The organism is Bradyrhizobium symbiodeficiens, from assembly GCF_002266465.3.
GTDB classification, from domain to species: domain Bacteria; phylum Pseudomonadota; class Alphaproteobacteria; order Rhizobiales; family Xanthobacteraceae; genus Bradyrhizobium; species Bradyrhizobium symbiodeficiens.
In genome coordinates this window covers 226,093-338,178 of record NZ_CP029427.2, presented here as the reverse complement: position 1 = coordinate 338,178, position 112,086 = coordinate 226,093, and the positions used below count along the sequence as shown (strand labels likewise).

General features: G+C 65.0%; 107 protein-coding genes, 3 tRNA genes, 3 pseudogenes and 1 riboswitch (2 of these 114 cut by a window edge). Of the genes and pseudogenes, 58 read left to right on the top strand and 55 right to left on the bottom strand.

The window, feature by feature from the left end; all coding sequences use genetic code 11:
• On the bottom strand, positions 1-463 hold the 5' portion of the coding sequence (locus tag CIT39_RS01625) for an HpcH/HpaI aldolase/citrate lyase family protein (RefSeq protein ID WP_094972704.1). It extends 419 nt beyond the left edge of the window; 463 of the gene's 882 nt are visible here — the first part of the coding sequence; its start codon is at positions 461-463; the stop codon falls past the left edge of the window.
• Positions 464-575: 112 nt separating this feature from the next.
• Between CIT39_RS01625 and CIT39_RS01620 the strand changes: the two genes are divergently transcribed.
• Entirely contained in the window at positions 576-1,220 is a 645-nt protein-coding gene (locus CIT39_RS01620; RefSeq protein ID WP_094972703.1) for a carbonic anhydrase, read from the top strand.
• 61 nt (positions 1,221-1,281) lie between these two features.
• On the opposite strand, the gene CIT39_RS01615 is transcribed toward CIT39_RS01620, so the two are convergent.
• A complete protein-coding gene (locus tag CIT39_RS01615) occupies positions 1,282-2,316 on the bottom strand; it encodes an aspartate-semialdehyde dehydrogenase (protein ID WP_094972702.1) in 1,035 nt (344 codons plus the stop codon).
• A gap of 116 nt (positions 2,317-2,432) precedes the next feature.
• On the opposite strand from CIT39_RS01615, the gene CIT39_RS01610 reads away from it, so the two are divergent.
• A complete protein-coding gene (locus CIT39_RS01610; RefSeq protein ID WP_094972701.1) occupies positions 2,433-3,227 on the top strand; it encodes a hypothetical protein in 795 nt (264 codons plus the stop codon).
• 112 nt (positions 3,228-3,339) lie between these two features.
• Entirely contained in the window at positions 3,340-3,762 is a 423-nt protein-coding gene (locus tag CIT39_RS01605) for a hypothetical protein (protein WP_094972700.1), read from the top strand.
• Positions 3,763-3,835: 73 nt separating this feature from the next.
• Here the strand turns inward: CIT39_RS01605 and CIT39_RS01600 are convergent, their stop codons facing one another.
• Positions 3,836-4,474: a DapH/DapD/GlmU-related protein gene (locus CIT39_RS01600; protein ID WP_094972699.1), complete on the bottom strand. Its 639-nt coding sequence runs from the start codon at positions 4,472-4,474 to the stop codon at positions 3,836-3,838.
• Positions 4,475-4,606: 132 nt separating this feature from the next.
• Complete coding sequence (gene leuB / locus CIT39_RS01595) at positions 4,607-5,719, bottom strand: 3-isopropylmalate dehydrogenase (protein WP_094972698.1); 1,113 nt, start codon at positions 5,717-5,719, stop codon at positions 4,607-4,609.
• A gap of 249 nt (positions 5,720-5,968) precedes the next feature.
• On the opposite strand from leuB, the gene CIT39_RS01590 reads away from it, so the two are divergent.
• The gene (locus CIT39_RS01590; protein WP_162308840.1) at positions 5,969-7,171 is read left to right on the top strand and encodes a YbfB/YjiJ family MFS transporter; all 1,203 of its coding nucleotides are present in this window, start codon (positions 5,969-5,971) and stop codon (positions 7,169-7,171) included.
• Positions 7,172-7,224: 53 nt separating this feature from the next.
• On the opposite strand, the gene CIT39_RS01585 is transcribed toward CIT39_RS01590, so the two are convergent.
• From CIT39_RS01585 to CIT39_RS01570, 4 genes are all read right to left on the bottom strand, one after another.
• Positions 7,225-8,007 carry a molybdopterin-binding protein gene (locus CIT39_RS01585; RefSeq protein ID WP_094972696.1) on the bottom strand — a complete coding sequence of 261 codons (783 nt, stop codon included), beginning with the start codon at positions 8,005-8,007 and terminating at the stop codon, positions 7,225-7,227.
• Between the two features lie 11 nt (positions 8,008-8,018).
• Positions 8,019-8,648: a cytochrome b/b6 domain-containing protein gene (locus tag CIT39_RS01580; RefSeq protein ID WP_094972695.1), complete on the bottom strand. Its 630-nt coding sequence runs from the start codon at positions 8,646-8,648 to the stop codon at positions 8,019-8,021.
• 181 nt (positions 8,649-8,829) lie between these two features.
• The gene (locus tag CIT39_RS01575) at positions 8,830-9,384 is read right to left on the bottom strand and encodes a fasciclin domain-containing protein (protein ID WP_094972694.1); all 555 of its coding nucleotides are present in this window, start codon (positions 9,382-9,384) and stop codon (positions 8,830-8,832) included.
• 274 nt (positions 9,385-9,658) lie between these two features.
• Positions 9,659-10,420 (bottom strand): SDR family oxidoreductase, encoded by a 762-nt coding sequence (locus CIT39_RS01570; RefSeq protein ID WP_094972693.1) that lies wholly within the window; start codon positions 10,418-10,420, stop codon positions 9,659-9,661.
• Positions 10,421-10,505: 85 nt separating this feature from the next.
• Here CIT39_RS01570 and CIT39_RS01565 point away from each other — a divergent pair, with 85 nt between their 5' ends.
• Positions 10,506-12,035, top strand: coding sequence for a malonate--CoA ligase (locus tag CIT39_RS01565; protein WP_094972692.1), 1,530 nt, complete (start codon positions 10,506-10,508; stop codon positions 12,033-12,035).
• 27 nt (positions 12,036-12,062) lie between these two features.
• Positions 12,063-12,572, top strand: coding sequence for a hypothetical protein (locus CIT39_RS01560; protein ID WP_094972691.1), 510 nt, complete (start codon positions 12,063-12,065; stop codon positions 12,570-12,572).
• Here CIT39_RS01560 and CIT39_RS01555 read toward each other — a convergent pair.
• The gene (locus CIT39_RS01555; RefSeq protein WP_094972690.1) at positions 12,569-13,429 is read right to left on the bottom strand and encodes a sulfite exporter TauE/SafE family protein; all 861 of its coding nucleotides are present in this window, start codon (positions 13,427-13,429) and stop codon (positions 12,569-12,571) included. The two genes, CIT39_RS01560 and CIT39_RS01555, sit on opposite strands and share 4 nt — an antisense overlap.
• A gap of 518 nt (positions 13,430-13,947) precedes the next feature.
• Here CIT39_RS01555 and sdhC point away from each other — a divergent pair.
• The 4 genes from sdhC to CIT39_RS01535 are packed head-to-tail and all read left to right on the top strand — an operon-like array spanning position 13,948 to position 17,411.
• Positions 13,948-14,346, top strand: a complete 399-nt coding sequence (gene sdhC / locus CIT39_RS01550) for a succinate dehydrogenase, cytochrome b556 subunit (protein ID WP_094972689.1) — start codon at positions 13,948-13,950, stop codon at positions 14,344-14,346.
• On the top strand, positions 14,343-14,747 hold the full coding sequence (sdhD, locus tag CIT39_RS01545; protein WP_094890230.1) for a succinate dehydrogenase, hydrophobic membrane anchor protein: 405 nt from the start codon (positions 14,343-14,345) through the stop codon (positions 14,745-14,747). Before sdhC ends, sdhD begins: the two co-directional genes overlap by 4 nt.
• 3 nt (positions 14,748-14,750) lie before the next feature.
• Positions 14,751-16,586, top strand: a complete 1,836-nt coding sequence (gene sdhA, locus CIT39_RS01540) for a succinate dehydrogenase flavoprotein subunit (protein ID WP_094972688.1) — start codon at positions 14,751-14,753, stop codon at positions 16,584-16,586.
• 42 nt (positions 16,587-16,628) lie between these two features.
• Positions 16,629-17,411, top strand: a complete 783-nt coding sequence (locus tag CIT39_RS01535) for a succinate dehydrogenase iron-sulfur subunit (RefSeq protein WP_018318931.1) — start codon at positions 16,629-16,631, stop codon at positions 17,409-17,411.
• A 27-nt stretch (positions 17,412-17,438) separates the two neighbouring features.
• On the opposite strand, the gene CIT39_RS01530 is transcribed toward CIT39_RS01535, so the two are convergent.
• The gene (locus tag CIT39_RS01530; RefSeq protein ID WP_181955131.1) at positions 17,439-18,587 is read right to left on the bottom strand and encodes a GAF domain-containing protein; all 1,149 of its coding nucleotides are present in this window, start codon (positions 18,585-18,587) and stop codon (positions 17,439-17,441) included.
• Positions 18,588-19,032: 445 nt separating this feature from the next.
• Between CIT39_RS01530 and CIT39_RS01525 the strand changes: the two genes are divergently transcribed.
• The 7 genes and pseudogenes from CIT39_RS01525 (at position 19,033) to CIT39_RS01495 (ending at position 25,629) form a co-directional block, all read left to right on the top strand.
• A complete protein-coding gene (locus tag CIT39_RS01525) occupies positions 19,033-20,646 on the top strand; it encodes a GMC family oxidoreductase (RefSeq protein ID WP_094972686.1) in 1,614 nt (537 codons plus the stop codon).
• Positions 20,647-20,839: 193 nt separating this feature from the next.
• Positions 20,840-21,229 (top strand): annotated as a pseudogene (locus tag CIT39_RS01520) (ATP-binding cassette domain-containing protein); the annotation flags it as partial.
• Positions 21,230-21,319: 90 nt separating this feature from the next.
• The gene (locus CIT39_RS01515; protein WP_162308839.1) at positions 21,320-22,144 is read left to right on the top strand and encodes an FkbM family methyltransferase; all 825 of its coding nucleotides are present in this window, start codon (positions 21,320-21,322) and stop codon (positions 22,142-22,144) included.
• A 20-nt stretch (positions 22,145-22,164) separates the two neighbouring features.
• Positions 22,165-22,551, top strand: coding sequence for a VOC family protein (locus CIT39_RS01510; protein WP_094972788.1), 387 nt, complete (start codon positions 22,165-22,167; stop codon positions 22,549-22,551).
• A 67-nt stretch (positions 22,552-22,618) separates the two neighbouring features.
• Positions 22,619-23,104: a pyridoxamine 5'-phosphate oxidase family protein gene (locus CIT39_RS01505; RefSeq protein ID WP_094972684.1), complete on the top strand. Its 486-nt coding sequence runs from the start codon at positions 22,619-22,621 to the stop codon at positions 23,102-23,104.
• Positions 23,104-23,346 carry a hypothetical protein gene (locus CIT39_RS01500; RefSeq protein WP_094972683.1) on the top strand — a complete coding sequence of 81 codons (243 nt, stop codon included), beginning with the start codon at positions 23,104-23,106 and terminating at the stop codon, positions 23,344-23,346. Before CIT39_RS01505 ends, CIT39_RS01500 begins: the two co-directional genes overlap by 1 nt.
• 186 nt (positions 23,347-23,532) lie before the next feature.
• Positions 23,533-25,629, top strand: a complete 2,097-nt coding sequence (locus tag CIT39_RS01495; protein WP_109853922.1) for an OmpA family protein — start codon at positions 23,533-23,535, stop codon at positions 25,627-25,629.
• A 64-nt stretch (positions 25,630-25,693) separates the two neighbouring features.
• Here the strand turns inward: CIT39_RS01495 and CIT39_RS01490 are convergent, their stop codons facing one another.
• The 7 genes from CIT39_RS01490 to CIT39_RS01460 form a co-directional block, all read right to left on the bottom strand.
• Positions 25,694-27,451 (bottom strand): alkaline phosphatase, encoded by a 1,758-nt coding sequence (locus CIT39_RS01490; protein WP_094975894.1) that lies wholly within the window; start codon positions 27,449-27,451, stop codon positions 25,694-25,696.
• 110 nt (positions 27,452-27,561) lie between these two features.
• Positions 27,562-28,899: an argininosuccinate synthase gene (gene argG / locus CIT39_RS01485; protein WP_094975895.1), complete on the bottom strand. Its 1,338-nt coding sequence runs from the start codon at positions 28,897-28,899 to the stop codon at positions 27,562-27,564.
• Between the two features lie 93 nt (positions 28,900-28,992).
• Positions 28,993-29,769, bottom strand: a complete 777-nt coding sequence (locus CIT39_RS01480) for a phosphatase PAP2 family protein (protein ID WP_094975896.1) — start codon at positions 29,767-29,769, stop codon at positions 28,993-28,995.
• Between the two features lie 54 nt (positions 29,770-29,823).
• Positions 29,824-30,318, bottom strand: coding sequence for a hypothetical protein (locus tag CIT39_RS01475; protein WP_094975897.1), 495 nt, complete (start codon positions 30,316-30,318; stop codon positions 29,824-29,826).
• Between the two features lie 97 nt (positions 30,319-30,415).
• The gene (gene rlmN, locus CIT39_RS01470; RefSeq protein WP_094975898.1) at positions 30,416-31,618 is read right to left on the bottom strand and encodes a dual-specificity RNA methyltransferase RlmN; all 1,203 of its coding nucleotides are present in this window, start codon (positions 31,616-31,618) and stop codon (positions 30,416-30,418) included.
• Positions 31,619-31,785: 167 nt separating this feature from the next.
• A complete protein-coding gene (locus tag CIT39_RS01465; RefSeq protein WP_094975899.1) occupies positions 31,786-32,433 on the bottom strand; it encodes an invasion associated locus B family protein in 648 nt (215 codons plus the stop codon).
• 106 nt (positions 32,434-32,539) lie between these two features.
• A complete protein-coding gene (locus tag CIT39_RS01460) occupies positions 32,540-33,379 on the bottom strand; it encodes an SDR family oxidoreductase (protein WP_094975900.1) in 840 nt (279 codons plus the stop codon).
• Positions 33,380-33,622: 243 nt separating this feature from the next.
• Here CIT39_RS01460 and CIT39_RS01455 point away from each other — a divergent pair, with 243 nt between their 5' ends.
• Entirely contained in the window at positions 33,623-34,597 is a 975-nt protein-coding gene (locus tag CIT39_RS01455) for an NADPH:quinone oxidoreductase family protein (protein ID WP_094975901.1), read from the top strand.
• Positions 34,598-34,763: 166 nt separating this feature from the next.
• On the opposite strand, the gene CIT39_RS01450 is transcribed toward CIT39_RS01455, so the two are convergent.
• Positions 34,764-35,153 carry a YkvA family protein gene (locus tag CIT39_RS01450; RefSeq protein WP_094975902.1) on the bottom strand — a complete coding sequence of 130 codons (390 nt, stop codon included), beginning with the start codon at positions 35,151-35,153 and terminating at the stop codon, positions 34,764-34,766.
• A 99-nt stretch (positions 35,154-35,252) separates the two neighbouring features.
• Positions 35,253-35,543, bottom strand: a complete 291-nt coding sequence (locus tag CIT39_RS01445; RefSeq protein ID WP_094976993.1) for a 4a-hydroxytetrahydrobiopterin dehydratase — start codon at positions 35,541-35,543, stop codon at positions 35,253-35,255.
• 151 nt (positions 35,544-35,694) lie between these two features.
• Between CIT39_RS01445 and CIT39_RS01440 the strand changes: the two genes are divergently transcribed.
• Positions 35,695-37,140, top strand: a complete 1,446-nt coding sequence (locus CIT39_RS01440; RefSeq protein WP_094975903.1) for a TAXI family TRAP transporter solute-binding subunit — start codon at positions 35,695-35,697, stop codon at positions 37,138-37,140.
• A 122-nt stretch (positions 37,141-37,262) separates the two neighbouring features.
• On the top strand, positions 37,263-38,804 hold the full coding sequence (locus CIT39_RS01435; RefSeq protein WP_094975904.1) for an alkaline phosphatase D family protein: 1,542 nt from the start codon (positions 37,263-37,265) through the stop codon (positions 38,802-38,804).
• A 3-nt stretch (positions 38,805-38,807) separates the two neighbouring features.
• On the opposite strand, the gene CIT39_RS01430 is transcribed toward CIT39_RS01435, so the two are convergent.
• On the bottom strand, positions 38,808-39,191 hold the full coding sequence (locus CIT39_RS01430) for a response regulator (protein WP_094975905.1): 384 nt from the start codon (positions 39,189-39,191) through the stop codon (positions 38,808-38,810).
• A 173-nt stretch (positions 39,192-39,364) separates the two neighbouring features.
• Here CIT39_RS01430 and CIT39_RS01425 point away from each other — a divergent pair, with 173 nt between their 5' ends.
• The 6 genes from CIT39_RS01425 to CIT39_RS01400 all read left to right on the top strand — a co-directional run bounded on the left by CIT39_RS01425 (position 39,365) and on the right by CIT39_RS01400 (position 46,166).
• The gene (locus tag CIT39_RS01425) at positions 39,365-40,129 is read left to right on the top strand and encodes a Crp/Fnr family transcriptional regulator (protein ID WP_162308838.1); all 765 of its coding nucleotides are present in this window, start codon (positions 39,365-39,367) and stop codon (positions 40,127-40,129) included.
• A gap of 80 nt (positions 40,130-40,209) precedes the next feature.
• Complete coding sequence (locus CIT39_RS01420; protein ID WP_094975907.1) at positions 40,210-40,926, top strand: prolipoprotein diacylglyceryl transferase family protein; 717 nt, start codon at positions 40,210-40,212, stop codon at positions 40,924-40,926.
• Positions 40,907-42,337 carry a radical SAM protein gene (locus CIT39_RS01415; protein ID WP_094975908.1) on the top strand — a complete coding sequence of 477 codons (1,431 nt, stop codon included), beginning with the start codon at positions 40,907-40,909 and terminating at the stop codon, positions 42,335-42,337. The genes CIT39_RS01420 and CIT39_RS01415 overlap by 20 nt, the downstream gene beginning before the upstream one ends.
• On the top strand, positions 42,334-42,603 hold the full coding sequence (locus CIT39_RS01410) for a hypothetical protein (RefSeq protein WP_162308837.1): 270 nt from the start codon (positions 42,334-42,336) through the stop codon (positions 42,601-42,603). The genes CIT39_RS01415 and CIT39_RS01410 overlap by 4 nt, the downstream gene beginning before the upstream one ends.
• Before the next feature lie 253 nt (positions 42,604-42,856).
• Complete coding sequence (gene typA / locus CIT39_RS01405; protein ID WP_094975909.1) at positions 42,857-44,683, top strand: translational GTPase TypA; 1,827 nt, start codon at positions 42,857-42,859, stop codon at positions 44,681-44,683.
• Between the two features lie 235 nt (positions 44,684-44,918).
• Complete coding sequence (locus CIT39_RS01400; RefSeq protein WP_094975910.1) at positions 44,919-46,166, top strand: flavin monoamine oxidase family protein; 1,248 nt, start codon at positions 44,919-44,921, stop codon at positions 46,164-46,166.
• 104 nt (positions 46,167-46,270) lie between these two features.
• Here the strand turns inward: CIT39_RS01400 and CIT39_RS01395 are convergent.
• Together CIT39_RS01395 and CIT39_RS01390 are read right to left on the bottom strand one after the other, a co-directional pair.
• A pseudogene (locus tag CIT39_RS01395) lies at positions 46,271-46,677 on the bottom strand (thiol-disulfide oxidoreductase DCC family protein).
• Complete coding sequence (locus tag CIT39_RS01390; protein WP_094975911.1) at positions 46,677-47,582, bottom strand: alpha/beta hydrolase family protein; 906 nt, start codon at positions 47,580-47,582, stop codon at positions 46,677-46,679. Before CIT39_RS01390 ends, CIT39_RS01395 begins: the two are co-directional and overlap by 1 nt.
• 262 nt (positions 47,583-47,844) lie before the next feature.
• Between CIT39_RS01390 and CIT39_RS01385 the strand changes: the two are divergent.
• Positions 47,845-48,353 (top strand): annotated as a pseudogene (locus CIT39_RS01385) (N-acetyltransferase family protein).
• Between the two features lie 177 nt (positions 48,354-48,530).
• The gene (ppa, locus tag CIT39_RS01380) at positions 48,531-49,067 is read left to right on the top strand and encodes an inorganic diphosphatase (RefSeq protein ID WP_018318963.1); all 537 of its coding nucleotides are present in this window, start codon (positions 48,531-48,533) and stop codon (positions 49,065-49,067) included.
• 71 nt (positions 49,068-49,138) lie between these two features.
• On the opposite strand, the gene folD is transcribed toward ppa, so the two are convergent.
• Genes folD through CIT39_RS01365 form a run of 3 tightly spaced genes read right to left on the bottom strand, consistent with a single transcriptional unit; the run spans position 49,139 to position 50,683 of the window.
• Positions 49,139-50,023: a bifunctional methylenetetrahydrofolate dehydrogenase/methenyltetrahydrofolate cyclohydrolase FolD gene (gene folD, locus CIT39_RS01375; RefSeq protein WP_094975912.1), complete on the bottom strand. Its 885-nt coding sequence runs from the start codon at positions 50,021-50,023 to the stop codon at positions 49,139-49,141.
• 10 nt (positions 50,024-50,033) lie between these two features.
• Positions 50,034-50,378 carry a DUF167 domain-containing protein gene (locus CIT39_RS01370; protein WP_094975913.1) on the bottom strand — a complete coding sequence of 115 codons (345 nt, stop codon included), beginning with the start codon at positions 50,376-50,378 and terminating at the stop codon, positions 50,034-50,036.
• A 14-nt stretch (positions 50,379-50,392) separates the two neighbouring features.
• Positions 50,393-50,683: a YggT family protein gene (locus CIT39_RS01365; protein ID WP_094975914.1), complete on the bottom strand. Its 291-nt coding sequence runs from the start codon at positions 50,681-50,683 to the stop codon at positions 50,393-50,395.
• A gap of 217 nt (positions 50,684-50,900) precedes the next feature.
• On the opposite strand from CIT39_RS01365, the gene CIT39_RS01360 reads away from it, so the two are divergent.
• Positions 50,901-50,976: transfer RNA gene (locus CIT39_RS01360), tRNA-Ala, on the top strand.
• Positions 50,977-51,070: 94 nt separating this feature from the next.
• On the opposite strand, the gene CIT39_RS01355 is transcribed toward CIT39_RS01360, so the two are convergent.
• The 7 genes from CIT39_RS01355 to CIT39_RS01325 form a co-directional block, all read right to left on the bottom strand.
• A complete protein-coding gene (locus tag CIT39_RS01355; RefSeq protein ID WP_094975915.1) occupies positions 51,071-51,883 on the bottom strand; it encodes an enoyl-CoA hydratase in 813 nt (270 codons plus the stop codon).
• Positions 51,884-51,995: 112 nt separating this feature from the next.
• Positions 51,996-52,790, bottom strand: a complete 795-nt coding sequence (locus CIT39_RS01350) for a glutamine amidotransferase (protein WP_094975916.1) — start codon at positions 52,788-52,790, stop codon at positions 51,996-51,998.
• Positions 52,791-52,911: 121 nt separating this feature from the next.
• Positions 52,912-53,691, bottom strand: coding sequence for an SDR family NAD(P)-dependent oxidoreductase (locus tag CIT39_RS01345; RefSeq protein WP_094975917.1), 780 nt, complete (start codon positions 53,689-53,691; stop codon positions 52,912-52,914).
• A gap of 240 nt (positions 53,692-53,931) precedes the next feature.
• The gene (locus CIT39_RS01340) at positions 53,932-54,420 is read right to left on the bottom strand and encodes a tellurite resistance TerB family protein (protein WP_094975918.1); all 489 of its coding nucleotides are present in this window, start codon (positions 54,418-54,420) and stop codon (positions 53,932-53,934) included.
• A 186-nt stretch (positions 54,421-54,606) separates the two neighbouring features.
• Positions 54,607-56,016, bottom strand: a complete 1,410-nt coding sequence (locus CIT39_RS01335; protein ID WP_094975919.1) for an adenylate/guanylate cyclase domain-containing protein — start codon at positions 56,014-56,016, stop codon at positions 54,607-54,609.
• 51 nt (positions 56,017-56,067) lie between these two features.
• Complete coding sequence (locus CIT39_RS01330) at positions 56,068-57,438, bottom strand: cytochrome P450 (RefSeq protein ID WP_094975920.1); 1,371 nt, start codon at positions 57,436-57,438, stop codon at positions 56,068-56,070.
• Between the two features lie 31 nt (positions 57,439-57,469).
• Entirely contained in the window at positions 57,470-58,843 is a 1,374-nt protein-coding gene (locus CIT39_RS01325; protein ID WP_094975921.1) for a hydrolase, read from the bottom strand.
• A 186-nt stretch (positions 58,844-59,029) separates the two neighbouring features.
• Here CIT39_RS01325 and CIT39_RS01320 point away from each other — a divergent pair, with 186 nt between their 5' ends.
• The gene (locus CIT39_RS01320) at positions 59,030-60,718 is read left to right on the top strand and encodes an MFS transporter (protein ID WP_094975922.1); all 1,689 of its coding nucleotides are present in this window, start codon (positions 59,030-59,032) and stop codon (positions 60,716-60,718) included.
• Between the two features lie 56 nt (positions 60,719-60,774).
• Here the strand turns inward: CIT39_RS01320 and CIT39_RS01315 are convergent, their stop codons facing one another.
• Together CIT39_RS01315 and CIT39_RS01310 are read right to left on the bottom strand one after the other, a co-directional pair.
• On the bottom strand, positions 60,775-60,987 hold the full coding sequence (locus CIT39_RS01315) for a cysteine rich repeat-containing protein (RefSeq protein WP_094975923.1): 213 nt from the start codon (positions 60,985-60,987) through the stop codon (positions 60,775-60,777).
• Positions 60,988-61,155: 168 nt separating this feature from the next.
• A complete protein-coding gene (locus CIT39_RS01310) occupies positions 61,156-61,461 on the bottom strand; it encodes a hypothetical protein (RefSeq protein WP_094975924.1) in 306 nt (101 codons plus the stop codon).
• Positions 61,462-61,714: 253 nt separating this feature from the next.
• On the opposite strand from CIT39_RS01310, the gene CIT39_RS01305 reads away from it, so the two are divergent.
• Positions 61,715-62,764, top strand: a complete 1,050-nt coding sequence (locus tag CIT39_RS01305; RefSeq protein WP_094975925.1) for a polysaccharide deacetylase family protein — start codon at positions 61,715-61,717, stop codon at positions 62,762-62,764.
• A 74-nt stretch (positions 62,765-62,838) separates the two neighbouring features.
• Here CIT39_RS01305 and CIT39_RS01300 read toward each other — a convergent pair whose 3' ends face one another.
• The 6 genes from CIT39_RS01300 to CIT39_RS01275 all read right to left on the bottom strand — a co-directional run bounded on the left by CIT39_RS01300 (position 62,839) and on the right by CIT39_RS01275 (position 67,745).
• Complete coding sequence (locus CIT39_RS01300; RefSeq protein ID WP_094975926.1) at positions 62,839-63,231, bottom strand: hypothetical protein; 393 nt, start codon at positions 63,229-63,231, stop codon at positions 62,839-62,841.
• Positions 63,232-63,340: 109 nt separating this feature from the next.
• On the bottom strand, positions 63,341-63,571 hold the full coding sequence (locus tag CIT39_RS01295) for a hypothetical protein (protein WP_244607495.1): 231 nt from the start codon (positions 63,569-63,571) through the stop codon (positions 63,341-63,343).
• A gap of 162 nt (positions 63,572-63,733) precedes the next feature.
• Positions 63,734-63,809, bottom strand: a tRNA-Thr gene (locus tag CIT39_RS01290).
• A gap of 100 nt (positions 63,810-63,909) precedes the next feature.
• Positions 63,910-65,646 (bottom strand): heme biosynthesis protein HemY, encoded by a 1,737-nt coding sequence (locus tag CIT39_RS01285; RefSeq protein WP_094975927.1) that lies wholly within the window; start codon positions 65,644-65,646, stop codon positions 63,910-63,912.
• A 36-nt stretch (positions 65,647-65,682) separates the two neighbouring features.
• On the bottom strand, positions 65,683-66,933 hold the full coding sequence (locus tag CIT39_RS01280; RefSeq protein ID WP_094975928.1) for a COG4223 family protein: 1,251 nt from the start codon (positions 66,931-66,933) through the stop codon (positions 65,683-65,685).
• A 65-nt stretch (positions 66,934-66,998) separates the two neighbouring features.
• Positions 66,999-67,745: a uroporphyrinogen-III synthase gene (locus CIT39_RS01275; protein ID WP_094975929.1), complete on the bottom strand. Its 747-nt coding sequence runs from the start codon at positions 67,743-67,745 to the stop codon at positions 66,999-67,001.
• Positions 67,746-67,907: 162 nt separating this feature from the next.
• Between CIT39_RS01275 and tsaD the strand changes: the two genes are divergently transcribed.
• From tsaD to CIT39_RS01260, 3 genes are all read left to right on the top strand, one after another.
• Positions 67,908-68,981 carry a tRNA (adenosine(37)-N6)-threonylcarbamoyltransferase complex transferase subunit TsaD gene (gene tsaD, locus CIT39_RS01270; RefSeq protein ID WP_094975930.1) on the top strand — a complete coding sequence of 358 codons (1,074 nt, stop codon included), beginning with the start codon at positions 67,908-67,910 and terminating at the stop codon, positions 68,979-68,981.
• Positions 68,982-68,983: 2 nt separating this feature from the next.
• Positions 68,984-69,964 carry an NAD(P)H-dependent glycerol-3-phosphate dehydrogenase gene (locus tag CIT39_RS01265; protein ID WP_094975931.1) on the top strand — a complete coding sequence of 327 codons (981 nt, stop codon included), beginning with the start codon at positions 68,984-68,986 and terminating at the stop codon, positions 69,962-69,964.
• 153 nt (positions 69,965-70,117) lie between these two features.
• Complete coding sequence (locus CIT39_RS01260) at positions 70,118-70,531, top strand: EVE domain-containing protein (protein WP_094975932.1); 414 nt, start codon at positions 70,118-70,120, stop codon at positions 70,529-70,531.
• A 120-nt stretch (positions 70,532-70,651) separates the two neighbouring features.
• Here the strand turns inward: CIT39_RS01260 and CIT39_RS01255 are convergent, their stop codons facing one another.
• On the bottom strand, positions 70,652-71,821 hold the full coding sequence (locus CIT39_RS01255; protein WP_094975933.1) for a DNA topoisomerase IB: 1,170 nt from the start codon (positions 71,819-71,821) through the stop codon (positions 70,652-70,654).
• Positions 71,822-72,223: 402 nt separating this feature from the next.
• Between CIT39_RS01255 and acs the strand changes: the two genes are divergently transcribed.
• Both acs and CIT39_RS01245 read left to right on the top strand, forming a co-directional pair.
• Positions 72,224-74,170 (top strand): acetate--CoA ligase, encoded by a 1,947-nt coding sequence (gene acs, locus CIT39_RS01250; protein ID WP_094975934.1) that lies wholly within the window; start codon positions 72,224-72,226, stop codon positions 74,168-74,170.
• Between the two features lie 436 nt (positions 74,171-74,606).
• Entirely contained in the window at positions 74,607-75,122 is a 516-nt protein-coding gene (locus CIT39_RS01245) for a L,D-transpeptidase (RefSeq protein WP_094975935.1), read from the top strand.
• A gap of 53 nt (positions 75,123-75,175) precedes the next feature.
• Here CIT39_RS01245 and CIT39_RS01240 read toward each other — a convergent pair whose 3' ends face one another.
• Positions 75,176-75,766 carry a thermonuclease family protein gene (locus CIT39_RS01240; RefSeq protein WP_094975936.1) on the bottom strand — a complete coding sequence of 197 codons (591 nt, stop codon included), beginning with the start codon at positions 75,764-75,766 and terminating at the stop codon, positions 75,176-75,178.
• 55 nt (positions 75,767-75,821) lie between these two features.
• Complete coding sequence (locus tag CIT39_RS01235) at positions 75,822-76,019, bottom strand: DUF1674 domain-containing protein (RefSeq protein WP_094893249.1); 198 nt, start codon at positions 76,017-76,019, stop codon at positions 75,822-75,824.
• Between the two features lie 184 nt (positions 76,020-76,203).
• Here CIT39_RS01235 and CIT39_RS01230 point away from each other — a divergent pair, with 184 nt between their 5' ends.
• The 3 genes from CIT39_RS01230 (at position 76,204) to purH (ending at position 81,181) form a co-directional block, all read left to right on the top strand.
• Entirely contained in the window at positions 76,204-77,550 is a 1,347-nt protein-coding gene (locus CIT39_RS01230; RefSeq protein WP_094975937.1) for an RsmB/NOP family class I SAM-dependent RNA methyltransferase, read from the top strand.
• 156 nt (positions 77,551-77,706) lie between these two features.
• The gene (locus CIT39_RS01225) at positions 77,707-79,425 is read left to right on the top strand and encodes a heparinase II/III family protein (RefSeq protein ID WP_162308836.1); all 1,719 of its coding nucleotides are present in this window, start codon (positions 77,707-77,709) and stop codon (positions 79,423-79,425) included.
• A gap of 56 nt (positions 79,426-79,481) precedes the next feature.
• A riboswitch (ZMP/ZTP riboswitch) is annotated at positions 79,482-79,563 on the top strand.
• Positions 79,564-79,588: 25 nt separating this feature from the next.
• A complete protein-coding gene (gene purH, locus CIT39_RS01220; protein ID WP_094975939.1) occupies positions 79,589-81,181 on the top strand; it encodes a bifunctional phosphoribosylaminoimidazolecarboxamide formyltransferase/IMP cyclohydrolase in 1,593 nt (530 codons plus the stop codon).
• Between the two features lie 116 nt (positions 81,182-81,297).
• Here the strand turns inward: purH and CIT39_RS01215 are convergent, their stop codons facing one another.
• Positions 81,298-82,686, bottom strand: a complete 1,389-nt coding sequence (locus CIT39_RS01215) for an MFS transporter (protein WP_094975940.1) — start codon at positions 82,684-82,686, stop codon at positions 81,298-81,300.
• 105 nt (positions 82,687-82,791) lie between these two features.
• Here CIT39_RS01215 and ggt point away from each other — a divergent pair, with 105 nt between their 5' ends.
• Positions 82,792-84,543, top strand: coding sequence for a gamma-glutamyltransferase (gene ggt / locus CIT39_RS01210; protein WP_094975941.1), 1,752 nt, complete (start codon positions 82,792-82,794; stop codon positions 84,541-84,543).
• A 98-nt stretch (positions 84,544-84,641) separates the two neighbouring features.
• Positions 84,642-85,937, top strand: a complete 1,296-nt coding sequence (locus CIT39_RS01205) for an MFS transporter (protein WP_094975942.1) — start codon at positions 84,642-84,644, stop codon at positions 85,935-85,937.
• Between the two features lie 42 nt (positions 85,938-85,979).
• Here CIT39_RS01205 and CIT39_RS01200 read toward each other — a convergent pair whose 3' ends face one another.
• Positions 85,980-86,645, bottom strand: coding sequence for a glutathione S-transferase family protein (locus CIT39_RS01200; RefSeq protein WP_094975943.1), 666 nt, complete (start codon positions 86,643-86,645; stop codon positions 85,980-85,982).
• A 177-nt stretch (positions 86,646-86,822) separates the two neighbouring features.
• On the opposite strand from CIT39_RS01200, the gene CIT39_RS01195 reads away from it, so the two are divergent.
• The 4 genes from CIT39_RS01195 to panE all read left to right on the top strand — a co-directional run bounded on the left by CIT39_RS01195 (position 86,823) and on the right by panE (position 90,573).
• On the top strand, positions 86,823-87,404 hold the full coding sequence (locus CIT39_RS01195; protein WP_162308835.1) for a DUF2239 family protein: 582 nt from the start codon (positions 86,823-86,825) through the stop codon (positions 87,402-87,404).
• An 85-nt stretch (positions 87,405-87,489) separates the two neighbouring features.
• On the top strand, positions 87,490-88,839 hold the full coding sequence (locus CIT39_RS01190) for an MATE family efflux transporter (RefSeq protein WP_094975945.1): 1,350 nt from the start codon (positions 87,490-87,492) through the stop codon (positions 88,837-88,839).
• A gap of 102 nt (positions 88,840-88,941) precedes the next feature.
• Positions 88,942-89,550, top strand: a complete 609-nt coding sequence (locus tag CIT39_RS01185) for a 2-hydroxychromene-2-carboxylate isomerase (protein ID WP_162848684.1) — start codon at positions 88,942-88,944, stop codon at positions 89,548-89,550.
• 99 nt (positions 89,551-89,649) lie between these two features.
• Complete coding sequence (gene panE / locus CIT39_RS01180) at positions 89,650-90,573, top strand: 2-dehydropantoate 2-reductase (RefSeq protein WP_094975947.1); 924 nt, start codon at positions 89,650-89,652, stop codon at positions 90,571-90,573.
• Between the two features lie 84 nt (positions 90,574-90,657).
• Here panE and CIT39_RS01175 read toward each other — a convergent pair whose 3' ends face one another.
• From CIT39_RS01175 to CIT39_RS01160, 4 genes are all read right to left on the bottom strand, one after another.
• The gene (locus CIT39_RS01175) at positions 90,658-91,251 is read right to left on the bottom strand and encodes a c-type cytochrome (protein ID WP_094975948.1); all 594 of its coding nucleotides are present in this window, start codon (positions 91,249-91,251) and stop codon (positions 90,658-90,660) included.
• Between the two features lie 210 nt (positions 91,252-91,461).
• Positions 91,462-92,736: a PQQ-dependent sugar dehydrogenase gene (locus CIT39_RS01170; protein WP_094975949.1), complete on the bottom strand. Its 1,275-nt coding sequence runs from the start codon at positions 92,734-92,736 to the stop codon at positions 91,462-91,464.
• A 372-nt stretch (positions 92,737-93,108) separates the two neighbouring features.
• Entirely contained in the window at positions 93,109-94,095 is a 987-nt protein-coding gene (locus CIT39_RS01165; protein ID WP_094975950.1) for an NAD-dependent epimerase/dehydratase family protein, read from the bottom strand.
• Between the two features lie 82 nt (positions 94,096-94,177).
• Positions 94,178-94,252: transfer RNA gene (locus CIT39_RS01160), tRNA-Gly, on the bottom strand.
• Positions 94,253-94,526: 274 nt separating this feature from the next.
• On the opposite strand from CIT39_RS01160, the gene trxA reads away from it, so the two are divergent.
• Both trxA and CIT39_RS01150 read left to right on the top strand, forming a co-directional pair.
• Positions 94,527-95,450 carry a thioredoxin gene (gene trxA / locus CIT39_RS01155; protein ID WP_094975951.1) on the top strand — a complete coding sequence of 308 codons (924 nt, stop codon included), beginning with the start codon at positions 94,527-94,529 and terminating at the stop codon, positions 95,448-95,450.
• 86 nt (positions 95,451-95,536) lie between these two features.
• Positions 95,537-96,214, top strand: coding sequence for an LON peptidase substrate-binding domain-containing protein (locus CIT39_RS01150; RefSeq protein ID WP_094975952.1), 678 nt, complete (start codon positions 95,537-95,539; stop codon positions 96,212-96,214).
• A gap of 72 nt (positions 96,215-96,286) precedes the next feature.
• On the opposite strand, the gene CIT39_RS01145 is transcribed toward CIT39_RS01150, so the two are convergent.
• The 3 genes from CIT39_RS01145 to CIT39_RS01135 all read right to left on the bottom strand — a co-directional run bounded on the left by CIT39_RS01145 (position 96,287) and on the right by CIT39_RS01135 (position 97,774).
• Positions 96,287-96,874 carry a cytochrome b/b6 domain-containing protein gene (locus CIT39_RS01145; protein WP_094975953.1) on the bottom strand — a complete coding sequence of 196 codons (588 nt, stop codon included), beginning with the start codon at positions 96,872-96,874 and terminating at the stop codon, positions 96,287-96,289.
• A gap of 88 nt (positions 96,875-96,962) precedes the next feature.
• Complete coding sequence (locus CIT39_RS01140; RefSeq protein ID WP_018323571.1) at positions 96,963-97,241, bottom strand: PepSY domain-containing protein; 279 nt, start codon at positions 97,239-97,241, stop codon at positions 96,963-96,965.
• Between the two features lie 182 nt (positions 97,242-97,423).
• Positions 97,424-97,774 (bottom strand): hypothetical protein, encoded by a 351-nt coding sequence (locus tag CIT39_RS01135; RefSeq protein ID WP_094975954.1) that lies wholly within the window; start codon positions 97,772-97,774, stop codon positions 97,424-97,426.
• A gap of 107 nt (positions 97,775-97,881) precedes the next feature.
• On the opposite strand from CIT39_RS01135, the gene CIT39_RS01130 reads away from it, so the two are divergent.
• Together CIT39_RS01130 and CIT39_RS01125 are read left to right on the top strand one after the other, a co-directional pair.
• Positions 97,882-98,412 carry a TetR/AcrR family transcriptional regulator gene (locus tag CIT39_RS01130; RefSeq protein ID WP_162308834.1) on the top strand — a complete coding sequence of 177 codons (531 nt, stop codon included), beginning with the start codon at positions 97,882-97,884 and terminating at the stop codon, positions 98,410-98,412.
• A 99-nt stretch (positions 98,413-98,511) separates the two neighbouring features.
• Entirely contained in the window at positions 98,512-98,709 is a 198-nt protein-coding gene (locus tag CIT39_RS01125) for a Trm112 family protein (protein WP_007598651.1), read from the top strand.
• 62 nt (positions 98,710-98,771) lie between these two features.
• Here the strand turns inward: CIT39_RS01125 and CIT39_RS01120 are convergent, their stop codons facing one another.
• Positions 98,772-99,992 carry a ubiquinone biosynthesis hydroxylase gene (locus tag CIT39_RS01120; protein WP_094975956.1) on the bottom strand — a complete coding sequence of 407 codons (1,221 nt, stop codon included), beginning with the start codon at positions 99,990-99,992 and terminating at the stop codon, positions 98,772-98,774.
• Between the two features lie 136 nt (positions 99,993-100,128).
• Between CIT39_RS01120 and tesB the strand changes: the two genes are divergently transcribed.
• Positions 100,129-100,992, top strand: coding sequence for an acyl-CoA thioesterase II (gene tesB, locus CIT39_RS01115; RefSeq protein WP_162308833.1), 864 nt, complete (start codon positions 100,129-100,131; stop codon positions 100,990-100,992).
• On the opposite strand, the gene CIT39_RS01110 is transcribed toward tesB, so the two are convergent.
• Together CIT39_RS01110 and CIT39_RS01105 are read right to left on the bottom strand one after the other, a co-directional pair.
• On the bottom strand, positions 100,989-101,837 hold the full coding sequence (locus CIT39_RS01110; protein ID WP_094975958.1) for a DUF4339 domain-containing protein: 849 nt from the start codon (positions 101,835-101,837) through the stop codon (positions 100,989-100,991). The genes tesB and CIT39_RS01110 overlap by 4 nt on opposite strands.
• Positions 101,838-101,869: 32 nt before the next feature.
• On the bottom strand, positions 101,870-102,769 hold the full coding sequence (locus tag CIT39_RS01105; protein ID WP_094975959.1) for a DUF4339 domain-containing protein: 900 nt from the start codon (positions 102,767-102,769) through the stop codon (positions 101,870-101,872).
• 234 nt (positions 102,770-103,003) lie between these two features.
• Between CIT39_RS01105 and CIT39_RS01100 the strand changes: the two genes are divergently transcribed.
• The 8 genes from CIT39_RS01100 to CIT39_RS01065 all read left to right on the top strand — a co-directional run.
• A complete protein-coding gene (locus CIT39_RS01100; protein ID WP_094894041.1) occupies positions 103,004-103,342 on the top strand; it encodes a P-II family nitrogen regulator in 339 nt (112 codons plus the stop codon).
• A gap of 130 nt (positions 103,343-103,472) precedes the next feature.
• Complete coding sequence (locus tag CIT39_RS01095) at positions 103,473-104,774, top strand: ammonium transporter (protein WP_094975960.1); 1,302 nt, start codon at positions 103,473-103,475, stop codon at positions 104,772-104,774.
• A 311-nt stretch (positions 104,775-105,085) separates the two neighbouring features.
• Positions 105,086-105,424: a P-II family nitrogen regulator gene (locus CIT39_RS01090; RefSeq protein ID WP_008142813.1), complete on the top strand. Its 339-nt coding sequence runs from the start codon at positions 105,086-105,088 to the stop codon at positions 105,422-105,424.
• A gap of 38 nt (positions 105,425-105,462) precedes the next feature.
• Positions 105,463-106,911, top strand: a complete 1,449-nt coding sequence (locus CIT39_RS01085) for an ammonium transporter (RefSeq protein WP_094975961.1) — start codon at positions 105,463-105,465, stop codon at positions 106,909-106,911.
• Positions 106,912-107,128: 217 nt separating this feature from the next.
• Positions 107,129-107,533, top strand: coding sequence for a GFA family protein (locus CIT39_RS01080; protein WP_094976996.1), 405 nt, complete (start codon positions 107,129-107,131; stop codon positions 107,531-107,533).
• A 229-nt stretch (positions 107,534-107,762) separates the two neighbouring features.
• Positions 107,763-108,977, top strand: a complete 1,215-nt coding sequence (locus CIT39_RS01075; RefSeq protein WP_094975962.1) for an aminotransferase class I/II-fold pyridoxal phosphate-dependent enzyme — start codon at positions 107,763-107,765, stop codon at positions 108,975-108,977.
• A 9-nt stretch (positions 108,978-108,986) separates the two neighbouring features.
• On the top strand, positions 108,987-111,467 hold the full coding sequence (locus CIT39_RS01070; RefSeq protein ID WP_094975963.1) for a DNA translocase FtsK: 2,481 nt from the start codon (positions 108,987-108,989) through the stop codon (positions 111,465-111,467).
• Positions 111,468-111,618: 151 nt separating this feature from the next.
• Positions 111,619-112,086, top strand: partial view of an outer membrane lipoprotein carrier protein LolA gene (locus tag CIT39_RS01065; RefSeq protein WP_094975964.1) — the 5' portion only. Its footprint extends 288 nt past the window's final position; 468 of the gene's 756 nt are visible here — the first part of the coding sequence; its start codon is at positions 111,619-111,621; the stop codon falls past the right edge of the window.

The window sequence follows — 112,086 nt, the reverse complement described above, 5'->3', positions numbered from 1 at the left end:
TCGGACCGAACACGAAACCGGCGAGGCGCCGCGATGGATCGCGCCCCGCCTCGGCCAGCTCTTCGGCGTGCAGCACGGCGCGCGCAGTCTCGATCATGGCCCAGACCTTCACGGTGGGCGCGGCGCCAAGCGCGGCGAGCTTCCCGCCGATCGCATCGAGATCCTCGACGCTTGAAACTTTTGGAACCAGGATGCCATCGGCCGAGGCCTTGGCGGCCATGGCGACGTCGTCGGCCCACCAAGGCGTGTCGAGACCGTTGGTCCGGATCAAAATCTCGCGCTTGCCAAAACCCTTGGCGGCGATTGCGGCGGCGATGCCGTCGCGCGCCGCCGCCTTGGCATCGGGGGCGACGGAGTCTTCCAGGTCCAGGATCAGGCCGTCGGCGGCAAGATTGCGCGCCTTTTCCAGCGCGCGGGGATTGGAGCCGGGCATGAACAAATGGCTGCGGCGCGGACGGGTCATGCAAGCGTTCCTTCCGGTTTCCTCAAACGGGCTCTCGACCGGAGCCGATAGCACCTGGCCTGCCTGTTCGAAAGGCTTGTTCGCCCCGGCGGTATATGATTAGGCATAGGCCATGATGACATTCCCGAAGCATTTGCTGGAAGGCTATCAGGCCTTCGCCACCCAGCGGCTGCCGACCGAGCAGAGCCGCTACCGCGAGCTCTCCGTGAAGGGGCAGTTTCCGGAAGTGATGGTGATCGGCTGCTGCGACAGCCGCGTCTCGCCCGAGGTGATCTTCGACGTCGGCCCCGGCGAGTTGTTCGTGGTCCGCAACATCGCCAACCTGGTTCCGGTGTATCAGCCCGACGGCAACGCGCACGGCGTCTCGGCCGCGCTGGAATACGCAGTGACGGTGCTGAAGGTGAAGCACATCGTGGTGCTCGGCCACGCGCAATGCGGCGGCATCCGCGCCTTCGTCGACAAGATCGAGCCGCTCACGCCCGGCGACTTCATCGGCAAATGGATGCAGATGTTCATCAAGCCGGGCGAAGTGGTCGAGCAGCGCGATCACGAGACCATGGCGCAATTCGTCGAGCGCATCGAGAAGGCCGCGGTGTTCCGCAGCCTGGAAAACCTGATGACGTTCCCGTTCGTGCGCAAGGCGGTCGACAGCGGCCAGATGCAGACCCACGGCGCCTATTTCGGCGTCGCGGAGGGATCGCTGTTCGTGCTCGACAAGGCGAGCAAGGAATTCAAGAACGCGCGCGAGGGCGAATAGCGAATGGCGAGTAGCGAATGGAAAGCCCCACTCGCCATTCGCTACTCCCCATTCGCCTATCTTACGCCGCCTTCTTCTTCGCGCTGATCAGCTTGCGGTTGATCAGGACTTCCGCGATCTGGATCGCGTTGAGGGCTGCGCCCTTGCGGAGGTTGTCGGACACGCACCACAGCACGAGGCCGTTCTCCACCGTGGCGTCCTCGCGGATGCGGCTGATGTAGGTCGCGTCCTCGCCGGCCGCTTCGTACGGCGTGGCGTAGCCGCCGGGCTCGTGCTTGTCGATGACGAGGCAGCCGGGCGCCTTGCGCAGGATGTCGCGCGCTTCATCCGGGGTGATCGGATTCTCGAACTCGATGTTGACGGCTTCGGAATGGCCGACGAAGACGGGCACGCGCACACAGGTCGCGGTGAGCTTGATTTTGGGATCAAGGATCTTCTTGGTCTCCATCATCATCTTCCACTCTTCCTTGGTGTAGCCGTCCTCCATGAAGACGTCGATCTGGGGGATGATGTTGAAGGCGATGCGCGCGGGAAACTTCTTATTGACGATCTCGCTGTTGGTGTAGACGGCCTTGGTCTGCGAGAACAGCTCGTCCATCGCGTCCTTGCCGGCGCCCGACACCGATTGATAGGTCGAGACCACGACACGCTTGATCGTCGCCTTGTCGTGCAGCGGCTTCAGTGCGACCACGAGCTGCGCGGTCGAGCAGTTCGGGTTGGCGATGATGTTCTTCTTCTTGAAGCCGGCCGTCGCATCCGCGTTCACTTCGGGAACGATCAGCGGCACGTCCGGGTCCATGCGCCAGGCCGAGGAATTGTCGATCACGACAGCGCCGGCGGCGCCGATCTTCGGCGACCATTCCTTCGACACCTCGCCGCCGGCCGACATCAGGCAGATGTCGACATCGGAGAAGTCGTAATGCTCGAGCGCCTTGCACTTCAGGGTCCGGTCGCCATAGGAGACCTCGACGCCGACGCTGCGGCGTGAGGCCAGGGCCACGACCTCGTCCGCGGGGAATTTGCGCTCGTCGAGAATGTTGAGCATTTCCCGTCCGACATTGCCGGTCGCGCCGACGACTGCGACTTTGTAACCCATCGTTCACTCTCCGATGAAATAGCCCGTTCCCGAAGCTGACGCTTAAACAGGAAGAGCAGCGCTTCTATGCGAGAACCAGCCGCAAGACAACGTTGGACCATGCCTGAGGGACGTGGATGCAGTCGCTCGAGGCCGGCACGGCCGCAATCCCCACCCGGACCAGTCTCTATCTGACGCTGGCAGCCTTCGCCGACGAGGTGATCGGTACGCTGGCGCGCCTGATTGCCTATGTGGGGACGCTCGCTTTGTTTGCCATCCTCGCCCTCGCTGCGCTCGGCCAGCTGCCCGAACTGCGCGACGGCGAGCCGGCGCTGAAGCCGGGCTGGAGCACGGCCGACCGATCGCACCCGGCCTTCGTTTTGAGCCGGATCAATTCATCAGAAAAAACAGCCTCTTACACCATCCTTCGGCATCCCGAAGGCGGCCGCAAGGACGTCATGCGCTGGACGAGTGCGGCGGACCAGCCGCTGGCCGAGCTCGAAATCTATCGGGAAGGGGGCGAATTCGACGTGGCCCGTCCTGTCGCGATGGACCTCGCCGTCCAGATGGGCCTCGGGGCGGGCACCCCGCTCGAGCAAGCCGGTCTGATCGAGACGAAATTCGGCCCCGTCGCCCTGTTCCGGCCGATCGGCACGGACAAGGGGACGCCGGCCTGCCTCGGCTACCTCAAGCGCAACGAGGAGCCGGGCTTGCAAATCTCCGGCTTCTCCTGCCAGGGCGATACAATGCCCGCCCGGCGTGCGGCGATCGCCTGCACGCTGAACCGGCTGACGCAGCTCGCCTCGGGCAACGAGCCGAAGCTGGCGGAATTGTTCGCCCGCGCCGAGCTGAAGCGCCGTGCTTGCGACCCCGCGGGCTCGCCGGACTGGCTGCTGGGCGCGGCGAATGCGCAGTTGCGCGGGGCGCTTTGACCCGTATCAAGCTCAAGTAGCTGGTATTGATGCAACTTTTGCCAGCGCGCACGATTATTCCAAGCTGGTGTGACCCAATAGACCTAGTTGCGCTCACCCCGGCCGGGCTAGTATGGGGATGAAATCGACTGGCGGCCTGCCGCCTGAAGGGGACGTGATGAGCTCGAAATTCTCTGCCAAATTGGCGACCATGCTTGCAGCGGGCGCCGTGATTGCAACGTCCCTCGTGACGCCCGCCTCGGCCGACAACAAGACCAGGCGCTATGACGAGCGCGGCCGGCACTATTACGGCCCGAGCGGCCCCAACGCCGTCTACCAGCAGGGCCGCACCCGCATCTATGTCAGCAAGCGCTCCTGGCTCGACGGCGGCACCGAGGTCAATCCGGGCGACCGCAAATTCTCCGACTACGCCTTCCCGCCGGCCGTGGGCTATCCGTCCTTCGCCCGCGAGAATCTCAATCGCCCGATCGACCGCCAGCCGCTCTCGCCGCCGCAGGACGTCGGCGGCTATCCGCAGAATTTCCCGCTGTACTGAGCGGAATTATCGACCGAATCAAAATGGCCGGGCTCGCGCCCGGCCATTTTTGTTTGTGCGAGATGCGTCCCTCTTACGCGTTGGCTGCGGGGTCGTAGCGCCTGCAAAAGTCCTCGATCGCCTCGGAGCGGAAATCGCCCAGGCGCTCGAAGATGAGTTCGTCCGGCCAATCCCACCAGGCAATGCGGCGCAGGCTTTCGGCAACGGTATCGTCAAAGCGCTTGCGGATGGGGCGCGCGGGAACGCCGCCGACGATCGTGTAGGGCTCGACATCGCGGCTGACGACCGCGCCCGCGGCAATCACCGCGCCGTCGCCGACGGTGACGCCCGGCAGCAAGATCGCGGCGTGCCCGATCCAGACATCATTGCCGACGATCACCCGGTCGCCGCGACGGTCCGCGAAGAAGTCGCGGTCGCGCGTCACGCCGGCCTCGTAATATTCCGGGCAATAGGTGAAGCGATGCTGCGACGGCCGTCCCATCGGATGATTGGGCGCACCGATCCGCACCGAATTGGCGATGGCCGTGAACTTTCCGATTTCCGCGTCGGCGACCTCGCAATTCTCGCCGAGATAGGAGTAGTCGCCGAGCGAGGCATATTCGATGCGGGTGTTTGCGAGAATTTCGCAGCGCCGCCCGATCTGCGCCTCGCGCTGGCGCACCGTGTCATGGATGATAGTTTCCGCGATCTTGGGGCGGGGCGAGGCATCCATGAGGTGGCTCCGAGAGCAGGTGCCGTAGGGTGGGCAAGGCGCGAAGCGCCGTGCCCACCATCTCGCGGCAATCGCGATAGAAGCGGTGGGCACGCTAGCGCTTTGCCCACCCTACGATAGCGGTGCGTCTGCCTACGCGTGCAGCTTCTGCAATTCCTTCAGGATCGCTTCGCCCATCTGCGTGGTCGAGGCGGCAATGGTGCCCTCCGACTTGATGTCGGCGGTGCGCAGGCCGCTGGCGAGCACCGCGGCGATCGCTGCATCGACCTTGTCGGCGAGCGCGCCCATGTCGAAGGAATAGCGCAGCGCCATGCCGAAGGACGAGATCATCGCGATCGGATTGGCGAGACCCTGGCCTGCGATATCAGGCGCCGAGCCGTGCACCGGCTCGTACAACGCCTTGCGCTTCTTGCTCTTGACGTCGACCTCGCCGAGCGAGGCCGACGGCAGCATGCCGAGCGAGCCGGTCAGCATCGCGGCGATGTCGGACAGCATGTCGCCGAACAGATTGTCGGTGACGATGACGTCGAACTGCTTCGGCGCCTTCACCAGCATCATGCCGCCGGAATCGGCGAGCTGGTGCTCGAGCGTGACGTCAGGGTATTCGCGCTTGTGGACCTGGGTCATGACCTCGTTCCAGAGCACGCCCGACTTCATGACGTTTCGCTTCTCCATCGACGTCACCTTGTTCTTGCGCTTCCGGGCAAGCTCGAAGGCGACGCGGCCGATGCGCTCGATCTCATAGGTGTCGTAGACCTGGGTATCGATGGCGCGCTTCTGGCCGTTGCCGAGATCGGTGATGGTCTTGGGCTCGCCGAAATAGACGCCGCCGGTGAGCTCGCGCACGATCATGATGTCGAGGCCTTCGACCGCCTCACGCTTCAGGCTGGAGGCATCGGCCAGCGCCGGATAGCACACCGCGGGACGCAGGTTGGCAAACAAAGCCAGATCCTTGCGCAGCCGCAGCAGGCCGGCTTCCGGGCGCACCTCGTAAGGCACCGCGTCCCACTTCGGACCGCCGACCGCGCCGAAGATGATGGCATCGGCGGCAAGCGCCTTGGCCATGTCGCCCTCGGAGATCGAGACCTTGTGCGCATCATAGGCGGAGCCGCCGACGAGGCCGGTGTCGGTCTCGAACTTGGCGATCCCGGCCGAATTGAGCCAGTCGATCAGCCGCTTCACCTCGCCCATCACCTCGGGGCCGATACCGTCGCCGGGAAGCAGCAGCAGATTGTGGGTCGCCATAGTCGATTTCCTTCTCAATCCTCTGTCGTCATTCCGGGGCGCGAGCAAAGCGAGCGAGCCCGGAATCCATCGGGCCACGGCGCAAGCGGAAAAACGGATTCCGGGCTCGCGCCAAAGGGGGCGCGCCCCGGAATGACGATCGGCCGGATTGCTAGAGCGGCGTTGCGTGCTTGGCAAGACACCATTGCCGCGGCGCGGCTGTGCAAGGCGGGCAGGGCCTGCCACAGTGCAGGACGCCGGAGTACCCCCTTGCACGCACCTGACCCGCCCCCGCCCGACGCGCATCCCGCGCGGCTGATCCTGACGCTGTCGCTGGCGGCCACCGTCGGGCTCGGCATCGGCCGCTTTGCCTATGCCCTGGTGCTGCCGGACATGCGGGAGGACCTCGGCTGGTCCTACTCGGCGGCCGGATTCATGAACACCATCAACGCCGTCGGCTATCTCGTCGGCGCGCTCGTGGCCTCGCGCCTGATCCAGCGCGTCGGCTGGGCGGCCGCGATCCGCGGCGGAACTGTGGCCTGCGTCGCCGCGCTCGCGACCTGCGCGCTGACGGGAAATTTCGTCGCGCTGAGCCTGGCGCGCCTCGTGCTGGGTCTCGGCGCCGCGGCCGGGTTCGTCGCCGGCGGCGCGCTCGCGGCGACCATCGCCCAGTCGCGCCCCGAGCGAGCCAACTTCCTGCTCAGCCTGTTCTATGCCGGGCCCGGCATCGGCATTCTGTCCTCCGGGCTGATCGCCCCGTTCACGCTGCAATATTTCGGGCCCGGCTCATGGTGGATCGTGTGGTGGGCGCTGACGCTGCTGTCCGTCACGATGACGATCCCGCTGTTCCTGATCCGCATCGAGAGCAGCGTCCGCTTCTCCGAGGGCAGCCACGCGTCGTTCGCGGTTTTCCCCGTGCTGATCTATCTCGCCGGCTACTTCCTGTTCGGCGCCGGCTACATCGCCTACATGACCTTCATGATCGCCTATGTGCGCGACGGCGGCGGAGGGGCCACGGCGCAGGCCGCGTTCTGGGGCCTCATCGGCCTGTCCGCTTTCGTCACACCCTGGGCCTGGCGCGGCGTGCTGGCGCTCGATCGCGGCGGATTGGCTACCGCCATCATCCTCGGCACCAACGCGCTCGGTGCGGCGCTGCCGATGCTCGGACATTCGCCGGCATGGCTCGCGGTCTCGGCGATCGTGTTCGGCGTCGCCTTCTTCGCCGTGGTCGGCTCGACCACCGCCTTCGTGCGCTTCAACTATCCGCCGGCGATGTGGCCGACCGCGATCGCGGCGATGACGATCTCGTTCGGCGTCGGCCAGACGCTCGGGCCGATCGTGGTCGGCGCGATCACCGACGCGCTGGGTAGCCTGAGCTACGCGCTCAATGTATCGGCGGCATTGCTGGCGCTGGGGGCGGTCGCGGCGTTGTGCCAGCGGAAGGTAGGGCCGAAAGCGGCGAATAGCGAATAGCGAGTGGCGAATGCGTTGACCGATTCGCCATTCCCCATTCGCTATTCGCCCTCTCAGCTCCCGCTGAACGAATTATACCCCTGGTCTTCCCAATAGCCGCCCTTGTAGTCGTTAGTGACTTCCATCGAGACGACGTATTTCGGGTTCTTGAAGCCGAGCTTTGTCGGCACGCGGATCTTCATGGGGAAGCCGTAGGCGCGCGGCAGAATCTCATTCGCGTATTTGAACGTCATCTGGGTCTGCGGATGCAACGCGCTGCGCATGTCCAGAGGCGAATTGTAGCCGTCCTTGTCGGCGCACTGGAACCAGACGTATTTGGCGCGCGTGTCGGCACCGATCAGCTTGAGGAAATCGCGCAACGGCGTGCCGGTCCAGCTGCCGATCGCGCTCCAGCCCTCGACGCAGATGTGGCGGGTGATCTGCGTGACCTCAGGCAATTTGTAGAGTTCGTCCAGCGTCCAGGACTTCTTGTTCTCGACCAGGCCGCGGACCTCGAGCTTCCAGTCCTTGCCGTCGATATCGGGTGCATCGTCGAGATCGTAATAGGCATTGAATGGAAACGGCTTCGTGATCGCGCTCTCGGGAAAGGTCGGCGCCAGCGCATCGGGATTGAAGATGAAGGCCTGCACCGCGTCGTTGAATTTCGAGATCTGGGCCAGCATGTTTTCAGCCGAGGACGAATCGACCACGTCGCAGCCGGTGAGCAGCGTCAGCGCGCCCAGGCTGGCGCCGCCCGCGATGAAGCGGCGGCGGGTCACGTCGGGCATGGTCTTGATGGAGTCCTTGATCAGCAGCCGCTTGTCGACGCCGGGGATCAGGAATGAACGCTTTGCCATGACTTGCTCCCTCAACGGCCGATGATCATGGCGCGCAGGCTCTTCGGCACCAGCAGCGCGAGCAGGACGTGAACGACGAGAAAGGCGCAGATCGCGGCCATGCAGAAGAAGTGGACATAGCGTGCGGTCGGATAGTCGCCGAACAGCATCACCAGCCAATGCAGTTGCACCGGTTTCCACATCCCGAGGCCCGACAGCACGATCAGCACGCCGACCACGATGATGCCGGCATAGAGCAGGCGCTGCACGTAATTGTAGACGGTGAGGTCGTCATGGCCGAGCTTGAAGGTCAGCGCAGCCCTGACGTCGTGAAGCACGCCCGACGCGGTGATTGGAAACAGCTTCTTGCGGAAACGGCCGGTGGCAAAGCCCGCGACGAGATAGGCGAGGCCGTTGACCATCAACAGCCACATCGCGGCAAAGTGCCAAAGTAGGCCGCCGCCGAGCCAGCCGCCGAGCGTGTACTCGCGCGGGAAGCTGAAGCCGAACAGCGGCGAGGCGTTGTAGATCTGCCAGCCCGACAGGATCATCAGGATCATGGCCAACGCATTGACCCAGTGCATGACGCGGACCCAGGCCGGCTGGATCACTTTGGCCGGGGCGGCACTGACCTGCTCGTCGGAAACTGTGAGGCTCGCCATGATGGTTCCGTCCTGGGGATCGTGTGTTGGCAATTATACGCCGGGCCGCCGGCTTTCGTTACGCCCTTATCAGCCATTGAACCGATGCCGTCAGGCTATGGTGGTCACAAAACGGCGAGCCGGGCATCCCCGGCTCGCCGTTTCGAAGCATCCCGTCGGGATGAAACAGGAGCGTGCGGTGTTACGACGCCGGCATCAGCACGGTGTCGACCACGTGGATGACGCCGTTCGACTGGTTGACGTTGGGGATCGTCACCATCGAGGTGCCGCCCTTGGCATCGACGATCCAGACCTTGCCGTCCTGCTTCTTCACCGTCAGTTCCTCGCCTTCGGCGGTCTTCAGCTTCTTGCCGTCGGTGAGGTCGGAGGCCTCCAGCTTGCCGGGGACGACATGGTAGGTGAGGATCTTGGTCAACGTCGCCTTGTTCTCGGGCTTGACCAGATTGTCGACGGTGCCGGCTGGCAACTTGCCGAAGGCGGCGTTGGTCGGCGCGAACACGGTGAAAGGACCCTTGCCTTCCAGCGTCGGCACCAGGCCGGCCGCCTTCACCGCCGCCACCAGCGTGGTGTGGTCCTTCGAATTGACCGCGTTCTGCACGATGTTCTTGGACGGGAACATCGCGGCGCCGCCGACCATGACGGTCTTCTCCTCGGCGCGGGCAGGCGCGACGACGGTCGCGGTGATGGCCATGGCGCTGAAGGCGGCGGCAGCGAGATAGGCAATGCGCTTCGACATGGAAGGTCTCCCGATTGAATTGTAACCGGCGATGGCCGGTCTTGAGTTGGGGCAACAACGGCGGCTGCGACCTTTTGGCGTGAAGCAGCAGCGCCGTCGTTGCACCGAACTACGGGAGGGTTCACCGTGCGGTTTCGGAGAAAAATTCTTTGTGATGCGTGAAACTATGGAGTGGCGAGTTCGTGTGGTGCGTGAACGTCCCACACTGTCGTCCCGGACAAGCACAGCGCAGATCCGGGACGACGAGGGAAAATTGCCGCGCGGTCGTCGCGCCTCAGTCCCTGTTGTTCGGCGTCTGAATGAATCCGCGATTATGCGTGGGACTGATCAGCACCTCGTTGATGCAAACTCTGGCCGGCATGCTCGCGATGAACGCGATGGTGCGGCCGAGGTCTTCGGATTGCAGCATCTTCGCCTGCTCCTCCTCGCTCGGCACCACCGGGCGCAGCTTCAAGATGGGCGTCGCCACCTCGCCCGGCATCAGGCAGCAGGCGCGCAGGCCGTTGACGCATTCGTCCATATTGAAGGAATGGGTCAACGCCAGCACCGCATGTTTGGTGGTCGTGTAGGCCGGGCCCGGCATCTTCGAGACATGGCGGCCGGCCCAGGACGAGACGTTGATGATCGCGCCGTCCTGCTGCTTGCGCATCGTCGGCAGCACCGCGCGCATGCAATAGAGCACGCCGTTGAGATTGACCTGGACCAGCTGGTCCCAGCCTTCCAGTTCCATGTCCTTCCAACTGCGCTTGGGGACATTGATACCGGCATTGTTGACCAGGAGGTCGATGCGGCCGTGCTTTGCGACGATCTGGTCGGCCGCCTTTTGGGCTTCGGCGGCATTGGACACGTCGAGGGCGATGGCCTCCGCCGACCCGCCGGCCCCGGTAATCTTCGCCACGACGGCATCCAGGGCGTCCTTCCGCCGGCCCGACACCACCACCGTCCAGCCGTCGGCAGCCAGCGCCTCGGCGCCGGCCTCCCCGATCCCGCTGCCGCCACCCGTGACCCAGGCCACGCGTTTCCCGTTTTTTGACATGCAAACTGTCTCCGTTGCTTCATCGGGGCGGTTTTTGCTAATCCAGCCCTCGGTTTGACCGGCCTTCGCCGGTGAGGAATGTTGCATGAACCCAGCTGCCAACGCCAATTTGTTTTCCCGCCTGTTCGACGGCCTCGACAACCCTGCGCGCCTTGCTATCGAGACGCATGACGGCGGCCATATCAGCTATGGCGATCTGATCGCGCGGGCCGGGCAGATGGCGAATGTGCTGGTCGCGCGCGGCGTGAAGCCGGGCGACCGCGTCGCGGTGCAAGTCGAAAAGTCCGTCGCCAATATCGTGCTGTATCTCGGCACTGTGAGGGCCGGCGCGGTCTATCTGCCGCTCAACACCGCCTATACGCTCAACGAGCTCGACTACTTCATCGGCGACGCCGAGCCCTCGCTGGTGGTGTGCGATCCCTCCAAGGCCGAGGGCCTCGCCCCGATCGCCGCCAAGGTGAAAGCCAAGATCGAGACGCTCGGAGCTGACGGCAAAGGCTCGCTGACCGAGGCCGCCGACAAGGCGAGTAGCGACTTCACGACGGTGCCTCGCGAAAACGGCGATCTCGCCGCGATCCTCTATACGTCCGGCACCACCGGCCGCTCGAAGGGCGCGATGCTGACGCATGATAATCTGGCGTCGAACTCGCTCTCGCTCGTCGGCTACTGGCGCTTTACCGACAAGGACGTGCTGATCCACGCACTGCCGATCTACCATACGCACGGCCTGTTCGTGGCCACCAACGTGACGCTGTTCGCACGTGCCTCGATGATCTTCCTGCCGAAGCTCGACCCGGATTTGATCATCAAGCTGATGGCGCGGGCCACGGTGTTGATGGGCGTGCCGACCTTCTACACGCGGCTTCTGCAGAATTCCGCGCTATCGCGCGACACCACGAAGCACATGCGGCTGTTCATCTCGGGTTCGGCGCCGCTGCTGGCGGAGACCCATCGCGAATGGTCGGCGCGGACGGGCCACGCCGTGCTCGAGCGCTACGGCATGACCGAGACCAACATGAACACGTCGAATCCCTATGACGGCGAGCGCGTGCCCGGCGCAGTCGGCTTTCCCTTGCCCGGCGTCTCCGTGCGCGTGACCGAGCCCGAGACCGGCAAGGAGCTGCCGCGCGAGGAGATCGGCATGATCGAGGTCAAGGGCCCGAACGTCTTCAAGGGCTATTGGCGCATGCCGGAGAAGACCAAGTCCGAATTCCGCGACGACGGCTTCTTCATCACCGGCGACCTCGGCAAGATCGACGGCAAGGGCTACGTCCACATTCTCGGCCGCGGCAAGGATCTGGTCATCTCGGGCGGCTTCAACGTCTACCCCAAGGAGATCGAGAGCGAGATCGACGCCATGCCCGGCGTGGTGGAATCCGCGGTGATCGGCGTGCCGCATGCCGATTTCGGCGAAGGCGTTACGGCGGTGCTGGTCTGCAACAAGGGCGCCGATGTCACTGAAGCCGCCGTGCTGCACGCGCTCGACGGACGGATCGCGAAGTTCAAGATGCCCAAGCGCGTCTTCGTCGTCGACGAGCTGCCGCGCAACACGATGGGCAAGGTGCAGAAGAACGTGCTGCGCGATACGTACAAGGACATTTACGCGAAAAAATAGGGGCGATCGCTCCGGGGATGGGGGGACATGAACCGAGAGCAAGCCAAGAAGATACACAAGCATCTGCTCGATGCAGCCGCCGCATTCCGGCGAGCGGAGGCCGCGATCGTCGAGGTTGGCGATGACGGCAGAAGGCTATTTGCAGAACCGCTCGTAACGGCAGTTTTCCATTTGCAATTCGAGCTTCTGCGACTGATCTACAAGCGATTTCCCGACCTTGAACCGCCGGGACCGCCTGCCACCATCCACAGCACACTTCGGTGGGAAGACGCTTCACTTCCGTCCTCTGTGCTGGAGACCGATTTGGATCGCGTCATTTTCTCTGTCATGGAGCCACGATGGCAGAAGGTGGCAATGGTCCTGTATCGCGCGGTTGAGAGGGTCGAAAAAGAAGAAGCGCTAGCGGCTCCTGTCGATTTTGAGGTCTTTGCAGCCCGCATTCAGGCGTTGGTCGATGCCGATCTTCTGGAAGCGCAAGGCAATCTTCAAATGTGGGGCCACAGCGAAGTGAGATTGAAGGACGGGGTGGTCAATTAGTGTCCGCCGACCAAGCTCAGCACGAATCGGCTGCCAACGACAAATAGATAGCAGCCGAACGCCACCTCCAGCGTCCGCTTCGACATCGCATGCGCGGCCCGCACGCCCAGCGGCGCGGTGACGAGGCTCATCGGCATCACCAGCACGGCGCCGATCAGCGAGACGTAGCCGAGCGCGAACGGCACTTGCAGCGCTGCGACGGCCGGATAGTTCGCCGCCGCCGGCCAGCCGGCATAGATGTAGCCGAGCGCGCCGGGGATCGAGATCAAGACCGCCAGCGCCGACGAGGTCGCGACCGCCTGATGGATCGGACGGCCGTAGAACGTCATCAGCAGATTCGAGAACAGGCCGCCGCCGATGCCCATCAGGGTCGAGAGGATGCCGACACAGAAGCCGTAGGCGCGCATCAGCGGGCCCTTCGGCAGGTCGTCACCGAACTTCCAGCCTTCGCGCGCGAAGACGAGTCGCGCTGCCGCCGAATAGGCGACGCAGACGAACACGATCTTGAACAGCCGCTCCGGCGCATAGCGCGCGACCACGCTGCCGGCGACGACACCGATCACGATCGGCAGCCACCACACCCGCAGGATCGCCAAGTCGACGGCGCCGCGCTTGTAATGCGCCTGGAACGAACGGATCGAGGTCGGGATGATCACCGCGAGCGAGGTGCCGATGCAAAGCGGCATGCGCACCTCCAGCGGCACGCCGGCGATGCGGAAGCATTCGTAGAACACCGGCACGAGAATCGCGCCGCCGCCGATGCCGAACACGCCGGCCAGGAATCCCGAAAGCGCGCCGGTTGCGATCAGCAACAGCGCGAGCTCGACGATGTCCTTGATATCAAGTCCTGCAATCACCCCTGACCTGCCCCGGCGCCCGGTCGCAACTTCTCCGAGATGCCGGTTCGAAGACAGCTGCGTTCGCAGCTTTAGGCGATCTGATTGGTCCGGTCGACGCTCGGAGCGTTCCGGCTGGGGTGGAATGCGGGCCGCGCATATCCGCGGCCGCAGCGAACAGAGCCGGCGTGCGGGGACCGGGTCGCGCTCTGCCTTGGAGAGGGCCGATTGGACCGCATGGACCAACCGGAGCGAGCGCCAAGCGCCGAACGGCGGGTTAGAGGCGTTCCAATAGTGATTTCAATGCGTCTCCCACGCTCCTAAAATAATGAATCAATATTCGATATTTAGTTGGCGGACCGACGCTCTGGTATACCAAGCCCCTGATTGGCCTTGTTTCATCAAGGCTCTAGAGCTGAACCACCGTTCGATTTATGGCAATTTGGAGATTGCGCAGGCCAAATCGACTCCGTAAATAGAGCCGACCTTTCCGATCCCCGCGCGCCCCCTGCCGGGCCGCCATAAAAATATCAAAGCCCATGACCGCACGGATCGAACGACCACTTTCGCCGCACATGCAAGTGTACCGCTGGACGCTGACGATGGCCCTGTCCATCATCCATCGCGCCACCGGTATTGCCCTCTATTTCGGAACCCTGCTGCTGGTCTGGTGGCTGGTTGCGGCGGCTTCCGGACCTACCGCCTACGCGCACGTCCAGGCCTTTGCCGGCAGCATCATCGGGCGGCTGATCGTGTTCGGCTACACCTGGGCGCTGATGCACCATATGCTCAGCGGCATCCGGCATTTCATCTGGGACCTCGGCTACGGCTTCAAGGCCAATGAGCGGGAAGCGCTGACCTGGGGCGCCCTGATCGGCGGCATCGCGCTGACGGTGCTGATCTGGATCGTCGCCTATGCGAACGGAGGTGGCCGATGAGCGCATCCGATACGCCGAAACGCAGCCTGCGCACCCCGCTCGGCCGCGTCCGCAATCTCGGCGCCGCGCATTCCGGCACGTCCGATTTCTGGCGCCAGCGCATCACCGGCGTCGCCATGACGCTGCTGATGATCCCGGCGCTGGTGATCATCGTGATGCTGCTCGGCCGCAACCAGGTCTACGTTGCGCAGACGCTGAGCTCCATTCCCGTCGCGGTGATCCTGCTCCTCTTCATCTTCGCCAGCGCCTGGCACATGAAGATCGGCATGCAAGTGGTGATCGAGGACTACGTCCATAACGAGAAGCTGAAGCTCGTCTCGGTCATGCTCAACAATTTCTTCTCGGTCGCCGTGGCGCTCGCCTCGACCTACGCGATCCTGAAACTTTCCTCCGGAGTGTAACCCATGGCCACCGAGACCAATGGCAAGGGCAACGGCGCTCCCGCCACGAACGGAAAAGCCTATCCGATCGAAGACCACACCTATGACGTCGTCGTGGTCGGTGCCGGCGGCGCGGGACTGCGCGCCGTGGTCGGCTGCAGCGAAGCGGGCCTGAAGACAGCCTGCATCACCAAGGTGTTTCCGACCCGCTCGCACACGGTCGCTGCGCAGGGCGGCATCTCCGCCTCGCTCGGCAACATGCACAAGGACGACTGGCGCTGGCATATGTACGACACCGTGAAGGGGTCGGACTGGCTCGGCGACCAGGACGCGATCGAATACATGGTGCGCAACGCGCCCGACGCGGTCTACGAGCTCGAGCATTGGGGCGTTCCGTTTTCGCGCACCGAGGACGGCAAGATCTACCAGCGACCGTTCGGCGGCATGACCATGGACTTCGGCAAGGGCCAGGCGCAGCGCACCTGCGCCGCCGCCGACCGCACCGGTCACGCCATGCTGCACACGATGTACGGCCAGTCGCTGCGCCACGCCGCCGAATTCTTCATCGAGTTCTTCGCCATCGACCTGATCATGGACGACCAGGGCACTTGCCGCGGCGTCATCGCGCTCAAGCTCGACGACGGCACGCTGCACCGCTTCCGCGCCCAGACCGTGATCCTGGCGACGGGCGGCTACGGCCGCGCCTACGCCTCCTGCACCTCGGCCCATACCTGCACCGGCGACGGCGGCGGCATGGTGCTGCGCGCCGGCCTGCCGATGCAGGACATGGAGTTCGTGCAGTTCCACCCGACCGGCATCTACGGCTCGGGCTGTCTCGTCACCGAGGGCGCGCGCGGCGAAGGCGGCTATCTCGTCAACTCCGAGGGCGAGCGCTTCATGGAGCGCTATGCGCCGTCGGCCAAGGACCTCGCTTCGCGTGACGTCGTCTCGCGCGCGATGACCATCGAGATCCGCGAGGGACGCGGCGTCGGCAAGAAGAAGGATCACATCTTCCTGCATCTGGATCATCTCGATCCCGCGGTGCTGGCCGAGCGGCTACCGGGCATCTCCGAATCCGCAAAGATCTTCGCCAATGTCGATGTGACGCGCGAGCCGATCCCGATCGTGCCGACCGTGCACTACAACATGGGCGGTATCCCGACCAATTATCATGGCGAAGTGCTGACCAAGAAGGACGGTGACGACAACGCCATCATCCCCGGCCTGATGGCGATCGGCGAAGCCGCCTGCGTCTCGGTGCACGGCGCCAACCGCCTCGGCTCCAACTCGCTGATCGATCTCGTCGTGTTCGGCCGCGCCGCGGCGCTCCGTCTCGCCGAGAAGCTGACGCCGAACGCCAAGCAGCCCGAGCTGCCGGCGAACTCGTCGGATCTCGCGCTGGGTCGCCTCGACCATTACCGCTACGCCTCCGGCGGCACGCCGACCGCGAAGCTGCGCGAAGGCATGCAGAACGTGATGCAGACAAATTGCGCGGTGTTCCGCACCGGCGAAGTTCTGAGCGAAGGCCAGAACCTGATCGCGAAGGTCCACAGCGGCATCACCGACATCGCCGTGTCCGACCGCTCGCTGGTGTGGAATTCCGACCTCGTCGAAACGCTGGAATTCGACAATCTGATCTCGCAGGCGGTGGTGACGATGAACTCGGCCGCCAACCGCACCGAGAGCCGCGGCGCGCATGCGCGCGAGGACTTCTCCGACCGCGACGACAAGAACTGGATGAAGCACACGCTGGCCTGGCTGGAGGATTCCGGCAAGGTCAAGATCGAGTATCGCCCGGTTCACGACTACACCATGACCAACGACGTGCAGTACATCCCGCCCAAGGCGCGCGTTTACTAAGCGACGCGCGTGTACTGATCGAACAGCGAAGGCCTTATCGAGATGGTTGAATTCGCACTTCCGAAGAACTCCAAGATCACCGGCGGCAAGACCTGGCCGAAGCCCGCGGGCGCGACCGAGACCCGCGAGTTTCGCGTCTATCGCTGGAACCCGGACGACGGCAAGAATCCGAGCGTCGACACCTATTACGTCGACACCAATGATTGCGGTCCGATGGTGCTGGACGGCCTGATCTGGATCAAGAACCACATCGACCCGTCGCTGACCTTCCGCCGCTCCTGCCGCGAAGGCGTCTGCGGCTCCTGCGCCATGAACATCGACGGCCAGAACACGCTGGCCTGCACCCGCTCGATGCACGACGTGAAGGACGGCGCGGTGAAGATCAATCCGCTGCCGCACCAGCCGGTCGTGAAGGACCTCGTCCCCGACCTCACCAATTTCTACGCGCAATATGCCTCGGTCGAGCCGTGGCTGAAGACGACCTCGCCGACGCCGCAGAAGGAATGGCGTCAGACCCACGAGGATCGCGAGAAGCTCGACGGCCTCTACGAGTGCATCCTGTGCGCCTGCTGCTCGACCTCGTGCCCGAGCTATTGGTGGAACAGCGAACGTTATCTCGGTCCCGCCGCGCTGCTCCAGGCCAACCGCTGGGTGTCCGATTCGCGCGACGAGGCGACCGGCGAGCGTCTCGACGATCTCGAGGATCCGTTCCGCCTCTACCGCTGCCACACCATCATGAACTGCGCCAAGGCCTGCCCGAAGGGACTGAACCCGGCCGAGGCCATCGCCGAGCTCAAGCTCAAGATGGTCGAACGCCAGATCTGATCAGCGCTGCGTGACACTCACCTCGTGTCACGCGCTGCCCTGCCGATGCTCGGCGTCGCGCTTGTTGTCGGACCGGGCTGGCGCCGCGGCCGCACTTCCCCTTGAAGTCCCGTGCTCGACCGCCCGGCGCAATTGGCGGTCGGTGACGCGCAGCTTGATCTCGTCCGAAGCGAGCGCAGCGAGACTGGCGAGGATCTGCTTCTGGGTATCGTCGAGCGTGCGGGGCCTTGTGTCGATCACGCAGAGCGAACCGAGCGTGAAGCCGTCGGGATCGACCACCGGACAGCCGGCGTAGAACCGAAACCCCAGTTCTCCCGACACGGCCGGATTCTCCACGAAGCGCTCGTCGGTCGCGAGGTTCTCCGCGACCATGATATCCTTCTGTAGAATTGTGTAATTGCAGAACGCCCAGCCGCGCGGCGTATCGGCCATATCGAGCCCGTAGCGCGACTTGAACCATTGCCGGGTCGGGGTGAGCAGCGTCAACAGTGCGACGGGAGCATCGAGGCTGCGCGCTGCCAACCACGTCAGACGATCGAAGGCATCCTCCGGCGGCGTGTCGACGAGGCCGGAGCGCTCGAGCGCAACAAGCCGCTGGCCCTCGTTGGCCGGAAACGGAAAAGACGGCGGCGTCTCGAACGGAGCGGGAGGCTCGACGGCACCCCGGATCGCGGTCTCGACTGCCTCGGGTAGCGCGGGTAATCCATCGATGAACCGCGTCATCCCGACGTCTGCCGCCGAACGGCCGACAACCAGGATCTGTGTGCCTCCAAGCGCCGGATCGGAGCGCAAGCTCTCCAGCACGGCCAACCTGGCGGCGTCCGATGGTTCGGCTTCGATGACGACCGCCGCCGGCAGCCGGGAGCCGATCGCGAGCAGCGCCGCATAAACGTCGGTGTAGCGCTCGACGACGCAATATTTGACCTTCCCGACAGCCGCTTCGTAATCGGCCATGCGTTCCGGGCGCGCAATGACGATCACCCGCGCGGAAGCAGCTATTGCCGTCTGAGCGGGCCCGGTGATCTGCGCGAGAACGTCGCGGCGGTAGACCCGTCGATGGCCCCCTGGAGTTTTCCAGGAGGTGATCGAGCCGCCTTCGATCAGAAGCTGTGCCGTGCGGACCGAGACTCCCAAAATCTTGGCAGCCTCCGCCGTGGTCAGAATGTCCTTGTCCATAGAGCCCAACTTTGCCCCGGCCGTTCGGCGGCCGTGCCCGTCCCCGACCTCACAATGTCGTGCTCCCGCCCCCGTTGACAAGGGGAGGCTCCTCCTATTTTGATAAATTTGATGATAATGATAGATTTGATAAATCTGATAGTCTGGCTGCGCACTGCCTGGCAGATGCGACGGGCCAAGGCCCATCCCTTCCGAAGGAGGACACCATGGCCTGACGGCCCAAGCCCCAATCCTCCCCGCCCAACCGGGGAGCGGTCCTCGCACGAGCAGAAGCGCGCCTCGGTCAAGCAGCCCGCGGGATCCCAGCTGCAGGAACGGCGCAAGCCGTGACGCCCGCTCTATCAGCCGGAGCCGCACCGCCGACGGCGGTCCTCCTCCTCCTTCTTCACCCTCTTCCGCCCGGAACGTCCCGTTCCGGCAGCGCCCCCTTGCCTGGAGCAATCTCATGAACGACGTCCTGCCTTCCGATCTTCCAGAGTTTGCTGATCGCGTTGCTGCCAATCAGCGCCAGCTCAGCGAAAACCCTCGCGGCAGCTACGATTTCATCGTCTGCGGCGCCGGCAGCTCAGGCTCGGTCGTCGCACGGCGTCTTGCCGAGAATCCCTCTGTCGCTGTCCTGCTGATCGAAGCCGGCGGCAGCGACGATGTGCCGACCGTGATGGAGCCGGCGGCATGGCCGGGCAACCTCGGCAGCGCCACCGATTGGGGTTTTGTCGCGGAGCCCAATCCGCATCTGAACGGTCGCGCGCTTCCGATGTCGATGGGGAAGGTTCTCGGCGGCGGGTCGAGCATCAACGTGATGCTGTGGGCGCGCGGCCACCGCAGCGACTGGGATTTCTTCGCCGAGCAAAGCGGCGATGAATCCTGGGGCTACGACGCGGTCTCGACGATTTTCCGGGAGATCGAGAACTGGCAGGGCGCGCCCGATCCACGTCATCGCGGCACCGGCGGCCCGGTCTTCGTGCAGCCGTCACCCGATCCCGGGCCGGCCGCATTGGCGATGCTGGGCGCAGCGAAGGAGATCGGCATTCCGACTTACGAAAGTCCCAACGGTGAGATGATGGAGGGCGATGGCGGCTGCGCCATCACGGACATCCTGGTCCGCAACGGCAGACGCAACTCCATCTTCCGCGCCTTCACCTATCCCTATCTCGATCGGCCCAATCTCACGCTGCTAACCGGCACGCAGGTCTCCCGCATCCTGATCGAGCGCGGAAGGGCCGTCGGCGTCGAGGCGATCCGCGACGGCCGAACCGTGCGAATCAGCGCGACACAGGAAGTTGTGCTCGCGCTCGGGGCGATCCAGACGCCGTCCGTGCTGATGCGCTCCGGTATCGGCGATGAGAACGAGCTTCGAGCGCTCGACATCCCCGTGGTCCAGCACCTGCCCGGGGTCGGTCAAAATCTGCAGGACCATGTCTCGTTCGGATGCATCTGGGAGTATCGCGAGCCGATCGCGCCGCGCAACACCGGCAATGCAGCAACGCTGTACTGGAAATCTGATTCCGCGCTCACATCTCCCGACCTGCTGTTCTGCCAGGTCGAATTTCCGGTGCCGAGCCCCGAGACGGCAAGCCGGGCCCCCGCTCACGGCTGGACGATGTTCGCTGGCCTCGGTTTGCCAAAGAGCCGGGGCCGGGTCAGACTCGGAAACGCCGAGCCGCTTGCAGCTCCGCGCATCGAAGCCAACATGTTGTCGCATCCTGATGATGTGAAGACGGCGATCGCTTGCGTCGACCTCTGTCGTACGCTCGGCAATACCCGCGCCTTCGCGCCGTTGGTGACGCGCGAGTCGATGCCCGGTCCCCTCGACGCCACCGGGATGGAACGCTTCGTGCGCGACTCCGCGGTGACCTATTGGCACCAGACATGCTCGGCCAAGATGGGACGTGACGCCATGTCCGTGGTCGACAGCAAGCTCAAGGTCTATGGGGTCGACCGGCTTCGCATCGCCGATGGCTCCGTGATGCCGCGGATCACAACCGGCAACACGATGGCGCCGTGCGTCATCATCGGAGAGAAGGCGGCGCGCGCAATGCGGGACGAGCACGACATCTGAACGCCGCCCTGGACCCGGGAACTCGAGTGGCGTTGTCCGCACATGGACAAGCAGGCTGGTAGGCGTGAGCGGGGCAAGAAGCCGTCCATCGTCAAGATCAAGGGCGAGAGCGGCGACGAAGTCAGTCCCCCTCCGCCCGAATTGGTCGAGCCTGATCCCAAGCTCTCGCCCGAAGAGGCCGAGCAGGCCCGCAGGGATCATCCATCTCAAGGAGAAGGACGAGGAGAAGGGGCCGTAGGACCAGACGCTGTCAGGCGGCGAGAAACAGCGCCTCGCCTTCGCGCGGCTGCTGCTGCACAACCCCGACATCGTCGTGCTCGACGAGGCGACCTCGGCGCTCGACGAGAAGAGCCAGGACAAGATGATGAAGATGGTCACCGACGAACTACCGAAGGCGACCATCGTCAGCGTCGCGCATCGCGTCGAGCTCGAAGCCTTTCATAGCCGCAAGATCGTGCTGGAGCGCCGCAAGGGCGGCGCCAAGCTCGTCAGCGACATCGAGCTGATCCCGCGCAAGGGCAAGCGCAGGCTGCTCGGGCGATTTCTGCGGCAGCGGAAGGCACCGCCGAAGAAGGCAGCGTGAAGTCCGTAGCCCGTACATTCTTATCCCATAGCGTTGGAGTCCTCCGCAAAACCGGCTATGCATGCGCCGCTTGTAACGAGGACCGCCTGCTTGACGACCGACAACGCCCCTTCGTCCGCGCCGTTCGGCGCGTTTGCGCCCAATGCGGCGCAGGCTGCGATCATTAGCCTCGCACAGCAGTCGGGGTTGAAGCGCGGCGCGTTCCGGCCCTGGATGTCGCGGCTGGTCAACCTGCTTGGCGGCGGCCCGCTCGACGTGCAATATCAGGGCGCATCGTTCCGCTTCTATCACCAGGGCAGCGCGACCGAGCGCGGCGCGCTGTTCAATCCCGATTACAATCTCGACGAGCTCGAGTTTCTGCGCCGGCACACCCCGGCGGGCGGCGTGTTCGTCGACGTCGGCGCCAATGTCGGCACGTTTGCGCTGGTGATGGCGCGGCAGGTCGGCACCACGGGCAAGGTGGTCGCGATCGAGCCGCATCCGCTGACGTTTGGACGGCTTTCGTTCAATCACGCCGCGTCGAAGACGGCGCAGGTGCGCCTGGTGCAGGCCGCGGCCGGCGACATCGACGGCGAGCTGATGATCGAGAGCGGCGGCGGCAATCTCGGCGCCACTCACGTCGTCACCGGCCCGGCGAGCGCCGAGGCCATCAAGGTGCCGTCGCTGCGGCTGACACGCATTCTCGACGAGGCCGGCGTCCGCCAAGTCGATTCGCTGAAGATCGACGTCGAGGGTTTCGAGGACCGCGTGCTGATCGGCTTCTTCCGCGACGCACCGCCCGCGCTATGGCCGCGCGCGGTCGTCATCGAGCATCTGTCACAAAACGAATGGCAGCAGGATTGTATTGCCGACATGGTCGCGCGTGGTTATGCGATCGTGCGCAAGACGCGGAGCAATACGTTCCTCTCGCGCTGACAATGACGAAGGAGGTTGCGATGATCGACCATCTGGGATTCTCCGTCTCCGACTATGAGCGCGCCAAGGCCTTCTACACAGAGGCTCTGGTACCGCTCGGCTACGGCCTGATCATGGAGGTCACGGCGGAGCAGACCGGCCACGCGGCCGCCGCAGGCTTCGGCGCCGACGGCAAGCCGGACTTCTGGATCAGCGGCGAAGGCGCCATGAACAAGCCGGTGCATGTCGCGATCGCGGCCAAAGACCGCGCCACCGTCGATGCCTTCTACAAGGCGGCCATCGCAGCCGGCGGCCGGGACAACGGTCCGCCCGGCATCCGCCCGCATTACCATGCGAACTATTACGGCGCTTTCGTGCTCGATCCCGATGGCCACAATATCGAGGCCGTGTGCCACGCGCCGGAATAAGGCCGGAGTTCCGGCAGGAACATCGTTCCCCGCAGGTCGTTATCGTTCCTTGCAGAAGGAGCACGATATGGTCAACGACAATACTGGCGATGTGGACCGCGCCTGGGATCTGATGAAGAAGATCGGCTTCGCGATGCTGGTGACGCGCGACGGCGACAAGCTGCGCGCCCGGCCGATGAGCGCTTTTCTCGATCGCGACGCCAACACGATCTTCTTCCTGACCGACGCGCGGCGCCACAAGGACGAGGAGATCGCACGCCATCCCTCCGTCAACCTGTCGTTCGCCGATGCCAGCAGTCAGAAATATGTTTCGCTGACAGGCAGCGCTGTCGTCTCCAACGACCGCGCCAAGATCACGGAGCTGTTCTCGACGCCGGCGAAGGCATGGTGGGACAGCGCTGAAGACCCCAACATTCGCGTGCTCAAGATCACGCCGGACGATGCCGAATTCTGGGATTCGCCGGGCACGGTGATCTCCTATGTGAAGATGGCTGCTGCGGCGGTGACGAATACGCGGCCCGACCTTGGCGCGAACCGCAAGGTCTCGCTGTGATGCCGATCGAGCCGCCCGAGATTCCGCCTTCGACACCGGGCACGCCGACCGAGCCGCCGCCGGGAATTCCGCCCGGCAGTCCGCAGCCCGAAATCGCACCGCCGGTGCGCGAGCCCGGCGAAACGCCGCAGCCCGACGAATTGCCGGGCCGCACGCCGGAAGAGATTCCATCACGCGGGCCGAACGGACCGCTGGCGCCGAATCCAGCGACGGATGCATATCCGCCGCAGGATCGCGCATGAAGCGGCCGATGACATGTGGGGCAATTGCAACCAGCGTCTGAATGCGCAATGAACGTTGCTTTAGTGACGTGATTCCCGTGCAGAAATAAATCGAGCGGCGACCGCTTCGCCTGCCACAATCCGGCCTAACGCGTAGCTGTTCATCCCAACATCTCGTCAAAGAACCTTCCGGGGAAGTTCACCACCATGACCAATCTTCGTTTCGTGCTGCTTGCGACGACGGCTCTGACCGCGATGCAATTCGCAAGCTCCGCATCGCAAGCGCAAACTGCGCCGCCGCTCGTGGTCGCGCAGGCGCAGCCTCAAGACACGGGCCCTGACGGAAAACCGAAGCAACCGCCGAAGGGACCGCCCTCGGTTGCGCCGCCCGCTGCGCCCGCGCGCCCGGCCGCTCCGCCTCCCGCCGCCGCACCGCCCCGCCCGCCCGCGGCGCCGCCCCCGGCCGCCGCACCACCGCGTCCCGCCGCGCCGCCACCGCCTCCGCCTGCGGCCCGTCCGGCTCCGCCGCCACCACCCCCGCCGCCTGCCGCGCCTAAGCAGCCGTCGCCGCCTCCGGCCGCGGCGCCTCAGCATCACGCCCCGACACCTCCGCCGCCTGCCGCACGCCCGGCCCCGACGCCGCCACCCGCAGCAGCGCCGCAGCAGCACACGCCCCCCACGCCGCCGCCTTCGGCTCGCCCGACTCCACCGCCCCCGCCACCTCCGGCAGCGGCTCCCTCTGCGCGACCCGCGCCTGCGCCAACCGCGACACCGCCTGCTCCGACGACAGGGCCTGCGGCCCGCCCCGGCTCACCCGCGCCGGCAGCGACTCCTGCTCCGGCGGCAACCCCTGCGCCGACCGCAACGCCTGCACCGGGCAGCACGCCAGCTGCCCCGCCGGCTGGCCGCCCCGGTACGCCGCCGCCCGGACGTCCCGGCGCGCCTCCTCCGGCAGGATCACCCGGTGCCGCACCCGCTCCGACGGCAACGCCTGCTCCCGGTGGCACTCCGACGCCACCGCCCGGACGTCCGGGTGCGGCGCCAGCCCCGACCGCGACGCCAACTCCTGGTCAACAGGGTGGAACGCCTCCTGCGGCCGCGCCCGCTGCCGGAGCTCCGCCTGCGTCACCGCAGGCTGGCGCGCCGCCCCGGCCGCCGGCGCCTCCCGCCGGCGCCGCAGCGCCGTCGGCCGTCTCCGGTTCGGCGGCCGCAACGCCGCCGCCGGACAGAAAGCAATACGCCACGCCCACGGTTTCGCCGGCCTTCCGGGCCGCGCCGACAGTCTCAGCGCCGTTGCCGCCGGCGCCACGTCCGCCACAGCGTGACCTGACGCCGCTCGCGATTGGCGCGGGCGTGGTAGCCGGCGCCGTGATCGGCGCGACCATCGCCGATCTCCACAACCAGCGACGCGAGACCATCGAAGGCGGACGCACCGTCTACACCGAGCCGGACCGCATCATCATCCGCGATCCGGGCGGGCAGGCCTACGTCCGCGGTAACGATCTCTATCGCTTCCGGTATGGCGCTCGCGACATCCGCACCGACACCGTCGGCGGCGAAACCCGCACGGTCGTCATTCGTCCCGACGGAAGCGAGATCATCACCGTCGTCGGTCCCGACGGCCGGTTGATGCGACGTATCCGCAGGGATCCCCGCGGACGCGAGCTCATCATCATCGACAACACCTTCCGCGATCCGCGGGCGGTCGGCGGCTTCTATGTCGACGTGCCTCCGCCGGTCGTGAACATCCCCTACGATCGCTACATCGTCGACGCCCAGGAAGCGTCACCGGAGGTCATCTACCAGACCATGGTGGCACCGCCCGTGCAGCGGATCGATCGGCGTTACTCGCTCGACGAGATCCGCTACAGCCCCAATGTTCGCATGCAGATGCCGAGCATCGACGTCAACACGATCATCTTCGAGACAGGATCGTGGACCATCCCGCCGGACCAGGCGAGCCGGCTGCAGGTGATCGCCGACGGCCTCAACCAGGCGATCCAGCGCAATCCTCGCGAGGTGTTCCTGATCGAGGGACATACCGACGCGGTCGGCAACGAAGTCGACAATCTGTCATTGTCGGACCGCCGTGCGCAGTCCGCGGCGGAATTGCTGACCCAGCAGTTCGGCGTGCCGGCGGAGAACCTGACGTCGCAAGGGTATGGCGAGCAGTATCTGAAGGAGCAGACGCAAGGGCCGAGCGCGATCAACCGTCGCGTGACCATCCGCAACATCACGCAGCTGCTCAACGGCGGCCAGGCCTCGCTGCCGCCGCCCCCGCCCGGCACCGCGCCGCCACGCTGAGGCGAAGCACAAACGCAAATGGCCGGGAGCGATCCCGGCCATTTTTATTTTGACAGCAACGCCGCTACTGCCGAGCCGCAAGCCCAAGTGCATCGGCCATGACGCGAAAGACCTCGGTATTGTCCATCGAGCCGCGCACGCCATCGCTGCCCGGCCCCGTCGCCGTGAGGATGACGTCCTCGCCCGAATGCACGCTGGCGCCGATCATCGCAGACAGATTGCCGGGACGGAGCACCGCGCCCGGGACGTCCTTGTATTTGTCGTTGGCCTTGAAGGTCCCATCGTCGCCGGCCTTCACGGTCGGCTCGTTGGGATTGTCGATTTTTGGGCGGAACGTCTCGTAATGATCCGGGAGGCTGGCCGAGAAGATCGCGAGCCTGCGGCTGACGTCGACGCGTGACGGATAGCCGTCCGCATCGGGGGGCGGGTAGTTGGGGAATCCAGCCTGATCGTAAACACCGACGCGCTCGCGCAGCGGCACGTTGGGTGTCGTACCCATATCGTCATTCACCGTGCCGACGAGGCTGTTGGGATGATTGTGATCCGCCAGCACCAGGATGAGGGTGTCCTCGCCACGCGCACGCGCCCATTCACGCGTCTGGCGCACCGCGTTGTCGAGCATGATCGTGTCGAAGACGGCGCGCTCCATGTCGAGCAAATGGGCGTATTTATCGATCATTCCGGACTCGACCATCAGGAAGAAACCGGTCTCTTCTCGCGACAGGAGCTTGAGCGCGGCCTGCACCTGCTCGGTCAGGTCAGGCTGCTCGGGAAACTTCTTCACGCCGCCGCCTCTCAGAAATTTGCGGTCAAGCGCGCCGTCCATGTTTCCCGTGGCGAACAGGCCGAGCAGCTTGCCGGTCTCCGGCTTTGCGGCGGCAGCGCTGAGCTCGCCCGCGGTGGTCGCCACCTGGTAGCCCGCGTCACGAAACTTCGCGATGTAGTCGGTCTCGTCCTTGCGCCTGGAGCCGGCGGCGGATTTCGGCAGAAAGTTCGCGCTGCCGCCGCCCATCAGCACGTCAGGCCTGGCAGCAAAGAACTGCTCGACGATCTCGTCATAGGCGGCGCGCCGGCGCGTATGCGCGATCATCGCGGCCGGCGTTGCATCCTCGATCTCGGTGTTGGTGACGATGCCGATCGCCATGCCGAGCCGCCTCCTGGCAAGACTCGTGATGGTCTCGACCCGGGGATCGTCGAACGGGCTCAGCGTGCGATCGGCATAGACGCCCAGCGCGTTGACGGCGCTCTTGTGCCCGGTCGCATAGGCGCTGGCCGAGTTCGCGGAATCCGTGATGATGGAGTCCGAACCTGCGGTCGCCACCAGGGCCATATGCGGCATGTCGTCGATGGCGAGCTTGCCGCGGCTCTTGCCCTCCGCAATGCCCTTGGACAGGATTCGAGCAGCGACCCGATGCGCCGGCGACATGCCGTCGCCGATGAACAGGATGACGTTCTTCGCCTTGCGCGGACCGGTGTCGTAGACCGTCCATGTGACGCTGCGCCGTTGCGCGCCGTCGTCGGCTTCAACCGTGACGGGGCCCGGCTGGGTGAGCGTGACGGCGCGCAAGATCAGCGCCGACCGATCCTTGCCGTCCTCGCGCTCGACGAACGTTCCGCTACGGCCGAACGCCGTGGCGTGATCCGCGCCGTTTACCGTTACCTTCAACTTGGCGGGATCGACCGGCCCGGAAAACTCGACCTTGAAGTCGAACTCGGCGCCGGCCAGGATCTCGGCGCGATCGATCGGATAAATCGTCTGTGCCGGCGATGACGATGCCCAACAGAGGACAAGCAGAGAAACGAGTACCGATTTCCTGACCATGCGCGATGCTCCGCCATCCTGTTTCGACAGGAAGCGTAGCGATCGAGAATGACACCGTCATTAAGCGTGTAGCCCGGATTTCGCTGCGCTCCGTCCGGGCTACGAAGGCCTCAGCCCTTGTCGCTCTCGAGCCGGAAGATCTGCGAGCCTTCGCTGCCCGAGAGCAGGCCGGTGTCGCTGTAGAGCTTCAGCTTGGTGCGCGTATCCGCGATGTCGAGATTGCGCATGGTCAACTGGCCGATGCGGTCGGCCGGCGAGAACGCGGCATCCTCGACCTTCTCCATGCTGAGCCGTTCCGGCGCATAAGTGAGGTTCGGGCTCTCGGTGTTGAGGATCGAATAATCGTTGCCCCGGCGCAGCTCCAGCGTGACCTCGCCGGTGACGGCGCGCGCGACCCAGCGCTGCGCGGTTTCGCGCAGCATCAGGGCCTGCGAGTCGAACCAGCGGCCCTGATAGAGCAGGCGACCGAGCCGCATGCCACTGATGCGGTACTGCTCGATGGTGTCCTCGTTGTGGATGCCGGTGACGAGGCGCTCATAGGCGATGTGCAGCAGCGCCATGCCGGGGGCTTCGTAGATGCCGCGGCTCTTGGCCTCGATGATGCGGTTCTCGATCTGGTCGCTCATGCCGAGGCCGTGACGGCCACCGATCGCATTGGCTTCGAGGAACAGCGCGACGGGATCGGAGAAGGTCTGGCCGTTCAGCGCCGTGGGCTGGCCTTCCTCGAAACGCACCACGACCTTCTCGGCCTTCACGGCGCAATCGTCGCGCCAGAACGGCACACCCATGATCGGGTTGACGATCTTGATGCCGCTGTCGAGGCTTTCGAGGTCCTTGGCCTCGTGCGTGGCGCCGAGCAAATTGCTGTCGGTCGAATACGCCTTCTCGGCGCTCATCTTGTAGGCGAAGCCCTGGGCGGTCATGAACGCCGACATCTCGGCGCGGCCACCGAGCTCGTCGATGAATTGCTGGTCGAGCCAAGGCTTGTAGATCTTCAAGCCGGGATTGGTGAGCAGGCCGTAACGATAGAAGCGCTCGATGTCGTTGCCCTTGAAGGTCGAGCCGTCGCCCCAGATGTTGACGCCGTCCTCCTTCATCGCCGCGACCAGCATCGTGCCGGTCACCGCGCGCCCCAGCGGCGTGGTGTTGAAATAGGTGATGCCGCCGGTCGAAATGTGGAAGGCGCCGGACTGGATCGCGGCGATGCCTTCATGGACCAGCTGCGTGCGGCAATCGACGAGCCGGGCCTTCTCGGCGCCGAACTCCATCGCCTTGCGCGGGATCTCGTTGTAGTCGGCCTCGTCGGGCTGGCCGAGATTGGCGGTGTAGGCGTAGCAGCGCGCGCCCTTCTGCTTCATCCAGAGCAGCGCCGCGGAGGTGTCGAGGCCGCCCGAAAAAGCGATGCCGACTTTCTCACCCTTGGGCAGGCTTTTCAGGATCGTGGTCATGAGGCTTCCAATCGGGTCTCGAAGGGCTGATGTGGGGGCGAACCTGACCGCGCGAATATCAAATTTCGCAGGGCTCGGCACGCATTTAATGGCTCAAACCGAGGGTTCGGGACCGGCCTTACGGCCGAACAGGCGCTGCCGGAGCCGGTAGGCCGGCATGTTCAGCCGGGTCAGGGCGGCATCGACCGCCTCGTCGGAAAACCGTGTCCGCGGCCAACGGTAAATCAGCGCGTAGGCAAACCAGATCACGACGAAGGTCACGAGGCCGGCAATCGAGACATCCGTGAAGAAGTGCCCGCCGAAGGCCATGCGCAGCCCGCTCGTGACGGCGCCAAAGATCACGGCGGCGGCATAGGCGAGCGGCCGCCACGCCGGCGGCGCCAGCGCGGCCGGCGCCAGCGTCCAGAACGCGGTCGCGCCCTCGCCCGAGAAGAACGAGCAGTTGCGCGCGCAGCCGCCGCGCGGATCCCACCACGGCACGAATTGCTGGTCGCCGGCAAATTGCGTGACCACCACCGGGCGCGGCCGGCCCCAATAGGTCTTGAAGGTGAGGTTGGTGAGAATGCCGGCGGACATGATGATCGTGACCAGCAGGAACACGATCGCGCGTCCCGAAACCATCAAGGGACGATCGGGCCGGATCATCTTGACCACGAGCGCGACCAGCGACGGCGCCACGAAGGCCCAGGCGACCCACATCGCAGCGTCACGCGCAAAGCCCGCCCAGTCATTCAGCTTGAGCGGAAATGTTTTCGTCTCGGGGTCGAAGAACAGCGACGCGAGCTTGAGATCGAGCTCGGGATAGAGGCCGAAAACGACGCCGATGACGAGCCACAGCGCCAGGGCGATGAAGAGTCCAGTCCGGTTCATGGCGCGCGGTTTAGCGGAGTGGGGCGGGGATGGAAACCCCGGAAGCGGCGCGGCTCATCGGACATCCGGCCTTGAGTTCGACGGCAGCGGCGGCGGCGGTTTCCGCGCGGGCGGCGGATTGCGCCAGGCGCCGGCATTGCGGCCGGCGATCAACCAGTAGACCACGCCGGCGACGATGCCCGCACCGGTCATGATCTCCAGATGGCGCCGCACGATGCCTTCGAACTGAAACGTGTCGGAGTGAAAGGGAACGAGCCCAAGATAGCAGGCGAGCCCGACGAGGCCGCCGCCGACGGCATAAGCGAGCGCGCTGCGGATGTAGAGCGCTTCGGTGATCGCAACGATCACGGCCGCCGGCACCAGCGCGAAGCCCGAGACGAATATGAAGCCGAAGCCGAGCAGGATGTCGATCGCGCCCTGGTCGACTGGACCGGCGCCGAGATCGGAAAATTCCGGAAACAGCAGCGCGACGACCACGATCATGCCGCCGACGAAGCAGGCGGCAAGAAAGCCGATGAAGATGACGATGAGGCGGCCGATCAGGGACATGACATAAGCAAGTTGCCGATCAACGACATCGCCACGCATTCAGCCGTCATGCCCGGGCTTGACCCGGGCATGACGAACGTTGAGGGCGTCGCCATTATCAATCCGTCATCGCCATGGCGCGCAGCGCCTGGCGTTCGCGTGCGCTGAGCTTCTCCGTCTCCGACTTCAGCTGACCGCAGGCGGCGAGGATGTCGCGGCCGCGCGGGGTACGCACCGGCGAGGAATAGCCGGCGTTGAAGATGTATTCGGAGAATTTCTCGATCTGGTCCCAGTCCGAGCATTCATAGGCCGTGCCGGGCCAGGGATTGAACGGGATCAGATTGATCTTGGCATGAATGCCCTTGAGCATCTTCACCAGCAGCTTTGCATCATCGAGCGAATCATTGACGCCCTTGAGCATCACATATTCGAAGGTGATGCGGCGCGCGTTGGAGGCGCCGGGATAGTCGCGGCAGGCCTGCAGCAATTCCTTGATCGGATATTTGCGGTTGAGCGGCACCAGCTCGTTGCGCAGCTCGTCGCGCACCGCATGCAGCGAGATCGCGAGCATGACGCCGATCTCTTCGCCCGCGCGCACGATGTTCGGCACCACGCCCGAGGTCGACAGCGTGATGCGGCGGCGTGAGATGCCGATGCCTTCATTGTCGCCGACGATCAGCAGCGCATCGCGCACCGCGTCGAAATTGTAGAGCGGCTCGCCCATGCCCATCATCACGATGTTGGTGACGCGACGCGTGCCGTCCTCGCGATCGGCCCAGTCGTTCAGGCGATCCCGCGCCACCATGATCTGTCCCACGATCTCGCCGGCGGTGAGGTTGCGCACCAGGCGCTGCGTGCCGGTGTGGCAGAACGAGCAGTTCAGCGTGCAGCCGACCTGCGAGGACACGCACAGCGTGCCGCGATCGGTCTCGGGGATATAGACGCATTCGACTTCATGGGCGCGCTCGACATTGTCGCCGCTCGGCAGCCGCAGCAGCCATTTGCGGGTGCCGTCGTTGGAGATCTGTTCGGCCACGACTTCGGGCCGGTCGACCGTAAAATGCTGCGCGAGTTCGGCGCGAATGCCCTTCGAGATCGAGGTCATGTCGTCGAAGCTTTGGGCGCCGCGGAAATAGAGCCAGTGCCAGAGCTGCTGCACCCGCATCTTGCGCTGCGCCGGCGCGACACCGATCTCGCCGAGTCGGTCGGCGAGCTCCGTGCGCGACAGGCCGATCAGCGACGGCTTTGCCGGCGGCACATAAGTTTCGAGCGGAGTCTTCTCCACGAGGATTGCGTTGTGCGGCTCAGTCGTCGGTTGCATTGAGAGGCCTGAAGGTTTTGCGTCGTTACGGGATGGTCCGAAGGACCATGCCCGGAACCTCGAGATTCCGGGTTCGCGCTTCGCGCGCCCCGAAATGACGGAAGAAATCTGGAACCGGCCCTATATAGCAACCGGAGCCGCCGATTGCGACCTTATCGGCCGCAGGCTTAACGCCGGCAATCCTGGCCGATCTTGTCCAGCGCCTGGGCGAGGCCCTTCAGCGAGAACGTGTCGGTCGTCTCCGTTCCCTTGGCCGAGACGCCCTTGACCACGAGATCGGCGGATTTGCGCATAGCCTCGACCATCCGCTCCTCCTCGGCCGCGTTCTTGATCCAGAGGCCGTCGCCCTGCGTGTACATCGCGAAGGCGGCGCCGCCGACCTCGACCGAGGATTCCGAGCCCGGCTTCAGCGCGTAGCCGATCATGACCGAGACTTCGTTGTTGACCTTCTCGGCCGGACGGGTCGAGACGAATGCATAGGCGGGATCGCGCGGCCGGTTCGGCGGATTGGTCTTCGACGACGAGGGTTTTGCAAGCGCGAAGCAGACCTTCTTGCCGTTGGGCGTCGCGGAATAGGCACCCCAGGTGCCGAACTGGCCGATCAGGGTCGGCTCCGCGCCACCTGCAACCGCCGCGGGTGGGGCCACTGGTTTGCTCTCCGGCTTTGCAGTGGACTTTGCCGTCGTATGGGCGGGCGGCGCGGCCGGCTTCGGCGGCGCTTTCGGCGCCGGTTGCGCCGTCTGCGCCCGCGCAGAATCGAGGATTCCCCCGGCCGCCACGCCAGTCATCAAAGCTAAAATCAGCACCCGCCACATGCTGGAGTGGTTCCCTCAATATTGTGACTGGAAGATGGCTCGGTCGCGCTTTGTCCCCCGGCAGAGATAACCGGGAAAGTCCAATTTGGGAAGGCAGTTAGCGGGATCAGCCTTTGGATCGCGCAGCGCGCTGGTCGGCCCATTGCGCCTCGGTCCAACGCAACAAATCCTCGGCGCCGGAACTGCGCAAATGCGCGCCGCCGTCGATCACGACCATCTCGCCATTGACGTAACCAGCACGATCCGAGATCAGGAAGCTGGCGAGATCGGCAAGTTCGCTGTGCTCTCCGGTCCGGCCGAGCGGATTGCGCGCGGTCCAGCCTTCGTCACGGCCCTCGGGGCGAAGCTGCCCCGATGCGCCCGCGGTCGGGAACGGACCCGGTGCGATCGCGACGGTGCGGATGCCCTTCGGGCCCCACTCGACCGCGAGGCTCTTGGTCATCGCCAGCACCGCCGACTTCGCCATCGCGGAGGGAACGGTGAAGGCGCGTCCGGTGATGGTCGACGTCGAGAGGATCGAGAGCACGACGCCGTTGTGATTGCCCTCAATCCAGCGCCTGCCGGCTGCGAGCGTGCAATACATCGCACCATGCAGCGTCGGCGCCAGGATCGCGTCGGCCGCTCGGAACGACAGATGCTCGCTCTGTGCAATGAAAGTCGCAGCGGCGTTGTTGACAAGGATATCGAGCGGCGCCTCGCGCCAGAGCCCGTCCATCATGCTGTCGACGGCGGCACCATCGCGGATATCGCAGGCGATGGTGGTGACCTTGCCGCTGGTTTCTTCGCGCATCTCGCTCGCGGTTGCTTCCAGCCGGTCGAGCTTGCGACCGCAGATCACGAGCTCGGCGCCGAGTGCAAGGAAACGGCGTCCCATCGCGGCGCCAAGGCCCGAGCCCCCGCCGGTGACGAGGATGCGCTTGTCCTTGAGCAGACCCGTTTCAAACATCGTTTGAATCCCTTCTTTTTCTTCTTGCTCCGTCCTTGCGAGCGTAACGACTTGTCCGCCGAAAGCTTTGGCGAAGGCGAAAGCAATTCAGACTATTTCCGCAGCACGGGTTCTTCGCGGCGCTCGCAATGACGAGGATAGGCCGAACGTCGCGTCCAGCAAAGAATCCGGATTGTCCAGCCGCAGTAAATCCGGCAGAAACGCCCCAACTATAATTCCACTCGAAACACCCAAGGTGCCGCCATGAAAGCCATCCTCTGCTCGCAATATTGCCAGCCCGACGATCTCGTGCTGGCCGATGTGCCGGATCCGGTGGCCGGTCCCGGCGAAGCGGTGATCGCGATCAAGGCGGCGGCGCTGAACTTTTTCGACATCCTGATGATTCAGGGCAAGTACCAGATCAAGCCGCCGTTCCCGTTCTCGCCGGCGGCGGAAGTCGCGGGCGTGATCGAGAGCATCGGCGCCGGCGTGACCGATCTGAAAGTCGGTGATCGCGTTGTCGCCTCCTGCGGCCACAACGGCGCGCGCGAGAAGATCGCGCTGCCGGCGGCTTCGATCGTGAAGATCCCCGACAATCTCGACTACGACCGCGCGGCGGGCATCATCATCATCTATGGCACCGCGCTGCATGCGCTGGAAGATCGCGCCAGCCCGAAGCCGGGCGAAACGCTCGCTGTGTTGGGCGCGGCCGGCGGCACCGGCCTTGCCGCCTGCGAGCTCGGCAAGCTGATGGGGTTGAAGGTGATCGCCTGCGCCTCGTCGGACGAGAAGCTCGAATTCGCCAAGGCGCATGGCGCAGAGCTGACGCTGAACTACGGCAAGGAAGATCTCAAGGAAGGTCTGCGCAAGCTCACGGGCGGCAAGGGCGTCGACATCATCTTCGATCCGGTTGGCGGCGCGTATGCCGAGCAGGCGCTGCGCTCGATCGCCTGGGAAGGCCGCTTCCTCGTGATCGGCTTTGCCGCGGGCGACATTCCGAAAATGCCGCTGAACCTCGCGCTGCTGAAGGGCTGCGATATCCGCGGCGTGTTCTGGGGCGCCTGGACCCGGCTCAACCCGGAAAAGAATCGCGCCAACCTCGAGAAGCTGGTGAAGTGGACGGCGGAAGGAAAGATTTCATCGCATGTCGATCGCACCTTCCCGCTGGCGCAGACCGCGGACGCACTGAAGGTGCTGGCGGGACGCAAGGCCATGGGCAAGGTGATCCTGCATCCGTGAGGATGTGCATGCGTGGCGCCGCCCAGGCTCGCCACACTCAACTGTCATCGCCCGCGAAGGCGGGCGATCCAGTATTCCAGAGACGCGGGCGATTGAACCGACAAGCCGCGGCGTACTGGATTCCCCGCTTGCGCGGGGAATGACACCGCGCTTGTGGTAAACGCTCCTAAGCTTCGGCTTCCGCGCTCGCCTCATCCACCCCACGCTTCAGCACCGCACGCGCGGCTTGGCGGTGCTCGTTCGTGATATGGCCGGAAACCATGCGAATGGCGGTGGCGAGCACCGCGGCGTCGTCGGCGAAACCGAGGACCGGCATCACGTCGGCGACGAAGTCGAACGGCAGGATGAAATAGGCGATTGCACCCAGCAGCGCGGCCTGGACGTGGCGCGGGGTCTGCCGGTCGAACGCGCAGTAATAAGCAGCAAGCAGGTCTTCCGCGAATGGCAGATGCGCGGCGACACGCTTCAGTTTGCGCCAGAAGCGGCGGCGCACGCTCTCGCGATCTCCCGCGAGCCGATCGGCCGGCTCGAAACCGACGCTGTGTTCGGCAGCCATGTTCGATAAACTCCCGTTCAGCCCCGGCCGGCAGATCGCCCCGCCCCGGCTGATCACAAGATGGGGATGTCGCAGATCCCTGCAAGACGCCGGCCGATCTCAGCCTGCGATCGCATTCATCATCTTGGCCAGCGCGATGTCGAGCGCGGTGACGCCGCCGGCATCGTGGGTCGACAGCACCACCTCCACCGTCTTGTAGACGTTGCGCCATTCGGGGTGGTGATCCATCTTCTCGGCGGCCAGCGCGGCCCGGGTCATGAAGCCGAACGCCTCGTTGAAATCCTTGAAGATAAAGGTCTTGCCGATGGCATCCCGGCCCTGAACCTCGCTCCAATCCGGTAGTCCGCCCAGCGCCTGCCTGAGCGCCTCCGCCGAGAGTCGTTCTGCCATGGTCATCTCCGTCCTTCAGGGGAACTTTACCCTAACACCCCACTGATGCCCGGGTTCATACGGGATTTCCGCCATCCGCTAACCATGACGGAGATGTAACCCCGCCGGACAGGAAATTTGCTACAATTACGGGCGTAAATCGCCGGCCAAGATGAAACTGAGCCTGAAGCGCCTGTTTGGGAGATCGATGACCGGGGGATTTGACCTGGCCGAAACGCCCTCTCCGCCTTCGCCGCGATCCGCGGCGCGGAAGACCGCACTTGTGTCTCTTGCGTTCGTGCTCGCGATCATCGGCGCGCTCGCCGGCGGCTATTACTTCGCCATGCGGCCCGTGACGTTGAAGATCGCGGTCGGCCCCGCAAATAGCGATGACGTCAAGGTCGTGCAGGCGCTGACGCAAGCCTTTTCGCAGCACAAGAGCCAGATCCGGCTGCGGCCAATCCAGACCGACGGCGCTACGGCCAGCGCCGATGCGCTTGCGGAAGGCAAGGTCGATCTCGCCATCGTGCGCGGCGACATCGACGTGCCCAAGAACGCGCAAGCGGTCGCGACCCTGCGCAAGAACGTCGTGGTGCTGTGGTCCGTACCGGGCAAAGGCAAGAAGCGGGGCCCGAAGATCACCAAGATCTCGCAGCTCGCCGGCCATCGCGTCGGCGTCGTCGGCCGCACCCAGGCCAACGTCAATCTGCTCAAGGTGATCCTCCAGCAATACGGCGTCGATCCCGCCAAGGTCGAGATCGTGCAATTCCCGGCCAACGAGGCGGCCGAGGCGATCAAGGCCCAGAAGGCCGACGTCTATCTCGCGGCCGGCCCGGTCAACAGCAAGATCACGGCGGACGCGATCGCCGCCTCCACCAAGGATTTCGGCGCACCCAGCTTCCTCGCGATCGAGTCGGCGGATGCGATCGCGCAGAATCATCCGGTCTACGAGGCGTCCGAGATTCCCGCTGGCACCTATGGCGGCTCACCCGCCCGCCCGGATGATGAGGTCAAGACCATCAGCTTCTCGCACCACATCGTGGCGCGCAAGGGCGTGTCCGAAACCACCATCGCAGCGTTCACGCGCCAGCTGTTCGCCGTGCGCCAGCAACTGGTGACGGAATTCCCGCTGGCGGCGAAGATCGAGACGCCCGACACCGACAAGGACGCCGTGATCCCGGTGCATCCCGGTGCAGCCGCCTTCGTCGACGGCGAGGAAAAGACCTTCCTCGACAAATACAGCGATTACATCTGGTGGAGCCTGATGGCGCTCTCCGCCATGGGCTCGATCGGCGCCTGGTTCGCGGGCTATCTGAAGAAGGACGAGCGCGACAACAACAGCCATCTGCGCGAAAGGCTGCTCGACATGATCGCGGCCGCGCGCAAGAGCGAGGCGACCGAAGAGCTCGATCAGATGCAGGCCGAGGCCGACGAAATCCTGCGCGACACGTTGCGCTGCTTCGATCACGGCGCGATCGAGGAGGGGGCGCTTACGGCCTTCAACATCGCGCTGGATCAATTCCACGCCGCCGTCGCCGACCGCAAGGCGGTGCTGTCCAGCCTGCCGCAGAACCTGCAACGTGCGGGCGCGCAATTCAGGGCCGCCGGCAACGCGTAACCCTTGCGCGCGTAATCGCTGCGTCACATTGTCTCAATATAGGTTCACCGTCATTCCGGGGCGCGCAACGCCCGGACCCCGATTCCATCGAGCCACATTCGCAGGGTTCGGAGCCATTCCTCATGAACATCAAATTCTCCCGCCGGCGTTTCCTCGCCACCGGCGCCGGTGTGCTCGGCACCGTCGCGATGCCCTATCTCTCGCGCGCAGCCGATCGGCCCGCGGTCACCCACGGCGTGCAGTCGGGCGATGTCGCGGTCGACGGCGGCATGGTGTGGGCGCGCGCCGACCGGCCCGCGCAGATGCTGGTCGAGGTCGCGACAACCGAGTCCTTCAGGGATGCCCGGGCGCTGCCGCCGATCGCGGCGCTGCCCGAGAGCGATTTCACCGCAAAGATGCTGATCGAGAACCTGCCTGCCAGCCAGGACATCTTTTACCGAATCCGCTTCCGCGATCTGTCCCACAGCGCGATCGAGGGCGAGCCGGTGACCGGCCGCTTCCGCACCGCGCCCGCCGACCGCCGCGACGTCAGTTTCGTCTGGGGCGGCGACGTTGCAGGACAAGGCTGGGGCATCAATCCCGATGACGGCGGCATGTTCACCTTCTCGGCGATGCGCAAGCACCGTCCGGATTTCTTCCTGCACTCAGGCGACACCATCTATGCCGACGGACCGATCGTATCCGAGGTGAAGCTCGCCGACGGCAAGATCTGGAAGAACGTCACCATCCCCGAGAAGGCCAAGGTCGCGGAGACGCTCGACGAGTACCGCGCCGCGCACAAATACAATCTCACCGACGAAAACCTCCGGGCCTTCAATGCCGAGGTCCCGATCTTCGTGCAATGGGACGACCACGAGGTGACTAACAACTGGTCGCTGTCGAAGGAGTTGCCGGCCGCCTACAAGGAGCGCGACATTTCGCTGCTCGCCGCCCGTGCGGGACGCGCCTTCCACGAGATGTATCCGATGCGCGAGAGCATCGCTGAGCCGGGCCGGGTCTATCGGCAGATCTCCTACGGCCCACATCTCGACGTGTTCGTGCTCGACGAACGCAGCTACCGCGGTCCGAACGGCCCCAATCTCGAAACCGCCTACGGCCCCGCCAGCTACTTCCTCGGCCCGGACCAGATCGCCTGGCTCAAGCGCGGCCTGCTCAATTCCCGCGCGACCTGGAAGGTGATCGCCTCCGACATGCCGCTCAGCCTCGTCGTGTCGGACACGCCGAAGGGTGGCTCGGAAGCGATCGCGCAGGGCGACGGCCCGGTGCGCGGCCGCGAGCTCGAGATCGCTGACATTCTACGCTTCATCAAGATGGCGCCGATCAGCAACACGGTGTGGCTGACCGCCGACGTGCACTACGCTGCCGCGCATTATTACGATCCGAACAAGGCACAATTCCAGGAGTTCGAACCGTTCTGGGAATTCGTGTCGGGCCCGCTGCATGCCGGCACCTTTGGTCCGAACGCGCTCGACAACACCTTCGGACCCGAAGTGCGCTTCGTCAAAGCGCCTGGCAAGGACAGCCAGAACCTGCCTCCGTCCGCCGGCATGCAGTTCTTCGGTCACGTCAAGATCGACGGCGCCTCGGGCCAGATGACTGTGACCTTGCGCGACCGCGCCGACGTCGCGCTGTGGTCGACCACGCTCGACCCGAAGCAGGCCTGATCGCTAATCGAGGGCGCGCGCCTTGAGCGCCGCCTCCAGCGCGTCGCTCGAGCACGGCTTCTGCAACCGCGGCTGGCCGGAGAATTCAGGCGGAATTCGCGCCTCCGCGCCGTAGCCGGTGACGAAGACGAACGGGATCTTCAGCGCTGCCAGCCGCTCCGCGACCGCAAAGCTCGTCTCGCGGATCAACTCGACATCGAGCAGCGCGAAATCGGGCGCACGTTTGTCAATGGCGCCCAGCGCCTGGGTCACCGACCCGACGCTCCGCACGCCCGTCACCCCAAACCCGAGCAGACGGTCCTCGAAATCGATCGCGATGATCGGGTCGTCTTCGACGATCAGAACATCGGCCGGCCAGCTTGAGCCATTGGAAAGTGCGGGTGTCATGATCGCATCTTGTGTGGAGGGTTCGGATCAGGACTGCCGCGACACGATGTCTGCGCGCAGCTCGGAGGGTTCCCGGAACGAAACCCACCACATCGCCGTTCTCCAGTCTGTCCACTTGTGCACACAGGGAAGGCACGGAACCCGTTAAGATGGGAGCGGGATGGGAGTTCACGATGGATGCGCGTATCAGCAAGATGACCGAGGTCGAGAGCCGTCCCGCCAACAATTTGTTGCGGCGCCTGAGCCAGGCAGACTACGCCCTGCTCGCGCCGCACGTGACCGTCGAAAACGCCGTAGCCAACCAGCTGCTCTACAGCCCCGGTGACGACGTCCAGGTCGTCCACTTCCCCTGCGGACCGGCGCTCGCGACCTTTCTCGTCCCCAATGAGGATGGCCGAGACGTCGAGACCATCCTGGTCGGCCGCGAAGGCGCGGTGGGCGGCATCGTCAGCGAGGGATTCCTGCCGGCCTATACCCGGATCTGCGTGAAATTCAGCGGCCCTTTTGCGCGCGTCCATGTCGCCAAGCTGGAAGCGGCCAAGCTGCGCTCGGTATCAATGCGCAATATCTTTGCCCGCTATGCCGATTGCATGCTGGCGCAGATCTTCCAATCGACCGCCTGCAATGCGATCCATTCGATCGAACAACGAACCGCCAAATGGATCCTGGCGGCGATGGAGCGGACCGGCGACGAGGACAGCGTGCCGCTGACCCACGAACAGCTTGCCACGCTGCTCGGCGTTGGCCGCAGCTATGCCAGTCGCGTGCTTCAATCGTTCAAGGCGGAACGGATTCTCGACACGAGACGCGGATCGATTCTGGTTCGCAACCGCGACGGCCTGAAGCTTCGCGCCTGCCTGTGCAACGACGCGGTGAAAATGCATTTCGAGGAGGTGCTGCGCGGAGTCTACCCGACCGAGCAGCAGGAAGCCGGGTAGCGCCCCGCCTCGCTTCCCCGGCGTGAAGAAGGAGCGGGCGCACTATCCCGCGCGGCTGGAACCTGGGCTAATATCCCCCCATGAGCGGGGCCTTTCTTCACACCGTCTTCGACATCCTGGCGTGGCTGGCGGCGGCGGCGGCCGTCTACTGGCTGTCGCGACAGCGCCTGCAGTTTCCGGCGCAATCCTTCGAGCTGCCCTATATCGCGGCGCTGGTGTTCGGCGCGGGCCTCGGGGCCTATCTGTTCGGCTCCGCCAATCTGTGGCTGTCGGGCGAGAGCGGCATTGCCCGCTCGGTCGAGGGCGCGATCGCCGGCGGCATCGTCGCGATCGAGCTCTACAAATGGTCCGCGGGGATCGCCGCGCGGACCGGCGCGCGCTTCGCGCTGCCGCTGGCGCTCGGCATCGCGACCGGCCGGCTCGGCTGCTACTTCGCGGGCCTCGACGATTTCACCTATGGCACGCCGACCGCGCTGCCCTTCGCCCATGATTTCGGCGATGGCATTCCGCGCCATCCGGTGCAGCTCTACGAGAGCGCAGCCATGGCGGTCTTCGCGCTGCTCTATGTGCTGGCGGTCTTGAACCGGAATGCCTTTGTGATCACCAATGGTTTCTACCTGGTTCTCGTTTATTATGGAGCGCAACGCTTTCTGTGGGAATTCCTGAAGCCCTACGGCACGCTGATCGGCCCCTTCACCCTGTTTCACCTGCTGTCGCTGTCCATTTTGCTCTACGCCGGCGTCATGCTGGCGACGGCGCCCAAAGCGAGACCCATGCATGAACGCGCCGTTGCGTAAGTCGCGGCCCTATATTTTCTGGGGGCAGACCCAATCTCTTTGCGAGACCTGCCTGAAGCTGGTGCCGACCAAGATCCAGATTCTGGACAACGAGGTCTGGTACGAAAAGCGCTGCCGAGAGCACGGCGTCCAGTCGACGCTGGTGTCGACGGATGCCGCCTATTGGCGCCTGTGCAAGGATTTCATCAAGCCCGGCGACCGGCCGCTGCAATTCCAGCAGCGCACGGAATTCGGCTGTCCCTATGATTGCGGTCTCTGTTCCGACCACGAGCAGCATTCCTGTCTGGCGCTGATCGAGATCACCGAGCACTGCAATCTGACTTGCCCGGTCTGCTTTGCGGACTCCTCGCCGGCACGAACGAAATTCACCCCGCTCGCGACGGTGGAGAAGATGCTCGACGCGCTGGTCGCGAGCGAAGGCGAGCCAGATCTCGTGCAGATCTCCGGCGGCGAGCCGACGCTGCATCCGGATTTCTTCGCGATCCTGGACGCCGTGCGCGCCCGACCGATCCGCCACGTCATGATCAACACCAACGGACTGCGCATCGCGCGCGAGAGGGATTTCGTGGCGCGGCTCGCCGAGAACAAGCGCGGGCTGGAGGTCTACCTCCAGTTCGATTCGCTGCAGCGCGACGCGCTGATCGACCTGCGCGGCGCGGATTTGCGAAAAATCCGCCAGCAGGCGCTGGAGAATCTCGAGCATTTTGGCGTGTCGACGACGCTGGTCGCGACCATCAAGCGCGGCGTCAATGATGCCGAAATCGGCGATATCGTCCGCCACGCGCTGACCTGGACATGCGTGCGCGGCGTCACCCTGCAGCCGGTGCAGGACGCCGGCCGCAACGAGAACTTCGACAAGAATACCGACCGCATCATGCTGTCGGAGATCCGCAAGCGCGTGATCGAGACCGGCGTGTTCGGCGACAAGGACATGATCCCGCTGCCCTGCAATCCCGAAAGCATCTCGATCGGCTACGGCCTGCGCAACGGCGAGAAGGTGCTGCCGCTGACCTCGTTGATCCCGCAGGAGCAGCTGGTCGCGGTGATGCCCAACACCATCAGCCCGGAGAAATATCCGGCACTGCGGGAGAAGTTCGTCGATCTGTTCTCGCTGTCGTCTGGGCCCCTGAACACCAGCGAGCGGGTCTGCGAACTGCTGTGCTGCCTGCCCAGCTTTCAGGTGCCGGAAGGCCTCGCCTACGAGAACGTCTTCCGCGTCACCATCGTGCAGTTTCTCGACCGCTTCAATTTCTGCGTCGGCAACGTCAAGCGCAGCTGCATCCATTTCGTGACGGAGCAGGGCGCGATCATTCCGTTCGACACCTACAATCTGTTCTACCGAAACGGAAAGATCGACGGCATCCGCGCCGCGCTTGCCGCGCAGGCGAGTGAAGGAGTCCTGCAGGCATGAGCATCAGCGACACACCGCCACCGGCGCCCCCGGGTCCGCCTCCCGCGCCGACGGAAAAGCGCAGCGGCTGCCTCACCGCGCTGATGGCGATTTTCGGGATCATGCTGCTGCTGCCCGGGATCTGCGCGATGCTGTTCGGCGGAATTTCGATATCCGACAGCGGCAAGATCGCCTCCGACATCGCGCCCCTGGTCTTTTTGGGCTTGGTCGTGGGGATCGGAGGGGTCGCCCTGATCTGGGCAGCCGTCAAGGGACGGCGCGGTTAGGCCGGTCTTCTCCTAACCCCCGGAGATTCCCGGACAAAATTCGATCAACCAACGGGCAAAGAACACATTGTTTTTTGGCCGTTTTTGCCTATATTGCGCCGCAACGCGTAGGCTGCCCGGTCGATATGGCCGGGCTTCCTTTTTGGGCGGAAAGCGCCCCGTTCCAGTCTTCCAGCGTTGTTTCGAGAAGAGGTCCCGGTCCGACCGGCGAGATCGCGCTTAACCCATTGTTCGAACGTAAAGAAGCTCACTCATGAACCTCCGCAACGTCGCCATCATCGCTCACGTCGACCACGGCAAGACGACCCTCGTCGACAAACTCCTCCAGCAGTCCGGCACGTTCCGCGAGAACCAGAAGGTGACCGACCGTGCCATGGACTCCAACGATCTGGAGCGCGAGCGCGGCATCACCATCCTGGCCAAGGCGGCCTCGGTGCAGTGGAAGGACACCCGCATCAACATCGTCGACACGCCCGGCCACGCCGATTTCGGCGGCGAGGTCGAGCGCATCCTGAACATGGTGGATGGCGCCCTGGTGCTGGTGGATGCCGCGGAAGGCCCGCTGCCGCAGACCAAGTTCGTGGTCTCCAAGGCGCTCAAGGTCGGCCTCAAGCCGATCGTCGTCATCAACAAGGTCGACCGCCCCGACGCACGCCCGACCGAAGTCATCAACGAGGTGTTCGACCTGTTCGCGGCGCTCGACGCCAGCGAGGAGCAGCTCGACTTCCCGATCCTCTACGGGTCGGCCAAGCAGGGCTGGATGGCCGACAGCCCGGAGGGTCCGAACGACAAGGGCATGGAGCCGCTGTTCGACCTGATCCTGCGCCACGTCGCCCCGCCGACGGTGGAAGAGGGTCCGTTCCGCATGATCGGCACCATTCTCGAAGCCAATCCCTATCTCGGCCGTATCATCACCGGCCGCATCTCCTCCGGCGTGCTCAAGCCGAACCAGCAGGTCAAGGTACTCAACGCCGAGGGCAAGCTGGTCGAGACCGGGCGCATCACCAAGATCCTGGCCTTCCGCGGTCTCGAGCGCACGCCGCTCGATGAGGCCGAAGCCGGCGACATCGTTGCCATCGCGGGCCTCACCAAGGGCACCGTCGCCGACACGTTCTGTGATCCGACCGTCGAGGTGCCGCTGCCGGCGCAGCCGATCGATCCGCCGACCGTGTCGATGTCGTTCATCGTCAACAACTCGCCGCTCGCCGGCACCGAAGGCGACAAGGTGACGAGCCGCATGATCCGCGACCGTCTGTTGCGTGAAGCCGAAGGCAACGTCGCGCTGCGCGTCGTCGAAGCTTCCGACAAGGACGCGATGGAAGTCTCGGGCCGCGGCGAATTGCAGCTCGCGATCCTGATCGAGACCATGCGCCGCGAAGGCTTCGAGCTCTCGGTGTCGCGTCCGCGCGTCGTGTTCCAGAAAGACGAAGCCACCGGCGCCACCATGGAGCCGATCGAGGAAGTCGTGATCGACGTCGACGAGGAGCATTCCGGCGTCGTCGTGCAGAAGATGAGCGAGCGCAAGTCCGAGCTGGTCGAGATGAAGCCGTCCGGCGGCAACCGCCTCCGCCTGGTGTTCTACGCGCCGACCCGCGGCCTGATCGGCTACCAGGGCGAACTGCTCACCGACACCCGCGGCACCGCGATCATGAACCGCCTGTTCCACGGCTACGCGCCGTACAAGGGCGAGATCCAGGGCCGCCGCAACGGCGTGCTGATCTCCAACGACCAGGGCGAAGCGGTGGCCTACGCCATGTTCAAGCTGGAAGACCGCGGCCCGATGATGATCGAGCCGGGCTGGAAGGTCTATAAGGGCATGATCGTCGGCGAGCACACCCGCGACAACGACCTCGAGATCAACGTGCTCAAGGGCAAGCAGCTCACCAACATCCGCACGACGTCGAAGGACGAGGCGGTGCGCCTGACCCCGCCGATCCGCATGACGCTGGAAAAGGCGCTCGCTTATATCGAGGACGACGAGCTCGTCGAGGTCACGCCGAAGTCGATCCGCCTGCGCAAGAAGCACCTCGACCCGAACGAGCGCAAGCGCGCCGAAAAGTCCAAGGAAGCGGTGGCGTAAGACCAGCGCTCTCGTGCCCCGGACGTAGCGCCTTAGGGTGGGCAAAGCGCAAGCGTGCCCACCACTTGAAGTTTTGATCGACAGTGGTGGGCACGGTGCAGAGCGCCTTTGCCCACCTCGCAAATCCGCTTTCTGAAATGCCGGATCACCCGCTCTCGTGCGCGGGCGCGCCGCACGAGCAATGACATTTCTGTGCTGTCGTTAGCGCGCATTACAGACGTGCTATAGCTCACCCATGAGTTCCCTCCCTTCCTCAGTCGACGTCGCGATCATCGGTGCCGGTGCCGCCGGCCTCGGCGCCGTGCACGCGTTGCAGGGCTCGGGCCTCTCTGTGATCGTGCTGGAGGCGCGTAACAGGCTCGGTGGCCGCGCGTGGACCGTGCAGGCCTCGCCCGAGGTCATCTTCGATGTCGGCTGCGGCTGGCTTCACTCGGCCGACAGGAACTCTTTCGTCGCCATCGCCAAGCGCTTGAATTTCGCGCTCAACACCGACCTGCCACCTTGGCGCGATCGTGCCTTTGGCGAGGTGTTTCCGGAACGAGAGCGCGACGAGTTCGCGCGCGAGATTGACGCGTTCTACGACCGCGTCAGCGAGGCTGCGGAAGCGGGCGCGGATGCGCCGGCCGAGCGATATCTCGAGCCGGGCAATCGCTGGAACCCGATGATCAATGCCGTCTCGACCTATGTGAATGGCTGTGAGCTCGATCGGGTCTCGATCCTCGACATGGACGCCTACGAGGACACCTATTTCAATTGGCGCGTCCGGGCCGGGTATGGTGCGCTGATCGCTGCCTATGGCGCCTCCTGCCCGGTGGTGCTGAACTGCAACGTTTCTCTGATCGACCATTCCGGCAGGCGAATTCGGATCGAGACGTCGTCGGGCACGCTCACTGCGGACAAGGTGATCGTCACGGTGCCGACCAACCTGATCGCGGACGAAGCCATCCGCTTCTCGCCGCCGTTGCCGGCCAAGGTCGATGCTGCGGCTGGCCTGCCGCTCGGCGTCGACGACAAGGTGGTGCTGGCGCTGGAGGACGCAGAAGCCTTTCCAAGGGAAGGCAATCTGCGCGGCGCGACCATGCGCACCGCAATGGGCACCTACCATATCCGCCCGTTCGGCCAGCCCTGCATCGACGGCTTTTTCGGCGGCACCTTTGCGCGCGACCTGGAGGGCGCCGGCGAGGGCGCCTTCGCCGCGCAAAGTATCGATGAAATCGCGGACTATCTGGGCAACGACATCCGCCGCAAGCTGAAGCCGCTCGCAGAGTCGCGCTGGGGCCACGACCCCTTTGCGCGCGGTGCCTATTCGCATGCGCTGCCGGGCCATGCGGGAGATCGCGCCGCGCTGGCCGCGCCGGTGGATTGCCGGCTGTTCTTCGCCGGAGAAGCGACGTCGCCGAATTTCTTCACGACGGCGCATGGAGCGCGGGACAGCGGGGAACGGGCGGCGAAGGAAGTACTGGCGGCTTTGCTCAGGCCGTAGCCACAAGCGCCGTCATTGCGAGCGCAGCGAAGCGATCCGGGCTGTCGCGGCGGAAAGATTCTGGATTGCTTCGTCGCTTCGCTCTTCACGGTGACAAGGAGGCACTATTCAAGCACTCGCGCCTGCAACTCCGCATCGGGACGAAGCACGCGTCATACTTCCCGAAGATGCGATAGCGGTTGTGCGCGACAAGGCTATAGACAAAATCGCGCAGCGGTTTCGGCACCGCGAATAGCGCGCGCACCCAGTTCCAGCCACGCAGCTGCGACAGCACCGTCAGCGCGGCGTCCGACTTCATGAACACCTCGCCGCCATGAAGAACGGCGTTGGTGTCGGGGTCCTCCGGATCAATCTCAAATGTCCGCGCGAGCCGGGCTCCATACTCCGACTGGACCGGCGTGAAACGAAACCGCTTCGCCGTATCGCGCGCAGCGACGAACCGCACCCAGCGCGAGCAGAAGATGCAGACGCCGTCATACAGGATCACGTCATCATCGGGCCACTTGCTCATCAGCGGTTGTCCTGTCGCTTCACAGGCGCCACAGGCTGGTTCAGCACGCGATCGAGTTCGGTCCTCGCTGCGTCGACGCCGGCCTCACTCTCGATCATCCAATGCCCCTCGCTGCCGACGGCCGGCAAAGTGTGGAAGTCGACCTTGCCGCCGCTGCCACGAAACGCATCGGCCAGCGCTCTCGAGAATGCCGGCGCAAAATAGCTGTCATTGGTCGCAACGAGCCACGTGACGGGAATCCGCGCGCCCTTGCCAAACTCGGTCGCGGCCGCAAGAAGCGTGTGCTTCGCGCAGATCCGGTTCGGCTCGTCGTTGGCGTGGCCGCCACGCCCCGGCGCAAACGCGATGATGGCCGAGATCGCCTTCGGATCGACATTGGCGAGCGCCAGCGCACCCCAGCCGCCGGCGGAATGGCCGAGCACGATCGCGGCATCCTTGCGAATGAAATCCTGCTTTCGCAAGAACTCCAGCGCGAGCCGGACTTCCTCGGCCGTTGCACGGCCCGAACGCGCATAGTCCGCCTCATCACAGCCGCCCTGGTCCTCGACATAGCGGCCGCCGGTCGCACCATGGCCGAGCCGCTCCGGCACCAGCACGGCAAAACCGCGCGCGACGAGAAAGGCGGCGAGCGGACGGTATTCCGGCTGCGGCATTTGCGCTCGACGCAAGGTATTCTGCGTCGAGGCGTGCGCGACGACCGCAAGCCGGAACGGACCTGCACCAGTGGGGCGAAACAGCAGGGCACGCGCAGCAATATCGGTATCCGGCGACGGCACGAGCCACGTTTGTCGGCGAAACGGTTCGCCCTCCTCGCCCGATGGGCCAAACGTGACCTGGGCGCACAGAGGCGCAGTCGACAAGGCCAGCAGAGCCAGGAGCGCTAGGATGATGTTGAGAAGCCGCATGAATGGCCGGAGGCGAGAACAGCGACAATCAGACTAGTCGGAACGAATCAGTATCGGCAGACTTTCTGCGTTGCCATTGCCGCTCATTCGTTGCCGCAGAGGGAGTTTTGCACCGACGCGTGGCACGCCGGTGCCATTCGAGTCGGCGTCTTGTCTTTTTTCGATACAACATGGTTAGGAACTGATGCACAAAATCCACACGTTAACCGATAATTAACGATAGGTCTTGCCGCCGGCGCGGCGACTTGGTTTGATTGCGCCCATGAGCACAACCCTGATCGAGGTCCGGCCGGCCAAAGCTGCAGATGCAACTGCGGTGGCGTCAACTCATGACGAAGCCTGGCGCTCGGCCTATCAGGGCATTATTCCCGGCGCCGAGCTGGAAAAGCTCATCAACCGCCGCGGCCCGCAATGGTGGGACAGTGCGATCCGCAAGGGTAGCCGCGTCAGCGTGCTGGTGTTCGGCGACAAGATCGCAGGCTACGCCAATTACGGCCGCAACCGCGCCCGCAGCCTGCATTTCGACGGCGAGATCTACGAGCTTTACCTGCGCCCCGAATTCCAGGGCCTTGGTTTCGGCCGCCGCCTGTTCGCCTCTGCCCGCCGCGACCTGATGCAGAGCGGGCTGAAGAGCATGGTGGTGTGGGCGCTCTCGGACAACGACCCTGCGACCGAGTTCTACCGGGCGCTGGGGGCCGTATGGTGGCACGCTCCTCGGAGCGATTCGGGCCGAAGTCGCTCGACAAGGTTGCCTTCGCCTGGACCAATTGAGCTGCTGAAAGCTTATCCGGCAGCGTTTCCCGTCCGTCGATACCGTTGCCTTTGAGCCGGTGATCTCCGGATTCATTATTTCACAAGAACACGATGGATCAGCGGGCCAAGCCCGCGTATGACAGCGCCAAAATCGCTGCCGGGCGCGATTTACCCTCGGCAACAACGGAGCCTTCAATGCGTATCGATGCGATCTCGATCGGGAAAAACGTACCACACGAAGTCAACGTCCTCATCGAAGTCCCCGTGGGCGGCGAACCGATCAAGTACGAGATGGACAAGGAAGCCGGCACGCTGGTGGTCGACCGTTTCCTCTACACGCCAATGCGTTACCCCGGTAACTACGGTTTCATCCCGCATACTTTGTCGGATGACGGCGACCCCTGCGACGTCCTGATCATCAACACCCGCGCCATCATTCCCGGCGCCGTCATGAGCGTGCGCCCGGTCGGCGTGTTGTTCATGGAAGACGAAGCCGGCGGCGACGAGAAGATTCTGGCGGTGCCGTCGTCGAAGCTGACGCAGCGCTACGACAAGGTGAAGTCGTATTCCGACCTGCCCGACATCACGCTGCAGCAGATCCAGCACTTCTTCGAGCACTACAAGGATCTCGAGAAGGGCAAATGGGTGAAGATCCTGCGCTGGGGCGGCCCGGAGGACGCGCACAAGCTGATCCTCGAAGGCATGGATCGCGAGAAGAAGAAGAAGGGCTGAGCCTCTGGGCGCCGGCTCAGCAGCGCACCGCTGAAGAAGCGCTGCGCTGCGTCCGGGGCACGAGAGTTCAGCTACACCGCCGGCTTCGGTAGCTCGGCAATCGCGCAGGCCGCACGCAGCGTATTGACCAGCAGGCACGCCACCGTCATCTGACCGACGCCGCCCGGCACCGGCGTGATCGCGCCGGCAACCCCAAGTGCTTCCTGATAGGCGACGTCGCCGACGAGGCGCGTCTTGCCGTCTTCTTTGGGTATCCGGTTGATGCCGACGTCGATCACGGTCGCGCCCGGCTTCAGCCAATCACCGCGCACCATCTCGGGCCTGCCGACCGCGGCATAGACGAGATCGGCCTGCTTCACGAGGCCGGGCAGGTCGCGCGATCGCGAATGCGCGATCGTCACCGTGGCGTTCTCGTTCAGCAGCAATTGCACCAACGGGCGGCCGACCAGGTTGGAGCGGCCGATGACGATGGCGTTCATGCCTTCCAGCGAGGCGTGCACGCTCTTGGTCAGGATGATGCAGCCGAGCGGCGTGCAGGGCGACAGTGCCTCGAAACCGCCGGCGAGCCTGCCGGCATTGTTCGGATGCAGCCCATCGACGTCCTTGGCGGGGTCGATGGCGTTGACGACGGCTTCGGTGTTAAGCCCCTTCGGCAGCGGCAGTTGCACCAGAATGCCGTGCACGGCCGGATCGCGGTTGAGCTTTGCGACCAGCGCCAGGAGATCTGCCTGCGAGACGTCGGCCGGCAGCTTGTGCTCGAACGAGGCCATGCCGGCGGCCTGGGTCTGGGTGTGCTTGGAGCGGACATAAACCTCGCTGGCGGGGTCGCTGCCGACCAGCACGACCGCCAGGCCGGGCACCAAATTGTGCTCGCGCTTGACGCGGGCGACCTCCTCAGCAACGCGGGCCCGAAGTTCCGCGGCGATGACTTTTCCATCGATGATCTCAGCGGTCATGTCAGTTCCCTCAGTCTTTCGCTTGGCCCGAGACCAGCTGGCGCAGGGCTTCACCGAGCCGTGTCGGATCGCCGTCGACCGCGATCTGCTTCAGCCGCGAGGTGGCGCCGGACAGGAGCTTTACGCCGGCCTTGGGGACGCCCAGCGATTTCGCCAGCAGGACCAAGACGGCCTTGTTGGCCTCGCCACCATCGGCGATGGCGCGCACCCGCACCTTGAGCACGCTGCGGCCGTCGGAGAGCTGTTCGATCCCGTCGATGCCGTCGCGGCCGCCGCGCGGCGTCACCCGCAACGCGATGCTGATGCCTGCGGCCGAATAACGCCAGGGTTCCTTACAAGCTTCGTTGGCAACCAAGGGCTCCAGCCCGCTCAGACCACGTTCGGGTAGATGTAGTACAGGATCACCCGCTCGATGAACATGATGAGCAGGATCAGGATGATCGGCGAGATGTCGAGACCGCCGAGACTGGGCAGGAAATTGCGAATCGGCGCCAGCACCGGCTCGGTGATCCGGTACAAGAACTCCGCCACCGCCGACACGAACTGGTTGCGCGTGTTCACGACGTTGAAGGCGATCAGCCAGGACAGGATCGCGGAGGCGATCAGCAGCCAGACGTAGAGGTCGAGCACGATGATGACGATGTCGAGAACGGCACGCATGATTTGAAAGACTCTGGCTTTTGAAGACTCTGACTATCGAACTCTGGCTGCGGTCGGATTGACGCCTTTTGCTAGATATCGGTTCCCCCCCGCCCAAACAAGGGAAGTCGGTGCCCCGAATGGCTAAAACCGCCTTACACCCGTCCTTGACTTGACCTTGGCGGGGACTTAAATGGCGCCCGGTTGTCGGCCGCATTCACCAGAGTGGCCAGCAAACGGGGCCATAGCTCAGCTGGGAGAGCGCGTCGTTCGCAATGACGAGGTCGGCGGTTCGATCCCGCCTGGCTCCACCACGCTTCGCCCTTCGGGCTACGCGTGGCGCACCCACGAGGAGCCCGAAGGGTGAAGCGTGGTGTCCGGCAAAGCCCGACTTTTCCAGACAGCCCCCTACCTCCCCGTAAACCGCGGCGGCCGCTTCTCCATGAAGCTCGCAACCCCCTCCCGGAAATCGCTACCAGCCAGCGCCACCATCATCTCCCGGTTTGCCTCGATCGTTGCCTCCGCCAGCGTCTGGAACGGCACCTCGTAGAGCTGGCGCTTGATTACGCCCATTGCGCTCGGCGAGACGAAATCGGCGAGGTCGCGCGCATAGGCATAGGTCTCCTCGCGGAGTTTTTCGGGCGAGCAGAGCCGGTTCACCAGGCCGATCCGCAACGCCTCGTCGCTCGGCACGCGCCTTGCCGATAGCAGCAGATCCATCGCGTTGGCGTGGCCGACGATGCGCGGCAGCATCCAGCTGATGCCGTGCTCGGCAATCAGGCCGCGCCGCGCGAAGGCGGTCGTGAACACGGTGTTGTCGGCGGCAAAGCGCAGGTCGCAATAAAGCGCGTGCACGAGGCCGATGCCGGCCGTGGCGCCATTGAGCATGGCGATCACAGGCTTCTTGATCGACGGATAGAAACCGTAGCGCGTCTGCCAGTCCGGACGCCGGTTCATGTCGAACGGAGGCAGATTCGTTGCGCGCCTGACGTCATCGGGGTCGAGCCCCTTCAGCGCGTCCATGTCGGCGCCGGCACAGAAGGCGCGGCCCGCGCCGGTGAGGATGATGACGCGGACATTGTCGTCGGCGCTCGAGGCTTCCATCGCGTGGCGTACGTCGCGCTCCATTGTCGGCGTCCACGCATTCATGCGGTCGGGGCGATTGAGCGTGATGGTCGCGATCTTGTCGCTCACCTCATAAAGAATGTGCTCGTAGGCCATGACGCTCTCCCTTTGTCTTCCGGCACGCATTGGTGCGCGCTCGTTGGCAGAGAGCCTAGCATATCCAGAGAAGAGGCAAGGGCTTGCGCCAAAGACCCGCGCGAAGGCGGAATTACTCGGCGGCCTGCGCCAGCACCGCACGGCGTGCCAGCCAGCCATTCATGAAATGGTCGAGCCAGGCGCGCTCTGCGGCGTCGTACACGGCACGATCGGCGAAGTGATGATGCCGCTGCCGCGCACCGGGCGCGCTGAAGCCGTCATAGCCGCGCGTGGTCCAGCGATGCATCATCGCGTAGGTCACGTCGGGATGAAACTGAACGCCGAAGGCATTGCCGGCACGGAATGCCTGTACCGGGAAATCGTCGCCTTCTGCCAGCAGCTCCGTGCCGACCGGCAGCTCGAAGCCCTCGCGATGCCAGTGATAGACTTGGGCCGGCCAGGCCGGGCAGAGCGCGTGGCCCGCGGCTGTGGGCCGGATCGGGTAGTAGCCGATCTGGGTCAGGGCGTCGGCATGCGGGGCGACGCGCGCACCGAGCTGCATCGCCAGCATCTGAGCCCCAAGGCATATGCCGAGAAACGGCCGCTGCTCGCGGAGCGGAATTTCGATCCAGTCGATCTCGCGGCGGATGTAGTCATCGGGATCGTTGGCGCTCATCGGCCCGCCGAAGATCACGGCGCCGGCATGCCGGTCGAGCGTCTCGGGCAGGGGATCGCCGAAGCGCGGACGGCGGATATCGAGGCGATGGCCGAGTGCACGGAGCGCGTTGCCGACACGGCCCGGCGTCGAGGATTCCTGGTGCAGGATAATCAGAACCGGCAATAGGGTTTCAGAGGTGGCGGCGCCTGGCGTCCTTCTCGGGAAGGGCACCAATTCTGCGCCAACAAACCTGTTCGTCCGAAACGACATGGCCTCTGCGAGTGCTATCAGTTCAGACCGCCAGCATAACTAAGCGATCGTTAATTTCGTGTGAGTTCGCGCACACATCAAAACCGAAGCAAGCTCCGGGCCAATACGGGCGCTTCGAGACCTAATGCCTCTGCCTCTGGAACCGACTGGTGGCAGCCAGGATGAAGCCCCGCGGGAAGAAGCGCAGCGCAAAGGGCACAATCTTGATGCCGAAACCGGGCAGCACTGCCCGTTTGTTGGCCATCAGGCCACGATAGGCCTCCCGTGCAACCTCGGCGGCCGAAACATTGAGAAGCGCCGTATCATGTCCGGAGCCGACGCCGGCACGCGCCTGGAATTCGGTGGGCACGGGACCCGGGCAAAGCACGGTGACGCGAACGCCGCGCGGCGCGAGCTCGGCCCGGAGCGCTTCGGTGAAGGAAATCACGTAGGCCTTGGACGCATAATAGACGGCCATGCCGGGACCGGGCAGGAAGCCTGCGACCGAGCCGACATTGAGAAGACCGCCCTTGTTCCTGATGAGCTGATCGGCGAAGCGCAGCGACAAATCCGTCAGAGCCCGCACGTTGACGTCGACAATCCCGACCTGCTCGTCTCGATCGCGCTCGATGGCATCGCCGAACACACCGAAGCCGGCATTGTTGACGAGGTGATCGAGCTCGACGCCTTCGGCGGCCAGCGCCGCCGCGATCGTCTCACCGGCGCCGGGGTTCTCGAGATCGCAGGCAATCACGATCGGCTTCCTGCCGCCCTTGGCGGCGAGCTCGTTCGCGAGCGCCTCCAATCGATCCGCGCGCCGCGCCGTCAATGCGAGGCGATGTCCATTGGCGGCAAACACGCGCGCCAGCTCCGCACCTATGCCCGCCGAAGCACCGGTGATCAACGTTACCCGCTCGGTCACGATAGAAGTCTCTCGAATTGAAGTTCTTGGCCCCGCAAGTTCCTGGCCCCGCAATGGCGGAACGAGAGCACAAGCCGTGCGCGACAGGCAAGCGGCGTCGGCCGCATGGCCGCTTGAGCGGGCGACAGGGGGAGCAGGAAACCGGGTATTTACGGATGAATCCGGAGCCGGACGGGCGGCACCTACATTAAAGTTTCGCCATGTGGTCAGTACAACCGGCCATCCGGCGGTTTGCGCGGATCAGCCGCCGACGGCGCTGTCCTTCACCTGACCAGCGGCGCGCTCAGCCACCGCATGCTTCAGGTCGATCCGGTCGCGCTGGGAGATTCCGAGCAGGTCGGAGGCGCGCCAGACGACGTTGTCTTCAAATTCGGAGACCTGGCCGTCGGCATAGACCAGCTCCCACATCATCCGGACGATGCGCTTGCGGCCCTCTTCGTCGAGCGAGCGCATGATGACACTGGTGAAGTGATAGAGGTCCACCGCCTCGCCCTCGACCTGGGTGGCGTCCGCAATCAGGCGATCCGCAGTGCCGCGATCGAGCCCAAAATGGCTTTCGATCAGGCTGTGCAGCTTGCGCTGCTCACCCGCGCTCGGCTGGCCGTCCAGCGAGACCACGTGGACCAGCAGCGCGGTGGCAGCCAACCGATAATCGCTGTCACCGAAGGTGCGGTTCTGGTCGTGGGGGGCGACAATGTCGGCGATGAATTGGCGCAGGCCGTCGAGCATAAGGTCCTACCGAAATTGATACAGCCGCGAAGCGCGGCCGCTACCAGCATTATATGAGCAGGAAACTCAACCGGCGCAACGTGCGTCAGTTCCGCGCGCTGCATTACGTTTCCGCAATCTCGGTGCCTCATTCACCGTCATGGCTGGCCTATTCCAGGGCGGCTTGGAGCCGCCATCGACCATCCCTCAAGGAATCTCGTACACCACCATCTTGTCGGCGATGCCGCGCAATGCGGCCTGCTTCTGGATCGGCCTGATCTCGCGCTGCTTCAGCACTTCCGCCACGGCCGGCGCATCGAGCACCGGGCCGGTGATGTGGATCTCCTGCGCGGTCGACAGGCTCTGCACGCGGGCGGCGATGTTGACGGTCTGGCCGAAATAATCCTGCCGCTCGTTGAGCATCACCGCGAGGCAGGGGCCTTCATGGATGCCGATCTTGACGATGAGATCGTCGGTGCCGCGCCGCTTGTTGAGCTCGTCCATCGCCGATCGCATCCGCAGGCCCGCGACGATGGCGTGCTCGGGCCGGACGAAGGTCGCCATCACGGCATCGCCGATGGTCTTCACCACCGCGCCCTTCTCGGAGGAAATGATCTCGAGCAGCGCATGGAAATGCGCACGCACGAGATCGAACGCGGCGAGGTCGCCGACGCGCTCGTAGAGCGCGGTCGAGCCCTTCAGATCGGTGAACAGGAAGGTCAGCGACGTGATCTGGAGCCGCTGATCGAGACTGAGATTGTCCGCCTTGAACACATCGCGAAAGGTCTGGTTCGACAGCATCCGCTTGGCGGTGAGGAACGGCTTGCGCTGGCCGATCAGATGGTGGAGCGCTTCGGCCGCGATGAACACCGACGGCAGCACGCGCACGCCGGCCTGGTTCTCCAGCGACAGCCGCAGCGGGCCCGGCCGCATGGTCGTGGTTCCGGTCGGGGCCTGCATCTTGTTGTACATAATGGCGAGTTGCTGGCGGTCTTTGGTCGGCTCGCCCTGGACGTCGATGAAATGGGCGGCGTGCGTCACCGGCTCGAAAATGATGACGAAGTCACCAGGCAGTTGCAGCGACATGGTCGCCTTCTCGCCGGCCGGCAGCTCCATCGTATCCAGCGTCACCTCGTTCGCCAGCGTCGCGAACGAGTCCTTGTTGAAGTCGACGCCGGAGCTCCAGAACACCTGCTTGAAATACTCCCACACCGGAAGCGTATCGGGGTCGTGCGCCGCGATGCGCCGGACCCGCGGATTCACGGTGAAGGAGACCTCGACCTGATCGTCGACGGAGGCCTTGTAGCCGCAAGCGCAGAGCGCGCAGTGATAGTCGTCGGGCTTGAGCGCCTTCAGCGTCGTATGCGCGCCGAGCACGCCGCCGCAGCCGGGACACAGTACGTTCCAGCCGAGATCGAAAAGCCCGAGCCGCGCCGCATGCAGGAAGGCCGAGATCGCGTGTTCTTCGTCGACGGCATGCTGCGTGGCGAAGTCGAGGACATTGACGCGGTTGAGCTCGTGATCCTCGCCGTCCTCGATCAGACGCGCAATCGCATCGACCACCTTGGCGTCGGCGGTCTGCTTGAGAACGGAAAACTGGGCCTGAATGTCGCTCATGGCGGGACTCTATCTAGGGTGGATCACGCCATCGGCCAGACGAGGAGCCCGTCACCGACGTGTGATGCGGAACATGGGTGAGTGGTCCGGCTGGGTCGTGACGACGCCCAGCGGGATCACGGGATTCGCCTGGTCGGCGAGCTCGACCCGGAACGCGCCGATCAGCCGGGCCAGCGCCAGTACGGATTCGGCTTGCGCGAACGGCGCGCCGATGCAGACGCGCGGCCCTGCGCCGAACGGCAAATAGGCGAAGCGGTCCGGCGCCTCCGCCGACATGAAGCGCTTTGGAATGAACGCGTTCGGCTGATCCCATAGCTTCTCGTGCCGATGCAGCAGCCATGGCGCGATCATGATGATGTCGCCCTTGCCGATCTCGATTCCGGCCGCATTGTCCTTTTCGCGTGCGGCACGCGCGACCAGGAAGGCCGGAGGATAGAGCCGCATGGTCTCGTCGATCACGGCACGGGTGAGTTTCTGCCGGTCGATGTCGGCCATGCTGTCGAGATGCTCGCCGCTCGTCCCGGACGCCACTTCCTCCTGCGTATCAGGATCGAGCGCGAGCAGATAGAGCGCCCAGAACAGCGCCGTCGCCGTGGTCTCGTGACCCGCCAGGATCATGGTCGCGACCTCGTCGACGAGCTGCTCGTCGGAGAAGCCCTTGCCGGTTTCCGGATCGCGCGCCGCGTCCATGAGATCGAACAGGTCACGCGGCGGCGCGCCTTCCTTCTTGCCGGCAGAACGCCGCTCGGCGATCAACATCGCGACGAATTCGGTCCAGCGCTTGCGGAAGCGGGCGCGGGCAAAATCCATCGGGCTCGGCCACGACACCGGCAGCAGCATGTCGAGGAAGTAGGGCCGTCCGAGCCGGGACGCATATTCCACGATGAAATTGCGCAAGGTCGCGCCATGCCGGTCCATGCCGAACGAGAACATCGTGCGCCCGGCGATCTCCAGCGTCATCCGCTGCATGATTTCGCGCAGATCGACCGGCGCGCCCGTCTGCGTATCGAGCTTGGCAATGGTCTCGTCGAGCACCGCCGTCATGTGCGGCACGAGGTTGGCGGTGGCGCGCGGGGTGAAGGCCGGCGCGAGCGTGCGGCGCTGGAACGTCCATGAGTGACCTTCCGCGATCAGAAGACCATCGCCCAGCACGGGACGCAGCATGCGGATGCCCGCCGGCGTGCGCGTATAGTTCTCGTAATTGGTGAGCAGGACGTGCCGGATTGCATCCGGCTGGTTCAGGATGAAGCTGTTGTGGAGGAAGAAGCGCCCCTTGATGACGTCTTCCTCATAGGCGGGCTGCCCCCACGTCGCGATCATGTTGTGCCGGATCACGGCAAGCCGGCCGAAGAAGGACATGTCGTCGGGCGCACGCGGGGGCGCCGGAGGGATGATGGGCCTGCGCACGCTGGCGATGTTCATGGCTCTCTCCCGATATGACGCAGGCAAATAGCTAGTAAGTCAGCTCGGCAATCGCAATCCTGTTCTCCGGGGCAGGCCAGGCACGCGCCACAATTCGTTCTTCGCCGAACTCGGCCACGATTTTGCGCCCAACCCCGCCGGCGGGAAGCCGCAGGGTTGCTGCCGAATCCGTGGGCACGCCCGGCTTGACGTCGGCCGGCTCCTTTCCGTCGAGCAGCACCACATCCCGCGGCAGGCCGAAATAGCCCCTCGGCCGCGACATGATCACGACAGCTGCTGCGTCCTTGTCAGCAGGCCCCAGCGGGCGCGCGGCGCGCAAATGCACGACGTCGGAAGAGCGCGGGAAAGGCGAGCGGTAGATATGCGTCGTCGGCGCGTCCGGCGATGTCAGCACGAATTCAAGCGACCAGGCGGGATCGACCTGCGCCGGCCCCCAGCGGCCATCGGCACCGGTCTTCGCGCTGTGCAGCGCACCGCCGTTGCGCTCTCCGGTTTCAGGATCGACGCGAAAGATATCGATGGTTGCGCCCGTCACCGGGCGATTGGTCGGCACGCCGCCCGGCGTCCCCGTGACAAGGCCGCTCAGCCGCACGCTTGGGTCCGGCATGATCGCAATGCGCGCGGGCTCGCGACCCGCGATGAATTTGTAGATCTCGCGGAAGGCGCGCGGATGGAACGCCACCTCGCGATGGTCGAGCGCGCCGAGCACCAGATTGGTGGCGCCCTTCAGCTCCGGTCCTTCGACGGTGACACCGGTCGACGTGCCGGGCTTGCCGATGAAACGGCCGTCGGCCTGGGCGTATTTGTCCATGCCGTCGCTTCGCAATGTGAGGAAGGCGACACCCGGCGTCACCTCGCTCTCGCCCTCGTTCAGGCCGCGCAGGAATACGCCGCGGCCGTTGAACTCGTTGTTGGGCTGGTCGTCGGTGGCGAACACGCCGTGATTGGGCGTGCCGCACAAGACGGCATGGCTGACATCGCCGGCGCCGCCGTTCTTGATCACGTTGCGGATCGCGTAGCCGCCGCGCGAGCTGCCGACCAGCGCCACGCGAGGCGCACCCGTGCGGCGCTTCAGCTCCGCGATCGCAGCGGCAAGCTCGCGGCGCTGGTCCTCGGTCGAGGATCGGTTCGCCTGCTCGACCTTGTCGTCTGTGCGCGCATTGGGATCGGTGAAATTGATCGCCATCATGCGATCGCGCGCGATGCCGTTGGATTCCATCCGCCACAGCGTCGTCATCCAGAGCGCGTCGTAGTCGCCATTGCCGTGGACGAACAGGATCGGCGGCACCTCGGTGCCCGGCGCCGCGGCGGGCGCAGATTGGGCCCATGCGCCCGTCCGCAAGCTCGCAATTGCGAAAGGCAAGCTGCCCGCCCCCTGCAGGATCGTCCGTCGCGACAGCTTCATATGTTCCTCCCGGCAAACCAATTCTTTGCACCGCTTATAGCGGCCTAACCACTGGACAGCGAATGACTTTCGCAGGCATCACTGAATTTGCCGGAATCGCCCGGGATCACTCCAAGACCATTTCCCAAGACCATCTCCCAGGACCATTTCCGAAGACCATTTCTGCCAGCCCGTTTGGAAGGGGATATGACCGAGCAGACTAACCGCCAGAAGATCGCCGCCGACGGCATCACCGCGCCTCTGCGGTACACCGTGTTCCGGCGCATCTGGCTCGCCAGCCTGCTCTCCAATCTCGGCCTCCTGATCCAGGGCGTCGGCGCGGCCTGGGCGATGACGCAGATGGCGGCCTCGGCGGACAAGGTGGCGCTGGTGCAGACCGCCTTGATGCTGCCGATCATGCTGATCTCGATGCCGGCCGGCGCCATCGCGGACATGTATGACCGCCGCATCGTCACCCTGGTCTCGCTGATGGTTGCACTCACCGGCGCGACGGCTCTGACGGTGCTGGCCGGGTTCAACCTCATCACCCCCGAAGCGCTGCTCGCCTTCTGCTTCGTGGTGGGCAGCGGCAACGCGCTGTTCGGCCCGGCATGGCAGTCTTCGGTCAGCGAGCAGGTGCCGCCCGACGCGCTGCCCTCGGCCGTTGCGTTGAACGGCATCAGCTACAACATCGCCCGCAGCTTCGGTCCCGCGGTCGGCGGCGTCATTGTCGCCTCGCTCGGCGCTGTGGCCGCGTTCGCCTGCAACGCGCTCCTCTATCTGCCGCTGCTGGTGGTGCTGCTGCTGTGGCGCCGTAACACCGAACCATCGCGCCTGCCGCGGGAGAAGCTCAACCGCGCCATGGTGTCGGGCTTCCGCTACATCACCAATTCACCGCCTATCAAGATCGTGCTGCTGCGCACGCTGGTGATGGGCCTGATCGGCGGCGCGATCATGGCGCTGATGCCGCTGGTCGCGCGCGACCTCTTGCATGGTGGTGCACAGACCTACGGCATCATGCTCGGCGCCTTCGGCATGGGCGCGGTGATCGGCGCACTCAACATCCACGAATTGCGCAAGCGCATGAGCGGTGAGGCCGCGATCCGCGCCTGCACCATCTCGATGGCGTTCGCGATGGCCGCCCTCGCAGTGAGCACCGAGCCGGTGCTGACGGCGACGGCGCTGGTTTTGGCCGGCGCGGTCTGGATGGCGGCGATCGCGCTGTTCAACATCGGCGTGCAGCTCTCGGCGCCGCGTTGGGTCGCCGGCCGCTCGCTCGCGGCGTTCCAGGCCTCGATCTCCGGCGGCATCGCCATCGGTGCCTGGGGCTGGGGCCATCTCACCGACTATGCCGGCGTCGAGGCCGCGCTGCTGACGGCGGCAGGCCTGATGCTGGTCTCGCCGCTGCTCGGGATCTGGCTCACCATGCCGCGCGTCGGCGCCCGCAACGAGGACGCTGACGTGCTCGCCGATCCCGAGGTCAAGCTGTCGATCACCGGCCGCAGCGGGCCGCTGGTGGTGGAGATCGAATACCGTGTGTCCCAGGAGAACGCGCGCGCCTTCCACAACGTGATGCAGGACGTGCAGCTCTCGAGGCAACGCAACGGCGCCTATGGCTGGTCGATCGCGCGCGACATCGCCGATCCCGAATTGTGGACCGAGCGCTATCATTGCCCGACCTGGTTCGACTACTTACGCCAGCGCAACCGCTCGACCCAGTCCGAACGCGCGCTGCACCAGCAGGCGATCGCTTTCCACATCGGTCCCGAGCCGGTGCGGATCCGCCGCATGCTGGAGCGTCCGTTCGGCTCGGTGCGCTGGAACGAGGAGACGCCGGATCGTGCGAGTGCCGAGGTGCTGCCGGTGGTCGCCTCCGCGGCGGGAAGCAGCACGTAACTCTCGTCATTCCGAGCTCGCGCCTTACGGCGCGCCCCGGAATGACGAGGGTGTGTTTACTGCCCGTGCTCCTTGAGCACCTTGTCGCAGCCCTTGCTGAGTCGGGCGCGATTCTCTTTCAGGCAGGCGAGCACGGCGCCATCGCCATTGTTCATCACGGCGCGGCAGAAGCGGGTGACGTCGCGCGCGCAGGCATCGTGGCCCGGCTGCTGCGCGGATGCGACCGATGCGCCGAGGAGCAAAGGAAGAATGAAAAGAAATCTGGTCATCGTGTAATGCCTCTTGCCCGGACGAACGTGCGGGCGAAGCTAGTGCGACGATCCCTCAGCCGCAACGGCTTTGTTGTCGGGCTGCAATGGCGCCGCCGCGTTGCCCCGGCTCGATGCCGGGGCCTGTCGCGAGGGGAGCCAACCGACGCAAGACAGTGTTGCGTGCTGTTACTGGCTGTCCTGGGCGTCAGCGACCTTGCGCGAAGCGCCCTTGGCGAGATCCTTGTCCATGACGGCGCGGCAGCCGGTGCTCAGATCCGCGCGATGCTTCTTCATGCACGCCGTGATCTTCGGGATGTTGGGGATTTCCGACGAGCACAGGCGGAAGGCGTCGCCGGTGCACTGCTGCTGCGCCTCGGCCGAAAAGGCGAAGCTCGAGGTCGTCGAGACGAGCGAGACGATGGCGGCAAAGCCGAGGGCCAGGCTGGTGTCGCGGATACTGGCAGAGAAGGACTTGGTCAGAGACTTGGTCATTTGAAGCTCCCATTGGCGCCGTCGCAACGGCGCCCGTTGTTGATGGGAACCACGATGCTCCATCAAAGCAGTTTCCACTGTGATGACGGTCACGCGAGCCCCTCCCTCTGTGACTTCTGTCACTTTGGCGCACCTCGCTGAAATTCCTCCGCAACCGTTGTCGTGTTGGTGTCACGTTAACTGTTCCTTCGCATTAATGGCTCGTCGCGCGGGAAATTCCGCTGGTTTGGTTGCGTGATTGGAAAGAGTAGCGATGCGTAATGCGTTGGGCCTGATGCTGGCCAGTGTAGTTGCGGCGGTCGTGATCGCCGCCGGCGGTTGGTTTTATTATTCCTCGCGCGCCGACCAGGCCGCTCCCAAGACAATTGCCGCCCGTGCCGCCGATCCATTGCCGGCACCGGCGAAGCTCGCGGCCAGGGATGACGTCGAGACCACCGCGACGATCGCGGCCAGGCCGACGGCCCTAGCTCAGGCCCCCGCGCCGGCCATGCCGGTTCAGCAGAAATCGACCTGCGCCAATCCGAACGCGCTGGGCGTCTCCCGCGTGGTCGAGATCGACACCACCGGCGGCCCCGGCTTCGGCTTCGATCATTTCAAGCAATTCGATTTCCTCACCGACAAGGAGGTCGTGCTGACCTTCGACGACGGTCCCTGGCCTGTGAACACGCCGAATGTGCTGAAGGCGCTCGCGGATGAATGCACCAAGGGCCTGTTCTTCTCGGTCGGCAAGCACGCGACCTATCATCCGGAAATCCTGCGCCAGGTGCTGGCCCAGGGCCATACGGTCGGCACGCACACCTGGTCGCACGTCAATCTGAACGGCAAGAAGATGACCGAGCAGATGGCCAAGGACGAGGTCGAAAAGGGCATCAGCGCGGTGAAATTCGCGCTCGGTGCCAACCCGGCGCCGTTCTTCCGCTTCCCGCAGCTCCAGCATAATCCGGCGATCGTGAGCTATTTCGGCACCCGCAACGTCGCGATGTTCTCGACCGACGTCGACTCCTTCGACTTCCGCAAGGGCGCGACGCCGGAGAAGATCGTCGAGACGGTGATGACCCGGCTCGACAAGCTCGGCAAAGGCATCATCCTGATGCACGATTTCCAGAAGAACACCGGCATCGCCCTGCCGACGCTGCTCGCGCGCCTCAAGGCTGGCGGCTACAAGGTCGTGCAGATGAAGGCCAAGACGACGCTCGCGTCGCTGCCGGAATATGACGAAGCGATCATGAAGGACATGAAGGTGCCGACCGCGAGCACCAACACGCGTCCGATCGGAAGCGTGGTGCAGACGGTGTCGCAGTAAACGCCATCGATCCAATCCAAGACTCTTGCGACCTGGCCGGGCATTTGCCCGGCCATTTGCTTTGGGCGAGCGGATTACCAATAGATGCCGTGGCGGTGCAGCTCGCTGATGATGCGGCGCTCGGTCCAGCGCTTGGATTTCGGCTTGTCCGCACTTGCCGCTTTCCTGGTGGCGGGCTTGGTCGTCGCGACCGGCGCCGGGGTGGGCGCGGGCGTGGACACCGCCGGAGCCGCCGGTGTGACCGTAGCGGCCGGTGCAGAGAGCGATACTGCCGGCGGACGATCGGAATATTTCGGCGCCTCCGCAGCTGGCGCAACTTCGCTCACCTGCGCGGTGGCGGCGGTCGGCGTGGTCAGCGGAGCAGGGGCCTGAGCGCCCGTCGCGGACAGCGACAGGCTGCGTGAGTCGCCTGCCTGGGCAGAGGCGGAAGCCAGGACCATGGCGGCAACCAGAATGATCTTTCGCATGTGAAATCTCCCCGTGTTGGCATGACCGCGACATTACGGGCGGGATGCTCGAGGTTAAGTGATCGGCCTCACATTGGCGCGGCCGCAATCTCGAACCGGCCGGCTGCGATCAACACCCGCGCCGATAGACCCGCAGCGTCACGTCCGGAAAGCTCATGCTGTCGAGCAGGCAGACGCCCTTGTCCGCGTCCATGCGGGCGAGCAGCTCGTCGCCGACGCGCGGTCCGACCAGCGTGTGCTGGATCGAGCTCGAGACGACGAGGATGTCCGTCTGCAGAAGCGCGTCTGCGGTCGCCGCTGCCGTTCGATGCAACATCTCGCCACGGACGACGAGATTCATCCGCGCCTGCGCCAACATACAATTGAATGGTCGCGGGCGTGACCGGGTAGGACTCGAAAAACCGACATCGAGTATCGTAGAGACACCAGCATCGCGCGCAACGCGCCGGATGCAATGTCCGGGACCTTGGCTCTCTTCTTCGATCGGATGAAAACGGGACGCTGGTGCCGCAAGAGGGATTCGAACCCCCGACCCCGTCATTACGAATGACGTGCTCTACCAACTGAGCTATTGCGGCGAACCCTGCCGGGGCCAAGGCGATGCCGGGCCCGATACGCGCGCTCCTGATATCGGGCATGGCCCGAATTGGCAAGGACATGCCGGGTTCGAAATGCGGCTCACGCGCCCCAGCGGGACCAGAATCCGCGCCAGCCCCCGGCCTGGGCCTTGGGTGTGCCGATTTGTTCCGTAAATTCATCGCTCGGACCCTCGTCGTCGATCCCGGGATCGTCGGGGGCCCGGACGATCGGGATGACCGCGGGAATCGGCGCGGCCGCGGGTTTGCCGAGGTCGGCGCGGCTCCGGAACACCGGTGTCGCCGCCGGCGGCGATGATTCGGCGGCCTCAGAGGCCGGCTGGACCGGTTCGGCGGTCGCAACGGCCGGCTCTTCCGTGGTCATCGGGGGCGAATTGTCCTGTGCCGCCGGCAGGGGTGCCGGTGCTGCCGCGGGCAGTTCCGCCGGGCCTTCGCTCGGAGCCGCCGTCACCCGCTTCGGCGGCGGAGCCGCCAGCATGGCCTCCTCGAAGGCCGAGGATTCGATCGTGGTCCCCTTGTCCGAAGGCAGGCTCGCGACCGGCGTCTGCCACTGGAACGCATCGAGCCGGCCGGTGACCGGGGAGACCGGGCGCCAGCGGTCGCTGACATAGCCGTCGGCAGTCCAGGCCGGATCGTGCCGGCCGCGCACCGCGCGCAAGGTCCAGGCGCGGGCACGGCCGCTATCGCCATGCTCGGCACGCTCGATCTCGGCCATCAGCAGCGCGACGCGCTGGGTCGGATCGTTGACGTAAGGCGCGAGCACTTCGCGCGCACGCGCGAATTCGGAAGCGTCGATCGCGACGCGCGCGATCGCGATCTGACCTTCGACATGGCCAGGCTTGTCGGCTGGGGTCTTGGCCGCGAGCGTCTCGACCCGCTGCAGGCGTTGACGCGCAGAATCGCCGAGCTTCACATGCGCATAGGCGTCCGCAAGATCGGGATGCGGATTGGCGAGCCAGGCGGCTTCCACCAGCTTCATCGCACGGCGCACTTGATGCGCCTCGCTCTCGAATTTAGCCGCGAGCACGGCGGCGGGCACCAGCGTCGGCGCCAGCTTGATCGCCTCCATCACGCTCTCGCGCGCGACGTCGCGGTCCATGGTTTCCAATTCCAGCGCGCGTGCGGTGAGCAGCACGCCGCGCTGGCGGCGATAGGCCGGCTTGTCGATCAGTCCTGCGGACAAATTCGAATCGAGGATCGCGAGCGCGCCGCTCCAGTCGCCACGCGCGCAGCGGAAGCCGAGCACCGCATGCGAGGCCCAGGTCGAGGATGGCGACAGCTTGATCGCTTCCTCCGCGATCATCACGGCGCCGACCGCATCGTCGGCGCGCTGCGCCTCGATGAACAGCCCGCGCAGGCCGAGCAGGCGGGTGTCCTCGCGCTCGGCCATGACGCGGAAGACGCGCTGCGCCTCGTCGCGATTGCCTTCGAGCTGCGCCGACTGCGCATGCAGGAGCAGCGCGAGCGGATCGTTCGGCGCATGCCGCCGCGCCGCCTCGGCGTGACGGCGGGCGAGCGCGGTGTCACCATGACCGATCGCGAGCAGGCCGTGGGTGATAGCGTGGCGGCCCCGCGCGTGGCGCTTCTCGTGGCGACGGCGGCGCAGACGGCCCGGCGTGCGCCAGATCGTCGTCAGGATGCTCCAGACCAGCACGACGGCGGCGGCAAACAGGCCAAGCAGGAACACGAATCTGGGAAGCGTCGTCGAGAGGCGGAAACCGCCCGCGGTCAGGACGAGATCGCCGGGCTGGTCGGCAACCCAGGCGGCGCCGGCCGCCGCCAGCGCAATCAGGACGAGGAAGAGGACGATGCGAAGCATGACGATCCCTATACGCGCTGATTGTTGCGCGAACCTTTATTGAGCAGGCTTGACGAGATCCGCCATCGCATCGTCGGCGAATTTGCGGGAGGCGGCGAGCGCAGCGTCGCGGGCATCGGCCTTGTCGAGCCAGGCCTGTGCCGGTGCACGGTCGGCCTCGGGCAGCATCTTGAGTTCGCGTCGCGCTTCCACGAAATCATTGCGCAACGCAGCCGCCGTCACCCGCGCGACGATGGCGCCGCGGTCATTGCCGACCCCGTCGGTGCGCTCGATGCGGACGAGCTTCGACGCTCCTGCCTGGAGGCGCTCGACGATGCCCGTGCCGCTGGTCTGGGCTTCCACCGGCGGCGACAGCTTCGGCACGATGTTGAGCAGCTCGCGGCTCAGCGCCACCGGCGTCGGGATGCCTGACGCGGCAAAGGTGTCGAGCGGCTTCAGCATATCGGGCTTTGCCGCCATCGACCGCGCTGCGGCCAATTGCGATTGGTACGCATCGCCGTGACGAACGGCGACATCGAGCAGGGCCGCCGCCACCACGTGGCGCAGCGGCTTGTCATCCATCGTCTTCGCATCGGCGATCTTCTCGCCCTGCTGCGCGAGCTCGGCGCGTTCGGTCTTGGCGGCGCGCTCGAGCTGGGCGATGCGGTCGCTCAGAGTGGCGAGGTCGGGCGCGGCAGCGCGCGGCGCCGATTGGGCATCGTTCAATGTGCTCGCGGTCTTGTCGAGTTGCGTCCGCAGATTGGCGACGTCGCTGCGCAAGCTGCTTGCGGACTTCTCCAGCGCGTCGATCCGCGCCGCCATCGCCGGATCGACGGCGGGCTTGCTGGCCCTGGCTTCGACTGCCGCAACGCGGCCGCTCAGCGCATCGACCGTCGTGCTCGTGACTTGCGGGGTGGCCGGCGGCGCCTGCACGGCGGGCCAGCCCAGGATCCAGCCGACCCCGATCACGACCGCGGCTGCGGCAGCGCCGGAGAACGGCGCGATGATCCAGGGCGAAATCGGCGCGGACACGACGGCAGGCTGTTCCTCGGCGCGTTCAGGCTGCGGTTCGGACTCGATCTCTTCAGACTTGAACGCTTCGGACTTGATCTCTCCGAACTCGGCTCCCTCGACCCTGGCCTGCTCGTGCGCGGCCGGCTCGGGCTCTGGCTGCGCCTCCGGCTCGACGGCCATTTCCTGCGGCTGGGTCGAGACTTCGGTGGCTTCGAGGTCGATGGTGGGCGGAGTGCGCTTGGCACGGCCGGACTCAGGAGCCAATCCTGCGTCTTCGGGCTTGTCGTCGGCCATCGTGACGGTTCCTCACACTTCCATACTCGGGACGGACCCGATTACGTCGGATTCGGCCCGACCTCTTACGCCAAACGGGTGCGCAAAGCACGCTCCAAGGTGTCAAATAGGGCATTTTCGTCCGGCGTTGCAGCCACCAGGACCTGCGACGCGCCGGCATCGCGCAGCACGCTGGCGACCGTCTCGGACAGGCAGCATTGCGGGATCGCCAGCGCCGAGATCTCGACGCCTTCGTCCCTGGCGGCATCCAGGAATGCCCGGGCGCTGCGCCGGGAGTAGTGCAGCACCGCCTCGACGCCGTGGGCCGCGAAGCCCTCGCAGACCTCGCGCGGCAGATGCTTGACCGGCGCCATGCGATAGGTCGTCTGCGTGACCACGCTGAACCCCTCCGCACCAAGCTCGCCGCCGAGATCGCGCGACAGATCCGCGCCTGCGAGATACAGCAACGTGCTCTTCTTCTTCAGCACCTTGTCGCGGGCGCTCTGCATCACCTTGTCGCGCAAGGACGCGACATCGCCGCCGGCGACGAGCACCTCGGCAAAGCCGGCGCCGCGCGCCGCAGCAGCCGTATGCTCGCCGACCGCAAACAACGGCAGCTCCAACAGACCAAGATCCCGCAATTGTGGCGCGACGGCACGGATCGCGTTGGCGGATGTGACGAGGACGGCGCCGTAGCGAGCTTCACTCTCGTTATGGAAGGCGACCGGCTCGAACTTGAGCACCGGCGCAAGCAACACCGCAAGCCCCCGCGCGCGCAGACCTTCCGCCGTCGCCTCATTGTCGGGATGCGGCCGAGTAACGAGAATGGACATCGCTGGTGTTCCCGAACCAATTGGCGGCGACGCATTCGTGAGGAAGCCGCGCGCGGCGATTGCGCAATCTGGCCCAGGAATGCTACCGGACGTACCAGAACTCTGCTTTGCGGATGAGCGCAAGGGGGATGAGAAGGGCGCAAATTGGATAACAATTCGCCAATGCTGGTACTGGGCATCGAAACAACCTGCGACGAGACCGCCGCGGCGGTGGTCGAACGCACGCCTGACGGCAGCGGCAGGATCCTGTCCAACATCGTGCGTTCGCAGATCGAGGAACACGCCCGCTTCGGCGGCGTGGTGCCGGAGATCGCCGCCCGCGCTCATGTCGACCTGCTCGACGGCATCATCGAGCGCGCGATGCAGGAGGCCGGCGTCGGCTTCGCACAGCTGGGCGGCGTCGCGGCCGCGGCCGGGCCGGGCCTGATCGGCGGCGTCATCGTCGGACTCACCACCGCAAAGGCGATCGCGATGGTGCACGACACGCCGCTGGTCGCGGTCAACCATCTGGAGGCGCATGCGCTGACGCCGCGCCTCACGGACGGAATCGAATTTCCCTATTGCTTGTTCCTCGCCTCGGGCGGCCATACCCAGATCGTCGCGGTCACCGGCGTCGGCCAATATGTGCGGCTCGGCACCACCGTCGACGATGCGATCGGCGAGGCCTTCGACAAGGTCGCGAAGATGCTGGGCCTGCCTTATCCAGGCGGTCCGCAGGTGGAACGCGCGGCCGCAAGCGGCGACGCCACGCGCTTTGCGCTTCCGCGGCCGATGCAGGGACGACCCGATGCCAATTTCTCGCTGTCGGGATTGAAGACAGCGGTCCGCACCGAAGCGAGCCGGCTAGGCGAGATCACGCCGCAGGACATCAGCGATCTCTGCGCGAGCTTCCAGGCCGCCGTGCTGGATTCGACCGCCGACCGGTTGAGCGTCGGCCTCAGGCTGTTCCGCGAAAAATTCGGCGCGCCGCGCGCGTTGGTCGCGGCCGGCGGCGTCGCCGCCAATCAGGCAATCCGCAGCGCCCTCGATGAGGTCGCACGGCAAGCCGGGACGCAATTGATCATGCCGCCGCCTGCGCTCTGCACCGACAACGGCGCAATGATCGCCTGGGCCGGCGCCGAACGCCTCGCGCTCGGCCTGACCGATACGATGGAAGCGCAGCCCCGCGCGCGCTGGCTGCTCGACGCCAACGCAACGGCGCCGGCGGGCTACGGCAAGACCCGGGCTGGATATTAGCAATGCCGGCGTTCGATTCCGTCGCGGTGATCGGAGCGGGGGCCTGGGGCACCGCGCTCGCAACCGTGGCGGCGCGGGCGGGACGGACCGTCACGCTCTGGGCGCGCAATGCCGAGCACGCCGCGCGGATCGCATCGACGCGCGACAATCCGCGGCTGCCCGGCGTGCGGACCGCTCCAGAAATCGTCGTCACCAGCGATCTCGCCAAGTCGTCGCGCGCCGACATATTGCTGATCGCAACACCGGCGCAGCATTTGCGTGGCGCGGTCAACATGCTGGCCTCGCATCTGACAAGGCCGGTGCCGATTGTTGCTTGCGCCAAGGGCATCGAGCACGGCACCCATAAATTCATGACCGATGTGATCGCGGAGGCCGCGCCGCACGCGCAGCCTGCGATCCTGTCGGGCCCGAGCTTTGCCGACGATGTCGCGCGCGGCTTGCCGACGGCAGTGACGCTGGCGGCAAAGGACGAGGCACTGGCGAGCAACCTGGTGCAGGCGCTGGGCTCACCGACGTTCCGTCCCTATCACTCCACCGACATTCGCGGCGTCGAGATCGGCGGCGCGGCCAAGAACGTGCTGGCGATCGCGGTCGGCATCGCGGTCGGACGCAAGCTCGGCGCCTCCGCCCAGGCTGCGCTGACGACCCGCGGCTTTGCCGAGCTGACGCGCCTCGGCCGCGCCCTCGGCGCACGCAGCGAGACGATCACCGGCCTGTCCGGCCTCGGCGATTTGATCCTGACCTGCTCGAGCCCGCAGTCGCGCAATTTCGCCCTTGGCCTCGCACTCGGCCGCGGCGAGCAACCACCCGCGGGCAAGCTTGCCGAGGGCGAGTTCACCGCGCCGGTGCTGATCGAACTCGCGGCTTCGCACAACGTCGAGATGCCGGTGTCAGAAGCTGTGGCTTCGATCCTGAGCGGCCGGAGCACGATCGACGCCGCGATCTCCGCACTGATGACGCGCCCCTTCAAGGCAGAGGAATGACATCTTCTCGTCATGCCCAAGCTTGTCGCGGGCATCCACGTCTTGATATGAATTGATGGTAGAGGTTTGGATGGCCGGGACATAGGCGAGCGGAAGCGACGCCGTCCTTCGGACGGCTATGCCCGGCCATGACGAACGGATAGGGCGCGCGCTATGAACTACTGGCTGGTGAAATCCGAACCATCGGTGTGGTCCTGGGACCAGCAGGTCGCAAAGGGCGCCAAGGGCGAAGCCTGGACCGGCGTGCGCAACTACACCGCACGCATCAATCTCGTGAACATGAAGAAGGGCGACAAGGCGTTCTTCTATCATTCCAACGAAGGCAAGGAGATCGTCGGCATCGCCGAGATCATCAAGGAGGCCTATCCCGACCCGACCGACAAGACCGAAAAATTCGTCTGCGTCGACATCAAGGCCGACAAGCCGTTGAAGACACCGGTGACGATGGCCGCGATCAAGGCCGAGAAGAAACTCGCCGAGATGGCACTGGTGAAATATTCGCGCCTGTCGGTGCAGCCGGTGACGGCCGAGGAATGGAAGCTCGTCTGCAAGATGGGCGGGGTTTAGGGGCCACGAACGCAACTATTGTAGGGTGGGCAAAGCGCAGCGTGCCCACAGTTCCGTGCGATTAGCGAGAAGTCGTGGGCACGGCGCTACGCGCCTTTGCCCACCCTACGGCAGCGCCGCCTACACCGCGGCGGTCGCGACAACCTGCTGCAAGAGCTGCTCGCGCCGCGCCTGCGAGCGCTGGCCCTTCATGGTCGCGGCGAAGCGCTCGAGGATGCCATCCTCGAAAGCGGTGACGATGGTGTCGTGGACGTAGCTTTTGCGGCAGATTGCCGGCGTATTGGAAAGCTTGTCGGCGGCGGCACGGATTGCGTCCAGCACCTGCTTCTTGCGGCCGCGCTGGCTGGTCGCCGGTGTGATCCGCGACAGCGATTCGACGACGACGGCCGAGGCCATCAGCGTGCGGAAATCCTTCAGCGAAATCTTGATGCCGGCGATCTCGCGTAGAAACGCGTTGACCTGCGTGGTGCTGACCGCCCGCACGATGCCGTAGGCATCGCGATACTGGAACATGCGCTTGCCCGGAACGTCGCGGAGAATACCGATAGCGCGCACCAGCTTGGCAGCGTCGCATTCTTTCCGCACCGCCTTGCCGCCCTTCGCCTTGAAGGTCAGCACGAAGCTGTCGTCTTCCAGCGTGACGTTGGACTTCAGCATCGTGGTCGCGCCACGCGTGCCGTTGAGACGGGCGTAGGATTCATTGCCGGGGCGGATCGCGGTGCGCGCGATCAGCTCGATCACGGCCGAGAGCGCGAATTCACGCGTCGGTTCGTCGCCCGACAGGAACGCCGAGACCTTGCGCCGGATCTTTGGCAGCGCGCCGACGAGCTTTTCCAGGCGATGCGCCTTGCGGTGCTCGCGGACCTTCTCCCAATCGGCATGATAGCGATATTGCAGCCGGCCCGCGGCATCGCGTCCCACGGCCTGGAGATGCAAGCTCGGATCGGCCGAGTAACGCACCTCGCGATAGGCCGGCGGCACCGCCATGGCGTGCAGCCGGCGGATGGTGCGGGCGTCGCGAATATGTGCGCCGTTGGGGCGGACGAAGGAATAGCCTTTGCCGCGCTTGATGCGGCGGATGGTCAGCTCGTTCTGGTCCCCGAGCCGCAGGCCGAGCTCCTTGGCGAGCGCCTCGACCGTCGCCGCGGGCGCCGTGTCGAAGGCCTTTTTCGGGCTCGGACGCTTGAAAGGGGCCGGTTTCGGCCATTGTCCGAGGGCTTTGGCCAGCGCAATGGCGGCAGGATCGGCTGAAGCGGGCCGTATCGTCCCGAGATTCTGCTGATCCATCATAGCCTTATGCCTAAGCCCTGTCTGTTATCGGTCAATGCCGCTGTTCTGATTTTTGTTCCGAAGGATCTCGTTGGACCCGGGTTGGCCATTTAGGGTGTTCCGAACCGTATTGCGAGTCCCGAATCAGTGAGAGGCGGTTTCTAAATACCTCTGCCAGTGCATGAGGGCTCTGCGCAGGCCCGATCCGCTCACCTGAGGAAAGAACCCGAAGCCGCCCGTTTGGTCTGTTTCAGAACTGCGACAATCACAACGGGTGACCTTGATCTTCCGCATGGCCGGTGGGCCGCCGAAGGTCCAGCTTGTGCTCCTTGTCGGGCCCGGTTAGCCCGACGCATAATCAGTCAATGATCAAGTCGGCTCGCCAGTCGCTAGCGTTCGGCCTGCCGTATGTGGAGGGAAAGCATGTCCGAGAAGATCTACGACGTCCCCGCGGAATGGGCGAAGCGCGCCTGGGTCGACCAGGCCAAGTACAAGGAAATGTACGCTCGCTCGATCTCGGACCCGAACGGTTTCTGGGCCGAACAGGCCAAGCGCATCGACTGGATGCACGCGCCGACGAAAATCGAGAACGTCTCCTTTGCGCCGGGCAACATCTCGATCAAATGGTTCGAGGACGGAATCCTCAACGTCGCCCATAACTGCATCGATCGGCATCTCCACACCCGCGGCGACCAGACCGCGATCATCTGGGAAGGCGACGACCCCTCGCAGTCCAGGCACATCACCTACAAGGAGCTGCATGACGAAGTCTGCCGGATGGCCAACATCCTGCGCACCCGCAACGTGGGGAAGGGCGACCGCGTCACCATCTACCTGCCGATGATTCCAGAGGCGGCCTATGCGATGCTCGCCTGCGCGCGCATCGGCGCGATCCACTCGGTGGTGTTCGCGGGCTTCTCGCCGGACAGCCTCGCCCAGCGCATCAATGACTGCAAATCCAAGGTCATCATCACCGCGGACGAAGGCCTGCGCGGCGGCAAGAAGGTGCCGCTGAAGGCCAATGTCGACGCCGCGCTCGCCAAGGCCGATGACGTCGACTGGGTCGTGGTGGTCAAGCGCACCGGCGGCAAGGTCGACATGAACCCGACGCGCGACCTCTGGTACCACGAGGCGGCGGCGATGGTGACGACGGAATGCCCGGTCGAGCACATGCACGCCGAGGACCCGCTGTTCATCCTCTACACTTCAGGCTCGACCGGCCAGCCCAAGGGCGTGCTGCACACCTCCGCCGGCTATCTCGTGTTCGCCTCGATGACGCATCAATACGTCTTCGATTATCATGACGGCGACATCTACTGGTGCACCGCCGACGTCGGCTGGGTCACCGGCCACAGCTACATCCTCTACGGGCCGCTGGCGAACGGCGCGACCACGCTGATGTTCGAAGGCGTGCCGAATTATCCGGATAATTCCAGGTTCTGGAACGTCATCGACAAGCACAAGGTCAACATCTTCTACACCGCGCCGACCGCGATCCGCGCCCTCATGCAGAGCGGCGACGAACCGGTGAAGAAGACCTCGCGCGCCTCGCTTCGTCTGCTCGGCTCGGTCGGCGAGCCGATCAATCCCGAAGCCTGGGAGTGGTATCACCGCGTCGTCGGCGACGACCGCTGCCCGATCGTCGATACCTGGTGGCAGACCGAGACCGGCGGCATCCTGATCACCCCGCTGCCGGGCGCGACCAGGCTCAAGCCGGGCTCGGCGACACAGCCGTTCTTCGGCGTGGTGCCTGAGATCGTCGACGCCGACGGCAAGGTGCTGGACGGCGAGACCTCGGGCAATCTCTGCCTGACGCGATCCTGGCCCGGCCAGATGCGCACGGTCTACGGAGACCATGCCCGCTTCGAGCAGACCTATTTCTCGACCTACAAGGGCAAGTACTTTACCGGCGACGGCTGCCGCCGCGATGCCGACGGCTATTACTGGATCACCGGCCGCGTCGACGACGTCATCAACGTCTCCGGCCATCGCATGGGCACCGCGGAAGTCGAGAGCGCGCTGGTGGCGCATGAGAAAGTCTCGGAGGCTGCCGTGGTCGGCTTCCCGCACGACATCAAGGGCCAGGGTATCTACGCCTATGTCACCCTGATGGCCGGCATCGAGCCGACCGACGACCTGCGCAAGGAGCTCGTCACCTGGGTGCGCAAGGAGATCGGCCCGATCGCCTCGCCCGACCAGATCCAGTTCGCGCCGGGCCTGCCCAAGACCCGCTCCGGCAAGATCATGCGCCGCATCCTGCGCAAGATCGCCGAGGACGAGCCGGGCAGCCTGGGCGACACCTCGACCCTGGCCGATCCCGCCGTGGTCGATGATCTCGTCCAGAACCGGCAGAACAAGAAGTCGGCCTAAGGCAAGCTCTTGTGCCCCGGACGCAGCGCAGCGCGCACTTCGCGGTGCGCTGCTGAGCCGGGGCTCATCCAACCGTGCAACGAAAGAACCGAGTCCGGCTCGGCGCAGCAGCGCCAGGGCGCTGCAGCGCGTCGGGGACACGAGTCGGCCTTTCGCGCCGAGGCCCCCTGAAACAACAGCCGTTCACACCCTCACGGACTTGTCAGGGCTTGCACCCGCGCGGCCGCATCTTTCCGGCCGAGTGTTGTTTTCAGGTCATTTACTTTATTTCGAACATTTCCTTTGTTTCCCCCGCTGGCTGGCCCTTGGCGGCCGTGCGTCGAAACCAACCGGTTAACGGGCGCGGTTAAGATTGTCCCCTGACAAGGACGGGCAAGGTGGCGATTGCCGGTTGTGCGTCATTTTGGACGATCCGTTGCGGGCTGGGGGAAAATCGATGTCGATAAGGATTGCTGTGGCGCTCGCCGCCACCATCGGGGCAGGTGTGTTGATGCCGACGGCGGCGCAGGCGCGGCCGGAAATGGTGGGGGCCCATCTGGCCGATTATTCGCCGGGCACGATCGTGGTCAAAACCAGCGAGCGGCGGCTTTACCTCATTCTCGATAGCGGCCACGCCGTGCGCTATCCGGTCGGCGTCGGCAAGTCCGGCAAGCAGTGGGCCGGCACCACGCGCATCGACGGCAAATATCGCAACCCGGCCTGGGCACCGCCGGCCGAGGTGAAGCGCGACAAGCCGAGCATCCCGGACGTCATTCCCGGCGGCTCGCCGCGCAACCCGATGGGCGTCGCGGCGATGACGCTGGCCGGCGGCGAATATGCGATCCACGGCACCAACGTGCCGGGCTCGATCGGCGGCTTCGTTTCCTATGGCTGCATCCGCATGCTCAACGACGACATCACCGATCTCTACGGCCGCGTCTCCGTCGGCACGACGGTGGTCGTGACGCGCTGATCGCCGCGCCCGACCTGAATTGAAAAAGCCGCATCGATCGATGCGGCTTTTTGTTACCAGAAGCGCCAGCCGCGTCCGCACCAGCCGTTGCGGTGGCCACCATCGTAGCTGCGCACATAGCCGCCTGCGAGTAACGCCGCCGAGACGTTGGCAGTGCGTTTGGTCGCGACGTCCGCGAGCACGCGGCCATATTTGTCCTGGCCGAGATTGAAGATCGCGACGCCGCCCTGGCCGAGCAGATTGCGCAGCGCATCGCTCGCGGCCTCGGCCTTGTCGAGCTCGTCCTGGCAGGATGCTTTCATCTCGGGTGCATCGATGCCGCGCAGGCGAACGCGCGCAACGAGATCGCGGCCATTGGGCTGATGCACACGCGCAAGGAAAGTATCGCCGTCCACGGTCCTGACAACATCGACCGGCTGACGCAGATTGGAATTGCCGGAGTGCTGCAGGATGATCTCGGCATCGCGCGACTGTCCGTCATCCGCATGTGGAATGGGCCACGTCGTTCCATGGCGAAAGCCGAGCACGATCGCCGTGACGATGCCGACCACGAACATCCACGGCAGCAGCCCGGAGAAGCGGCGGCCGAAAGGCGAGCCGCTGTAGGAGGGCCGGTTGGGACGGTTGGGTTCGAAGCGCGACATCCCGCGCACGCTAGGGCTGAGTCGGCTGAACCGGCAAGAGCGAGCGACCGGCGTCTCAGAAGTCCGAAGCGATACCCTTGCGCTCCCAATCGCCGTAGCGGGTGGGCTCAGGTCCTTTCGGCCCCTGCAATTCCTTCGGCGCGGCCTTATCATGCGCGGCCGCTGCCTGCCGGCGCGCCTCGGCCTCAGCCAGCGCGCGCTGGGCGGCCGGCGGAAGTTTCTTGCGATCGGGAACGGAGGCCTGGTCACTCATCGCGCGGTTCCTAGCGCAGGATCTGGGGACATGCGAGGTCCAATATCGCATTGCTGAGATGGTCATGGCGGGCTGTAAAGGCGAGAGGCCTTTCTTACATTTGGCATATTCGCGTGCCAGAGATCGGGTTCTCAAGGCATGCGCCCCTCGGCGGAACTGCCGCTCGCTCAGAACCTTAAGCCGCATGCCATCTCAACGTTTTGCTCCTCCGTCCGAAGTGCCAGGCCTTGCAGCACGACGGATCGCTGCCGACATCGTCGACGGCGTGCTGCACAAGCACCGTACGCTCGACGACCAGCTCGACGGCAGCGGCGCCCATCCCGGACTGAAAACGCTGGCCGACCGCGACCGCGCGCTGATGCGCCGCCTGGTCGCGACCGTGCTGCGCCGGCTCGGCACGCTCGGCCATGTGCTGTCTCGCCTGCTCGACAAGGGCATCCCCTCCGAGGCGCCGCGCGCGCAGAGCGCGCTCCTGATCGGCGCGGCGCAGATCCTCTGGATGGACGTGCCGGATCACGCGGCCGTCGACCTCTCCGTTCGCCTGGTGCAATCCGACCGGCGCGCCGCGCGCTATGCCGGCCTCGTCAATGCCGTGCTGCGCCGCTGCGCGCGCGAGGGGACGGCGCTGGTCGAGGAGGTCGCGGCGCAATCGCTGGATCTGCCGCCATGGCTGCTCGCGCGCTGGAGCGCGCATTATGGCGAAGCAACCGCAAGGGAGATGGCGCGGGCGCTCGGCCACGAGCCCTCGCTCGATCTCACCGTGAAGTCCGATGCCACGCAATGGGCGAGCCGCCTGCATGGCGAGACGCTGCCGACCGGAACGGTGCGGATGCTGCTGCACGGCTCGGTGACCATGCTGCCCGGCTTCGCCGAGGGACAATGGTGGGTGCAGGACGCCGCCGCGGCGCTGCCGGCCCGGCTGTTCGGCAACGTCAAGGGCAAGTCCATTGCCGATCTCTGCGCCGCCCCCGGCGGCAAGACCGCGCAACTGGCGCATGCCGGCGCGCATGTCACGGCGATCGACCGCTCGCCGGCCCGGGTGGCGCGGCTGCGTGAAAACCTGGCGCGACTGTCGCTCCAGGCCGAGACCGTCGTCGCTGACGCCGTGGAATGGGCCGGCCCGGCCGAAGGTTTCGACGGTATTTTGGTCGATGCGCCCTGCACCTCGACCGGCACGATCCGCCGCCATCCGGATGTGGCGTGGCTGCGGCAGGAATCCGATGTCACCGCCATGACCGTGCTGCAGCAGCGGCTGCTGCGAAAATCGGTGACGCTGCTCAAGCCGGGCGGTACGCTGATCTATTGCACTTGCTCGCTGGAACCCGAAGAAGGCGAGCAGGCCGTGGCCGCGCTGCTCGCGGCCGAAGCTGCGCTTCGCCGCGTCCCGATCGAGGCGCCGGAGGTCGCGGGCCTGAGCGAAATCCTCACCCCCGAAGGCGATCTTCGCACTCTGCCCAGCCATCTGCCGAACGCCGATCCCAAGCTCGGCGGGCTCGACGGATTTTTCGCGGCCCGACTCGTTAAATCCTGATTTTGCACTGGATTTTGCGACCACGACGCTGATTCGCGCCGTTCAAGGTGGTGTCAGCCGTTCGATTTTGGGATTAATAAGGATTCGTCGGAATCCTCTCCCCCTTCAAGGCAAGGCGTGTCAGTCGCTCAACGCAGACGTATCTCGACGCTGGTCATGAACCGCTTCGCGCGGAACGTGCTTGCGCGCGCGAGCGGCGGTTCCGTTGCGCTGTCGCGGGTCTGGCCGGGACGCACGGACAGGCTGATCATCGCGCCGCACGATCTGCGCACCGCGGATGCGACTCGCGCCGCCGAAATCTATGCAGGCCGATTCGTCTTCGCCGGCAAGATCGTCAATTGCCACGGCCGTTCGATCTTCGATCTCGAGCCGCCGTCGGAGGATTGGGAGGTCGCGCTGCTCGGCTTCGGCTGGCTGCGCCATTTGCGCGCCGCCGACACTGCGCTGACACGGGCGAATGCGCGTGCGCTGATCGAGGATTGGATCGCCAATCCCGCCAACAAGCGTCGCCCGGTCGCGCGACGCGCCGACGTGCTGGCCCGGCGCGTGATCTCGCTGCTGTCACAGGCGCCGCTGGTGCTCAACGAGACCGACAACAAATTCTACCGCCGCTACCTGCGCGCGCTCGCGCGCGAAATCCGCTTCCTGCGCTACACCATGGTCGACATTCCCGACGGGGTGCCGAAGCTCCAGGTGCTGATCGCGCTGTGCTATGCGGCCCTCTGCCTGGCCAACCAGGCGCGTCACATCCGCAGCGCATCGAAGAAGCTGTCGGACGAATTGCAGCGGCAGATCCTGCCCGACGGCGGACACATCTCCCGCAACCCGGGCGCGCTGATCGAACTCCTGATCGACCTGCTGCCGCTGCGCCAGACCTTTGCCGCGCGCAACATCGCGCCACCGCCGGCGCTGCTCAATGCGATCGACCGCATGATGCCGATGCTGCGCTTCTTCCGGCATGGCGACGGCAATTTCGCGCTGTTCAACGGCATGAGCGCGACATCGTCCGACCTGCTCGCCACGCTGCTCGCCTATGACGACACCCATGGCGTGCCGATGGCGAACATGCCGCACACCGGCTTCCAGCGCCTCGATGCCGGCCAGACCACCGTGATCATCGACACCGGCCCGCCGCCGCTGGCCGGCGTCAGTCACGACGCCCATGCCGGCTGCCTGTCGTTCGAGCTGTCCTCCGGCATCAGCCGCATCGTCACCAATTGCGGCATGCCGACCACCGGCCGCGACAATTGGCGGCCGTTCGCACGCGGCACGGCGGCGCATTCGACGCTGACCTATCACGAGACATCGTCATGCCAGTTCGTCGAGATGTCGGCGATGAAACGGCTCCTGCACGGCTCGCCTGTTACCAGCGGGCCGGTCGAGGTCGAGAGCTATCGCGAGATCGTGCAGAACGGCACGCTGCTCACGAGTTCGCATGACGGCTATCTCGCCAAGTTCGGCGCTATCCATCGCCGCGTGCTGATGATCGCCGATGACGGCGCGCGCATCGACGGCGAGGACACGCTGTCGCCGCCGCAGGGCGGACGCTTCAAGGGCGCTGATGCCGATTTCGCATTGCGCTTCCATCTGCATCCCGCGGTGAAGGCGAGCCGGCTATCGGATGCGCGCGGCGTCATGCTGGTGCTACCGAACCGTGATGTCTGGACCTTCGAGGCACTCGACGACAAGGTCGACCTCGAGGATAGCGTGTTCCTGGCCGGCAATGACGGGCCGCGCCGCACCGCGCAGATCGTGATCCGGCAGGACGCGCGGCAGGCGCCCTCGATCCGCTGGAGCTTCGTCCGCTCCACCGCATCGCCGACCGTCACCAATGCCCGCCGCAACGCCCGGCGCGAACCGGAACTTCCGCTCTAACCGCGGATTCGACCCCATCTGATCGTTGTGAACCGCGCCAAAAACTGCTATCGAGCCCTCGCTCGCGCGACTGGCGACCTTGGATGGAGCACCATCGGGAAGCGCGGGACTCAGAAGCCGCGCGCCTGGGCATAGACACTCCTTAAGACAGAGGATCTTGCTCATGACTGACCATCCCCGCCGCGTCACCCGCGCCCTGCTTTCCGTCTCCGACAAGACCGGCCTGATCGAGTTCGCCAAGGCGCTTGCCGCGCATGATGTTGAGCTGGTCTCGACCGGCGGCACCGCGAAAGCGATCGCTGCGGCCGGTCTCAAGGTGAAGGACGTCTCCGACCTCACCGGCTTCCCCGAGATGATGGACGGCCGCGTCAAGACGCTGCATCCGAAAGTGCATGGCGGCCTGCTCGCGATCCGCGACAACAAGGAACACGCGGAAGCGATGAAGGCGCATGGCATCGCGCCGATCGATCTTCTCGTCGTCAATCTCTATCCGTTCGAGGCGACCGTCGACAAAGGCGCCGGCTTCGAGGATTGCATCGAGAACATCGACATCGGCGGCCCCGCGATGATCCGCGCCGCCGCGAAGAATCATGACGACGTTGCCGTCGTCGTCGAGGCAGATGACTACAAGGCCGTGCTCGACGAGCTCGCCGCCAACAACGGCGCGACCACGCTGAAACTGCGCCGGCGGCTTGCCGCGAAGGCCTATGCGCGCACCGGCGCCTACGACGCCGCGATCTCGAACTGGTTCAACCGTCAGATTGAGATCGATGCGCCTGACTTCCGCGCCTTCGGCGGCCGGCTGATCCAGTCGCTGCGCTACGGCGAGAACCCGCACCAGACGGCGGCGTTCTATGCGACGCCCGACAAGCGTCCGGGCGTCTCCACCGCGCGGCAGCTGCAGGGCAAGGAGCTCTCCTACAACAACATCAACGATACCGATGCGGCCTATGAATGCATCGGCGAGTTCGACGCCAAGCGCACCGCGGCCTGCGTGATCGTGAAGCACGCCAACCCCTGCGGCGTCGCGGAGGGGTCGAACCTCGTCGAGGCCTACCGCAGGGCGCTGGCCTGTGATTCCACCTCGGCCTTCGGCGGCATCATCGCGATGAATCGTCCGCTGGACGCCGACACCGCCCGCGAGATCACAAAAATCTTCACCGAGGTGATCATCGCGCCCGATGCGACCGAGGAGGCGATCGCGATCATCGGCGGGAAAAAGAATCTGCGCCTGCTCCTCGCCGGCAGCCTGCCCGATCCCCGTGCGCCCGGCCTCACCGCCAAGACGGTGGCCGGCGGCCTGCTCGTGCAGAGCCGCGACAATGCCGTGGTCGACGACATGACGTTCAAGATCGTGACCAAGCGCGCGCCCACGGACGCGGAGATGCGCGACCTCAAATTCGCGTTCCGGGTCGCAAAACACGTCAAGTCGAACACCATCATCTACGCCAAGGATCTCGCCACCGTCGGCATCGGCGCCGGCCAGATGAGCCGGGTGGATTCAGCTCGGATCGCGGCGCGCAAGGCGCAGGATGCGGCAGCTGAGCTGAAGCTCGCCGAGCCGCTCACCAAGGGCTCGGTGGTGGCGTCGGATGCGTTCTTCCCGTTCGCCGACGGCATGCTCGCCTGCATCGAGGCCGGCGCCACCGCGGTGGTGCAGCCCGGCGGCTCCATGCGCGACGACGAGGTGATCAAGGCCGCCGACGAGCACGGCATCGCCATGGTGTTCACAGGCACGCGTCATTTCCGGCACTAAGGCCGTTAGCAAGAATGCAGCCCGGATGGAGCGAAGCGCAATCCGGGTTTCGCAATCTCACAAAGACCGTCCCGGATTGCGCTTCGCTCCATCCGGGCTACGGAGTGCGGCGGGAGTCAGGTTTCCTTCACCCGCATCAACAGCCCCAACCCCGCGACGAAGAACACCACCAACACGGCCATGCCGGCCTTCTGGCTTGCGGTCACCGCGGTGATCGTGCCGATCAGCAACGGTCCGATGAAGGACGTCACCTTCCCGGTCAGCGCAAACAGGCCGAAATACTGCGCGATGCGGTCTCTCGGTGCGAGGCGGATCAAGAGCGTGCGTGAGGCGGCCTGGAGTGGACCACCGGCGGCGCCGATGAGGCAGCCCAGCACGAGGTAGGCGCGCTCGGCCGCGCTCGAGAACAAGGAAGCATCGGCCTGCGGCGGCGCGACCTGGATGAACAACACACTGTCCTTGTCGACCAGGAGAATCGCCGCCACCGACAGCAGCAGCACGAGCATGCTGCCGGCGATGACGCGCTTCGGCCCGAGACGATCGTCCAGCTTGCCGCCGAACCATGCGCCAAACGCGCCGGCGATCGCGAGCATGATGCCGAAGGTGCCGATCTGGATCGTGTGCCAGCCGAAGGTGCCCGCAGCATAGATGCCGCCAAAGGCGAACAGCGACACCAGACCATCGGTATAGATCATGTTGGCGAGCAGAAATGCCGCCAGCGATCTCTGCTGCGGCAGGCTTCTGATCGATTGGCCCAGCTCCGACAGCCCCGCACGCAAGGCCTCGCGCATCGGGCGCTTGGCCGGATAATCCGGCGTGAACAGGAACAACGGTGTCACGAAGAGGATGAACCACAGCCCGGTCAGCGGCCCCACGATGCGATCGCCCTGATGGCTGACCGGATCGAGCCCGAACAGCGGCGTGAGGCCCAGCAACGTGCGGCCGGTCTGTGGGTTGGCCGCGAGGAAGCCGAGCACGATGATCAGGCTGACGATGCCACCGACATAGCCGGTGGCCCAGCCGGTGCCGGAGAGCCGGCCGATCCGCTCCGGCGGCACCAGCGTCGGCATCATCGCATTGTTGAAGAGGGTGGCGAACTCAGCGCCGACGCTGGCAAGCGCGACGGCTGTAAGCAGTGGCGGAATGATCGAGGGATCGCCGGGCTTGCCGATCCACAGCGTGCAGGATGCCGCCACCAGCAGCGCTCCGAATCCCGCGATCCACGGCTTCCGACGGCCCGAGGCGTCCGCGATGGCCCCCAGCAGCGGCGACATCAACGCAATCGCAAGGCCCGCGGCTGCCATCGCAAATCCCCACAGCGATTGGCCGGCGGCGGGATTCGGCGCAATGCTGGTGGCGAAATAGGGCGCGAACACGAAGGTCGTGATCAGCGTGAAATAAGGCTGCGCGGCCCAGTCGAAGAAAATCCAGCTGACGACGGCGGCGCGCGGCGGATAGGTCCGCGGCACGCCGGCCATGCGCGCATCCGGGGCGATCGTCGTCATCACGCAGTCCTCATCACGAACAGTTTTGGCTGTCTTGAGGCAAACCGTATAGCATTGCCACGAGGTGTGTGAACTGTCCGAAGCCACGACGGAAGTTTGATTTTGATGATGTCGTCACATTCGACCCGACGGACGTTTTTCGCCGTCATTGCCACTCTGGCGTTTGGTCTCGCACCCGCGACCGCTCAGGATGCGCGGCGGGCCTATGTTCCTGCTGCGCCCGACACGGTGCGCGCCGTAGCCGCCGAGCACGGCATGGTCGTCGCGCAGGAGAAGATATCCGCGCAGATCGGTGCCGATATCCTGCGAAGCGGTGGCAATGCGGTCGATGCCGCGGTCGCGACCGGCTTTGCGATGGCCGTGACCTATCCGCGTGCCGGCAATATCGGCGGCGGCGGCTTCATGGTGATCCATTCCGCGGACCGCAACGAAGACATCACGATCGACTACCGCGAGACGGCGCCGGCGGCGACCACGCCGCAAATCTTCCTCGGCGCCGACGGCAAGCCCGATGTTGCGAAGTCACGGGATTCCGCGCTCGGCGTCGGCGTGCCCGGCACGGTTGCGGGCCTCGCTCTGGCATTGGAGAAATACGGCTCGGGGCACTTCACGCTGGCGCAATTGCTCGCGCCCGCGATCGCGCTCGCCCGCGATGGTTTCGTCGTCAGCGACGACATGGCCGACACGATGCCGGGCTGGCATCGGCGGCTGGCACGCTGGCCGTCTTCGGCCAAGATCTTCTCGCGGCCCGATGGCACGCCGGTCGGTGAAGGCGACAGGCTGGTGCAGGGCGATCTCGCCGAAACCCTGTCGACAATCGCCGCACAGGGGCCACGCGGCTTCTACGAGGGGCCGGTTGCGGAAAAGCTCGCCAAGGCCGTAGCTGAGGCCGGCGGCATCATGACGCCCGCCGATCTGAAGGCCTATCAGGCTGTGATCCGGGCGCCGGTGCGCGGCACCTATCGCGGCTACGACGTCGTGTCGATGCCGCTGCCTTCGTCGGGCGGCGTCGTGCTGGTGGAGACGCTCAACATCCTCGAGGGCTTCCAGCTTGCCGATTTGAAGCAGGGCTCGCCGACATCGTTGCATCTTCTGATCGAGGCGATGAAGCGCGCCTACGCGGACCGCGCGCGCTATCTCGGCGACCCCGCTTTCGTCAACGCACCGATCGAGACGCTGACCGCCAAGGACTACGCCGCCAAGCTGCGATCAGGCATCTCCATCGAACGCGCCACACCGTCGAAGGAGCTCGTTTCCGCGGCCTCCTCGCCGCGCGAGGGCAGCAACACCACGCATTTCTCTGTCGTCGATTCCCGCGGCAACGCGGTCAGCAACACCTACACGCTGAACTTCAGCTACGGCGTCGGCCTCATTGCCGACGGCACCGGCGTGCTGCTCAACAACGAGCTCGACGATTTCACCGCCGCCATCGGCGCCTCCAACGCCTATGGTTTGGTCGGCTTTGAAGCCAATCTGCCCGGACCCGGCAAACGTCCGCTCTCGTCGATGTCACCGACCATCGTGCTCAAGGACGGCAAGCCCGTGCTGGTGACGGGTTCGCCCGGCGGCAGCCGCATCATCTCGACGGTGCTCCAGGTGATCGTGAACGTCCTTGACTACAAGATGGACGTTGCTGCCGCAGTTGCGGCGCCACGGCTGCATCATCAATGGCTGCCGGATGAAGTGCGCATCGAGCGTGGCTTTCGCAGCGATGTTCTGGGCGAGCTGAAGGCGATGGGTCACGTCATCGTCGAGCCCATGGGGCAGACGTCGGCCAACTCGATTGTCGTGACACCCCACGGGCCGCTCGGCGCGCCCGATCCGCGCACGCGGGGCGCCGAAGCAGCGGGGCAGTAACACGTCATTTGCATGGCACGGGAGCGCGGACCCGCTAGCTCTCGCTGCCACGCGTGCTACCAAAGCGCAGCTTTCGAGAAACTGCCGGGGAAACGCACATGACGCCAGCCGATCCGAACCAGCGCATCGAGCGCACGGAGATCGAAGACACCAGCCTTCTTGCGTTCTATCGCGACATGAACGTGCCCGAACGCCGGACATTCTGGGCGTGCGCGGCGGGCTGGGCGCTCGACGGCATGGACTTCATGATCTATCCGCTGGTGATCGGCACCATCATCGCGCTGTGGAAGGTCGATGCGGCCTCGGCTGGCCTTGCCGGCACGGTGACGCTGCTGGCCTCCGCGATCGGCGGCTGGCTCGGCGGTTATCTCTCCGACCATATCGGGCGGGTGAGGACGCTCCAGATCACCATCATCTGGTTCTCGTTCTTTTCGCTGGTCTGTGCTGTCGTGCAGAATTTCGAACAGCTCCTGATCGCACGTGCCGTGCTCGGGCTCGGCTTCGGCGGCGAATGGGCGGCAGGCGCGGTGCTGATGGGCGAGGCGATCCGGCCGCAATATCGCGGGCGCGCGGTCGGCTCGGTGCAGTCGGGCTGGGCGGTCGGCTGGGGCCTCGCGGTGCTGTCGCAGGCGATCCTGTTCTCGGTCTTGCCGCCGGAGATCGCATGGCGCTGGATGTTCGTGATCGGCGCGCTGCCGGCGCTCCTGGTGTTCTACATCCGCCGCTCCGTCACCGAGCCGGCGATCGCGGTCGAGGCTCGCGCCAGGCACGCCGCGAGCGGCGATCGCCCGGCGATCTGGGAAATCTTCTCCGGCCCGATCCTGAAGACCACGATCCTGGCCTCGCTGATGGCGACGGGTTGCCAGGGCGGCTACTACGCCGTCACGTTCTGGGTGCCGCAATTCCTGACCAAGGAGCGCCATCTGTCGATCGTCGGCTCGACCGGCTATTTGTCGACGCTGATCATCGGCTCCTTCATCGGTTATCTCACCGGCGCCTGGCTTGCCGACCGGATCGGGCGGCGCAATTTGTTCCTGATCTTCTCGATCGGCGCCATGGCGGTGGTGCTGCTCTATACGCAGCTGCCGCTCACCAACGAAATCCTCTGGCTGCTCGGCTTCCCGCTCGGCTTCTTCGCCTCGGGCTATTTCTCCGGCATCGGCGCGTTCCTGACCGAGCTCTATCCGACGCGGCTGCGCGGCTCCGGCCAGGGCTTTTGCTACAATTTCGGCCGCGGCATCGGCGCGCTGTTTCCATTCCTCGTCGGCGCGCTGTCGGCGTCGACCTCGCTTGCGAATGCGATCGCGATCTTCGCGGTGGTCGCCTATGTGGTGTTCTTCATCGCCGCCTTTGCGCTGCCGGAAACACGCGGACGCGTGCTGCACGCGCACTGATAGGCACCATCGTGCGCCGTCTTCCCGGGGCGGTGAGGAAGCTTACCGCCCCACCTGATACGGCCCGCCCTTCTCCAGCGCGCGCGCATAGGCCGGGCGCGCGTGGATGCGATCGAGGAACGCCATCGCCTTGGGATGGCCCTGCTCGAGCCCGCCGCGCGCTTGCGCCGCTTCCAGCGGGAAGCTCATCTGGATGTCGGCTGCGGTGAATTCGTTGCCGGCGAACCACTCGCTCTTGCCGAGCTCGCCTTCCCAATAATCCATGTGCTGCTTGAGCTGCGGATTGACCAGCGTGGTCAGCGCCTGGTTGGAGACCTTGCGCACCAGCGGACGAAGCAGCGCCGGCGCGCGCTTCGGCATCAGCGTGAACAGCAGCTTGAGCAGCAGCGGCTGCATCGCGGACCCCTCGGCATAATGCAGCCAATAGGTGAAGCGCAGCCGCTCCGGTGTATCAGGCGGCGGAACCAGCCGGCCGTTGCCGTAGGTCCCGACGAGATATTCGATGATCGCGCCCGACTCGGCGATGGTGTTGCCGTTGTCGGTGATGACGGGCGACTTGCCGAGCGGATGGATGGCGCGCAGCTCCTTCGGCGCGCGCATATCCGGCTGGCGCTGATAGCGCACGATCTCGTAGGGCACGCCCAACTCCTCGAGCAGCCAAAGCACGCGTTGCGAGCGGGAGTTGTTGAGGTGGTGAACGGTCAGCATCGGCGAGGTCCCCAGGGCAGGCGTGATGGCTAGGCGTCGTCGGTCGGTCGCGTACCTGCCAGTCCGGGACCGCGATGTCGAGCCTGGGGAGCGGATATTTTCACCCGGGTACATTGACATCGATAATTTACCCGGGTATTAAATAGTCCGAACGCCGTAAAAGTGGCAATGATTCCAATGAACAAGATTTTCACCGCCTTCCAGGGCCAGCGTCGCCTGGTGTCCGGGCCGGCAGGCGAGGTCGCGCTGGTCGTCAAGCGCGTGGCGCCGCGGCCGGACGAGCCCATCATCATCTTCGAGGACGGCACGGGTCGATCGATCGATTTCGATCTGCGCGGCGGGGATCGCGAGGTGCTGGCGCGGCTGGCCAAGCTCGTGCCGCCGCCGGTCGAGGAAACCGTACCACCGAGCGAGCCGCGCGGGCGCGGCCGGCCGAAGCTCGGCGTGGTCGCGCGCGAGGTGACGCTGTTGCCGCGACATTGGGAGTGGCTCGGCGCGCAGCCGGGCGGCGCCTCGGTCGCGCTGCGCAAGCTCGTCGATGAGGCGAGGCGCGCGAGCGGCGACAAGGACCGCGAACGGCAGGCGCGCGATGCGGCCTATCACTTCATGTCGACCATGGCGGGCAACCTGCCGCAGTTCGAGGAAGCTTCGCGCGCATTGTTTGCGGATGACCGGCGGCGCTTCACCGGGCTGATCGCGGATTGGCCGTCCGACATCCGCGACCACATCGTCAAGCTCGCCTACAGCGACCGCGCTTAAGGCGCTCTCACACAACCCCATCGACGGCCGGGCCGCGCCTTGCGCGCGGCAACGGCTCCGTGCGCCCTGATGAAAAGGCCGATCCATGTCCGCGCCCAAGCCGCTCTCGACAACATTTCTCCGCTTCCTCGCGCCCTTGATGCTGAGCAACGCGCTGCAATCGCTGTTCGGCACCGTCAGCAACGTCTATCTCGGCCAGATGATCGGCGTCGACGCGCTGGCGGCCGTGTCGGTGTTCTTTCCCGTGATGTTCTTTCTGTTCGCCTTCGTCATGGGGCTGAGCACCGGCGCGACCGTGCTGATCGGGCAGGCCTTTGGCGCGGGCGAGCACGACAAGATCCGGAGCGTTGCAGGTACGACGCTCGCGATCAGCCTTCTGCTCTCCATTTCGATCGCGCTGATCGGCGGGCTGTTCAGCCGCCAGCTGATGATGGCGCTTGCGACGCCGGCCGACATTCTCGACCAGGCCAGCGCCTACGCGCGGATCATGCTGCTCACCATGCCGCTCGGCTTCGTCTTCCTGCTGATGACGGCGATGATCCGCGGCGTCGGCGACGCGCTGACGCCGCTGCTGGCGCTGGCGCTATCGACCGCGATCGGCCTGATCCTGACGCCGATGTTGATCCGTGGGTCGTTCGGACTGCCGGCGGCGGGCATCACCAGCCCGGCATGGGCGGCCGCGATCTCGAACGCGCTCACCTTGATCGCGCTGGCGCTGTATCTGCGGCGGAAGAAGCACGCGCTCGCTCCGGACGCGGCGCTGCTGCGTCACCTCGGGCTCGACGGCGCCATGCTCGGAAAGATCCTCGGCATCGGATTGCCGAGCGCCGTCGGCATGGTGGTGATGGCGATCGCGGAGCTGGTGCTGCTCGGACTCGTCAACGGCTATGGATCGGCCGCCACGGCGGCCTACGGCGCCGTCAACCAGGTGATGGGCTACACGCAGTTCACAGCGATGTCGATTTCCATCGCAGTCTCGATCCTCGGCGCGCAGGCGGTCGGTGGCGGCGACAGAACCCGGCTCGACGGCATCGTGCGGACCGGGCTCGCTTTCAACCTGGTTCTGACCGGGGGGCTCGTGGCGCTGATCTATCTCACGCCGCGCGCGATCCTCGGCATCTTCGTTACCGATGCCGCCGTGCTCGATCTGGCGAAGGAGCTGCTCTTCATCGCCTTGTGGAGCTCGGTGCCGTTTGGCCTCGCCACGGTGTTCTCGGGTGCCATGCGGGCGGCCGGCGTCGCGCTGACGCCGATGCTGCTCTCGATCTTCGCGATTCTCGCCATCGAGCTGCCGGCCGCGGTGATCCTGAGCCGCACCATCGGCCTTGCGGGCATATGGGCCGCCTATCCCATCGTGTTCTGCGCCATGTTCGTTTTGCAGATGGGCTATTACTTGCTGGTCTGGCGCAAGCGGGGGATCCTGCACTTGGTTTGACGGTCAAAGTATTATGATCATCATTATACGGTGGACCTGTGGGACACGCTGCGTCACAATGCGCGGAAAGTCAGATCAAGACGTCAGGTCAGGGAGATCGAATTGACCCGCATAGCCCCGCAGTTCCTGTTCGATTTCGGCAGCCCCAACGCCTATCTCAGCCACCTCGCGATCCCCGCGATCGAGCAGCGCATCGGCGTCAAGTTCGAATACGTCCCGATCCTGCTCGGCGGCATCTTCAAGTCGACCAACAACAGGTCGCCGGCCGAGACGCTCGCCGGCATCAAGAACAAGCGCGAATTCCAGCAGGTCGAGACCGAGCGCTTCATCAAGCGCTTCCATGTCCAGCCCTATGTCTGGAATCCGCACTTTCCCGTCAACACGCTGAACCTGATGCGCACGGCGATCGCCGCGCAGCTCGAGGGCGTGTTCGAAGAATACGTCGCGGCGGCCTTCCACCACATGTGGCGCGAGCCGAAGAAGATGGACGACCCCGAAGTCGCGGCGAAGGCACTGGCGTCCTCCGGCCTCGACGCCCAGAAGCTGTTCGCCCGGGCTCAGGAGCCGGAGGTGAAGGGCAGGCTGATCAAGAACACCGAGGAAGCGGTCGCCCGCGGCGCGTTCGGCTCGCCGACCTTCTTCGTCGGCAACGAGATGTTCTTCGGCAAGGAGCAGCTGCGCGAGGTCGAGGAGATGGTGTCGGGAAAGTGAAGTGCGCGAATGGGAGGTAGCGAATAGCGAGTGGAAATCTCGCCTGCTATTCGCTACTCCCTATTCGCCATTCGCCAAGCACAATAGCGGAGTTCTCCCATGCGTATCCTCGTGGTCGGCGCCGGCGCCATCGGCGGCTATTTCGGTGGCAGGCTGTTGCAGGCCGGCCGCGACGTCACCTTCCTGGTACGGCCGCGCCGCGCCGGCGAGCTCGCAAGCGCGGGCCTCGTCATCAAGAGCCCGAATGGCGACGTGACACTGCGAGATCCGCCGACGGTGCAGGCCGACGCGCTCAAGGACAAGTTCGACGTCGTGCTCCTGAGCTGCAAGGCGTTCGATCTCGACGATGCCATCAAATCGTTTGCGCCGGCGGTCGGACCGAACACCGCGATCATCCCGATGCTGAACGGCATGAAGCACCTCGATGTGCTCGATGCCAAATTCGGCAAGGAGCGCGTGCTCGGCGGCCTCTGCGCCATCGCGGCGACCCTGAACGAGAAGCGCGAGGTGGTGCAGCTCCAGCCGATGCAGTCGCTGAACTACGGCGAGCGCGACGGCAAGCTCTCTGATCGCGTCAAGGCGATCGACGAGGCCTTCAAGAGAGGCATCAATGGCGCCACCGCCAGCCAGAACATCATGCAGGACATGTGGGAGAAATGGGTGTTCCTCTCCTCGCTCGCGGCCTCCACCAGCCTGATGCGCACCTCTGTCGGCAACATCCTCGCAGCTCCCGGCGGCCGGGATTTCCTGCTCGGCATGCTCGACGAGACCAGCGCGATCGCTGCCGCGTCTGGCTATCCGCCGGGCGGGCCGTTCTTCGAGCGGGTGAAGGGCAACCTCACCGCCGAGGGCTCGCCGATGACGGCCTCGATGTTCCGCGACATCAAGGCCGGCCTGCCGGTCGAAGCCGACCACGTCATCGGCGACCTCATCGCGCGCGCCGATGCCGCCAAGGTGCCAGTGCCCAAACTACGCATCGCCTACACGCATCTCAAAGCGTATGAGAAGCAGCGGGCGGGGTAGCGGCTGCTACAATCCCAGCTGTCGTCCCGGACAAGCGAAGCGCAGATCCGGGACGACAGAGGAGTTTGCCGCAGCAGCTCCGCACTATTTCAAATGCGCGAGATAGTGTGAGACCGCCGTGATCTCCTCGTCGCTCATGCGATAGGCGACATCGGCCATCGCGGCGACGCCGCCGCCGACGCGCAAGCCGGCTTTATAATCGTGCAGCGCCTTGACCAGATATTCCTCGCGCTGGCCCGCCAGTCGCGCGACCCCCTTGGTGCCGGCGAAGCTGTCCGTATGGCATGAGGCGCAGCGGCGGCCGGCGGCGACTTGCGCACCCTTTTTCGACATGTCGGGATCCGCGTCCTCCGAACCCTTCGGCGGCGGCAGCTGCGAGAAATAGGCGCCGAGATTGCGGATGTCCTCGTTGGTGAGCTGCTCGACGATCGGCTGCATCTGCTCGTTCTTGCGCGAGCCGGCGCGGAAGAACACGAGCTGCCATTGCAGGAACTGATCGGGCTGGCCGGCCAGCGAGGGAATATTCTCGGTCTGCGAAACGCCGTTCTCGCCGTGACAGCCGGCGCAGACCGAGACTTTTTCCTTGATCGCGGAATTATCCGCGGCCTGGGCCGGGATGAATGCAAGCGCCGCAAGCGATAGCGCACCGATTGCGGACAAAGATAACTTGCGGCGCATGAGCAGGAATCCGATCTATCGAGCTCGTCGTTCCGGAGCGTGCGAAGCACGAGCTAAGCTGCGCGATTGCGTATCTGAGGATCCATAACCCCGATTCGTGGTTATGGGTTCCGGACTTGCGCTGGGGCGCAATCCGGAACGATAGCGTGGCTTTGACATGACAGAGGCTGCGGCGCCCCTCGGCCACCGCAGCCTCTTATCGTGTGCGCGCTACTTCTTGCTGTAGCTGATGCGATAGATCGCGCCGGCCCAGTCGTCGGCCACGAGGATCGATCCGTCCTTGGCAAGGATGATGTCGTCGGGACGACCGAGGTAGCCCTGGTCGCCCTCGATCCAGCCGGAGGCGAACACCTCCTGCTTGGGGTTCTTGCCGTCAGGCCCGACGATGACGCGCATGATGCGACCGCCCTGGTACTTGTGGCGATTCCAGGAGCCATGCTCGGCGATCAAAATGTTGTTCTTGTACTCGGCGGGGAACTGGTCGCCGGTATAGAACTTCATGCCGAGCGGAGCGACGTGGGCGCCGAGATTCAGCACGGGCGGCGTGAACTCGGAGCATTTGTGGCCCATCGCGAACTTGTCGTCGGGCAGATTGCCCTGGTGGCAGTAGGGATAGCCGAAATGCTCGCCCATCTTGTTGATCATGTTCAGCTTGTCGCTGGGCAGGTCATCGCTGATCCAGTCGCGGGCATTCTCGGTGAACCAGTACTTGCCGGTGCGCGGATCGACGTCGCCGCCGACCGAGTTGCGGACGCCGAGCGCATAGATCTCGGCGTTGCCGGTCTTGGGATCGACGCGCCGGATCTGCGAGACGCTGGTCGGGGGAATGCCGATGTTGAAGGGCGGTCCGAACGGAATGTAGAACCAGCCTTCCTTGTCGACCGCAATGTACTTCCAGCCATGCGCGGCATAGGACGGCATGTCGTCATAGACGACCTTGCCGTCGCCGAGCTTGTCGAGATTGGCTTCGGCATTGTCGTAGCGGATCAGCTTGTCGACTGCGATGACGTAGAGCGCGCCATCCCTGAAGGCGAGACCGGTGGGCATGTTCAGGCCCTTGAGGACGGTCTTGACCTCCTTCTTTCCGTTGTTGTCCTTGATGGCATAGACGTTGCCGAGGCCGAACGAACCGACGAACAGCGTGCCCTTGTCACCCCAGGCCATCTGCCGCGCGGCCAGCACGCCGGAGGCATAGACCTCCATCTTGAAGCCCGGCGGCAGCTTGACCTTCTTGATGATGTTGGCGAGCTCGGCATCGGACGCGCCCGTGGGCGGACCCGACGGCGGCGCGAGGCCCTTCTGTGCCTCGGTTTCGTCGCCCAGGAACCAGTCATCCGGCGGATGGGTCCAGAATTCCTTGGTGCCGGATTCGTATTTCTTCAGCGGCTTGCTTTTGTCTTGCGCGTGACCAGCGCTGGTCCCCGCGAGAAGGGCCACGGCCGCAAGCGCCAGAACGGATTGAAAGACGGATCGATGGAATTTCATCGCGTCACTCCCCTAAAGGCAGCCGTCAGGGCTGCGCATTATTTTATTTTGCTAGTCGAGAGGCGAAGTTTTGGGTCCGCCGGAACGACAGACGCAAAAAGGTTAGCACATCTGCGAGCGCTGAGAAGCGCGTCGCGTGCACCGCTCTTGCGCTGCGTAAAAATTGAGACGGAATGTCAACGGAGGAACGCCACAGCGACGCTCTCGCTGCAGCGCGGAATCAATGGGCGCGGGATCGTACGCAGGTGGCAAGAGGGGATGACCCTAAAAATGCGAGAACAACCCCATGCACAGTAGAATGGCTCAAGCCGCTTGCTCCCGGCCAGACCGAACAGACATTTGAAGCGTCGAGCAAAATAGCAAATCCGGCGCCTACGAGGCGACCGGGTAGGGCCCGTCGTCGAACACCCCGTCATGATAGCCCTTCGAGCCGATCTCGCGTGCCAGCGGACTGCGAAAATCGCGACCTGCGCGCAGGCTGTCCAACACATGGGCGAAGTCGAATTCGGGCCGCCAGCCCAGCTCGCGCCGCGCGCGGTCGTTGACATAGACGCGGTCGATTTCTGGGAAGAGTTTCCAGCCCCGCGCCGCATACAGCTGCGCGCAATCCGGATAGAGCTCGCGCACGACACCGGCTGCATCGCGCGCGAGCGCCGTGAGATGACACGGCTCGAACGGGCTGGTCGAGGAGACGATGTAGCGGCCGAAGCCGATGCCTGGCCCGCGCTCGACCGCGAGCAGATGAGCGCTCACCGCGTCCGCGATGTCGAGCCGACGATAGAGCAGCTCGTTGGCCTGCGCGTTCTCCAGCGAATAGGCCGAGCGCATCGCGGGATCATCATCGTCTTCCGGAAAGAAGCGCGAGGTCCGCAAGGCAACGACCGGCAGACCGCGCTCGCGATAAAACAGTTCGCACAGGGTCTCCGCCATCAGTTTTGTGGTGCCGTAGATGTTCTTCGGCACCGGCAGCAGATCCTCGGTGACCCAGACCGCCGCCTGTCCGGCCTCGGGGCGGAGCTGCGAGCCGAACGCGCTGGTGGTGCTGGTGAAGACGAAGCTCCTCACGCCGGCGCTCGCCGCCGCCTCCAGCAAATTGAGCGTGCCGGTGACGTTGGTATCGACGAAGTCTTGCTTGGAGTGCGTCGCCACGTGTGGCTTGTGCAGCGTGGCGGTGTGGATGATGGCGGTGACGCCGTCCATCTGGCTGCGCACGAACGCGGGATCGATGATCGAGCCGACGGCGTCGGTGAAGGGCGAGGATTTCAGGTCGACCCCGCGCACAGCTGAACCGCGCCCGCGAAGTATCCGGACAATCGCCTCCCCGAGATGACCCGCACTGCCGGTGACCAGAATTGTCATATGGGACTGGGACCCAATTCAGCCGCCAGCGGCGTGGATGACCACGGCCCGACCCGGTTTGGCTGGATGCTCTGGGAAAAACTGGAGCGGGCGAAGGGGCTCGAACCCTCGACCCCGACCTTGGCAAGGTCGTGCTCTACCACTGAGCTACACCCGCATCCTGTGTCGGTCGCGTGACGCGCCGGCAACGGCTGTCGTATGCCAAAAGCGGGAGGGGAATGCAACAGCTACCGGCGGCCTAGATTCGGTTCTTGAGGCCCCATAGGGAGCCTGAATGCGGCCAAATGGCCCGAAAGTGCCCCGGAACCGGCGAATCGGCCGCAATGGATTGAAATTCGGCCGCCCCGGCCCAATCTAGGAGCCGACAGCGAAGCATAGGAAGCGGCTACGTGCTAAAGAGCCGCGATTCCAGACATAGACGAGGGGATGCCGTGACGATCATCGACCAGGGTAACGGAGCCGCAAACCCGGCTGCGGCCGATCTGATCAAGGACACCACCACCCAGACCTTCGTGAAGGACGTCATCGAGGAATCGAAGCGCCAGCCGGTGCTGATCGACTTCTGGGCGGAGTGGTGCGGTCCCTGCAAGCAGCTTACTCCCGTGCTCGAAAAGGCGGTCAAGGCGGCCAAGGGCAAGGTCAAGCTGGTCAAGATGAACATCGACCAGCATCCGGCGATCCCGGGCCAGATGGGCATCCAGTCGATTCCGGCCGTGATCGCCTTCGTCAACGGCCAGCCGGCCGACGGCTTCATGGGCGCGGTGCCCGAGAGCCAGCTCAACGCCTTCATCGAGAAGCTGACCAAGGGCGTGACCGCGCCGGGCGAGCCCAATATCGCCGAGATCCTGCAGGAGGCCGAAGCCGTGCTCGCCGAGGGCGATGCGGCGGCGGCAGCGCAGATTTACGCCGAGGTGCTCCAGCATGATTCCACCAACATCGCGGCGCTCGCTGGCCTGGCGAAATGTTATGCCGTCTCCGGCGCGATGGAGCAGGCCAAGCAGACGCTGGCCATGGTGCCGGAATCCAAGCGCAACGACCCCGCGGTGAAAGCCGTGCAGACCGCGATCGATCTCGCCGAGCAGGCGCAGTCGCTCGGACCTGTCGCCGAGCTGGAACAGAAAGTCGCCGCAAACCCGCTCGATCATCAGGCCCGATTCGACCTGGCGACCGCGCTGAACGCGCAAGGCAACCGTGCGGCCGCGACCGAGCAGCTGCTCGCGATCATCAAGCGCGACCGCAAATGGAACGACGACGGCGCCCGCAAGCAGCTGGTGCAATTCTTCGAGGCCTGGGGCGGCACGGATGATGCAACGGTCGAGGGACGCAAGCGTTTGTCGACGATCCTGTTTTCGTAAGGGCTTTTTCGAGCATGATCTGTTCGGAAAGCCGCTGCACACTTTTCCGGATCATGCGCTAGCAAGTCCAAGGGGGAACCGGGCAGATGCCGATCAACATCGAATATCGCGGGCCCGCCGACCTCCCGGAGATCATTCCGGTGTTTCCGCTGCCGGGCGCGCTGCTGCTGCCCCGCGGCCAGATGCCGCTCAACATCTTCGAGCCGCGCTACCTGTCGATGGTCGACGATTCCTTCCGCGACGGCCATCGCCTGATCGGCATGATTCAGCCTGATGTCGCGCACTCCCCGAAGAATTCCGACAAGCCGACGTTGTTCCGCGTCGGCTGCGTCGGCCGCATCACCCAGCTCGCCGAATCCGGCGATGGCCGTTACATCCTCGAGCTCACCGGCGTCTCGCGCTTCAAGGTGGTCGAGGAGCTCGAGGTGCTGACGGCCTACCGGCAGTGCAAGGTGGATTTCTTCACCTTCGCCAACGACTTCACCGCGCGCATGGGCGAGGACGAGGTCGACCGCGAAGCGCTGCTGGCCGTGCTGGCGGACTTCCTGAAGGCCAACAATCTCAAGGTCGACTGGGAAGGCGTCGAAAGCGCGCCCAACGAAGCCCTGGTCAACGCGCTGGCGATGATGTCGCCCTATGGCCCCGCGGAGAAGCAGGCCATGCTGGAAGCGATGGACCTGAAGACCCGCGCCGAGATCCTGATCGCAGTGACCGAGATGGACCTCGCCAAGAAGCGCACCAGCGGCGATCCGCCGTTGCAGTGAGGGAGCAAGTTCGCCTCAAACTCCGTCATCCCGGGTCAAGTTCGGCCGAGATGGGGAGAGAGTGTCGAGGAGTCACTTGCCCGGCGAATGACCGCGGATGCGCTTGCGCCCGGTGATCATCGCGCGCACCAGACTTTCGCGCTGGAGCAGTCCCATCAGCAGCACGCCGAGCACGTGCAATACGACCAGAACGATGACGGCGTCGGATGAATAGTGATGGGTGTCCTCGACCCACCAGACGCCGAAGAAGGCGGTGGTGACCGACATCGCGCCCGTGATCGCCGAGACGGCGAGCGCCAGCATCAAGGCCACCAGCATCACCGTGCCCGCGGGATTGAGTCCGATATAGCGGCCGGTCATGCCGCGGCGCAGATTCCAGAGATAGCCTGGTGCCGCGCGAAGCCTGACCCTGATCATACGGAAGCGCGAATAGCGGCTTCCCCAGAAACCCCAGACGAGGCGGAAGGCGAGAAGCCCCAGCACCGCATAGCCGACGATGCGGTGAAGCCGGTCGTAGACGGGGGGCGTGAACCACGCGGCCAGAACGCAGGCCGCGAGAGCCCAGTGCCAGAGGCGCAGCGGGAGGTCCCAGACTGCGACCGTCCGCGGAGCGGTTCGATCCGCAGGGGTCCCGCCGGACACCCCGCGCGCTTGTGGCATCGCTTCTTCAATCAAGCAAAGACCATCCTCGAGCTCTGCCTTGCGCAGTCCATGTCTGCGCAGTCCCGCCCGCGACTTGCTTCAAGCCTTACTTGGCGATCGTGTGCTTCAGGCTGAGATCTTCGGGGCTGTAGAACAGCTCGTACAGCTTGCCTTCCTTGACGCCGTAGACCTCGTAGCACGAGCCTTCGATCTTGGAGCGCCGCACCTCGTAGCCGAGCGCCTTGGCCTTGGCTTCGGCCTCGCTGGCCGGCTTCCACGACGCCTTGTCGAGCTTGGTGCAATCCTTGAACCCGTCGGCCATGGCCGCCGACCCCATACCCATTCCAACCGTCAGTGCAATGGCAACAACACGAATGACCTTCACGAACGTCTCCTCCTCTGTCGTGCGCGCTACGCGAGCCGCACCGAAGGAAGCAAAGGAGGGGTTGAAGTCAATCCGGTTCAGGCTTGGACCGTTTAGATAAGTTCTAACGGCGGCCAAAAGCTGAGTGCTCTCCGTGCGCAACACACCGCTGCGGCCTTACGCCTCACAGACGGTGCGTGTTGCTAGTAGCCGGCCACTGCCATCGCGACGACAGCACTGAGTGCCATCCAGCCGAAATGCCGGCCGCGCGTCGCCCACGCGTTGGCGAGCGCGGAGAAGCCGAAGACGCAGGCCATGGTGGCGACGATCCAGTGGCGCGCCGTCTCCGAGCCCATCCAAGGCACCGCGATCAGCAGCACGCCGCCGCCGATCCAGGCGACGGTCGAGGCCTGCCAGACCAGGCGGATCAGGGTGCGAAGCCGTGCGGGCTCGATGGTAGCGCGGGCGAACACCTTGGCCTCACCGAGGTAGCCGTGGATGACGGCCACCACGATCGTCAGCGCGCCGGCGCACTGAAGCAAGAGATCACGCATCGTCGGGACTCCCGAAGGACTCGTCCATACATCTGTGTATGGTGACATAGGCGCTGGCCTGCGCGCTGTCAATACACTAGTGTATGGTTCGCCTCCGGGAACCCGACATGACCGAACAGCTCTCCGCCGACGACTGGATCAAGCAAGGTCTCAAGGCGCTCGCCAAGAGCGGCTTCACCGCGCTCAAGGCCGATCCGCTGGCAAAAGCCATGGGCGTGTCGCGCGGCAGCTTCTATTGGCATTTCGCCGATCTCGGCGCGTTCCAGGCCGCCGTGCTGAAGCGCTGGCGCGAGATCGCGGCCGAGCAGATCATCGCCGATGTCGAAGCCGCCAGCGACGAACCGCTCAAGGCGCTGCTGCGGAGGTCGTTCGGCGCCCGGCTCGAGCTCGAGCGCGCGGTGCGCAATTGGGCGGCCTTCGATGCGGCCACGCAAGGGGCCGTGCGCGCGATCGACCGCCGCCGGCTCGACTATATCGAAGGGTTGCTGGAAAAACGCGGGCTCACCCCGGCAGCCGCGCAGGCGCGGGCGCAGATCCTGTATTGGACATTTCTCGGCTTCGCCCTGTCGGGCGCGCCGGTACCGGCAGCACGGCTGCAGGCCCTGCTCGACGAGGTCTTGACGATGGTCTCCGCGTAGATCCTGTTTTGACGTTTTCCTTACGCGAATACGCTTTGGCAGCCGCGATGGGCGGGCGCGGATTTCTGTGCTAGAGGCAACCGATTGCCGGAGACTCCAATGAACGCCCCCACCGAACGTCCCGAAGCCAGCGTCGATCCCAAATTGCTGGAGATTCTCGTCTGCCCGCTGACCAAGGGCCCGCTGGAGTTCGATTCCGCGAAGCAGGAGCTGATCTCGCGCAGCGCCAAGCTGGCTTATCCGATCCGCGACGGGATCCCGATCATGCTGCCGGAAGAAGCGCGGAAAATCGATTGAGGCTTGGCGAGTAGGGAGTGGCGAATGGACACCACTCGCAATTCGCCACTCCCCATTCGCCTCTACAACGCCTCGCCCTTCAACAACCTTGGCACCTCGCCCGTGAGGCCGGCGGCCTGGCGGATGAAGAGGTTCTTCAGCGGCGGGGCGCGGTCGACGAGGCCGAGGCCGATGTCGCGGACTGTGCGCAGCAGCGTCGACTGGTTGGAGAACAGGAAGTTCAGCGAGTTGGTGGCAACGCCCATCGCCATGGTGTCGAAGCGGCGCCAGCGCTGGTAGCGCTCGAGCACGTCGGCGGCGCCGAGATCCATGCCGAGCCGCGCGGCATCGACCACGACTTCGGCCAGCGCGGCGACATCCTTCAACCCCATGTTGAGGCCCTGACCCGCAATGGGGTGGATGACGTGGGCGGCATCGCCGACCAGCGCGAGGCGCGTGGCGATGAAGGAGCGCGCGACGAAATAGGACAACGGAAACGCGCGCGGCTTGTCGAGCGCCTTGACCTCGCCGAGATGCAGGCCGAAACGCTGCTCGAGCTCGGCGTGAAACTCGTCGTCGCCGAGCGCGATGATGCGCGCGGCCTCGGCTCGGCGCTCGGTCCAAACCAGCGATGAACGCTTGCCCGAGAGCGGCAGGATCGCGAATGGGCCCGCCGGCAGAAAATGCTCTTCGGCGCGGCCCTCGTGATCGCGCTCGTGGCCGACGGTCACGACGATGCCGGACTGGTCATACTCCCAGCCATGGGTGGCGATGCCGGCGCGCTCGCGCAATCTTGAGCGCGCGCCATCGGCGGCGACCAGAAGACTTGCCGCGACGACACTGCCGTCACCGAGCGTCACGTCGATGCCCTCAGGACGCGCGTCGTAGGACGCCACGGTGGTGGCACGGAGGTCGATGCCCTCGGCTTCCGCACGCGCCACCAGCGCGTCGATCAGCCGGCGATTCTCGACCATGTGCGCGAACGGCTCGCCCGGTGCAACATCGCCGGCGAAGTTCAGGAAGACCGGACGGGTGGCATCCTCCAGCTTGGAATCGGTGACGACCATGTCGAGGATCGGCTGCGCCTCGCCCTTGACGTCGTCCCAGGCGCCGATCGCCTCGAACAGGCGGCGGCAGGCGGCCACGATCGCGGTCGCGCGGGGGTCGCGGCTCGGCCGGGTGGCGAGCGCGGGATCGGCGACGATGACGGGGATCTCGGGCCCCAGTCCCTGTCGCAGCGCCAGGGCCAGCGCGAGCCCTGCGAACGCGCCGCCACCAATGACAATGCTACCCTGTACCGACATACCCAAATTCCCGGTCAAATCCTGGTCTTGCTAGCAGACTTGAGGTGGGCGAAACAGTGCGGTGAAACAAGGGCGGAACGGCCCCATTGTGTCATTCCGGAGCATGGCCCGGAACGACGGCGAGGAAGCTCACTCCATGTCCAAAAGCCTGATCGACCTGATTTCGATCCTCGACCTCGAGCAGCTCGAGGTGAATCTGTTCCGCGGCAACAGCCCGAAGACCAGCTGGCAGCGGGTGTTCGGCGGCCAGGTGATCGGGCAGGCGATGGTCGCGGCCTGCCGCACGGTCGAGGGCCGGCTGCCGCATTCGCTGCACTGCTATTTCATCCTTCCCGGCGATCCGCAGATCCCGATCATCTACCAGGTCGAACGCCTGCGCGACGGCAAGAGCTATTCGACCCGCCGCGTCACCGCGATCCAGCACGGCAATGCGATCTTCTCGATCATGGTCTCGTTCCACGCCGAGGAGGAAAGTGCGTTCGACCATCAGGACAAGATGCCCGACGTGCCACCGCCGGAGAAGCTCACGGCGGAGGAGGTGGCGAAGCAGCCGATGTTCCGCGAGATGCCGGAGTTCATCCGGCGTTATTATGAATCCGATCGCCCGATCGAGCTGCGCCCGGTCGAGCTCGGCCGTTATTTCGGCCAGAAGATCGATGACGGCCGCATCCACGTCTGGATCAAGACCGCCGCGAAACTGCCCGACGATCCGGCGCTGCACATGTGTGCGCTCGCCTACGCCTCGGACTTCTCGCTGCTCGACGCGATCATGGCGCGCTATGGCCGCACGCTGTTCGACAAGCGCATGATGCCGGCCAGCCTCGATCACGCGATGTGGTTTCACCGCCCGTTCCGCGCCGACGAATGGCTGCTCTACGCCCAGGATTCGCCGAGCGCGCGCGGCGGTCGCGGCTTGACCCGCGGCTCGATCTTCAAGCCGGACGGGACGCTGGTCGCCTCTGTGGCGCAGGAAGGCTCCGTGCGCGAGCGGAAGTCCTAGCGTGCTGCCCCCGGGCGTTGCACAAGCTCGAACTGCGCCATGGTCCACGTGAAGTACCAGCGCAGCAGCCACGGAATCGGAATGATCAGAAAGCAGCCGAAACCGAATGCGAGGGTTCGCCACAGCAGCTGAAGGCCGGTGCCCACGAAGATCATCTCGCGCCGCGTTCCCGCGATGTTGCGACAGATCCAGCGCATCCATGCGGCCATGACCCAGGCCCAGCCGATGATCGTGAACATGGCGAGAAACATCAGGAGCTGCCAGCCGATGAAGGCCCATGGGCTGCCGTTGAACGTCATCGGAATCGGCTGACCGTTCGAGCTGAGATTGGCGACCACCCAGCGCATCACCATCCAGGACAGGAAGGCCTGGAGCGGAATCGCCGCAAGCTGAAACAGGTCGTGGACGAGCCCGGCATAGCCCGCCAGCGCCATCGCAACGAAGACGTACCAGATATCGCCGACCTGGCCGGTGAAGCTGATGTTCGGCCGCTGCGGAACGTGCACGCGAGGGAAGAGCCAACGGTAGTAGCCGGTGGCGGTCCATGGAGCCGGCACTACGACGGCGTTGCCGATCACCAGCAGGATGCACCATCCAAGGAACGACCACAGCGGCAGGTCGACCGACAGCCGGCCTCCGCTGTCGCCGCTCGAAGCCACCGCAGGCGACCCGCCGGGGACGAGACCGGGTACCGCGCCGGCCTTCTGCCAGCCCGCCATCCCTTCGGTCCAAACCAGCGTATCCGATCGCACGATTCCCCGCGCGATCAGATCGCGGAACTGCGCCTCCGGAAACGGACCCTTCTGCTGGCCTTCAGATGCGTGAAACCAGATTCTGTTCGACATCTCGTCTGCTCGCTACCGAACGCCAGCAGCCGTCACATGGCCGCCTGCGACCCGCGCGGCGCGAGAACGGTCTCCGATGCGAACCAGTTCATGATCCAGCGATACACCCACGGAATCGGGATGATGAGGCTGCACAGGATCGCGGCGACGATGCCGCGCCAGAGGATGTCGAGACCACTGCCCTTGAATGCGATCTCGCGCCGCGTGCCTTCGATGCTGCGGCAGAACCAGCGCATCTGGGCTGCAGCGACCCAGGCCCAGCCGACGATGGTGATGATGGAAATTGCGAACAGCAGATTCCAGCCGACATAGGCCCAGATCGAGCCGGTGAAGCTCAGGCCCAACGGCTGCCCGTTGGATGCGAGGTTCGCGACCATCCATTTGACCAGAAGCCAATAGAGCACGAGCTGGACGATGAACAGCAGATTGCTCAGCAATTGGCTGCCGATGAAGCCGATCGCGATCGCCAGAACGATGAAGCCGAAAAACCAGGGCACGATCGCCATCGCGTTGCCGGTGAAGCTGAGATTCGGCCGTCCCGGGACCTTCACGCAGGACACGATCCATTTCGTGTACCAGACGAACAGCCACGGCACCGGGATCACGAAGCACGAACCGATCAGCAGCACGAGCGTGCGCCAGGTGAACTCGAGGATGCCGAAATCGACTGCCAGCGATCCGGCGACTCCGCCTCCGCCGCCGGCATAGCCACCGGAGCCCATCATCGGCGGGCCGCCCGCAGGGATCATCGGCGGCGCGCCGCCGCCCCCGACCAGGCCGGGGATCTCGGCGGCCTTCTGCCAGCCTGCCATGCCCTCGGACCAGACCAGCGTATCCGGGCGCACGACGCCCTGGGCGACGAGATCGCGGAATTGCCCTTCCGGAAAGGGCCCCTGCTGCTTGCCCTCGGATGCGTAGAACCAACTCGCCATGAAGCGCCCCCTCAAAATACTTATGTACCGCCTGGCAGGCGCGGGTTCACGCATCATGCCAAAAATGCATTGTGAAGGATGAACGATTGCCCTGTACAGAGGCGGCCATTCACATGGCCAGACGTTTTTCCGCTTCAATCTGCAACTTTTTTATGCCATTTGCCCGGAAAGATGCCAGATTGACTCTGCGCCGGGGACATACGGCGCGGCGCATCCCGGGGAACAGGCCTGACCATGAAACTCGTCGTCGCGATCATCAAACCCTTCAAGCTCGATGAGGTCCGCCAGGCCCTGACGGCGATCGGCGTCCACGGCATGACCGTGACCGAGGTGAAGGGCTATGGCCGGCAGAAGGGCCACACCGAGATCTATCGCGGCGCCGAATATGTCGTGAACTTCCTGCCGAAGCTGCGCATCGAGATCGCGGTCGCCTCCGACGTCGCCGACAAGGCGGTCAGCGTGATCACTGCGACCGCGCGCACCGGGCAGATCGGCGACGGCAAGATCTTCGTGACGCCGATCGACAACGCGGTGCGCATCCGCACCGGCGAAACCGATAGCGACGCGCTCTAGATTTTTGTTTTGACGCGTTTTCTTCAAGCGAACCGGTATCCACTTCGCTTGAAAACGCCTTGATCTGCTTCGATCGCACCGGGCAACGACGCCACAATGTGCGACGCCAATTGATGCCGGGGGGAACGACATGGCGGGATATTTGCGCCGCGCAGCTGCTTTTGCTGCGCCGATCGGACTTGTGTCGGTCATGGCTGCGCCGGCGCGCGCCGCGGCCTCCGAGATCAACACCGCCGATACCGCCTGGATGATCGTCGCCACCGCGCTGGTGCTGATGATGACGATCCCGGGCCTGGCGCTGTTCTATTCCGGCATGGTGCGCAAGAAGAACGTGCTCGCGACCATGGCGCAGAGCCTCGCCGCGGTGACGATCATCTCCATCCTCTGGGTCGCGTTCGGCTATTCGCTGTGCTTCGTCGGCGACGGCCCGTGGATCGGCACACTCGACCGCTGGTTTCTCGCCGGCATGACCATGGACAGCGTCAATCCGGCCGCGAAGACCATCCCGGAAGCGTTGTTCATGCTGTACCAGATGACGTTTGCCATCATCACGGTGGCGCTGGTCGCGGGCTCGGTCGCCGACCGGATGCGATTCTCGGCCTATCTCCTGTTCTCCGTCGCCTGGTTCATCTTCGTTTACATCCCGCTGGCGCATTGGGTGTGGGGCGGCGGCTTCCTCAGCAGCATGGGCGTGCTCGATTTCGCCGGCGGCCTCGTGGTGCATCTGTCGGCCGGCACCGGCGGCCTCGTTGCGGCAAAGGTGATGGGGCGTCGTCACGGCTACGGCACCGAAAATCTGTCGCCGTTCGATCTTTCGCTCGCGGTGATGGGCACCGGCCTGTTGTGGGTCGGCTGGTTCGGCTTCAACGGCGGCTCGGCGGGCGCGGCCAATTCGCGCGCGGTGATGGCGATCATCGCGACCCACCTTGCGGCCTGCTCCGGCGCGCTGACCTGGGGCGCGATCGAATGGTCGACACGGCGCAAGCCCTCCGTGCTCGGCATGATCTCCGGCGCGGTGGCAGGCCTCGGCACCATCACGCCGGCCTCCGGATTCGTGGCGCCCTGGCACGGCATCGTCATCGGCATCATCGCCGGTTCAGTCTGCTATTGGGCCTGCACCTGGCTGAAGCACCGCTTCGACTATGACGATTCGCTCGACGTGTTCGGCGTCCATGGCATCGGCGGCCTGACTGGAACTCTGCTCGCCGGCGTGTTCGCAACCAGCGCCATCGGCGGCACTGCCGGCCTGCTGGAGGGCCAACCTCAGCAGCTCCTGATCCAGTTTTACGGCGTCGCCGTCACCTTCGTCTGGTCGGCTGGCGTGAGCTTCATCCTGCTCAAGCTGGTCGGCCTGTTCGTGCCCCTGCGCGTATCCCGTGAGCACGAACTCGAGGGGCTCGATATTTCGCAGCACGGCGAGGCGTTGCAATAAGCGGCGCCGCTACTTTATTACCTCTAAGCTGCCCGACCCATGAGCAGCATTGTGTCGGCAGCCTGTCATGCTCGCATTTTGAGCAGGCATGACCACGTTTTGAGCGCGACGGAATGGCGCACTGCACCGCAATACCCGTCGACCGCGAAAACACCCGTTTTCATAGTCCGTTAGGCAACGCGCCCGATCTGGCACGGCATTTGATTCTATGGGTCCTGGCTGTGCCCGCGTAGTGAACTTTCTCCCTCGTGGCGAACCAGTCGAGAAACGCCCGGCCACGTCCGGACCGGGCCCAAGCGGGGATAGGACCCATGAAAATTGTTATGGCGATTATCAAGCCATTCAAGCTGGAAGAAGTCCGTGACGCCCTGACCGCCATCGGCGTTCACGGTCTCACGGTGACGGAAGTCAAGGGATATGGCCGCCAGAAGGGCCATACGGAAATCTATCGCGGCGCCGAATATGCCGTGAGCTTCCTGCCCAAGATCAAGATCGAGGTCGCTGTCGCCTCCGACCAGGTCGACAAGACCATCGACGCCATCACGTCCGCCGCAAAAACCGGACAGATCGGCGACGGCAAGATCTTCGTCATCAACCTCGACCACGCGGTGCGTATCCGCACCGGCGAGGCCGATGCTGCGGCCCTTTGATTTCGCGCTCAACCTTTATCCAATCAGGAGTGAATAATATGACGTTCAAGCGTCCCTATGGCGCGGGATTGGCGGCTCTCGCAGTCGGCCTGTTCGCTGCGACCGCAGCCTACGCCGAGCCAACGGTCAACAAGGGAGACAACGCCTGGATGCTGACATCGACAGTGCTCGTGCTGTTGATGACGATCCCCGGCCTCGCGCTGTTCTACGGCGGTCTCGTCCGCTCCAAGAACATGCTCTCCGTCCTGATGCAGGTGTTCTACACCGTCTGCGTCGTCACCGTGATCTGGGCCGTGTACGGCTACAGCCTCGCCTTCACAGGCGGTTCCGACTTCATCGGCGGCTTCTCCAAGGCCTTCATGATGGGCGTCACCACCGACTCGAAGGCCGCGACCTTCTCGGTCGACGCCAACATCTCGGAGCTCATCTACATGTGCTTCCAGATGACCTTCGCGGCGATCACGCCCGCCCTCATCGTCGGTGCCTTCGCCGAGCGCATGAAGTTCTCGGCGATCGCTCTGTTCATCCCGCTCTGGGTCACGCTGATCTATTTCCCGATCGCGCACATGGTCTGGTACTGGCAGGGTCCGGACCTGATCCAGGATGCGGCCAAGGCGCTCGCTGCTGCCACTGATGCGGCGGCGAAGACCGCGGCTCAGGCCAAGCTCGACGAGCTCAACGCCGACGCCGGCTGGATCTTCAAGAAGGGTGCGATCGACTTCGCTGGCGGCACCGTGGTGCACATCAACGCCGGCATCGCAGGCCTCATCGGCGCTCTCCTGATCGGCAAGCGCACCGGTTACGGCAAGGAGCTGATGGCTCCGCACTCGCTGACCATGTCGATGATCGGCGCCTCGCTGCTCTGGGTCGGCTGGTTCGGCTTCAACGCCGGCTCCAACCTGGAAGCCAATGGCGGCGCTGCCCTCGCCATGACCAACTCCTTCGTCGCCACCGCAGCCGCCGCGCTGTCGTGGATGTTCGCGGAGTGGATCATCAAGGGTCATCCGTCGGTGCTCGGCGTCATCTCCGGCGCTGTCGCGGGCCTCGTGGCCGTCACCCCTGCCGCCGGCTTCTCCGGCGTGATGGGCGCGATCGTCCTCGGCCTGATCGTCGGCGTGGTCTGCCTGTTCTTCTGCACCGTCGTGAAGAACGCGCTCGGCTACGATGACAGTCTCGACGTGTTCGGCGTGCATTGCGTCGGCGGCATCGTCGGCGCCCTCGGCACCGGCATTCTCGTCAACCCCGCCCTCGGCGGCGCCGGCATCATCGACTACACCGCGATCCCGCCGAAGGTCGCCGACTACGACTTCGCAGCGCAGATGATGTCCCAGATCTGGGGCGTCGGCACCACGCTGGTGTGGTCGGGCATCGGTTCGGCGATCCTCTACAAGGTCGTCGACGTGATCGTTGGTCTGCGCACCAATGTCGAGAGCGAGCGTGAAGGTCTCGACATCACCGAGCACACCGAGCGCGCCTACAACATGTAAGTCTCCTCCCGGGCGTGGTCTCCTCGGAGTCCACGTCCACAACTACGGTTCGGGCACATACCCGGCAATGCCCTGACCGTTGAGGGGCTCCAGCGCAAGTTGGAGCCCCTTTCTTTTGGCAGGGTTGTTTTTGATTGCGCCGCGAAGAAAAGGATTGCCATTCCGCACCGGCGGCGCAGAAATATCGACCACAAGAAGCAACAATCGGGAGGTCGTCATGCGTTTGGAAGGCGGATGCTATTGCGGCGAAGTGCGCTACGTGGCCGAGGGCGACCCGATGATGCAGGCGCAGTGTCATTGCCGCGAGTGCCAGTACATCTCGGGCGGCGCGCCCAACACCTTCATCGCGATGCCGGCGGCCGGCTTCAGCTACATCACCGGACAGCCCAGGCAGTTCACGCGCAAGGACCTCGAACGCGCGGTCACGCGCGAATTCTGCGCCGAATGCGGCACCCATCTGGTGACTAAGGTTCCGCGACTGCCCGCAGCGGTCCTGAAGGTCGGCACGCTGGACGAGCCGGAACAGTTCAAGCCGCAGATGGCGATCTACACCTGCGACATGCAGGAGTTCCATGCGATCCCGGCGGGGATGGCGACGTTCGAAAAGCTGCCGGGGCGTTGAAGGTCGAATCGAGCCGGGAGAACGGAGCGCTCCCTCTCCCGCAAGGCCCGCGGGACGGTGAAAACCACCCATGCATCCCGTTGTTATCCGGCCCCATTATTCCTGCTCTGGACGGAGGCGGCGGCCGATGGTTAATCGCGTCTTAACCTCGCCCTATCTATGGTGAACTGAACCGCTTCCCGCCGGGGCCTTCGCGCGACCGGCTGTTCCAAGAGTGCTGGCGCCCAGAATGGTCATGACCGCTTCAACCCGTGCGCCGCAGGCCAGTGGAAGCTCCAAAAACGAGCGCTCCCCCTTCGTCCGGCTGAACGAGCTGCTGGCGCCGTATCAGCCCGGCAAACCCTTGATTTCGCTCGCCGTCGGCGAGCCCCAGCATCCCGTGCCTGACTTCGTCGGCCCGGTGCTGGCCAAGCACATCGCCGATTTCGGCCGCTACCCGATGAACCAGGGCACCGACCCGTTCCGCCAGGCCGCGAGCACGTGGCTGTCGTCACGTTTCAAGCTGCCTCGGCCGCTCGACCCCAAGAGCGAAATTCTCGTCCTCAATGGCAGCCGGGAAGGGCTGTTCCTCGCCGCGATCGCAGCCGCGCGTTATGTCGGCCCGCGTCCAGGCAAGCCCGCCATCCTGATGCCGAACCCGTTCTATCCGGTCTATGGCGCCGGCGCCGGCGCCGCTGCCTGCGAGCCGGTCTATCTGCCGACCACGGTCGAGAACGGCTTCCTGCCCGACCTCGACGCCATCGACGAGGCGACGCTGGCGCGCACGGTGGCGTTCTATCTGGCCTCGCCCGCCAATCCGCAGGGCTCGGTCGCCTCGCGCGACTACTTCACGCGCCTGAAGAGCCTCGCCGACCGCTACGGCTTCATGATCCTCAGCGACGAGTGCTATTCGGAGATCTATACCCGCGAAGCACCCGGCAGCGCGCTCGAATGTGCCGGCCCCGATTTCACCCGCGTGGCCGCGTTCCAGTCACTGTCGAAGCGGTCGAACCTTCCGGGCCTGCGCGTCGGCTTCGCCGCCGGCGACAAGACATTCATCGGCATGTTCCTGGAGCTGCGCAACATCGCCGCGCCCCAGGTGCCGGTGCCGCTCCAGCATGTCGCGACCTTTGCCTACGGCGACGAAGCGCATGTCGAGGAGAACCGCAGGCTCTACCGGATCAAGTTCGATCTCGCCGACCAGATCATCGGCAATCGCTACGGCTATCGCCGGCCCGATGCCGGCTTCTGCGTCTGGCTCAACACGTCCGGGATCGGCGACGACGTCTCGGTGTGTCTGAAATTGTTCAAGGAAGCCGGCGTGCGCGTGGTGCCCGGCAGCTTTCTGGCGCGGCAGCAGCCCGACGGCTTCAATCCCGGCGCAGGCTATATTCGCCTGGCGCTGGTGCAGGATGGCGAGACCACGGCGCAGGCGTTGCACCGGCTGGTCGAGACTCTGGGTTAGGCGGGGCCCATGAGCATGTCGGCAATCGAACGTGTCATTCCACTGGTCGGCCATCTGCCGCCCTCGATCCGCGAGGGACTGGCGCGGCGAGTGCGCGAGCTCACCGGCTTCGGCCTGATCGGGTTGTCGGGCGTCGCCTCGGCAGCGCTGATGACCTGGTCGGTGCAGGACCCCAGCCTGAGCCACGCAACCTCAAGGCCGATCCGCAACATTCTCGGTTATGCCGGCGCGATCGGCGCCGACCTTGCCATGCAGATCCTCGGGCTCGGCGCCATCATGCTGGTCCTGACTGTCGCGGTCTGGGGCTGGCGCATGATGACCCACCGGCCGTTCGACCGCGAGGCGCTGCGGCTCGGCTCCTGGATTCTCTGCACGGTGATCGCGGCGGGCTTCGTCAGCTGCTGGCCGCATGGCGGCGCATGGCCGCTGCCGACCGGCCTCGGCGGCGTGGTCGGCGATGCGCTCGTGCGCGCGCCCGCAGTGATTTTCGGGCCGGCCGGTACGATCTATCGCATCGTGCTGGGCACGATCCTGTTCGCCGCGATGGCCGCGACCTTCCTGATCGCGTGCGGTCTCGGCGCCCGCGCGCACGACGACGAGTTCTCGGAGACCGAGGATGACGACAAGCCGCTCGACGAGGACGAGGACAGCGATCGCGGCTCCGTGTCGCTGGGCTGGCTGTTCCACGCACTGATGAGCACCAAGGCGCGGCTGATCTGGCTGTGTGGTGCCGCCTACCGCTCGCTGGTCTCGAGCGGCCCGAAGACCAAGGCCGTGGCGTTCAGCCGCCAGGAGCCGAATCTCGGCGGCGGCCGCGCTGCGCCTTCGATCTCGCCGCAGGCCGAGGACGAGGACGACGAGGACCATCACGAGGAAGAGGAAGACGAGGAGGAGGAAGAAGAGCAGCCCGCCGCGCGCGCCCCGCGCAAGAAGGCCGCGCCGAAGACCCCGGCCAAGAAATCCTCCGACAAGTTCGAGCTTCCGTCCGTGTCCGTGCTGGCCGCGCCCAAGGCCGGCGATCGCCAGCCGCTCAGCAAGGCCGAGCTGGAAGCCAATTCGCGTTCGCTCGAAGGCGTGCTGCAGGATTTCGGCGTGCGCGGCGAAATCGTGAAGGCCAATCCGGGCCCCGTGGTCACGCTGTACGAGCTCGAGCCCGCGCCCGGCATCAAATCATCGCGCGTCATCGGGCTTTCCGACGACATCGCCCGTTCGATGAGCGCGCTGTCGGCGCGCGTCGCCGTCGTGCCCGGCCGCAACGCCATCGGCATCGAACTGCCGAACGCGCATCGCGAAAAGGTCTATCTGCGCGAGCTGCTGGTCGCCAAAGAGACGGTCGATTCGGTCGCGAAACTCCCGCTCTGCCTCGGCAAGACCATCGGCGGCGACCCCGTCATCATCGACCTCGCGCGCACGCCGCACATGCTGATCGCCGGTACCACCGGCTCCGGCAAGTCGGTCGCCATCAACACCATGATCCTCAGCCTGGTCTACCGGCTGCGCCCGGACCAGTGCCGCCTGATCATGGTCGATCCGAAGATGCTCGAACTCTCCGTCTATGACGGCATTCCCCACCTGCTCACGCCCGTCGTGACCGACCCGAAGAAGGCGGTGGTCGCGCTGAAATGGGCCGTGCGCGAGATGGAGGAGCGCTACAAGAACATGGCCAAGCTCGGTGTGCGCAACATCGACGGCTACAATACGCGCCTGCTCGAATTGAAGGCCAAGGGCGAAGAGCCGACGCGTACCGTACATACCGGCTTCGACAAGGAGACCGGCAAGGCGATCTACGAGGAAGAGAAGCTCTCGCTCGATCCGCTGCCCTACATCGTCATCATCGTCGACGAAATGGCCGACCTGATGATGGTCGCCGGCAAGGACATCGAAGGCGCAGTGCAGCGTCTCGCGCAGATGGCGCGCGCGGCCGGCCTGCACGTGATCCTCGCCACGCAGCGTCCGTCGGTCGACGTCATCACCGGCACCATCAAGGCGAACTTCCCGACCCGCATCGCCTTCCAGGTCACGTCCAAGATCGACAGCCGCACTATTTTGGGCGAGATGGGCGCCGAGCAGCTGCTCGGCCAGGGCGATATGCTCTACATGGCCGGCGGCGGCCGCATCAGCCGCGTGCACGGACCTTTCGCGTCGGACGACGAAGTCGAGAAGGTGGTGCGTCACCTCAAGACGCAGGGCCAACCGGAATATCTCGAAGCTGTTACCGCCGAGGAGCCGGCCGAAGACGAGGACGGCGGCGCCGTGTTCGACGCCAGCGGCATGGGCGCGGATGGCGGCGGCGATTTGTTCCAGCAGGCCGTTGCGATCGTCAAACGGGACCGCAAGGCTTCAACCAGCTACATCCAGCGCCGCCTGCAGATCGGCTATAACCGCGCCGCATCGCTGATGGAGCGCATGGAACTGGAAGGCATCGTCGGACCCGCCAATCATGCCGGCAAGCGCGAGATTCTGGTCGAGGAAGAAGACAGCCATATGTGAGGCGGGGTCCTCGAGACATCCTTTCACGCGAAATCGTTATCTGCTTTTGCCCGAAATCACGCTAAAAGACGCCCAGCCACGTTAGGACGACGCGTTGATCAGACATCCGGACATTCGATTCGCCGCCACCATCGCTGCGCGAAGCGCGCGCGTGGCCGGCGTGCTTCTCGTCACCGCCGCGATGGTGACGGCATCGTCATTTGCGCAGACAGTGCCGGTGCCGAAACCGGCGCCGAAGGGCCGCGAGGGCGGCGCCTCTGCCGGCGGCCCCACAGTCACCGGCGCGACCCAGACACCGCCGAATCCGGTGATCCCGGATCCGCGCCGCAACGTGCCGAGCAGCATCTTCCAGACCTTCGATGCCAACCAGAAGGCGCAGGCCGCCAAGGTCAGCGCGTATCTGTCGTCGCTGTCGACGCTGGTCGGGAATTTCGTTCAGGTCGGTCCCGACGGCAGCAAGACGCAAGGCGATTTCTACATCCAGAAACCCGGCAAGGTGCGCTTCGAGTACAACGCGCCGAGCCCGATCGACATCGTCGCCGACGGATCCTCGCTGGTGGTGCGCGACCGCAAGCTCGCAACCCAGGACGTCTATCCCCTCTCACAGACGCCGCTGCGT

Excerpts from the sequence above, each read along its gene's own strand:
- CIT39_RS01495 (WP_109853922.1), top strand. The coding sequence starts at position 23,533 with ATGACCAATCTTCGTTTCGTGCTGCTTGCGACGACGGCTCTGACCGCG.
- CIT39_RS01165 (WP_094975950.1), bottom strand. The coding sequence starts at position 94,095 with ATGACAATTCTGGTCACCGGCAGTGCGGGTCATCTCGGGGAGGCGATT.
- leuB (WP_094972698.1), bottom strand. The coding sequence starts at position 5,719 with ATGGCGACCCACAATCTGCTGCTGCTTCCCGGCGACGGTATCGGCCCC.
- CIT39_RS01510 (WP_094972788.1), top strand. The coding sequence starts at position 22,165 with ATGATCGACCATCTGGGATTCTCCGTCTCCGACTATGAGCGCGCCAAG.
- CIT39_RS01120 (WP_094975956.1), bottom strand. The coding sequence starts at position 99,992 with ATGTCGGTACAGGGTAGCATTGTCATTGGTGGCGGCGCGTTCGCAGGG.
- CIT39_RS01575 (WP_094972694.1), bottom strand. The coding sequence starts at position 9,384 with ATGTCGAAGCGCATTGCCTATCTCGCTGCCGCCGCCTTCAGCGCCATG.
- rlmN (WP_094975898.1), bottom strand. The coding sequence starts at position 31,618 with ATGCAACCGACGACTGAGCCGCACAACGCAATCCTCGTGGAGAAGACT.
- CIT39_RS01080 (WP_094976996.1), top strand. The coding sequence starts at position 107,129 with ATGCGTTTGGAAGGCGGATGCTATTGCGGCGAAGTGCGCTACGTGGCC.
- argG (WP_094975895.1), bottom strand. The coding sequence starts at position 28,899 with ATGACCACGATCCTGAAAAGCCTGCCCAAGGGTGAGAAAGTCGGCATC.
- CIT39_RS01215 (WP_094975940.1), bottom strand. The coding sequence starts at position 82,686 with ATGACGACGATCGCCCCGGATGCGCGCATGGCCGGCGTGCCGCGGACC.
- CIT39_RS01530 (WP_181955131.1), bottom strand. The coding sequence starts at position 18,587 with ATGGACAAGGACATTCTGACCACGGCGGAGGCTGCCAAGATTTTGGGA.
- CIT39_RS01235 (WP_094893249.1), bottom strand. The coding sequence starts at position 76,019 with ATGAGTGACCAGGCCTCCGTTCCCGATCGCAAGAAACTTCCGCCGGCC.
- CIT39_RS01295 (WP_244607495.1), bottom strand. The coding sequence starts at position 63,571 with ATGAATCTCGTCGTCCGTGGCGAGATGTTGCATCGAACGGCAGCGGCG.
- CIT39_RS01320 (WP_094975922.1), top strand. The coding sequence starts at position 59,030 with ATGACCGAGCAGACTAACCGCCAGAAGATCGCCGCCGACGGCATCACC.
- CIT39_RS01105 (WP_094975959.1), bottom strand. The coding sequence starts at position 102,769 with ATGGCGAGTTGGTTCTACGCATCCGAGGGCAAGCAGCAGGGGCCCTTT.
- CIT39_RS01245 (WP_094975935.1), top strand. The coding sequence starts at position 74,607 with ATGTCGATAAGGATTGCTGTGGCGCTCGCCGCCACCATCGGGGCAGGT.
- CIT39_RS01400 (WP_094975910.1), top strand. The coding sequence starts at position 44,919 with ATGAGTTCCCTCCCTTCCTCAGTCGACGTCGCGATCATCGGTGCCGGT.
- CIT39_RS01230 (WP_094975937.1), top strand. The coding sequence starts at position 76,204 with ATGCCATCTCAACGTTTTGCTCCTCCGTCCGAAGTGCCAGGCCTTGCA.
- CIT39_RS01535 (WP_018318931.1), top strand. The coding sequence starts at position 16,629 with ATGGTTGAATTCGCACTTCCGAAGAACTCCAAGATCACCGGCGGCAAG.
- CIT39_RS01200 (WP_094975943.1), bottom strand. The coding sequence starts at position 86,645 with ATGCTGACCGTTCACCACCTCAACAACTCCCGCTCGCAACGCGTGCTT.
- CIT39_RS01300 (WP_094975926.1), bottom strand. The coding sequence starts at position 63,231 with ATGCGAAAGATCATTCTGGTTGCCGCCATGGTCCTGGCTTCCGCCTCT.
- CIT39_RS01280 (WP_094975928.1), bottom strand. The coding sequence starts at position 66,933 with ATGGCCGACGACAAGCCCGAAGACGCAGGATTGGCTCCTGAGTCCGGC.
- CIT39_RS01565 (WP_094972692.1), top strand. The coding sequence starts at position 10,506 with ATGAACCCAGCTGCCAACGCCAATTTGTTTTCCCGCCTGTTCGACGGC.
- CIT39_RS01350 (WP_094975916.1), bottom strand. The coding sequence starts at position 52,790 with ATGTCGTTTCGGACGAACAGGTTTGTTGGCGCAGAATTGGTGCCCTTC.
- CIT39_RS01460 (WP_094975900.1), bottom strand. The coding sequence starts at position 33,379 with ATGTTTGAAACGGGTCTGCTCAAGGACAAGCGCATCCTCGTCACCGGC.
- CIT39_RS01330 (WP_094975920.1), bottom strand. The coding sequence starts at position 57,438 with ATGAACATCGCCAGCGTGCGCAGGCCCATCATCCCTCCGGCGCCCCCG.
- CIT39_RS01605 (WP_094972700.1), top strand. The coding sequence starts at position 3,340 with ATGGGGATGAAATCGACTGGCGGCCTGCCGCCTGAAGGGGACGTGATG.
- tesB (WP_162308833.1), top strand. The coding sequence starts at position 100,129 with ATGTCCAAAAGCCTGATCGACCTGATTTCGATCCTCGACCTCGAGCAG.
- CIT39_RS01465 (WP_094975899.1), bottom strand. The coding sequence starts at position 32,433 with ATGTGGCGGGTGCTGATTTTAGCTTTGATGACTGGCGTGGCGGCCGGG.
- CIT39_RS01430 (WP_094975905.1), bottom strand. The coding sequence starts at position 39,191 with ATGACACCCGCACTTTCCAATGGCTCAAGCTGGCCGGCCGATGTTCTG.
- CIT39_RS01070 (WP_094975963.1), top strand. The coding sequence starts at position 108,987 with ATGAGCATGTCGGCAATCGAACGTGTCATTCCACTGGTCGGCCATCTG.
- CIT39_RS01620 (WP_094972703.1), top strand. The coding sequence starts at position 576 with ATGATGACATTCCCGAAGCATTTGCTGGAAGGCTATCAGGCCTTCGCC.
- CIT39_RS01325 (WP_094975921.1), bottom strand. The coding sequence starts at position 58,843 with ATGAAGCTGTCGCGACGGACGATCCTGCAGGGGGCGGGCAGCTTGCCT.
- CIT39_RS01355 (WP_094975915.1), bottom strand. The coding sequence starts at position 51,883 with ATGGCCTACGAGCACATTCTTTATGAGGTGAGCGACAAGATCGCGACC.
- CIT39_RS01260 (WP_094975932.1), top strand. The coding sequence starts at position 70,118 with ATGAACTACTGGCTGGTGAAATCCGAACCATCGGTGTGGTCCTGGGAC.
- CIT39_RS01610 (WP_094972701.1), top strand. The coding sequence starts at position 2,433 with ATGCAGTCGCTCGAGGCCGGCACGGCCGCAATCCCCACCCGGACCAGT.
- CIT39_RS01525 (WP_094972686.1), top strand. The coding sequence starts at position 19,033 with ATGAACGACGTCCTGCCTTCCGATCTTCCAGAGTTTGCTGATCGCGTT.
- panE (WP_094975947.1), top strand. The coding sequence starts at position 89,650 with ATGCGTATCCTCGTGGTCGGCGCCGGCGCCATCGGCGGCTATTTCGGT.
- CIT39_RS01600 (WP_094972699.1), bottom strand. The coding sequence starts at position 4,474 with ATGGATGCCTCGCCCCGCCCCAAGATCGCGGAAACTATCATCCATGAC.
- CIT39_RS01255 (WP_094975933.1), bottom strand. The coding sequence starts at position 71,821 with ATGATGGATCAGCAGAATCTCGGGACGATACGGCCCGCTTCAGCCGAT.
- CIT39_RS01130 (WP_162308834.1), top strand. The coding sequence starts at position 97,882 with ATGACCGAACAGCTCTCCGCCGACGACTGGATCAAGCAAGGTCTCAAG.
- CIT39_RS01315 (WP_094975923.1), bottom strand. The coding sequence starts at position 60,987 with ATGACCAGATTTCTTTTCATTCTTCCTTTGCTCCTCGGCGCATCGGTC.
- CIT39_RS01475 (WP_094975897.1), bottom strand. The coding sequence starts at position 30,318 with ATGTCCCTGATCGGCCGCCTCATCGTCATCTTCATCGGCTTTCTTGCC.
- CIT39_RS01455 (WP_094975901.1), top strand. The coding sequence starts at position 33,623 with ATGAAAGCCATCCTCTGCTCGCAATATTGCCAGCCCGACGATCTCGTG.
- CIT39_RS01435 (WP_094975904.1), top strand. The coding sequence starts at position 37,263 with ATGAACATCAAATTCTCCCGCCGGCGTTTCCTCGCCACCGGCGCCGGT.
- CIT39_RS01365 (WP_094975914.1), bottom strand. The coding sequence starts at position 50,683 with ATGCGTGCCGTTCTCGACATCGTCATCATCGTGCTCGACCTCTACGTC.
- sdhD (WP_094890230.1), top strand. The coding sequence starts at position 14,343 with ATGAGCGCATCCGATACGCCGAAACGCAGCCTGCGCACCCCGCTCGGC.
- CIT39_RS01580 (WP_094972695.1), bottom strand. The coding sequence starts at position 8,648 with ATGGCGAGCCTCACAGTTTCCGACGAGCAGGTCAGTGCCGCCCCGGCC.
- CIT39_RS01410 (WP_162308837.1), top strand. The coding sequence starts at position 42,334 with ATGAGCATCAGCGACACACCGCCACCGGCGCCCCCGGGTCCGCCTCCC.
- CIT39_RS01490 (WP_094975894.1), bottom strand. The coding sequence starts at position 27,451 with ATGGTCAGGAAATCGGTACTCGTTTCTCTGCTTGTCCTCTGTTGGGCA.
- CIT39_RS01585 (WP_094972696.1), bottom strand. The coding sequence starts at position 8,007 with ATGGCAAAGCGTTCATTCCTGATCCCCGGCGTCGACAAGCGGCTGCTG.
- purH (WP_094975939.1), top strand. The coding sequence starts at position 79,589 with ATGACTGACCATCCCCGCCGCGTCACCCGCGCCCTGCTTTCCGTCTCC.
- CIT39_RS01505 (WP_094972684.1), top strand. The coding sequence starts at position 22,619 with ATGGTCAACGACAATACTGGCGATGTGGACCGCGCCTGGGATCTGATG.
- CIT39_RS01095 (WP_094975960.1), top strand. The coding sequence starts at position 103,473 with ATGGCGGGATATTTGCGCCGCGCAGCTGCTTTTGCTGCGCCGATCGGA.
- CIT39_RS01615 (WP_094972702.1), bottom strand. The coding sequence starts at position 2,316 with ATGGGTTACAAAGTCGCAGTCGTCGGCGCGACCGGCAATGTCGGACGG.
- acs (WP_094975934.1), top strand. The coding sequence starts at position 72,224 with ATGTCCGAGAAGATCTACGACGTCCCCGCGGAATGGGCGAAGCGCGCC.
- CIT39_RS01500 (WP_094972683.1), top strand. The coding sequence starts at position 23,104 with ATGCCGATCGAGCCGCCCGAGATTCCGCCTTCGACACCGGGCACGCCG.
- CIT39_RS01445 (WP_094976993.1), bottom strand. The coding sequence starts at position 35,543 with ATGGCAGAACGACTCTCGGCGGAGGCGCTCAGGCAGGCGCTGGGCGGA.
- CIT39_RS01175 (WP_094975948.1), bottom strand. The coding sequence starts at position 91,251 with ATGCGCCGCAAGTTATCTTTGTCCGCAATCGGTGCGCTATCGCTTGCG.
- CIT39_RS01480 (WP_094975896.1), bottom strand. The coding sequence starts at position 29,769 with ATGAACCGGACTGGACTCTTCATCGCCCTGGCGCTGTGGCTCGTCATC.
- CIT39_RS01570 (WP_094972693.1), bottom strand. The coding sequence starts at position 10,420 with ATGTCAAAAAACGGGAAACGCGTGGCCTGGGTCACGGGTGGCGGCAGC.
- CIT39_RS01305 (WP_094975925.1), top strand. The coding sequence starts at position 61,715 with ATGCGTAATGCGTTGGGCCTGATGCTGGCCAGTGTAGTTGCGGCGGTC.
- CIT39_RS01390 (WP_094975911.1), bottom strand. The coding sequence starts at position 47,582 with ATGCGGCTTCTCAACATCATCCTAGCGCTCCTGGCTCTGCTGGCCTTG.
- CIT39_RS01150 (WP_094975952.1), top strand. The coding sequence starts at position 95,537 with ATGCCGATCAACATCGAATATCGCGGGCCCGCCGACCTCCCGGAGATC.
- CIT39_RS01265 (WP_094975931.1), top strand. The coding sequence starts at position 68,984 with ATGCCGGCGTTCGATTCCGTCGCGGTGATCGGAGCGGGGGCCTGGGGC.
- CIT39_RS01310 (WP_094975924.1), bottom strand. The coding sequence starts at position 61,461 with ATGACCAAGTCTCTGACCAAGTCCTTCTCTGCCAGTATCCGCGACACC.
- CIT39_RS01425 (WP_162308838.1), top strand. The coding sequence starts at position 39,365 with ATGGATGCGCGTATCAGCAAGATGACCGAGGTCGAGAGCCGTCCCGCC.
- CIT39_RS01275 (WP_094975929.1), bottom strand. The coding sequence starts at position 67,745 with ATGTCCATTCTCGTTACTCGGCCGCATCCCGACAATGAGGCGACGGCG.
- tsaD (WP_094975930.1), top strand. The coding sequence starts at position 67,908 with ATGCTGGTACTGGGCATCGAAACAACCTGCGACGAGACCGCCGCGGCG.
- CIT39_RS01340 (WP_094975918.1), bottom strand. The coding sequence starts at position 54,420 with ATGCTCGACGGCCTGCGCCAATTCATCGCCGACATTGTCGCCCCCCAC.
- CIT39_RS01415 (WP_094975908.1), top strand. The coding sequence starts at position 40,907 with ATGAACGCGCCGTTGCGTAAGTCGCGGCCCTATATTTTCTGGGGGCAG.
- CIT39_RS01125 (WP_007598651.1), top strand. The coding sequence starts at position 98,512 with ATGAACGCCCCCACCGAACGTCCCGAAGCCAGCGTCGATCCCAAATTG.
- CIT39_RS01560 (WP_094972691.1), top strand. The coding sequence starts at position 12,063 with ATGAACCGAGAGCAAGCCAAGAAGATACACAAGCATCTGCTCGATGCA.
- sdhA (WP_094972688.1), top strand. The coding sequence starts at position 14,751 with ATGGCCACCGAGACCAATGGCAAGGGCAACGGCGCTCCCGCCACGAAC.
- CIT39_RS01135 (WP_094975954.1), bottom strand. The coding sequence starts at position 97,774 with ATGCGTGATCTCTTGCTTCAGTGCGCCGGCGCGCTGACGATCGTGGTG.
- CIT39_RS01335 (WP_094975919.1), bottom strand. The coding sequence starts at position 56,016 with ATGAGCGACATTCAGGCCCAGTTTTCCGTTCTCAAGCAGACCGCCGAC.
- ppa (WP_018318963.1), top strand. The coding sequence starts at position 48,531 with ATGCGTATCGATGCGATCTCGATCGGGAAAAACGTACCACACGAAGTC.
- CIT39_RS01285 (WP_094975927.1), bottom strand. The coding sequence starts at position 65,646 with ATGCTTCGCATCGTCCTCTTCCTCGTCCTGATTGCGCTGGCGGCGGCC.
- CIT39_RS01205 (WP_094975942.1), top strand. The coding sequence starts at position 84,642 with ATGACGCCAGCCGATCCGAACCAGCGCATCGAGCGCACGGAGATCGAA.
- CIT39_RS01085 (WP_094975961.1), top strand. The coding sequence starts at position 105,463 with ATGACGTTCAAGCGTCCCTATGGCGCGGGATTGGCGGCTCTCGCAGTC.
- sdhC (WP_094972689.1), top strand. The coding sequence starts at position 13,948 with ATGACCGCACGGATCGAACGACCACTTTCGCCGCACATGCAAGTGTAC.
- CIT39_RS01145 (WP_094975953.1), bottom strand. The coding sequence starts at position 96,874 with ATGCCACAAGCGCGCGGGGTGTCCGGCGGGACCCCTGCGGATCGAACC.
- CIT39_RS01195 (WP_162308835.1), top strand. The coding sequence starts at position 86,823 with ATGAACAAGATTTTCACCGCCTTCCAGGGCCAGCGTCGCCTGGTGTCC.
- CIT39_RS01075 (WP_094975962.1), top strand. The coding sequence starts at position 107,763 with ATGGTCATGACCGCTTCAACCCGTGCGCCGCAGGCCAGTGGAAGCTCC.
- CIT39_RS01090 (WP_008142813.1), top strand. The coding sequence starts at position 105,086 with ATGAAAATTGTTATGGCGATTATCAAGCCATTCAAGCTGGAAGAAGTC.
- CIT39_RS01100 (WP_094894041.1), top strand. The coding sequence starts at position 103,004 with ATGAAACTCGTCGTCGCGATCATCAAACCCTTCAAGCTCGATGAGGTC.
- CIT39_RS01170 (WP_094975949.1), bottom strand. The coding sequence starts at position 92,736 with ATGAAATTCCATCGATCCGTCTTTCAATCCGTTCTGGCGCTTGCGGCC.
- CIT39_RS01225 (WP_162308836.1), top strand. The coding sequence starts at position 77,707 with ATGAACCGCTTCGCGCGGAACGTGCTTGCGCGCGCGAGCGGCGGTTCC.
- CIT39_RS01420 (WP_094975907.1), top strand. The coding sequence starts at position 40,210 with ATGAGCGGGGCCTTTCTTCACACCGTCTTCGACATCCTGGCGTGGCTG.
- CIT39_RS01450 (WP_094975902.1), bottom strand. The coding sequence starts at position 35,153 with ATGGCTGCCGAACACAGCGTCGGTTTCGAGCCGGCCGATCGGCTCGCG.
- typA (WP_094975909.1), top strand. The coding sequence starts at position 42,857 with ATGAACCTCCGCAACGTCGCCATCATCGCTCACGTCGACCACGGCAAG.
- ggt (WP_094975941.1), top strand. The coding sequence starts at position 82,792 with ATGATGTCGTCACATTCGACCCGACGGACGTTTTTCGCCGTCATTGCC.
- folD (WP_094975912.1), bottom strand. The coding sequence starts at position 50,023 with ATGACCGCTGAGATCATCGATGGAAAAGTCATCGCCGCGGAACTTCGG.
- CIT39_RS01240 (WP_094975936.1), bottom strand. The coding sequence starts at position 75,766 with ATGTCGCGCTTCGAACCCAACCGTCCCAACCGGCCCTCCTACAGCGGC.
- CIT39_RS01440 (WP_094975903.1), top strand. The coding sequence starts at position 35,695 with ATGAAACTGAGCCTGAAGCGCCTGTTTGGGAGATCGATGACCGGGGGA.
- CIT39_RS01190 (WP_094975945.1), top strand. The coding sequence starts at position 87,490 with ATGTCCGCGCCCAAGCCGCTCTCGACAACATTTCTCCGCTTCCTCGCG.
- CIT39_RS01110 (WP_094975958.1), bottom strand. The coding sequence starts at position 101,837 with ATGTCGAACAGAATCTGGTTTCACGCATCTGAAGGCCAGCAGAAGGGT.